The sequence below is a fragment of the Citrobacter sp. Ct235 genome (assembly GCF_030332305.1).
GTDB classification, from domain to species: Bacteria; Pseudomonadota; Gammaproteobacteria; order Enterobacterales; family Enterobacteriaceae; genus Citrobacter_A; species Citrobacter_A telavivensis.
In genome coordinates, this window is the sequence record NZ_JAOWIC010000045.1 from 57,672 (window position 1) to 173,014 (window position 115,343).

Sequence of the window (115,343 nt, forward strand, 5' to 3'; positions counted from 1 at the left end):
CCAAGACCCTACCGCTCGCCTTCGCGGCGATCATCGTCGGTACGGCCCTGGCATGGTGGCAGGGATACTTTGATCCGCTGGTCGCCCTGCTGGCACTCATTACGGCAGGGCTTCTGCAAATCCTGTCAAATCTCGCCAACGATTATGGCGATGCCGTTAAGGGCAGCGACAAGCCGGACCGCCTCGGACCGCTGCGTGGGATGCAAAAAGGGGTGATCACCCAACAGGAGATGAAGCGCGCACTGATCATCACCGTCGTACTCATTTGTTTGTCCGGTTTGTCGCTGGTTGCCGTGGCGTGCCGCACGCCGGCGGATTTTGTCGGTTTCCTGGTGCTTGGCGTGCTGTCGATTATTGCCGCCATCACCTATACCGTGGGCAATCGTCCCTATGGCTACATCGGCCTGGGTGATATTTCCGTGCTGGTCTTCTTTGGCTGGCTGAGCGTGATGGGCAGTTGGTATCTGCAGGCGCATACGCTGATCCCGGCGCTCATTCTTCCGGCAACCGCCTGTGGTCTGCTGGCCACTGCCGTGCTTAACATCAATAACCTACGCGATATCAACAGCGACCGGGAAAACGGCAAGAATACGCTGGTCGTTCGCCTCGGTGCCGTCAATGCCCGTCGTTACCATGCCTGTCTGCTGATGGGGACGCTGGTCTGCCTGGCGCTGTTTAACCTGCTTTCGCTGCAAAGTCCGTGGGGTTGGCTGTTCCTGTTGGCCGCACCGGTACTGGTAAAACAGGCGCGTTACGTTATGCGCCAGATGGAACCGGCGGCGATGCGTCCGATGCTCGAACGTACGGTAAAAGCCGCGTTGCTGACTAACCTGCTGTTTGTCGTCGGGATTTTCTTAAGTCAGTGGGCAAGATAACTGACAAATATCAATTAACAATTGATGATTTTGCCAACAGTACACATAGCGCGATATACTAAAAATTCTCGCTGCAACTGAACGTTAAGCCTATGAAATACGATACTTCCGAGCTTTGTGACATCTATCAAGAAGATGTCAACGTCGTGGAACCGCTGTTCTCTAACTTTGGAGGACGGTCGTCGTTTGGCGGACAAATCGTCACGGTGAAATGTTTCGAGGACAACGGGTTGCTGTATGATCTGCTCGAACAAAATGGTCGTGGACGCATTCTGCTGGTCGATGGCGGCGGTTCTGTCCGTCGTGCGCTGGTCGACGCCGAACTGGCGCGTCTGGCGGTACAGAATGAATGGGAAGGGCTGGTCATCTACGGCGCAGTGCGTCAGGTAGACGATCTGGAAGAGCTGGACATCGGCATTCAGGCGATTGCCGCGATTCCGGTAGGTGCAGCAGGTGAAGGGATTGGGGAAAGCGATGTCCGCGTCAATTTCGGCGGCGTGACGTTCTTCTCCGGCGACCATCTGTACGCTGACAATACGGGAATCATCCTCTCCGAAGACCCACTCGATATCGAGTAAAGAAAATACCGCCATTCGGTGTAATGCCAGTCGGTTAAACAACTGACTGGCAATTTACTTCGATTCTGGACATCTCCAGATCCTCTTTTTTGTCACTTCACCCTTTCGATTCCCCCATTCAGCGCATTGACGAAGAAAAAACTCTCTCTATACCTAATGATGAATCTCATCACTCTCGTCACGGAGTCATCATGCATATCGATCTGACAGGTAAAAAAGCGCTGGTCACCGGAGCCAGTCGTGGATTAGGGCGCGCTATTGCACTGTCGCTGGCGAAAGCCGGTGCTGATGTTGTTATAACCTATGAAAAATCTGCGGAGAAAGCTCAGGCCGTTGCCAATGAAATTACAGAACTCGGCCGCCATGGCGAGGCTATTCAGGCAAACAGTGCAAACGCTCAGGCTATTCAGAACGCCGTAAATCACACGATACAGTCACTAGGAGGATTAGATATTCTGGTCAACAACGCAGGGATCGCACGCGGTGGCCCGCTGGAGTCGCTGTCACTGGAAGACATCGACGCGTTGATTAACGTGAATATCCGTGGCGTGGTGGTAGCCATACAGGCCGCGTTGCCGCATCTCCCTGAAGGTGGGCGGATTATCAATATTGGCAGTTGCCTTGCCAACCGTGTCGCCCAGCCAGGGATTGCTGTCTACGCGATGACTAAATCAGCGCTCAACTCGCTAACCCGTGGCCTGGCTCGTGATCTCGGCCCGCGGGGTATTACCGTCAACCTTGTCCATCCCGGCCCAACGGACAGTGATATGAACCCAGCAGATGGCGAACAGGCGGACTCCCAACGACAGCTTATTGCGACAGGGCATTACGGTACACCGGAGGATGTTGCAGCGGCGGTGACGTTTCTGGCAAGCCCAGCGGCTGGGCAGATTTCCGGCACGGGTCTGGACGTGGATGGGGGGTTGAATGCCTGAAACTAACGTTGTATCGCGGTAACGCTATGATATTGCCGGATGACGGCTTGCGCCTTATCCGGCCTACATGACTTACCGCAATCCGCTAAAGATTTCGCGTTAGGGCAAGGCGGCAAGCGCATGAATCCCCAGGAGCATAGATAACCATGTGACTGGGGTGAATACGCGCAGCCAACGCCGCCATAACGTGAAATATGACGAGGATTAGACTTCTTCCATGCGGCCCAACAGCGCCTGCAGACGATCCTGCCAGCCATTCTGTTGTTCTCTCAGAGACTGGTTTTCGCGCTCGAGCTCTTCGCGGCCATGCTGTGCAGATTGCACTTCCTGTGACAGCGAGTTGTTCTTCTCTTTCAGCTCTTCAATTTCCATCTGCAACAAGGTGATGGTATCAATCGCCTGCTGTACTTTTGCTTCCAGTTTCTCAAACACTTCTAAAGACATGGTCATACTCTCCTGAATTGCAAGGCGACGCTTCACGTGAACGCGCACAATATATAGTGCCGATTGTATGAAGCCCCGTCCTCGCTGTCCAGCAGCATCCCGCGCTGATTGCGGTTTGCAACACTTTTCAGTCGACTCTTACAGACAATAACCCCCTAACCCTTAAGTGTTAATACTTTGGTTAATGAAATGATTCAGCTCACACTGTTTTTGTATAACAAAACGCGCTTTATGGCGCGAAAACGCTCATTTTATTGACGGAGCACACACATTTTAAGTTCGATATTTCTCGTTTTTGCTCGTTAACGATAAATTAACAGTGTGCCTACAGGGCATCGCGGACGTCAGTGACCTCCTCGCATACAATAAACATTAAACTCTTCAGGATCCGATTATGAGTCAAACATCAACCTTAAAAGGCCAGTGCATTGCTGAATTCCTCGGTACCGGGTTGTTGATTTTCTTCGGTGTGGGGTGTGTCGCTGCGCTTAAAGTCGCGGGTGCGTCTTTTGGACAGTGGGAAATCAGCGTTATCTGGGGACTGGGGGTAGCCATGGCTATCTACCTGACCGCAGGTGTGTCTGGCGCACATCTCAACCCGGCAGTCACGATTGCATTGTGGCTGTTTGCGTGTTTCGACAAGCGCAAAGTTGTTCCTTTTATCCTTTCTCAATTTGCCGGTGCCTTTTGCGCAGCGGCGTTAGTTTACGGGCTTTACTACAATCTTTTCGCCGACTTCGAACAGACGCACCACATTGTACGTGGCAGCATTGAGAGTGTTGATCTGGCCGGCACTTTCTCAACGTATCCCAACCCACATATCAATTTTGTGCAGGCCTTCGCGGTTGAAATGGTGATTACCGCTATCCTGATGGGGCTTATCCTGGCGCTGACTGATGACGGTAACGGTGTACCGCGTGGCCCGCTGGCTCCATTGTTGATTGGTTTACTGATTGCGGTTATCGGCGCATCCATGGGCCCACTGACCGGGTTTGCGATGAACCCGGCGCGTGACATTGGTCCGAAAGCGTTCGCCTGGCTCGCGGGCTGGGGTAATGTCGCCTTCACCGGTGGCAAAGATATTCCTTACTTCCTGGTGCCGCTGTTTGGCCCCATCGTTGGCGCTATTTTGGGCGCTTTCGCCTATCGCAAGCTGATCGGTCGCCATTTACCGTGCGATACCTGTGCCGTGGAAGAGAAGGAAACCACGACCACTTCACAACAAAAAGCTTCGCTGTAATGTGACTACGGGACAAATAATTATGACTGAGAAAAAGTATATCGTTGCGCTCGACCAGGGAACCACCAGCTCCCGCGCCGTCGTGATGGATCATGATGCCAATATAGTGAGCGTTTCACAGCGCGAGTTTGAGCAGATCTACCCGAAAGCAGGCTGGGTAGAACACGACCCGATGGAAATCTGGGCAACACAGAGCTCTACTCTGGTGGAAGTGCTGGCCAAAGCGGACATCAGTTCCGATCAGATTGCAGCTATCGGGATTACTAACCAGCGTGAAACGACCATCGTCTGGGAACGTGAAACCGGTAAACCTATCTATAACGCGATTGTCTGGCAGTGTCGTCGGACCGCGGAGATCTGCGAGCGCCTGAAGCGCGATGGCATGGAAGAATACGTCCGCAATAACACCGGGCTGGTCATTGACCCGTATTTTTCCGGCACCAAAGTGAAGTGGATCCTCGACCACGTTGAAGGCTCCCGTGAGCGCGCACGTCGCGGCGAACTGCTGTTCGGTACCGTTGATACCTGGCTTATCTGGAAAATGACGCAGGGACGCGTACACGTGACGGATTACACCAACGCCTCACGTACTATGCTGTTCAACATCCACACGCTGGACTGGGACGACAAGATGCTGGATGCGCTGGATATTCCACGTGCCATGCTGCCGGAAGTCCGTCGTTCTTCTGAAGTCTACGGTCAGACCAACATTGGCGGTAAAGGCGGCACGCGTATTCCTATCTCCGGCATCGCCGGTGACCAGCAGGCGGCGCTGTTCGGCCAGCTGTGTGTGAAGGAAGGGATGGCGAAAAACACTTACGGCACCGGCTGCTTTATGCTGATGAATACCGGCGAGAAAGCGGTGAAGTCCGAGAACGGCCTGCTGACCACCATCGCCTGTGGCCCGACCGGAGAAGTAAACTACGCGCTGGAAGGCGCCGTGTTTATGGCGGGCGCCTCCATTCAATGGCTGCGTGATGAAATGAAGCTCATCAGCGACGCCTTCGATTCCGAGTATTTCGCGACCAAAGTGAAGGACACCAACGGCGTGTACGTGGTGCCGGCCTTTACGGGTCTGGGTGCGCCTTACTGGGACCCGTATGCGCGTGGGGCGATCTTCGGTTTGACCCGTGGCGTGAATTCCAACCACATCATTCGCGCAACGCTGGAATCGATTGCCTACCAGACTCGCGACGTGCTGGAAGCGATGCAGGCAGACTCCGGCATTCGCCTGCACGCTCTTCGCGTGGACGGCGGCGCGGTTGCCAACAACTTCCTGATGCAGTTCCAGTCTGACATTCTCGGCACGCGCGTTGAGCGTCCGGAAGTGCGTGAAGTGACGGCGCTGGGTGCAGCCTACCTAGCCGGTCTGGCGGTTGGTTTCTGGCAGAACCTTGATGAGCTGCAGGAGAAAGCGGTTATCGAACGTGAATTCCGCCCTGGCATTGAAACCACCGAGCGTAACTACCGTTACAGCGGCTGGAAGAAAGCGGTCAAACGCGCGCTGGCGTGGGAAGATCACGAAGAGTAATCGTGAATTGCCGGATGACGACGCGAACGCGTCTTATCCGGCCTACGGATTGTATTACGTGTGCGGGGGGCAACCCCGCACACTCACCCTCTGATATCAATAATTCCCTCCCCTCCCCTGTGCTACACTTCGCGCCATTCCTTTTTGCTACGAGTTTGCTATGAGACGAGAACTTGCCATCGAATTTTCCCGCGTAACCGAAGCGGCGGCGCTGGCTGGCTATAAATGGTTGGGACGCGGTGACAAAAACACCGCCGACGGTGCGGCGGTTAACGCCATGCGCATTATGCTAAACCAGGTCAACATTGACGGAACCATCGTGATTGGTGAAGGCGAGATCGACGAAGCGCCAATGCTCTACATTGGTGAGAAAGTCGGTACCGGTCGCGGCGACGCGGTGGATATTGCCGTCGATCCCATCGAAGGTACGCGAATGACGGCAATGGGCCAGGCCAACGCGCTGGCCGTTCTGGCCGTCGGTGACAAGGGCTGCTTCCTGAACGCGCCGGATATGTACATGGAAAAGCTGATTGTCGGGCCGGGTGCAAAGGGCAGCATCGATCTCAATCTGCCGCTGGAAGAGAACCTGCGCAATGTCGCTAACGCGCTGGGCAAACCGCTGAGCGAACTGACGGTGACGATTCTGGCGAAACCGCGCCATGATGAGGTGATCGCAGAGATGGCGACGCTGGGCGTACGTGTATTCGCGATCCCTGATGGCGATGTTGCCGCTTCCATCCTGACCTGTATGCCGGACAGTGAAGTGGATGTGCTGTACGGAATTGGCGGCGCGCCGGAAGGCGTAGTGTCCGCTGCGGTGATCCGCGCGCTGGATGGCGACATGCAGGGCCGTCTGCTGGCGCGTCATGATGTTAAAGGCGATAGCGAAGAGAACCGCCGCATCGGCGAACAGGAGCTGGCGCGCTGTAAAGCAATGGGCATCGAGGCCGGTAAAGCGCTGCGTCTGGATGAGATGGCGCGCAGCGACAACGTCATCTTCTCTGCAACCGGCATTACTAAAGGCGATCTGCTGGAAGGGATTAGTCGTAAAGGTAATATCGCGACCACCGAAACGCTGCTGATCCGCGGAAAATCACGCACCATCCGCCGGATTCAGTCGATTCACTACCTCGATCGCAAAGACCCGGACGTGCAGACACATATCCTTTAACGAATTTGTTCATTAGAGCCTTCCAGCCCCCTTCGGGCTGGAAATCTTTCTGCCAACAAACGAAGATAAGGGAACGAGACCCGTACAGGAGAAAACCATGGCAGATTGGGTAACAGGCAAAGTCACAAAGGTACAGAACTGGACCGATGCCCTGTTTAGTCTGACCGTTCACGCCCCCGTTCATCCCTTCACCGCAGGTCAATTTACCAAGCTCGGTCTTGAGATTGACGGCGAGCGCGTCCAGCGCGCTTACTCGTATGTGAATGCCCCTGATAATCCCAATCTGGAGTTTTACCTGGTCACCGTACCTGACGGTAAGCTGAGCCCGCGTCTGGCAGCACTGAAGCCCGGCGATGAGGTGCAGGTAGTGAGCGAAGCCGCTGGTTTCTTTGTGCTGGATGAAGTGCCTGACTGCGACACGCTGTGGATGCTGGCAACCGGCACCGCCATCGGCCCCTATTTATCGATTCTGCAGTTGGGTAAAGATCTCGATCGCTTCAAAAACCTGGTGCTGGTCCATGCCGCACGTTACGCCGCTGATTTAAGCTACCTGCCGCTGATGCAGGCGCTGCAAACGCGCTACGAAGGCAAACTGCGGATCCAGACGGTGGTAAGCCGTGAGACGGTCGCAGGTTCACTGACCGGTCGCGTTCCGGCGCTGATTGAAAGTGGTGAACTGGAAAAAGCGGTAGGCTTAGTGATGGATAAAGAGACCAGCCATGTGATGCTGTGCGGGAATCCGCAGATGGTTCGCGACACGCAGCAGTTGCTGAAAGAGACACGGCAAATGACTAAACATTTGCGCCGCCGACCGGGCCACATGACCGCAGAGCACTACTGGTAAGCACGTTGCCGGACAGGCGCCTCGCCTTATCCGGCCTGCACTTTACCTGAACTTCACATCCTGGGTGTCTTTGCCGTATTTATTTTCGCCCAGGGTGCCGACAAACGCCCCCAGATCGATAATCGTCATAATGAGGATCAGCGTCGGCACAAAGCGTCCGACCCCCCATTGCCACATCCCCGGAAGAATGGCCCAGTTGCCGGCTAACAGCATCCAGGCAAGAATAATCAATAACGCCCACAGCCCTGAACGCCCACGATCGTGCAGACGTTTCACCGTAACTGCCGCCGTCGGCCAGAGCAGACACACAAGCGCAAAGGGGGCTATCTGATCGGGGAGTAATTTTTGACTCTCGAGCGAAAACAGAACCACCATGCTGACAATCCACAGCGCAATCCAGATCCAGAAATCACGGCGTCCGATACGCCCTTTAAATGAGAATAACCACTGCTGTAAGGTCATGCCTGTTCCTTTAAAATGACTATCTTCGACAGTTTACCCTTTTGACAAGCCAGACGGTTATCGTTTTAATCGTGAACAGTCATAACGAAAGGTAAGATTGATGAAGCCAGGATGTTCACTGTTTTTATTATTGTTTTCTGCGATATTCTCCAGCACCCCGGCGCTGGCGGCTGAGCCATTGACAGCCACCACCGCACCGTATTTGCTCGCCGGAGCCCCCACGTTTGATCTTTCCATCAGCCAGTTTCGCGAAAACTTTAATACGCAAAATCCGAAGCTTACCTTAAACGAATTCCGCGCGATCGACAGCAGTCGTGACAAAGCCAACCTCACCCGTGCGGCCAGCAAAATTAATGAAAATCTCTATGCTTCGACCGCCCTTGAGCGCGGGACGTTGAAGATCAAGAGTATGCAGATAACCTGGCTGCCGATTCAGGGGCCGGAACAGAAAGCGGCAAAAGCCAAAGCGCTGGAGTATATGGCGGCGGTGATCCGCACCGTTGCCCCCTTGCTAACCAAAGAGCAGAGCCAGAAAAAGCTGCAAAAGCTGCTTACCGCTGGGAAAAATAAGCGCTATTACGCAGAGACCGAAGGCGCAATTCGCTATGTTGTCGCAGATAACGGCGAAAAGGGGCTGACCTTCGCAGTTGAACCGATTAAGCTGGCGTTATCTGAAAACCTGGACGAGTCCAATTCCCCCTAAATTATTCACGTTTCAGGACAAACAGGCTATGCAGGTTTGAACAGCGCTTGCGCTGGCCCCGTAGGGGTGAGGCCTTCAGGCCGAATAACGCGGCGACGCAACGAATCCCCAGGAGCTTACATCAGTAAGTGACTGGGGTGAGCGAGTATAGCCAACGCACCTGTAACGCGGAGAATGACGGGGAGATGATAAAAAGCAAAGCCTTTCCGGGGAGTGATCTCTATACTGTTTCACAGACCATGCTGCCCTGAGGGGCGGCCATCTTCCTTAATTCGCTGACAAAGCGTGGAGAATAGAAATGCGACATCCTTTAGTGATGGGTAACTGGAAACTGAACGGCAGCCGCCACATGGTAAACGAACTGATTGCTAACCTGCGTACAGAGCTGGCTGGCGTCGCAGGCTGCGCGGTAGCGATCGCGCCGCCGGAAATGTACATCGACCTGGCAAAACACGCTGCGGCCGGTAGCCACATCCTCCTGGGCGCACAGAACGTTGACCTGAACCTGTCCGGCGCATTTACCGGTGAAACAAGCGCTGAAATGCTGAAAGACATCGGCGCGCAGTACATCATCATCGGCCACTCTGAGCGTCGTACTTACCACAAAGAGTCTGACGAACTGATCGCGAAAAAATTCGCCGTGCTGAAAGAGCAGGGTCTGACGCCGGTTCTGTGCATCGGTGAAACCGAAGCTGAAAACGAAGCGGGCAAAACAGAAGAAGTGTGCGCACGTCAGATCGACGCCGTTCTGAAAACCCAGGGTGCTGCGGCATTCGAAGGCGTCGTTATCGCTTACGAACCCGTTTGGGCGATCGGCACTGGCAAATCCGCAACGCCAGCGCAGGCACAGGCTGTTCACAAATTCATCCGTGACCACATTGCCAAAGCAGACGCGAAAATTGCTGAGCAGGTCATCATCCAGTACGGCGGTTCCGTAAACGCAGCCAATGCGGCAGAACTGTTCACTCAGCCGGACATCGACGGCGCGCTGGTTGGCGGTGCTTCCCTGAAAGCTGATGCTTTCGCGGTGATCGTGAAAGCGGCTGAAGCAGCAAAACAGGCTTAAGTTGTGTAGCCGGGGGGAGCCTCTCCCCCCGACTTATCTCCGTATTACCAGTATCCCAGCCAGTGCCACCAGAAAGCCCCGGTTACCGCCCAGATAGTCAGGTTCACCACACTCATCACCAGCCCCGTCTTCCACCATTCCGCCAGCGTGGCGTAGCCAGAGCCAAAAATAATCGGCGCGGTGCCCGTGCCATAGTGGGTGAGCGACATCATCAGCGAGGAGGAGAAACCGAGCATCAGCCCCAGCAGAGCCGGTGGTGCGCCCAGACCTAACCCCGCGATGAAGAAGGCGGAGAACATGGCCGTGATATGCGCCGTGGTGCTGGCGAAAAAGTAGTGAGAATAGACGTAAAGCAGGATCAACAGCAGCGTCGCGATACTCCAGTGAACGCCAAGATGATTGATTGCCGTCCCCACACTCGTCGCCAGCCAGCCGACCAGTCCCAGTTTACTGAGGAAATCCGCCATCATCACCAGCGCGGCAAACCAGACAATGGTATCCCAGGCACCGCGACACTTAAGGATGTCCTCCCAGTTTAAGACCCCCGTCACCAACAGAATCGATAAGCCGATCAGCGCCGCGCTAGTGGGGTTCACGGTCCAGCCGCTGCCCATGATCATCGCAGGAACGCCAGCCCACAGACAGAGCAGCAAAATGAATACCGCCAGCGTGATTTTCTCTGCCAGCGACAGCGGGCCGAGAAGATCCAGCTTTTGCCGGGCGAACTGCGGCGCGTTAGGCGTGCGGGTAATGGCGGGTGGATAGAGCCACCAGATGACGATGGGCATCACCAGCAGCGAGACCACCGCCGGAAGGAGCGCCGCAATGGCCCACATCCCCCAGGTCATAGTCAGTACCCCGTCCGTCCCCTGAGTCAAAAAGGTGACAATGAGAGGGTTAGGAGCGGTTGCGGTGATGAACATCGCCGAACTGATGGGGTTAATGTTGTAATTCACCAGCGCCAGATAGCGACCCGTTGAGCCATTTTCACTGTTGCCAGGCTGCGACCCGAGGCTGTCGGCGATGGCCCGCATTACCGGGTGGATAATACCGCCACCGCGCGCCGTGTTGCTTGGGGTGACGGGGGCAATCAGCGTTTCTGCGAGCGTTAATGCCCACGCGATACCTAAGGTTCGCTTACCAAACAACGCAATAAATCCGTAACCGATGCGCGCGCCGAGTCCTGTTTTCAGCAGGCTTTGCGACAGCATGATCGATAAACCAATCAGCCAGATCAGTTGGTTGGAAAAACCGCTCAGCGCATCGTTAAGCGCCGCAGCTGGCTTACCGGGATTCGTCACGCCGGTCATTGCCACCAGCATGATAGCCACAACGGCAATCGCCCCAATGGGCATGGCTTTACCGATAATGGCCGCAATAGTGCCGATAAACAGCGCCAGCAGATGCCACGCCTGTGGCGTCACGTCCGCAGGACATGGGATGATAAACCAGATAGTCAGTGTGATAACAATCGAGATAATGGCGGGCCAGCAGCGAATAGGGGTCAATCTGTCCATGGATCAATCCTTGAGTATCCTGCGCATAAGTATGCGTTTCGATATTAACCGTCATTCGTGCCGGTAAAACTCACCGCCCTCTCACAAAACCAAAATTATCAGGTAATTAACACTACAATTTGCCTAATAGATTAAACCACGCATAGTCCAGTGGCAGCAGGACCAGATACGTCGCCACCGCCAGCACCAGGCACAGCAACATCCCGGCTCTCGCCGGTACTCTTCCCAGCGCCATCGCCACCACAATAGGCGATGCCTGATACGGCAACAGCGGCGTTGAGTAGCCCAGCACCTGAATCATAATCACCGACAGCAGTGGGAATTGCGTTGCCTCAGAAAAGCTCTGCGCCAGGGTGGTATACAGCGCCGGAACGCCGTTAGCGGTCATGATAAAGTTAAGCGCGGTGGTGATGCCGGTCAGGGCGAGAAAACTGGTGAACGGTTTCTCCGGGTCCAGCGGCATCACATGCAGCAGCGCCTCACCGACCGCATCGCCAATGCCGGTTTGCGTCACCACGCTCGCCAGTCCAAGAATACCGGCAACATAAATGCAGGTGCGGATGTTAACCCCCGTGGAAAACTCCTCTCCGTTGATAAACCCGACGCGCGGTAACAGGGTGATGACCGCCGCCGCCAGTCCAGTCCATGCCGGGCCAATGCCATGCCAGCTTTCGCTGACCCACATCACCAGCACTACTGCCAGCATCCAGGCCAGTCGTTTTTCGTCGCGGCTCATCGGTTCCGGCGGCGTTAATTCACGCGGCGCATGGGGTTTCCCGGGGAACAGCCCGCAGATCAGCGCAATCAACAACCCGCCTTTCAGCCAGCCTAATACCGGCGTATGCAGCAGCAGGTAAGGCAAATAGTTCAGGTGAATACCGTACGACCCTTCCGCCGCCCCGCTCATCACAAGGTTCGGTACGTTGGCAGGCAGAATAGTGGCGGAGAGCTGGAAGGTGCCAAAGCCCACGGCAAGCGCCAGTCCATACCACGCGCGAGTGCCATCGAGGATCCCGGCACGTTTCGCCATCGCGGCAACGACGGGCATTAGCAGCGCGATTCGTCCCATATTGGAGGGCATCACAAACGCCAGCGCATAGCTCAGCAGTACCACGCTTGAGACCATCAGCGGCCAGGATTCCGTTAGCCGTGAGGACAGCGCTCTTGCCGCCCTGTCTGCCAGTCCGGTTTTGCGGATCGCCACGCCCAGCACGAAGCCGCTGAATACCAGCCAGAACGCCGACGAGGCAAAACCGCCAAAGATGACGTCCGGTGGGGCGATTTTCGCCACCATCGCCACGGTGAAAAACAGCAGCGCGGTGATAAATTCCGGCAATAGCGAGGTCGCCCAGAGCAGGATGGTGACCACCACCACCAGCGAGGGCAGAAACAGAGGGTGTGAAAACCAGAGCGACATGCCTGTCTCCTGTTGTTTTTTTCAACAAGAATACGGGGGCATCTCCCTTCTGTAAACGCGCGTCTTCCCCTAAAAAAGCAGAGGGTTAGTGATAATGGATTTCGCCAAAGTAGTCAGACAGCACATAGTAGCGGCAATACTCAAAGGGGTGCTCTTCCCCCGCCATAAATGTCTGGCGCGCCACGGAAAGGAGCGGTTTGTTCTCAGCAATCTGTAGCTTCTCGCAGAGATCGGGACTGGGCAGAATGGCATCGACCTTTTCGATGGCCGAGTCGCTTTTGACATTCAACAGGTGATAAAGCGAGGTATGGGCCAGTTCATCCGCCGTCAGCGTTAACCCCGGGAAGAAGGAGAGATCGAGATAAATTTTCTCGTGGTTAAACGGGCGATTATTCAGGTATCGCACCCGAGAAATATAGAGATAGTGATGGTGGGTCGGCAGGCTTAAACCATCTTCCTGCGCGTCGCGCGCCCGGCGTGTGGCGATCTCCAGAATGCGGTTCTCAACCGCCACGCTGGCATCACGCAGATCGCTGGTGATCCCGCGAAAGGTATGGCCATAGCTGACGCCTTCCGGCACCGCGCTCACCACAGAACCGCTTCCGCGCTGGGAGGTAATCACACCGGCGTTGATTAACTCACTCCACGCCTGCTTCACGACGATCAGCGACACGTTGTAGGTTTGCGCGATCGCTTTTTGCGTAGGCAACTGACTCCCCAGCGGCAGGGTGCCGTTCTGGATCTGCTGGCAGATGATATAAAACAACTGCTTATACAGCGGAGTGAAACTCGTTTTATCAACCTGCAAGCCATTTACCTCGAAAGTCTGCCAGTCGGGGACGGTTGTCGCCGCCCCCGCAGGGCAGCGCACTACCCTTTAATCTGTCTGGCGAGTTCAGCCAAATCGAAATGATTCATACGATTAACGGTAGTTAAATAGTCGGCAGGAAAAGCATCAGCACCGTGCCAGGCGCCGGAGAGTGCCCCAACCATGGTGGCGACGGTATCGGTGTCATTGCCGATATTAACGGCGGAAATAATAGCATCAACGGCAGAATTCGGACAACATGCGAACAAACCAAACGCCGCCGGAACGGCTTCGCTGACGTGCAGCCCGGAACCAATGATATCGGCGATGTCGACAATCGCCGTCTCCCAATGGGCGTGGCGTTTGCCGATCGCCACCGCCAGTTCGATACGACGCCCCACCGACGGCCCGGCGACCATCATCGCGCCCTGTTCTGCCGCCAGCGCATAGCCCCGGTCGGCACCGTAAATCCCGGCCGCAATGATGCTTTCCGCACTCGCCACAGGCTGTAGCGCTTCGCTGGTCGCCGCCGCCATCGCCGCAGCACCAGACATTGCCAGCACGTTGTTGTGGGTAAAACGGCAGATATCCAGCGCAGTCTGAATCGCTTTTTCAATATCGCCAGGATGCAATACGGCGGCAGGCCAAATCTTCATTGCCGCGCCGTTGGTGGCTTCCGCGTTGCCTTTGTTGATAATCTGTACCGACTGCTTCTCACCTTCCAGTTCCCCCTGCAGGGACGCACGGTTATCGTTAAAAATGGCTTTCATCGCGGCTCGGGTTGTTGGCCCGGTAAAATTGGCATAATACGGATAGGCCAGCCAGCGCTGAAAGGCTTCACGCATCGCCTCATCGCTCACCTGACGATGATGCTGTAACAGGGCGTCCATGATGTACTTCGCCTGAATAAAGTCATCGGTACACATTCCAGCCTCATTACAGCGGCCAAACGTATCGGCGGGCGGTTTCTCAAAACCGGTCACCCAGCCACCGAAGTATTCGCGAATCTGTTGCTGAGTGCGCACTTCGGTCGCCGCGCCCATCGCGTCCGCCGCAGCGGCACCAATCAGGCAGCCCAGTATTTTGTTAATTTCAACGTGCATGAATGACTCCTTAACGGTTTAGCATAATTTTTCCAGCGGATGACTGGCGCGAAAGGCAGCGAGCTGTTCCGGGTAGGGCAGCGCGGTCATTGCCCCTTTTGCCGTGACCACCATCGCGCCACAGGCGTTGGCCGTGCTAATCGCCTGAGCAAGCAGGCGGCTATCCCAGTTAGCGGCCTGTGAAAGGGTATAGAGCAGCCCACCAACAAAGGCATCGCCTGCCCCGGTGGTGTCCACCACGGAAATTTTCGCAGTCGGGAACGCGCATTCGCCCTCTGCCGTCACCAGATACGCGCCCGCATCGCCCAGTGAGATAACGGTGGTATCGCAGCCGAGTTCACGCATCAGATAACGTGCGTCCTGCCAGCGCTCGACCTTACCCAGCCAACACAACTCATCGGCAGAGACCTTGCAGATAGAGGCCAGCGCAATGGACTGTGCGAGTAAGGGCGCGATTTCATGACGATCCCGCCACATGCTGACGCGCAGGTTGACGTCGAACATAACGTGCCCGCTCGCCGCCTTCATGCGTCTGGCACCTTCCAGACACGCCTCGCGCGCCGGACTGTCGGTCAGGCCAATCGAGCTGAAGTAAAACCACTCGTTAGCGCTGAAGGCCGGTAAATCCTGCACGGAGACAAAGGTGTCCGCGCCGGGATGCACCAGATAGGTAAAACTGCGTTCACCTTCTGGCGTCAGATTAACGACCAGCACCGCGCTGGTTTGCTGCGGGTCGAGGCGTAGCGAACCCACGTCCACTCCGTTGTCTGCCAGCGTCTGACGAAGGAAATGCCCGGCATCATCCTCTCCAAGGCAGCCGATAAATCCGCAGTCGCCTCCCAGTCGTGCGACGCAAACGGCGACGTTAGCCGATGCCCCGCCCGGACATTTCAGGTAAGAGTCCGTTCTTTCCGGCACCAGATCCACGGACGCATCGCCAATCACCCAGACTTTATTGAGATGATTCATTTGCTCCTCCTCACGCCTGACGCTGTGCCAGTTCACGCTGGATATCGCGGTAATAATCGTTGTTGATCAGATACTTTTTCATCACGACGCCAACCACCAGATGGAAGATGGCGGGGATGAGCGTCATCATCAGCGCAATTCCTGCCAGCGAACTCGCGCTCTGTTGGACATCCGCCTGGTAGCCGAAGTGGCTCAGCAGGAAGCCGAGGACGCCGCCGGCAATCCCCATGCCGAATTTCTGAAAGAACAGAATGCCGCCAAAAGCCAGTCCGGAGACGCGCAGCCCGGTTTTCTTCTCCCCGTAATCGACCGCCTCCGCGATGGAAGACCAGAACACCGGCATTTGCATGTCGCAGAAGAAGTTGATGAGAAAGTAAAAGATAAAGGCGAGGATCAGGTTTTGCTGCCCGACGCAGAAGTACATGGCGATACTCAGCACGAAGGTCATCAGTTGGGTGTAGCGGAACATTTTTATTTTGTCCCAGAACTTGGTCACCCATGTGGTCGCAATCATCGCCAGAATAGATGCCACAACGCCGACGGTCAGGAACGGTGAAATCAGGCTGTCACCACCATTCAGATAATATTTGGCGTAATAGGCGGCAACCGAACCACGGATCACGTAGCCGCACATCAGCAACATAATCACCACGCCCAGAATCAGCCACTGGTCGTTGCGCAGCAGATTGGCGAACTGCTGTTTTACCGACAGTGACGGCAGTTCAGGCTCGCTGCGTTCGCGGGTGGTCATAAAGCAGAAGATAAACAGCACTGCGCCCATCGCGCCCATCAACCCCATAGAGAGCTGATAACCCAGCGCTTTATTGCCCTGACCCAGCCAGACTGCCAGCATGGGAACCACAATCGTCACCAGAAACGCGGCGATTTTAGTCATCACAAAACGATACCCGTTGGCGCTCAACCGCTCGCCCGGATCGTCCGTGATGACGCCAATCAGAGAGATATAAGGGATGGTGATCGCCGTATAGACCAGCGTCATCAGGATGTAAGTAAAATAGGCCCACGCCAGCTTCGCCGTATACGCCATATCCGGCGTGATAAACATCAGATAGACGGCGAAACCAAACGGAATGGCAAACCATAACAACCACGGACGATATCGCCCCCAGCGGGTCGAGACTTTATCGGTCAGCATTCCCATTGCCGGATCGATAATGGCGTCGATCATCCGCACAACCACCAGCAGCACACCCACATCTGCTGCACGTAAACCGTAAATATCGGTGTAGAAATATGCCAGCAGTAGCTGCATGGCAATAATCACTACGTTGATCGCCATATCCCCGGCGCCGAAACCTATTTTTTCCACGATAGACAATTTCATATCGGTATTCCTTTTGCGCCGTTGGGCGCAAGAATGTCGAAAAAAGGATGACGTAACTACGTGAAATAAAAGCTTTTATGATTAACGCATGATCCGGGCAGTCAGGGTCAGGCGTTATGAGGGAGTGTAATGGAATCACAAAAGATATAAAGGTATACCTTTATATCTTTTGATCGATTTCACATTAATTTAACCAACGATACATCATCGCTGGCCTGAAGTGAGAGGTTGTGCAAAAAAACGCCGAGAGTCTGGCGGGACCGCGTTCAGGGTTGGGTGAGCAGTGAGCAGTCGTGATCCTGGATTTCTTCCGCCGACGCCCGGTTAAACGTCAGCCAGTTGCGCTGTGTCGCCAACAGAACAAAAGCGTCATCGCTTTGGCGCGCCAACGCCAACGCGTAGCTCCCCATCCGCTCGCGCGCCTCCGGCACCTCTTCTGCCAGCATCATAAACGGACTGCGCTGCGCCAGTTCGCTTTCCGTCACGCGACGGGCAAGATATTCGTGTCCGCGCAGTCCGCCCGGCAGCGGCAACCAGCGGGTGCTGATTTTGGCCTGATTAGCGTCCAGTTGTGCCCTGACATCAGGACGCAGGCAGGAGATATGGATGTGGAAATGATTTTGCGTCCGTCCGCTGCGTGAATTGATTGCCAGCGAAACGACGCTGTCCGGAATATCCTGACCATACGTCTTGCTCATAAAGTCGCGAGATTGCCAGGCCAGCCAGAAAAAATTCGGCGTGAATTGTTCCACCAGTAGCGGACTCTCGGTGCCGTTAATGCGGTAAGTCGGCATCAGCAGATATTGCAGCGGGCCATTGCGGTCTTTGAAGACCACGTATCCGGCACCGGGCTTCACTTCGGCGCATGGCGCAGGGTTTTGATGCTGCAACTGATTGGGCAGACATTGCTCAAGGACAATCTTACGCAACGCATCCGGGTTTCCGGCCAGCTTCCAGTAGCCAAAACCGGCTGCCGCAACAATAACGACAGCGGCCAGTAGCCCATAGCCAGTTTTTTTCATAACGCGTTCCCTGTATCTCAACGACCTGCAAGAGTAACGCAAAATCATGACAAATAAAAAAAGCCCGGCGGCAAATGCCCCGGGCCTCTTCTGCGATCCGCGCTTAACGCTTGCTGATCTGATCGAACGTTCCGCCGTTCGAGAAATGTTCTTTCTGCGCTTTCGTCCAGCCGCCGAACACCTCATCAATGGTGAAGAGTTTCAGTTTCGGAAACGCATTTTCGTATTTCTTCGCCACTTCTGCATCGCGCGGACGGTAGTAGTTTTTCGCCGCGATCTCTTGACCTTCCGGTGAGTAGAGATACTTCAGGTAGGCTTCCGCCACGGCCTGGGTACCTTTCTTCTCGGTCACTTTATCCACGACGGAGACCGTCGGCTCAGCCAGAATGGATTCGCTCGGCGTCACGATTTCGAACTTATCTTTGCCCAGTTCATTGGTCGCCAGCAGCGCTTCGTTCTCCCAGGCGATCAGCACGTCGCCGATGCCGCGTTCCACGAAGGTATTGGTGGAACCGCGCGCGCCGGAGTCCAGCACTTCAACGTTTTTAAACAGCGCCTTCACGAAATCCTGGGCTTTCGCCTGATCGCCGTTGTTATGGTGCAGCGCATAGCCCCACGCCGCCAGGTAGTTCCAGCGAGCGCCGCCGGAACTTTTCGGGTTAGGGGTGATCACAGAGACGCCAGGTTTAACCAGATCGTTCCAGTCATGAATTTGCTTCGGGTTGCCTTTGCGAACCAGGAACACAATGGTGGAGGTATAAGGCGCAGAGTTGTCAGGCAGGCGTTTGATCCAGTTTTTATCAATACGACCGCGCTCGGCAATTGCATCAACATCATAGGCCAGCGCCAGCGTCACCACATCCGCTTCGATACCGTTAATCACCGAGGTGGCCTGTTTGCCCGACCCGCCGTGCGACTGACGAATCACCACGTTATCGCCCGTCTCTTGCTTCCAGTGTGCGCTAAACGCTTTGTTGTACTGCTCGTACAGCTCACGCGTTGGATCGTAAGACACGTTCAGTAATTGAATATCCTTTGCCAGAACGCCGCTGGATGCCAGCAGCAAAGTTAACCCCACGCCCCATTTGTTCATCGCCCAACTCTCTTATGTTGTGTTGTGATGAGCAAAGCGTGCCAGAAAGAAATCCAAACATTAAAGAATAAAAAAAGATTGGCTATAACTTGAGGGAATATATGAAGGGCTTATGCCGGATGGTGACTGACGCCTTATCCGGCCTACACGTCTTTGCGATCTGTAGGCCGGATAAGCGTAGCGCCATCAGGCGCAGAGAAGAATCAGTACAGTTTCTTCGCGCAATCCAGCCAGTCACCTTTGAACGGACGCTGCATGTTTTCGATAGCGTCGATGATGTCATGGTGAACCAGTTTTTCGTTCTGAATACCGACGCAACGACCACCGTGACCTTCCAGCAGCAGTTCAATGGCGTAAGAACCCATACGGGACGCCAGGATGCGGTCGTAAGGCACCGGAGAACCGCCGCGCTGGATGTGACCCAGGACGGTCGCACGGGTTTCACGGCCCGTCTCTTTCTCGATGTAATGCGCCAGTTCGTCTACGTCGCACATGTGCTCAGTGATCGCCACGATAGCGTGCTTCTTGCCCTTCGCGATGCCCGCTTTGATTTCGTTGACCAGATCGTCCCGGCTGAATTCCACTTCCGGTACCACAACGAACTCACAGCCACCGGCAATCGCCGCTGCCAGAGTCAGGTCGCCACAGTAGCGGCCCATCACTTCAACAATAGAAATACGCTGGTGAGAAGATGAGGTATCGCGCAGACGGTCAATCGCTTCAACCACGGTGCCCAGCGCCGTAAAGTAACCGATGGTGTAGTCGGTGCCTTTGATATCGTTATCGATGGTGCCAGGCAAGCCGATGCACGGGAAGCCCATTTCAGTCAGGCGTTTTGCACCCATGTAAGAACCGTCACCGCCGATCACCACCAGCGCGTCAATACCGCGTTTTTTCAGGTTTTCGATAGCCACGGCGCGGACGTTTTCGTCACGGAACTCCGGGAAGCGTGCGGAACCCAGGAAGGTACCACCGCGGTTAATCATGTCGGACACGCTGTAACGGTCAAGCTGCACCATACGGTCTTCGTACAGACCCAGGTAGCCATCATAAACACCCATGACTTCCAGTCCTTCCGTCAGTGCTGCGCGCACCACACCACGGATTGCTGCGTTCATGCCCGGCGCATCACCGCCGCTTGTCAACACACCGATTTTCTTAATCATGACTACCTCTGAACTTTGGAATGCAAAATGAAGTCTGTTGCCGGAAGTCGATCCTGCATAGCGAGACGATCCAACGAATATGCAAATAGTATAACAATCACTTCCTGCTGAATTGATTCAGGTCAGGCCAAATGGCGGTAATTTATACACAAAATGCGGGCCTGGCTCTCTTTTTTACGCTCACTTACGAAAGCTCAAACCTTTTACCTTCCCTGGGGACGACGGAACACGGGTCCTGATGGATAATGACATCGGATCCCGGAAAACGCCGTAAAATCGCCTGCTCTACCTGTTCAGCCACAACATGCGCCTGAACGAGCGGCAGATTATCTTCCATTTCCAAATGAATCTGAATAAAGCGGGTCGGCCCTGACTGCCGCGTACGGAGATCGTGAGCACCACTGACGCCGGGCCATGATTTCACGATTTCAAAAATTTCCTGACGTTCTTCATCGGGTAATGCACGATCCAGTAACGACTGCACTGCATCATAGCCCATGCGTAATGCACTATATAAAATATAGATGCCAATCCCCAATGCAAACAACGCGTCCGCACGATGCCAGCCGTACCAGGCCAGACCGAGCGCCACGAGAATAGCACCGTTCATCATAACATCAGACTGATAATGAAGCATATCTGCCCGCACCGCCTGACTTTGCGTCCGTTTCACCACCCAGCGCTGAAACGAGACCAGCACTACAGTACATATCAGGGCGATAATGGTAACCACAACCCCCACGCCAGGATCGTTCATCGGGGTAGGTGAAATCAGATGCTGAATACCGGTTAAAAACAAAAACAGCGCCGAACCGGAAATAAACATACTTTGCGCCAGCGCGGCCAGGGATTCCGCCTTGCCGTGACCAAAGGTATGTTCATCATCCGCTGGCTGCAGCGAATAGCGCACCACTAACAGGTTAGTGAGCGACGCGGCGATATCCACCAGCGAGTCGACCAGTGCCGCCAGAATACTCACCGACCCGGTGTACCACCACGCAAAAATTTTGATCAAAAGTAACAGCGACGCCATCACTGTCGCGGCAATGGCCGCCCGACTGACTAACCGCCCATAAGATTGATTCATAAACACTCCTGCCATCTCATGCCGGTAGTATAACGGATGGTGTAAGACAGTCAGCGATTATGACAGTGACAATTTTCAGGCAAAAAAAAACCCCACATCATGTGGGGGAAGACAGGGATGGTGATTTATTTTTCACCATAACTAAATGAAACAAAAGGATTTGTTTTATCCGATGTCCACACATCGTCCACATCGAATTAAAAAGCCCCGCATTCACGGGGCTTTTTTGTGTCTACATCCAAGGTATTGATTGCTGACCATTTGGCATCGGATGAGGTAATGCCGGTACCACTTCACCCGGCTTGACGATGTATCGCTCGACCGTTTCAGTCGTTACAAACGTGCAGCTACAATTAATATTAGTGCACTGGTGATAGCGCTCTTTGGTGGTATCAGTAAAGTAACGACTAGTGCGCGCGTGAGCGGCTGTATGGCATAAAGGACAATGAAACATTTTTTCACCTCACCGGTTGGAATCAATGATCTGTTCTTAACAACTTAATACTTATAAAACAATTATTTATAGTCATTTTCTGACACATCACTATCCGTTTCATACTCCACATCAGAGAGCATCACCTCGAGCTCTACAGCCGTCGTGAAGCCATTCCCGCCGAGGTTATGGGTCACCTTGCTGATTATCCATGACTGGTCATCGATGACGCTCTTAAAGCCCGAGACCCTGACCGGCATTTCTGGATAAATATCTTCCCGACCAGTTGCCAACATGATTGAGAACTCCGCAACACCACGCTGTAATTTATCCCACTTCGCCTGAGCCGCGCGCATCGCTTGCGCCTTTGTCGCATAAATGGTCGTCAGTGCGAAAACGTTGTCAGCCTCACCGGCCATATATTCACCCTCGCGGGCTTCCTGCTCTTTCTTCTTTTTCGCTGCGGTTTTACTGCTCACCTTCTTTGCATTGGGATGCTGCAACGCACGTAAGTGCTGCTCTTTGGGCTTGCGCTTCAGCTTCACCGCTTGCTTTTGCTTCGCCGGTTTTGGGTCTTTGGTGTGCAGCCATTTAGCCGTTACGCCGGTGTAAGCACCACGGTCAGCAATAGCAAACTGATGCCGGTCGCCATCACTACGCTGGATAGTAATCTGAGGGATAGCTTTTCCGCTGGCCTTCGTACCACTTCCCGCTTTAAGCATCAGCAATTTACCCACTTTGACCGATACCGCGCCGCCGTTGCGTTCCGCGAGGCGAGTCAGGAAAACAGCGTCGGATTCCTGCGACTGGTCGATATGCGGAATTTTTATCCCGGCAAGAGAATCCGCGACGCTGGCCGTTAATTTATTCCGGGCGGCTATCGCGCTGACGACAGCGCCGAGTGTGGTGTCGTGCCATGATTCCTCGCGGCGTGAATTGAGCGTTCCGCGAAAATCAGCGCTACGGGCGCGAATGGTCACCGTATCCGGTGCCCCCCGGTGCTCCACCTCATCGACGGTAAATCGCCCCTTACCAACGAGCGCGAAACCTTTCCAGCCGAGATACAGTGACAGCACCGCGCCGCGAATCGGCAGCGCGACAAGCCCGTCAGAATCATCGAGTTCAATGTCGAGCTGGTCAGCTTCAAAGCCCTGGTTATCCGTCATCGAGAGATTAATCAGCCGGTCGCTGATATTGCCGGTGATATCTTTTCTTTCCAGTGTCAGCATAAAATCGGGCGTCAGTGTGGCACCCGCGCCGGTGATAATATCCAGCATGATTAAGCCCCCACCTTAGACAGCAGATCGCCCGCTTTACCGACCAGACTTTCGGCCTGTTTCCCGATATCGCCATAGACCGCCGCGAGCGATTCATCGACACGGGTCAGTGACAGAGTAAAGCTGATTTTTCGTGGCGACCCGTCCTCAAAAAAATACAGTGCCGGTCTCCGAGACATTGCTGACAATAAACATCCCGTAAATCCAGCCTGAGCCAGAAATAAGCGACCATGCTCGCCCCTGCTCAGCCATCGCATAAAGCGTCAGCATCGAAAACTTGCCGCCGGTCAGCTCAGGATACAGGTCACCGCTCAGGGTGATTTTGTCCTCCCCTTCACCGAGATACTGAAAGGCGTCACGCTTCCCGACGCGGGAGTTTGACGCCCAGCTATAATCCGCGCTGCGCTGCATACTCTGATAGGGCAACGTCTGACGCATAAAAACAAACATACCTAGTGCCAGCATCATAATCGGTCTCCTTAGTCATGCATCATGCTTGCGCGGGCTTTGGCGCGTTTCTCACGCTCATATTTTTCTAAGGCATCCTGTAAATCATTACCTAACCGACCGCCCGGCATACCGTTGCCCGGCACGTTAATTTGATAGGTTGGCCGACTCTGGTCGATGTAGGTTTTACCGGCGGGTGCCGTGACCGGCTGATAGCTGTTGTAAGAGCTGATAGCCGGGCTGTAACCGTTCTGCGTCGCCGCACTGGCTTTCGCCGCGGTCTGGTCAAGCGAGCTGGATTCTTTGTTGATAACCCCGAGCTTTTCAAGCACCCAGTCAATGCCGCTTCGCAGCTTGTTAAAGGCGTTAAGCGGCATCAGCAGCGCATCAGCCAGCGCCTGACCGAACATGACACCAACATTACGGCAACTGTTTAACGTGTCCTGAGTCGCTTTTACCGGCGCTATCAGGTCTTTAAACCACTGCCAGACACCGCGAAGTTTCTCCCCGAGGCCGTCAAAAATGGGGGCCAGCGGCGCGAACATTTCCCCGACCGGCGCAAAGGCGCTCATCAGCCCCTCGATAACACCGCCGAAAAAGGCGCTGACAGGCTCCCAGTATTTGCGAATCAGCAGCGCGCCAGCGACAACCGCCGCCGCAACGGCCACGACTGGCCACGTAATAGCACCGATTGCAGCGACAACCCCGCCACTGATTGTCGTAAAGACCGCACCGAGCAGGCCAGCCGCCGCAATAATGGCGTTAATCCCGGCGATGACCGGCCATGCAATCAGACCAATACCACCAATCACGGCGATGAGGCCAAGCGCACCACCGGCGAGAAGGCCGATGGTCTGAGCAAGTCCTTTATTTTTTTGTATCCAGCCATCAAGCTGTAATACGTATTTTGTGGCCGTCTGGGTGAGCTTGCGAAGCGACTCCTCTTGCTGGTCATAAAGGTCAGTTCCGACCGCCTCATAGGCTGACTGAAACTCTTTAAAGTCGCCGCCGAGATTGTCCTGCATGACCTTGACCAGCTCTTCAGTTTTGCCGTCCGAGCTTTTAATCAGACGGGTCAGGTTATCCAGTTTTCCGCTGGCCGCTGCGGTCATCAGGACACTGGCCGATGAGCTGGCCTCTTCACCGAAAATCGCTTTCATGTACTCTGAGCGCTGGCCGGTACCGAGGTTATTTTTCTCAAAGCTGGCCTGCATTTCTTTAAGGATGGAGAAAATCGGGCGGGTATTGCCCTTGCTGTCCATCGTTTTAACGCCCAGCTCTTTAATCGCGTCATATGCCTTGCCGGTTGGTGCCTGTAATCGACTTAACACGGCACGGCTACCGGTACCGGCCATCGAGCCGGTGATATTGTTGTCATGAAGCGCGCCAATCATCGCGGCGGTTTCTTCCAGGCTCACCCCCGCATTTTTTGCGACCGGCGCGACATAAGTCAGTGAGTCACTTAACCCGGCAAAGGTGGCCTGTGATTTATTCATGGTCATCGAGATCACATCGGCAATATGCGTTGCCTTGTCATCAGCGAGACCGAAAGCGGATTTCGTACCGATGAGTAACTTTGCGTTATCCTCCATCGTTTCTTTATTCGCGAGCGACATATTCAGAATGGCGGGCGTCTGCGCGAGAATACCGTCTTTATCTGCACCTGATTTTGCCACGATAATTTGTGCCGCTGCGGCGTCATCAGCAGATGCAGCCGTATTATCGCCCAGCGTTCTGGCTTGCCCCTTTAACGCCTTCATTTCGGGCGATTCTTTATCGAGACCGAGTACAGCCTGAAGCTCTGAGTTCTTCAGCGAAAAATCAAAGCCGGGTTTCAGCACTGCGCCACCGGCAACCACACCGGCAGTCGCCATCCCAGCACCGGCCACACCGACATTACGCGCACCGGCAGCGAGCTTTTGCCCGGATTCATAGCGGGATTTAACCGCACTCAGTTTCGCCTGTTGCGCGCTGACACGCGCCAGTGCTTCACGCTGTCGGTTAAGCTGTGCGGTCGTTTCGCTGATATTATTTTTCAGGCGGTTTTCATCATTCGTCAGGTTGCGGGTATTTATCCCCGCTTTACCGAGCTCGGCCTGTTGCCGCTTAACTGACTGCGTGAGGCTGTTATATTTCGTCTGTAACCCATCAGCCGCACGTTTCGCTGACTCCAGCACTCTGGCCTGTGCCGCTGTTGGCCGTTCCGTGTTTTTAAACTGCACCGCCAGCGCTTCAGCTTCCTGTTTTGCTTTTTCCAGCGACTGACCGGTTACCGCCAGTTGCGCACTGGTTTTACGAAAACCATCGATTTTCGATGCCTGACCATTCAATTCACGCAGGGATTGCTGAGTCGTGCGGATATCACCAGACAGCGATTTACTCGCCGTCTGGATCGCTTTAAAGGGTCGGGTCGCCTGGTCGACAGCTTTCAGCAGCACTTCGAGTTTGAGGTTATTACTCATTCGTGTTTCCGCTTCGCTGTAGCGCGAGTTCGCGCCAGTTGACGAGCTCGGTCAGGCTCATGGGATAAAGGTCTGATGGCGACCAGTGGAAAATTACCGCTATGTCAGCCATCAGGTCATCGACCGAGAGTTTTTTCGGGAAGGTTACGCCGCCGAACTCGGTGACAAAAAACCGACCACCTTACCGGCAAACGACAGCAGGTCGGGCAGCTCCAGCGCGGCGGCTTCCTGTTCAGTCAGCGACGGCATGGTCATGCGCGGCAGCACTTTAATCAGCGCATCGACGTCAGAGTTTGCGACAGATGCCAGGCTGACGCCGCGAAGGGTTCCGGCACACGGTTTTAACAGGGTGACATCGGAAATAACCTGCTCACCGCGCTTGATGGGTTTAATCAGAGTGACGATATTTTCGTTAGTTTTTTCCATGATATTTCTCATTAAATTCAGGTTTCAGGATGACCGGCCAGCCATGCTGACCGGGACAATAATTACAGGCCGATATTCTGGCGGTGTGCCTCGAGCATGTCGGTACCGTTCACCATTTCGACGAGGTTCACGGTGTCAATTTCGACCATATCTTTACCGTTGAGGGTCAGCTTGTAGTACGAGCACTCGAGCGAGATTTTCGACTCAGTGTCCTCGCCCTGCTTGGCTTCGCCGAGGTCGATTTCTTTCTGACGTCCACGGAGAACAACCTCAACCGGCACGGTCTCGCCGGTGTCATCACGCTGGTAAGACCCGGCAAAACGTAGCGGCACGGAGGCCGTACCGGTGGCGGCATATAACGACCAGACAGCATCATCAGGAAAACCGCCGAGCGAGATTTCAGCCGACAGCGCATCGTCATCGAGGCCAAGGTCAACCGAGGCTGAGCCATTCATCCCGCCGCCGCGATACTTCTCGAACTTGCGGGTTAATTTTGGCAACGTGACGGACTGCACGACGCCGAGATAACTCACCCCGTCGATAAACAGGTTCATGAGTTTGAGCTTGCGCGGTAATGCCATTTGTCAGGCTCCTTATTTGCTGTTGACGGACGAGATAAGATTCGCCAGATATTTATCGGTGATGCGCTGGCGTAAGGTCAGGTGTTCGAGTGGCGGCACCGGCGTATAGTCATAATCGATAAACAGTTTCCCGGCCTTCAGGGTTTCTTTGCTGTTGGCCTCTTCGTCGAACCAGCACATCGCATCGATGATGTAACCGCCGCTTTTCAGCTCGCGGAATTTCGCGTTGATGCCGTCGATAATGTCGCGAATCAGCGTCGCGGTGATGGGCTTATCGTTCGCCCACATATGCCCCTCGGCCATTGTGTCGGCAATGACCTGTGCAGTGCGGGTGTAGTTCTCAAACTGAAACAGCGGGTCATCGGAGCAATTACGGTTACCCCAGAAGCGGAAACCATCGGCACGAATCAGCGTGGTAACACCGGCCTCATTCAGCAGGTCAGCATCGGTGCCTTTTTCCTGCAAATCCCAGAAGACGGATGCGCTGATACCGGTGACCTCATTGACGCCGACGTTTGACAGGGTTTTGTGCCAGCCGGTGTCATTGTCAATTTTGGCGCGCAGACCCAGCGCGATGGCGGTCGCGTAGCTGGTCGTTGTGGCGCTGGTCGTGGTATCCCATCCGAGGAATTCAGGCCAGATAATCATGAGTTCGCGCGCGCTGAAATTCTCACGATAGGCAATGACGTCAGAAATGGTTTTACAGCCCCACGCGCTGACATAGGCGAAAGCACGTAGCTTCTGAGCCACGGAGACAAGCGCGGTCGCCACCTCCTGAGTATCGAGACCCGGCACACCGAGAATACGTGGCTTAACACCGGTGACCGCTTTCGCCGTTAACAGTGCTTTCAGCCCGGTATATTTGCCGTTCTCATCTGTGGTTCCGATGATGTTAGAAATGGTTTGCGCCTGGGCCTCTTCGTCATCACCGGTAGCTCAACAATCATCTGACCGTTAAACTGCCGTTCGACCGTCAGCGAGCTGATGCTGATGCGCGGCTCCCACTTCAGCAGCGCCATATAACAGGCGCACATAATTTGCAGCCTCAGCGCGTCGGTCTGCGGCATATCAATCAGAGAGAACAGCAGCGAGCCATAATCGCGGCGCATCACGCGAGATCCGACCGGCGTTCGCAGAATATCGCCACAGCTCTGACGGATGTGATCGGCGTCAGCGATGGCGCGCCCGTTCTCTCGGTTCATGCCGATGTAACGTATTGTCATAGTGGTGTCCCTGTTTCACCGCCGCTATCACCGGGGTGTTTATGCAAATGCAGCACTTTTCCGTTTGAAGACAGCGAGCCGCCGGTATGGGTGATATCGCCTTTCATCGTGCCGCTTATGGTGACCTCAAGCTTGGCGGTCGTCAGTTTGTTGGTGCAGACCACTTCCGGGGTATCGAGAGTGATGCGGGTCTCAGATTTCACCGTCACCTCCGGCACCGCCACGACGATGGAATCCAACGCCGTAATGTCTGCGGTTTTAATGCCGCTCACGGTCAGTGCGCCGGTCTCCGGTTCGTACTCGATAACCGCACCATCAGGAAAGGCGATGTGAAATGCATCAGCCGATACCGACGGCGCGGGGTGGTCATCAGAAAAAATACCGGGCAGCACAAAGGCGGTATCGAGCTCACCGCCCACGGCCAGCAATAAAACCTGCTCACCCACAGAGGGAGCCCACCACGTGCGAGAACGACCGGCACGAGCCGTCAGCCACTGAAGCCAGTCGGTAATGATGCCGCCGGTCTGGACACGACAACGCCCGTCATCGAGGTCAACCTCGACGATAACGCCGGTGCGGATAAGGTTGCGCAACAGACGCAGAATGTCCTGAAGAGTTGATTGAGTTTTCATGTGGGAAAGGATGCCGCTAGGGGCATTCGACGGCAATTGGACGAAGTTTTGGGAGGGATGCCACAACAACTAAGAACTGATATATTGAGCGAATTCGCTTGGAGTGATTACTTTTGATTGCTTAATAGACAATTATTGTCATTTGGTTAGAATATCCGAAGATCGCATCACCACTAAAACCAAGAGAAGCACAAGAGAAATGTATCAATGAATAAATCAATCAAAATCTTTTCCATAATAATTGTTGCTATGGGGCTATTTGTTTTTGCATATTTTATTCTGAAGTCCGGTATTGATGGATATTCCGCATGGCCCACATCTAAAACCAACTATGAGGTCACAGGTCAATTTGGTGATTTTGTCGGAGGTGTAGTAGGAACTCTGTTCGCATTAGCTGGAACATTTTTTATATATCTAACATTCCAAGAACAATCAAAGGAGAATAAAAGAACTGCATTCGAAGCCATTTTCTTTGAAATGATTAGATTACACAGAGATAATGTAAGCGAAATGAAATATAACAAACCCGTAGCTAACAACTCTGAGAAATTCGAAACATATGAAAACAGACAAGTAATGAGGGTTATATTTAAAGAGTTTAGTGAGTGCTACAGGGAAGTTTGTAAATTTTCTAACTCAAAAAAATCCAGCGACTACATTTCACAAAAGCATCTTTCTTTTCTAAATAAGATAATCACAGATAATGGTCTTGAAGTCAGCCCTATAGATATGGCACGCATTGATATAGCTTACTGCATGGTATTTTACGGTGTTGGAGAGGAGGGAGAAGCCATCTTAAGAAACTTATTCAGAAAAAAATACAATGCAGATTATTATCACAAGTTACTTTACTTTATAAAATTAAAACCAAAACAATCGAATACCGATAGATTCTTAAAATGGAAAACAATTAGAAAAATGGAACTTGATAAGTTGCATTTGTTGATTGATGAACTTTACAAGAACAGAGCACATCCTGAGCAAACATCTAACCTTTCACTCTTTGCAATAGAGCTTGACATGCAACGTAGTTATAATAAATATTATGGTGGACATCAGTTCAGGTTAGGGCATTATTTTAGACATTTATATCAAAGCTACAGATATTTGGAAGAAAATAAAGCCCTAAGCAAGGAACGTCAGTATTCTTACGGAAAAATGTTACGTGCACAGCTTTCCACTTATGAGCAAGCACTTTTATTGGTAAACAGCATTTCTAGCATTGGGATGAAATGGGAGTTTTCATCTGAACCATTAGTCAATGACTCGCCCCCCCCAAAACTCATTACTAAATATAATTTAGTAAAAAATCTTCCAGGCAAACAATTGTTTGGAATACATTACAAAAAATACTACCCAAGCGTAGCTTACGAAACTGACGAGCATATTCTTCAGGGATAAATTATATGCTTTGAATTATTAATGCTTGCGAAAAATTGCCGCTGATTATTAATTAGCGGCAATTCGAACGGATTTATAACTTACCAATCAAATACTTTACTTGTTCAAAACCTGCCCCATTGAATCTCCATGTCTAGCAGAAGGTAGTGGCTGTGTTGCAGCAAAATCAGTTGGGTTACTTAAGTCCGGAACGCCATTATTTATGAGGTACATCACTGCTGACGCTGGGCAGTCATTTTTTGTCGGCTTTGGTCTTTGGGGTGATCCATCTGTTGACGCAAGACCAGCCCCGGCAAGTGCTGGTAACAACCTTGCGATGGAACCTAACTTTTCAGCGGCTTTTGAATCTCCACTTTGCCCAAACTCTGTGATAAATCCTTTGTCAAATTTGGTTGAAAGGTTTGAGATCCCCATTACCCCTGTAACAGGTGTTATGACTCGCTTCTTGCCCGGTATCATTATTACTGCAACAGTGCTCTTACATTTTTTCTAGTTCAGAATAGCTCGTGGATACAAATAAGGAACGGGTTCGTAATACACCACCCCCTTGCAATTATCACTAAAGTCAAAATGTACACAGCCAGATAAGAAAAAAATCGAACACAGAGATAAATAAACAGATCGCTTCATAAAAATTCATATTTAAAAGTCAGTAGCCACAATTGGCATTTCAAGTATTAATCTATGTATAGAAATCTCATTCTCAACATTATTTATTTTTCATTAACATAGTCAAGATCACATTTTCAACCTGCTTATTACTTTCTTCATTAAAACCAAACAATGGGCGCATCTCATACTTCATGTAGTGGCTATTGCGGTTTGGACGGTCATTTAAGCCGTACTGATGCACATTTGCAATCCGTTGCACCTTGCCGGTAAACTCCACGACCGCCGCATTATTTCCCGCCGTGGCTTTCATAAAGCGACTGGTGCGGAGTTTGGCGAACATTTCCCGTTTAACCCGGCCTTTTTTGGCTTTTACAGGCTGGCGCTTTCGGGCGGCGTAAGGTGTGCCGTCCGGTGCTTTCTGCGTTTTAATCCGGCGCTGTTGACGGGCTCGCAGAGTCTTCGCGATATCTGCGGCCATTCTGCGACGGGCGGCAGGTGACAGCGCCGCTATCAGCCCCGCGAGCTTATCGTCAAAGGGTTTAAAGTCATTCATGCAAGCGACTCACGGGCTCACCGTTAACATACAGCTCAACTGGCCGGGTAACGGGTTCCGGCGGTTGCGGCTCCTCTGCCTGTTCGACGTGGAGCCTATCCCCCTGCTCTTTAACGATAGTGCGCTCGGTCAGCATCAGGCTGATACTGATATCAGCGCTGTCGTTGTCATTGATATCAGCAAAATAGGTGAAGCCCTTTTTACGCCCTTCATCGGTTGTCATAATGTCAGCCTGATGAATGCGTAACCATGCCTGAATCGGGACGAGTAACAGCTCGATATCATCCGTGAAGTCGGTCACCACCACATTCAGCGTGTACCGGTTCTCAAACGACAGCGACGTCGCCAGCGTCGAGGCAAGATTCCCGTTATCGATAAAGACACGCATCATATCGGGGTTACGTGCCAGCACCGGCACGGCGTCAGTTAAGGCTTTTCGCAGACTCTTCGGCTTGTACATCGATTTTATCCTGACAGTTTTTTATTGTTCTGACCTGAAGCGCACAGCGCTCGAGGGCGCTTTCGAGCTGGCGTATATCCGCGCTCAGGTCACCGTTGGTGGACGGGTCACTTTCCGGCATCGGGCAAAGACTGACCCTCGGGCATGCGTTGTAGACAATCACCGGCGTCGGCGCAGGCGGCGCGCTGGTGCAACCGGCGCACAGCATCAGGTAAATCAGCGCTATACCAGCGGCGAAGCTGTTCATTTTCATTGAGTAACCTCGTAATGGTCTGTTCCCGACGTTGTGCCCGCGCTCCGGCATCGATGAGCTCACCGCGCAGTAAGACCTGAGCGGTCTCATTTTCCCCACGGATACGGGAGGCCGTTTTAAGCTGGCTTTTCAGCATGGTAATCACCGTTTTTTGGTCACCGGCGACTTTATTTGCCCGCTCAAGGGAGCGGGTCAGACTGGTGTTTTCGTGACGCATCCAGAGTAGCCCGGCCACGGCCAGCACTAACAACACGACTATCGTTTTCATTTCGCCCCCTTCAGGCAGTAAGTGCGCTCACGAAAACGGCGGTTTTCGAGCCCGGTATTACGCTCACCATTCACAAAAACCCAGCGAGTGAGCTGGTCACAGGCTTGCCACCATTGCCGGTGTTTCAGGTGATACACCAGCGTCGAGCGACAGGCCGCGCCGGTGCCGACGTTAAAAGCGAAGCTGACCAGCGCGTCATAGACGGCGGATGGCATGTCCACCGGCACACAGACCGCGAGTCGTTTCTCAACGTTCAGCACGTCGGCGACCAGATTCGCGGCGGCCTCCTTCTCGGTGATATCCCGTTTCGGTACCACCCCGGCAGTGTGGCCGATGCCTGACGTCCACACGCCCGCGCTGCACTGGTAAGGGCGCAACCGACAACCCTCGAGGTCGGCAATCAGCGCAAGCCCCTCCGGCGAGGTGTGAAGCAAACGAAAATCAGGCACCAGTGCCGCCAGCGCCAGCACGACAGCCGCACTGCAACGTTTAACGAATGAGCCCACGAATAACCCCCTTATCAATCCCCATCGAGACGAGATAGCGGTATTTCTTTCGCTGGTACCAGAAGTTAACCAGCGCGGTAAAAATGGCGCAGCTTCCCCCGAAATAAAGCGCGAGCCGTTCCGGCGTCTGCGTACCGAAATACGCCAGCACCACTGACAGCCAGTAGGTCAGAAAGGTTGTGATTTTATCCACAGTCAGTCCCATAAATTCACGGTCTCCGATACCGGTGCGGCGTCGACTTCAGGCAGACTGACCGCCGTGCCATGTGGCAGGACGACACCCAGCCCGGCGAGCCCCGGATTAGCCAGCAATACCGCCTCGACCACACCTTCAGTGCGCCCGTAATGGCGCTGACATAATGTGTCGAGCGTATCGCCCTGATGCGCGATGACGTTCATCAGATTTGCCCCACGATGCAGCGCGCTTTGTCCTGGATACGGGCAACCGACCAGCGCATGTCACGCCACATTTCATCGATGGTGTCATCGATGCTGTCGGCCTTTTTGTCACCTTTGGCGCTGGCATCAACGCCCCGGTAACGCTCGTACAGCGTCGCGGTCGTCATCGAGCAAACAGCGTTGAAGTAGTGAAAAACCCGCACACTTTCGCCGTCGAGCTCATCCGTTGGCACATCCTCAAGTCGCGGGTAACCGGCGGCGAGCTGAAGGTCGCGCCAGTCGGTTAACTCGGCGTTGGTCTCGGCCATCGCGGTTTTAATCGCCCGGCGCAGACGCACCGGCGTCACGGTCTGCTCGAGGCGCATTTCTTCGCGCATGCGCTTCGGGTCAACATCCGGGAAAAAGGCCGTGTTTTTAATCACCGGCTCGTCGACCGGCACCGGCGGGATGACCATCGGGTCGCGCTGTTGCGCCGGGTTATTCATCACAATCATGGTCATGAGTACCTCAGTAAATAGGTGGGCGGTGGACGCCGGTCGCAGTTACGGTGGATCACCGACATTGACCAGCGTGCCGCCCGGCGCGGGGCGCGTTCTGTTAACCGGCGATTTTCTTCGGGCGTCCCCGCCCTCGTTTCACCGGTGAATTTTGTTTTTTCGCGGGTACCTTTTTCGCGGCTTTCGGCGCCGTTTTTTTGACGACGACCGGTTTCGGGTTCAGCTCACGAGTGAGGGTCTCAATGTCCTTTCTTACCCCGGCGTTGGTGTCGAGCTGTAAGGCGCGTTGCAGGTGCGCCAGCGCATCAGGAAGCTGACCGGCATCACGCAGGGTCAGACCGGTGACCTTATGCAGTCGGGCGCGCACTTCGTCAGGCATATCGGTGGCATCAGTCAGCCCGATGACCTCGAGCAGTTGCGCAGCGTCGACCGGCTCACCGGCGATACGGGCTCGGAGAGCCGCGAGCGCGACCTCTTCGGCCAGCATGTAAGGCGCGGGGCGGGAATGGTTTTCCGGCATCGACAGGCCAAAACGCAGGGCATAGCGCGCAATCTCGACAGCGCCAGTGATATCCCCCGCATCCAGACGCCAGAGCATTACCGTCATCAGAATGTCATCCTGTGCGCCGGTGCCGCTTTCCAGTACGCCAGCGACCCACGGCAGGTACAGCGGGAGTAATTCGCGTTTTTTATCCGCTTTGCGTTCTTTAGAACGAATTGCTGATAGCGTCCGGCGGTCTGCGGCCAGCTTGACGAGCATCTGCTCGTAAGGTGAGGCATGACGCAGCGGGGAGTTATCCCGCTGCGATGCCCTGATAGCCGAGACCCGCATCGCATGACGCTGTGCGGGGGTTGCCATCGGTTATGCCTCCGTGCCGTCAGTGGTGTTGGTTTCAGCCGGTGCGTCGCCTGTCAGAGACTGCATCGCTTTAACCATTGCCGCCGCGAAGACTTCCGCGCTCACAGGTTCTGTGGTGGCGGGTTCTTCCGGCTCGAGGATCTCGATATTTTCAATCAGGCAACCAGCCTCGTAGTCCTCGATAACGAAATCGACTTTGACCTGTTCGTAGTTTTCCACCTGGTCGAGTTTCGGATTTTCGACGATGTGGCGGCGGTGGCCGTCCTCGTACAGATAAATCGAAATGTTATCCAGCGTGGTAATGAAAACGCTGTTTGCCGGGAAGAACGGCGCGCGCACCGCCTGAAGCTGACCGATGGTTTTCTGGCTGATAATCAGCTCACCGGCGAGCTGTTCGCTGTTCGCCTGGAATTTGTTAATCATCGGGAAGTATTTGTCGGTCAGGATACGGCGACCACAGATGACCACCATTTCCGGGTTTTCGCGGTGAATTTCCGCGACCAGTGACTCAAACGCATCCATAACCAGTGCGTCGAGGTTGGCGTAATGCCCACCTTTACCCACTTTGATGGTGTTCGAAATCACGGTGCCGTCAGCGTCTGTGACGCTGGACATCACACGCTCAGGCGCGTCGTTGCGGTATTTCTGCAACCAGCCGACAGCCACATCCTGAAGTAACGGGTTTTTGCTACGGTCAGACGTCGCCGCCCGGCTCACACCGTTAAAGCCGATGGTGATGTAATCCAGTGCCTGACGCTTGATGATGGCGTTACGGATCCGGATCTGGAAATCCTGAAAACGCGCCCACAGGTCGAGTTTGTTGTACTTCAGGTGGTAGTCGAAGTTCACCGGATGGCAGAAATAGCGGTACGCATCCATTTTTGAGAAATCAGCGGTTTTACGCTCGACCCCGCCGTCGGTGTCAGCGGTGCTGGCAATGGAGCCGGTCACATCGATGCCGACCTTCTCTTCGGTCAGTTCGCCAACCGTCACCATGTTGATGAGCTTCAGGAAGCTGGACGACTGCTGGATTTTGTCAAACAGGGTCTGCGTCACCGACGGCTCGACAGTGAATTTTTTGTCGAGGTCGCTGGTCGCAATGCCGTTCAGTTCGGCGATACGGCTCAGGTACTGATTGAATTTAAAACGGGTCTCTTTACGCATGAGTTTTGTATTCCTTCGGGGTTACCGGGGGTTAGCAGTCGGTCAGCGTGGAGCCCGCCGAATCACCGTCACCACCGGTGCTTAACTTGCGGCGCGCCTGTGATTTGCTTTCGGTGTTTTCCAGCGTGGTGGTCAGGGTGCTGAATTGCTGCGAGGTGGAGTCTGCCTGTTCGGCGAGCGCTTTTTTGACATCAGCAAGCTCGGTTTCAATGGCACTGAAACGCACCTCGGCGCTTTCGCCGCCGGTCTGCACCCGCTCGGCGATGGCGGTCACGGCTTCATGTACATCACCGAAACGCGCATCATCGTCAGTCTGTTTACGGCTGAAGATGCCTTTCACGGTGTCGCTGAGTTTGGTCAGCAGGGTGTCGGGCAGGTCTTCGAATTCCAGCCCGGCAAGAGTTGCCACGGAGAACAGGTCGCCCGGCTGGTCTTTCTTCCCGGCCAGTGGGTTTTGTTGTGCGAGGGAGCAGAATTGCAGGTATTCGGTGCCGAGACTCGCCGGGTCGTCGGTTACCGCCAGCCCGATGAGGTGACATTTGCCGGTGTTGGCAAAGTTCGGGCGAATTTCCATCGAGGTGTAAACCTTCTGGCCTTTCGCCAGCATCGCGAGCAGGTTGTCGAGCGGGGCAATTTTACCGAACAGCGCCAGCTTGCCGTTGAGTGCCGAATCGTCGTCGATCACTTCCGCTTTCACTTCCGTGACGTCGCCATAGCGGCAAAACGGGCTGTCGGGAATAACGCTGCGGATATGCTCGAGGTTAATGCGACAGCCGTAGACGCGCGGGTCAAAGCCGTCGGCCATTTCCTGAATATCGGTCGCACTGATGACGCGACCGTCGCAGGTGTCACCCTCGACGCCGATGCGAAACCATTTCGAAATTTTGTTTTTAGCCATGAATCAGGTGTCCTGAATTGGGTTATCGGGTCGGATGTAGTTTCCCGACTCCCTCCCTCGCCAGCCACCGGTTACAGAAGTGCAACCCCTGACACAACAGGGGGTTAGCGATTCATCCCTCCTGAATCTTTAGCCTTGCCGTGTACTCATCACAGTGAGGTTTTATGACCACTACAACCGACACATCATTACTCAGCGACCCGCGACGACAGGCCGCGCTTTTGTTCTGGCAGGGCTATTCCGTGCCACAAATCGCGGAGCAGTTACAGGTCAAGCGCCCCACGGTGCAGAGCTGGAAACAGCGCGATAAATGGGAAGAGACCGCCCCGTTAAACCGGGTGGAATTCACGCTCGAGGCGCGACTGATTCAGCTCTATGCAAAGCCTGACCTGACGGCTCACGACTTTAAGGTCGCGGATTTTCTGGCGCGCCAGATGGAGCACCTCGCGCGGGTAAACCGCTACGGGCAGACCGGCAACGAAGCGGATTTAAACCCGAACGTCGCCAACCGCAACAAAGGGGAAAAGAAGAAGCCGAAAAAGAACTTTTTCAGCGAAGAGGCTATCGGGAAACTCGAAGAGATTTTCCTCGGGCAGTCTTTCGACTATCAGCTCGAATGGTGGCGCGCGGGGCTGGCGCACCGCATCAGGCACATTCTGAAATCGCGACAGATTGGCGCGACGTTCTATTTTGCACGTGAGGCACTGTTACAGGCGCTGAAGACCGGACACAACCAGATCTTTTTGTCGGCCAGTAAGACGCAAGCCTATGTATTCCGTAAATACATTATCGCCTTTGCCCGACAGGCTGGCGTCGAGCTTACCGGCGACCCGATTGTGCTCGGCAACAATGGCGCGGAGCTGATGTTTCTCGGTACCAATGCCAACACCGCACAGAGTCACAACGGTGACCTGTATGTCGACGAAATTTTCTGGATCCCCAACTTCCAGAAACTGAAGCGCGTCGCCGGGGGCATGTCGTCACAGGAGCATTTACGCACGACCTATTTTTCGACCCCCTCATCGCTGGCGCACGGCGCTTACCCGTTCTGGTCGGGTGAGCAGTTCAACAAGGGGCGCTCAGACAAGAGCGAGCGCGTCGATATCGATATCAGTCACGCCGCACTCGCGAAGGGCGTCGCCTGTCCTGACGGCCAGTGGCGACAGATTGTCACCATCGAGGACGCACTCGCCAAAGGGTGCACCCTGTTCAACATCGATACGCTGAAGCGCGAGAACAGTGTCGATGAGTTCCGCAACCTGTTTATGTGCGAGTTCGTCGACGATAAAGCGTCGGTATTCCCGTTCGAAGAGCTGCAACGCTGCATGGTCGACAGCCTCGAGAAATGGGAGGACTACCAGCCATTTGCCGACCGGCCATTCGGTCACCGCCCGGTGTGGATTGGCTACGACCCGTCATTACGTGGCGACAGCGCCGGGTGCGTCGTTATTGCGCCGCCGGTCGTTGCCGGTGGCAAATTCCGCATACTCGAGCGCCACCAGTGGAAAGGGATGGACTTCGCCCAACAGGCCGAATCCATTCGCGAGCTCACACAAAAATACACCGTGGAATATATCGGCATCGATGCGACCGGGCTCGGTCAGGGCGTCTTCCAGCTCGTGCGGTCTTTCTATCCGGCAGCACGTGAAATCCGCTACACGCCGGAAATGAAAACCGCAATGGTGCTCAAAGCAAAAGACACCATTCGCCGCGGTTGCCTCGAGTACGACGTCAGCGCGACCGATATCACGCAGTCGTTTATATCTATCCGCAAAACCATGACCAGCAGTGGTCGCAGCTCGACCTATGAGGCCAGCCGCACAGAGGAAGCCAGTCACGCCGATCTCGCCTGGGCAACCATGCACGTATTAATCAATGAGCCGCTGACCGCCGCGACCGGTGAGCGGTCATCCAGCATCATGGAGTGGAACTAATGAGCAAAAAACGCAACAAGCGCCAGCAGCCGCCGCACACCCAAAACCACACCGCCGCACCGGCTCAGAGCATGGAAGCATTCACTTTTGGTGAGCCGACGCCGGTACTCGACCGCCGCGATATTCTCGATTATGTCGAGTGTATCGACAACGGCCAGTGGTACGAGCCGCCGGTGAGCTTTTCCGGGCTGGCGAAAAGTATGCGCGCCGCCGTGCACCACAGCTCACCGATTTACGTAAAGCGTAATATTCTGGTGTCGACCTACATCCCGCACCCGTTGTTATCCCGTCAGGACTTCACCCGGTTTGCGCTCGATTATCTGGTGTTTGGTAATGCGTTTATCGAAGAGCGTCGCAGCCTGACCGGCAAGCCGTTAAAACTGGAAACCTCACCGGCGAAATACACCCGCCGTGGCATCGAGGATGACGTTTACTGGTACATTCAGAGCTACACACAGCCGCACCAGTTCGCGCCCGGCTCCGTCTTCCACCTGCTCGAGCCCGATATTAATCAGGAGCTTTACGGGATGCCGGAATACCTGAGCGCACTCAATTCAGCCTGGCTGAATGAATCGGCGACCTTGTTCCGTCGCAAGTATTACCAGAACGGCGCGCATGCGGGTTACATCATGTATGTGACCGACGCCGCGCAAAGCAGCACCGACGTCGAGGCACTGCGAAAGGCGATGCGCGACTCAAAAGGGCTCGGCAATTTTAAGAACCTGTTTTTTTACGCGCCGAATGGTAAAGCAGACGGGATTAAAATTGTTCCACTGAGCGAAGTCGCCACGAAGGATGATTTTTTTAATATCAAGAAAGTCAGCGCCGGCGACCTGCTCGACGCGCACCGCATACCGTTCCAGCTTATGGGCGGTAAGCCCGAAAACGTCGGTTCAGTGGGTGACGTTGAGAAGGTGGCAAAGGTCTTTGTGCGTAACGAACTGACCCCGCTACAGGCGCGGTTTATGGAGCTGAACGAATGGGCGGGTGAAGAAATTATCCGCTTCGAAAAATATACCCTCGGCGACGGCGAGTAACCCCACCCACAGCCGCCCGTCGTGGCGGCTTTACCCCCCACAGCACACAACGCCCTCAGCGCCACGACACGCCGTCACCGCTCCGCCTCGTTACTCACCCACGACCACAACAACGCCACAGGGACGCGCTCAGGCGCTGGAAAAATAAAATAATTACCCGCCTCAGCGCGCAATGCTATCCCCGCCACGCCTGCCCGCTTGATGGGTCGGTTTTAATGCAGCTGCAACAGGATGCCAGAGCCACATAAATACAAGGCTGCATCCAAGAAATGAGATTTGGTAATCGCATGCAAAAACATACAGCCTTGATGCATGGACACAATAAGCCATTTATGAGGCGACAGTATGCAGTCGCGGCATAAAAAGCTATACTCTTGCCCGTTTATCAGGGGGAGAAAATGCCAAAAGCTGTATCATTGTTCTCAGGCTGTGGTGGTTCCGATGCAGGACTGGTGAGAGCTGGTTTTGATGTCGTAATGGCAAACGATATTTTGCCTTATGCAAGAGAGGTTTATCTTGCCAACCAGCCAGAAACAGACTATCTCATTCAAGACATTCGGGAAGTGCAAACGTTTCCGAGTGCTGAGATTCTTGTTGGCTGCTATCCGTGTCAAGGATTTAGTCAAGGAGGCGCTCGTCTCGCTGACAGGAGCATTAATTTTTTATATAAAGAATTTGCTCGAGCATTAACACATATTCAACCTAAAGCATTCATCGTTGAGAATGTTTCAGGCATGAGAAACAGTACATTCCAGCACTTGCTTGATGATCAAATTGAACGTTTTTCCAATGCAGGAAGTAAAGGCTATAAAGTAGTTTGGAATGTGCTCAAAGCTCATCACTATGGGGTTCCACAAGAACGTAAAAGATTAATAATCGTAGGAATTAGAAACGATTTTAACTATGAATATAAATTCCCCGAACCCACTCATGGTGAAGATAAACTAACACCTTATGTGACAATCGGTGAAGCACTCAAAGATTTACCTGAATGGCCAGTCGGTGAGTTTTGTGACGACCCATTTCATTGGTACTATTTATCGAGAAATAGACGCCGCAACTGGGATGAAGTCAGTAAAACGATTGTGAGTAACCTTCGTCATATTCCATTACACCCAATCAGCCCTGAGTTAAGGAAAGTTGACATCGATAAATGGGAGTTTGTAACAGACTCACCAGCGAGACGTTTTTCTTATAAAGAAGCGGCTATTCTTCAAGGATTTAGTAAAGATTATACGCACCATGGTGGCAACCTAATTTTTCCTGAAATGAAAGATTTTGGAGCAGCTCGATTACTGAAAGAGCGTTACAAGGTCGTAGGTAATGCTGTTCCACCGCCACTGTTTGAAGCGGTGGTAAAAAATATCCCTGATATCTGGTAAATGGCCCATCACTGGGCCTTTTTCAAGTTTTTACAAAAATCAATTAACGTATTCAAATCATCGCGCATATCGTCAAAATCTTCTTTAAAGCGATCATGGGCAATAGTTAAACGAACTCGATCGAATATAATGCCAGCTTCAGAGCTGGCTTCTCTAATCATTTCATCAACTAAGATATAAGGCGTTGAAAAAACTTTTACGCATTTGATATAAGTAAGAGGGTGAAACCATGGTGTCAATCGTTCGATTTTTATGTCATTAAATTTAGTAGGCCAATCATTACCACAAGCACATTGCCCTAATGCAAATAAACGTCCATCTCGACCATCAAGGAAATCAACCCAAGTAACAAAATCAACACCACAATCCTTTATCCTTAATGCGTCTTCATCCTTCAAACCATTTTCAACACGCCAAGACCATTCTTTCGTATTTGGAGAAATCAATCCATTTAACTTAGTAGCCAACTCTTTATAATTAACAGGATTTCCTGTTGAACGAGGCCAACCAGTATGCATATGTTTTGCATGAGCACTTAAAAACTTTGTAAAAAGACGGCCGGCCATAATTTCGAAATATCGAGGCAACTTAACATTTTCACCTTTAGTTAAATTATTTATCATTGAAACACACAAGCAAAATAAATAAACAGGTGATGGGGAATCCTTTAAAGTTAGATGATTTGCTTTATATTCAAAAGGATACATATCCTCAAGAATATCTGAACGCCATTGAATATGTTCAGCAATCTGACCAACTAGAATATCTTTCCCTTGATCTTCTTTCATCCAATCTTCTTCAAAATGCCCATCTAATTCATCTAGCTCATCATAGATAGTTCCAGCAATTTTATCGTCTTCAATACCTGAATCAATCGTTGCATTAACATCAAGTAATGCGTTAAATTCAGCTTGATCCGCATCCGTAGCGAATCCCTGCATTTTAGAGCGCAATCCATAATTCACAATTAAAAGCCCTCTGAATCATTCCCGCTAATAGCTTGATTAATTGACACTCTAAAAGATCTAAATTGCTTGCTTATTTGCTCAAGATAATTATTTAACTCTATGGCATCTTGCCTTGGTAAGTCTTCGCGACCCACTCTAGTAATACATTCATCTAACCTTCCTCTAATATCTAGCATTAGGCTTGTCAGCCGTTCCCCAATAGGCTGTGTTAAATCATTGATCTCTTCAACATCTTTTCCTTGCTTAAGCAACACAATCTTTTCTGGTGATGCCACAACTTCGGCCAACACACCAAGATTGCGAGAATCTTTAACCTGTGAATTTTGCCCTTTATTTTTATTGCCAAACATAGCGGTCATAAGAAGCTTGGCATTATCTAGTTTTTTATCATCTATTGGATTTGAATCTGTAGGGTCTTCCGACAATCCAACAAAATCCTGTATACTCTTATAACCGAGTAATGTATAAACCCAAGAAAAAGGATAGCTTGTATTACTTCCCCGTCCTTTTTTTACACTATCATCCTTATTATATTTCCCTGTGGATTCCATTTGCTTTATAAAGTTGTAACCCGACAAAAGCCTTTTTATTGTACTATTACGATCTCCAATCATAGTCGAGATATCGCTAACACTCATATCTCCTTCTTTTATTGTTCTCGCAATCCACGCGGCTTTAGCATATGAGTCCCAATCTTTAGTGGAAACAATATGTCTAACACCAAGATAAGAAATAAGAGACTTTTTATCAACCCCATCATCACCTTCAAAAACGATTGCTGGAATAGGATCTATCTTTGGTTGCCCATGTGAAATATACTTATCTATATATTGTTGATGTAAATTTACCTGATCCCTAGCTCTATCATCGTTTTTAAGTATTAAACAAGCCGCTAGCCTTCTATTACCTTCCATTACGGTATATTTTTGATTATTATTTTTTCTGACCACCATGGGTTCAGCAGAAAAATACCCATTAACAGCAATAGAACTTATTACATCAGTGACACCATAATTTTTCACGATATTATTCAAAACATCGATCTGTGTATCCGTTACTGAGGAATCCTCACCAAAACGAGGGTTCTCAACATCAAGTTCTAGATCTTCAATAGAAATATATTCAACTTCTTTATGTCTTAATTTTTCTTCTACACCTGTCATTTTTTGCTTCATATCCCCTCCAACGCCTCGAATTCCTTGAGATTTATTACGCATAAACCTATCCTAATTTCACCGCTTCTAACATAAAAACGATCATGTTGCCAATAATAACTTTAGCAACAAGCCCAAAACAAGCCGAGAATCTAGTAACTTGAAGCAGAGCGATTTTTCTCACTTTGCCATCCAGACCATTCATCTAGGGGCTGGTAACTGAATTCTTTATCACCAAAACGAACAACAGCGCCGCGAGCTAGTACTTCAAGCTCCCATCTTTCCGGGGTGATACCTTCCTGAACCAAATTGAAACGAATTCTCGGTATTAGATCCCTTTCCGCTTTGGTTAGCCTGGCTGATGGTGCTTGTTCAGCAGGCTTGAGCGGTGCTGCATTTCTTTGTTGGCGACCTTTCTGATGCGCACCAGCTTTTAACGCACGGTTAAGCACCTTCATAACGTCCGGCTCATCCCAACCGATAACCCCTTTATCAATCAGATTTAACACCGCTGCGGCTTGCTCAGACGGTGCGGGTGTCATAACTGGAGTATCACCGCCGGTGAGCTTTCCACAGTTATTGACAGGACTCCGAGGCGCGGCGATGCCGCTTTTTAAAGTCAAAGGCTCAACGGCAACGGCCTTTGGAACGATTCGCCATTCTGATGTACGGGTGATCCGAATGTGACCAGCCCCAAGATGTGGGGCGTAAATACCGACCACTCTCTCGATATCCTCTTCATATTCGTTAACCTCATCAGTCGTGGTGCGCGCAACCCTGACGGTCTGGTCGCCTCGTTTAACATTCGCGCCACCCTGTGCGGCGATATAGAAATCAAACTCCCCCTCATCAGCAGCAGCGCGAGCCGCTTCGACACGATCGTCAAAATCGCTGGCAATACTGACGCCGCGAGGCAGCTTGCGGAGCTCGCGATATGCGCCCATCGTCGGGATGCCAATCGGTTTAAACTGAGGGATGCGCCATGTTGACGCCCATGCGGTGACCGCTGAGGCGGTATCTTTCAGGGGTTTACCGGTGTCTTTATCGAGCTGGCCGTCGAGCGCATAGCCGTCGATATTTTTAGCGATATATTTCGCGATATAGCCAGCCGCGCCGCCTTTGTTGAGATATTTAGCCTCGAAGCGATTACGCGCCGCTCCGCGCTCGTTACCGTCTTCCTTCATCGCATAGCGTCGCATAATGTCGATAATCTGCTTATGCTGGCTGCGTTTGCAAAACAACATCATATGCCAGTGGGGAGTTGCATCGTGATGAGGCTCAACAACGCGCATCCCGTAAACCTGCAAATCATTATCTTTGAATGCCGTGCGCATTTTGCTCCAGATGCCGCATAAATAGCGCTGACCATCTTTAGGTGTGTATGCCTCATCATTCCAGCCGTGATTAAGCTGTACGGTCTTATCTTTGCCTTTCCCTATCTGGCGAGTCGGGTGATATTTTGACGGCGTGGTGATCGTAATAAACATACCGACGTCACCCACTGATGCGGCGTAACGCTCAATACCGGCGATGGTATTCATCAGCTCCATACGCCGAATTTCAGGGTTTGAAATACTCGCCATAACCTTGCTAATCAGGTCGATACGCTCGCCTGTCACTTTATTCTCGAGCTCGCAAGATTTGAGGTATTCCAGATTAGCCAGGCGGCGCGCGTGAACGTCCCGAATTGCTGACTTGCTGGCATACGGAGAACGGTCTTTATTGACCTCACCGGCAGCAATCAGCAGGGACTCACGCCAGCGCATGCGCTGGGCTTTAAGCTGGCTGACCCACCACTCGTTATTCATCATGCGCGCGATGGCTGAGTAGGCCATACGGATGGTCATCTGACCTTTCCGGTATTTCTTCCAGTACATCGGGGTGATGTTAAGCGCGCGCACCGCGCCAGCGAGCTGGCCGTAAAGATACGATTGAGCATCATCGGTAAACAGCGCCTCTTTGCTCCCGTATGCCTCGGTGTATTCATCGCTAAATTCTTCATACGCCATGAAAATCTGTGCAGATAATCGGGCGGCGAATTTCTTCAGCACTTTGTCATTCATGTCCGGCAGCGTTTCAAATTTATCGCGTTCGGATAAAAGCCGTATCGATTTACTGGTGTCCATCCCGTACACCTGATTAACACGCTCGAGGCGCGGCCAGAGCCGTTCCTCAAATGTCTTTTTCAGGTAAAACAGGCCATGCACCGGGCTTTTAGTGCGGCGTATGTAGTTATAACGCGAGGTGAAATGCGAGCGCAGAAAAAACGGCAGACGGTCAATCTTGAATAAAACCGCTTGCACCTGACGGAATTCGGCACGTGTAAGAGGTCTGTCGCGACCAATGGCCGCTTTTGGTTTATTCCATGGGAAAGCGCCGGTGAAGGGCTCACCGGCATTTTTGCGAAATGGTGGTGGAAGCGAAGGGGCGACACGCCCCCGGTTCTCAACGGCCATCGTTGCAGAAAGCCGCCTGACATTGTTCGGCCACGCGCTCAATCTGCACTGCCATTGACTCAATCGCCGATGCTGGCTTGCCCACCAATTCTGCGAACTTATCAGGGTGTACCGCTTCCAGTGGGTACTGGATTACGTAATCATTAGTTTCCATCGCTTACCCCTACTCTTTTCTGATGAATGACCCGCCAAAACCTCTGCGGGCGTCTTCGTTCGTGCTAGTCTGAGCAGATCCAGCTCTTTACAGACCGTTCAGGAACGCTCCTGAAGGGCTGGACTCTCGCCCGTTATGGTACACATATAGGTTCCACTGACGGGGAATTTAGGACACATATAGGTTCCATGTCAAATGAAATTGAGCGAAAAGGTAAAAGCATTGAGGGAAGCGGAGGGATTGAGTCAGGCGAAGTTCTGCCAAATCATTGACTTGTCACTAAGCACTTTAAAGAAATATGAAACTGGTAACTTTGAACCTAGCGGCACAGCTCTGCTGAAGATAACGACCAACCCCCAATTTCAGAAATACACGCTATGGCTAATGACAGATAAAACAGCCCCGCAAGCTGGTCAAATAGCACCGGCCATCGCACACATTGGGCCAGACGCAACAAAATCACACCAATCCGAGAAACAGACTGGTTAACACTTTATAATCATTACATTTTCACTATTTGTTACCAAGATAGTGAGCTCTGCACCGGAGGGCTTTCTTATGTCAATACCGGAGGGCTTTCTTATGTCAATTAAGAAGCTCGATGATGGTCGCTATGAAGTGGACATAAGACCGCGCGGGCGCGAAGGACGTCGCATTCGCCGGAAGTTTGAAAGGAAAGCTGAAGCTGTAGCATTTGAACGCTATACGCTGGCAAACGCGAACAAGAAAGAATGGGCCGGACAGCGCGCCAACCGACGCACATTAAAAGAATTGCTGGATATATGGTGGAAGTATCACGGCCAGAACCACGAACACGGTCAAAAGGAATTTAATCACCTGCTCAAGACAATTAACGGGCTTGGCGAGATGCCGGTCAGCCGACTCAGTAAGCGGCTGTTAATGGATTACCGCTCGGTGCGGCTACGTGATGGGATAAGCTCTTCGACTATAAACCGGGATATGTACCGTTTTTCAGGTATGTTTACGAAGCTAATACAGTTAGAAGAATTTGTCGGCATCCACCCAGTGCACGGGCTACCGCCGCTGGCCGAAGCTAACCCGGAAATGACATTTCTAGAGAAGCAGGAAATCGCCAGCTTACTCGATGCCGTAACTGGTGATGATTTACTTATCGCTTTGCTCGGTGTCAGTACCGGTGGCCGCTGGTCTGAACTGGCGACATTGAAACCTTCGCAGGTAGTTAACTGTAGGGTCACATTCCTGAAAACCAAAAACGGGAAAAAACGCACCGTCCCGATTTCGGCAGAACTGGAAAAGATGATCAAAGAGAAGGCGAGCGGGAAGCTGTTCAAAGTCGACTATGAGAAATTTTGTAAGATACTGCGAAAGGTGAAGCCAGATATACCGCCGAATCAAGCAACGCACATCTTGCGCCATACCTTCGCCAGTCATTTTATGATGAACGGAGGAAACATAATCGCCTTACAGCAAATATTGGGTCATGCGAGCATCCAGCAAACAATGGTGTATGCACACCTTTCGCCGGGTTATCTGCAAAATGCCGTCGCATTAAACCCTTTAGCTGGCGGCACGACCTTATAAATTAGGAATGACCCAGAGTGTCCACATTGCGTCCACACTCTGGGAAATCTGAAACCGTTCAGAGTCGTTCCAACTTTTTATAAGTTGCTGTTTTAATAAGTCGTTTTATGTAAGTTATTGATAAAAAAAACCCCCACATCATGTGGGGGAAGACAGGGATGGTGTCTATGGCAAGGAAAACAGGGTTTACTACTGGGAACGTGAGTTGCTACTACTCAATAACTTCAACGAAGAACTTTTTTGCCATTGCGTCACGTCGCGCAACTGCTCCATTCTTTGTTGATGCTTCTCGTTCAAAACCGCTTGCTGCTCGGGAGTAAGCAGGCGATACATCTGGTTGCGAACTCTGGCCATTTCGACCTGTCTGGCAACCTGTGCCTGCGCCATCTTTTCTGCCTGAGCGCGTACAGCGGTTTCATCAAATTTTTCTGCAATAATAAGACGATGCATCGTCTCCATTTCGCTAACATTAACAGGCGGCTGTTCATGTCGGGCCTGTTGCATCAGATCTCGCATCTGTTGACGCTGATGTTCGGTTAAACTTATGCCGTCAAACATATGGCTTTGTACAGTGCGCGGCGCAGGGGATTCTCCCGAGTGCCAGTTATCGCCTGTAACGACTTCAGCTGCTTGGCTAACGGTACTGAGTGCCAGCGTTGAGGCCATGACGGCAGCGGTAACTTTGCGCATCATTTGCTCCCAAAATCTTTTCTGTCGCGATTCAACGAGAGACAGTTTACGATTCGGGCTGCAAACATGCGTCAGGGGGTGTAAAACAACGTAAAGTCATGGATTAGCGACGCCTGATGACGTAATTTCTGCCTCGGAGGTACTTAAACAATGAATAAAATCCTGTTAGTTGATGATGACCGAGAGCTGACTTCCCTGTTAAAGGAGCTGCTCGAAATGGAAGGCTTCAATGTGCTGGTTGCCCATGACGGGGAGCAGGCGCTTGAACTTCTGGACGACAGCATTGATTTACTTTTGCTTGATGTCATGATGCCGAAGAAAAACGGTATCGATACGCTGAAAGCGCTTCGCCAGACACACCAGACCCCCGTGATTATGCTGACCGCCCGCGGCAGCGAACTGGATCGCGTACTTGGCCTTGAGCTGGGCGCGGATGACTATTTACCGAAACCGTTTAACGATCGTGAACTGGTCGCGCGTATCCGCGCTATTTTGCGCCGCTCGCACTGGAGCGAACAGCAGCAAAGCAGCGATAACGGCTCGCCGACGCTGGAAGTGGATGCCCTCAGCCTCAATCCGGGTCGCCAGGAAGCCAGCTTTGACGGTCGGGCGCTGGAGTTAACTGGCACCGAATTCACCCTGCTCTATCTACTGGCACAGCATCTCGGCCAGGTGGTATCGCGTGAACATTTGAGCCAGGAAGTGCTGGGTAAACGCCTGACGCCTTTCGACCGCGCCATCGACATGCATATCTCAAACCTGCGGCGCAAACTGCCGGAGCGGAAAGACGGGCATCCGTGGTTTAAAACCCTGCGTGGTCGTGGCTATCTGATGGTTTCGGCTTCATGATAGGGAGCTTAACCGCGCGCATCTTTGCCATCTTCTGGTTGACGCTGGCACTGGTGTTGATGTTGGTACTGATGTTACCCAAGCTCGACTCACGCCAAATGACCGAGCTGCTGGATAGCGAACAGCGCCAGGGGTTAATGATTGAGCAACACGTTGAAGCTGAACTCGCGAACGATCCACCCAACGATTTGATGTGGTGGCGTCGCTTGTTCCGTGCGATTGACAAGTGGGCGCCGCCTGGGCAGCGATTATTGCTAGTGACCACAGAAGGACGCGTGATCGGCGCTGAACGCAGCGAGATGCAGATCATTCGTAACTTTATTGGTCAGGCGGACAACGCCGATCACCCGCAGAAGAAAAAGTACGGTCGCGTCGAAATGGTTGGGCCATTCTCCGTCAGAGATGGAGAAGATAACTACCAGCTTTACCTGATTCGCCCAGCCAGCAATTCCCAATCCGATTTTATCAACCTGCTGTTTGACCGTCCGCTATTGTTGCTGATTGTCACAATGTTAGTCAGTTCCCCGCTGTTGTTATGGCTGGCGTGGAGTCTGGCGAAACCGGCGCGTAAGTTGAAAAACGCGGCGGATGAGGTCGCTCAGGGTAACCTGCGTCAGCATCCGGAACTGGAAGCTGGCCCGCAGGAGTTCCTTGCCGCAGGCGCCAGTTTCAACCAGATGGTGACCGCCCTGGAACGCATGATGACGACGCAGCAACGTCTGTTGTCAGACATCTCGCACGAACTGAGAACCCCGCTCACGCGTCTGCAACTCGGAACCGCGTTGTTGCGTCGCCGTAGCGGCGAGAGCAAGGAGCTGGAGCGTATTGAAACCGAAGCGCAACGTCTGGACAGCATGATCAACGATCTGCTGGTGATGTCGCGCAATCAGCAGAAAAACGCGCTGGTCAGCGAAACGATGAAGGCCAATCATCTGTGGGGCGAGGTGCTGGATAACGCGGCCTTTGAAGCCGAGCAGATGGGTAAATCACTCACGGTGAATTTCCCACCGGGGCCGTGGCCGCTGTACGGTAACCCGAACGCGCTGGAAAGTGCGCTGGAAAACATCGTCCGTAACGCCCTGCGCTATTCACATACGAAGATTGAAGTTGGCTTCGCGGTGGATAAAGACGGTATTACGATCACGGTGGATGACGATGGCCCTGGCGTCAGCCCGGAAGACCGCGAGCAGATTTTCCGCCCGTTCTATCGTACTGACGAAGCGCGCGATCGCGAATCCGGCGGCACCGGTCTGGGTCTGGCGATTGTGGAAACCGCCATTCAGCAGCATCGCGGCTGGGTGAAAGCCGAAGACAGTCCGCTGGGCGGCTTACGTCTGGTTATCTGGCTACCGTTGTACAAACGTTCGTAACGGATTGTGCCGGATGGCGGCGTAAACGCCTTATCCGGCCTACAAATCTCCACGAGCGGTAGGTCGGATAAGCGAGCGCCATCAGGCATTTTCCGTTGACGGATAGCGCGTAGGCCTGATAAGCGCAGCGCCATCAGGCATCGCATTATCCCCACAATCTCCGTGAATTATCCTCGATTGTGCCGCTCAGTCGGCGCTTTTGCATCGTTCGCGTCCAGCTCTTCGACAGCCCCGCCGCTGACAGCAAACGGTGATACTGTTCATCGTCAAAAGGCATATGCCAGGCAATGGCGACAGCCTCCTGCACGCTGACGTCGCTAACCCGGGAGACCAGCTCCAGTGGCGCATCGGCTGACACCATACCTGGAGCAACCACGCTGCACAGCCAGCCCGTTTTGCCGCAGTTCTGCATCAGGCTCGCCATATCGCCGATCCCAAAGTGGAAATTGAGCTTGAAGCACGGTGAACGCGGCTGCGTGACCTGAATCAGCGCCTCGCCCCAACGGAAAATATCGCCAATATAGACATTTTGTTCCGTCAGGCCATCGGTAGAGAGGTTCTCACCAAAAGCCGGCGCCACAAATTGATCCGCCTGCTCCGGGAACTCGCGCGCCCAGTACAGATAATGCTCGCGTGGATAATGGCACAGCGCACGATCGGGCCCGCCGTGGATTTTCGTTTCTGCCTGTTCATCGCCTTCCAGGCCCAGTTCCGTCAGCATCAGTTCGCCATCGACCTGAATTTTGCCAATCGCACTGGGGCGGCTTCCCGCGTAGTCCTGAATCTTGCCGCTGAACACGTCTACTGGATATCGCATCTGGTCCCTCTCCCCGATAAATTTGCCTTATTTAACCACAATTATTTTACCTCAACCGCGCAAAATGAGAGCAAGGTTCACACGACGCGCAACTATCCATGCTATCTATTGAAGGGATTTTGAAACGCCATTTCATAATAAGGAGTCAACAACGTGACAGGTCAAACGCAGTTTGCTGGCGTCTGGTGCCCCTCCATTACGCCAATGGATCAGGATGGTAATATCGATCTCAACGGTCTGAGCCAACACCTTCAACGCCTGACTGAGGCAAAAATCGACGTGATTTTGCTGATGGGCAGTATCGGGGAGTTCGCGTCCTTCACTCTTGACGAACGCTTGCTGTTGATTCGCGAGGCGCGCGCCATGAGCTCATTGAAGATGGTGGCTAACGTCTCTTCCACCTGCATCCACGATGTATTACGGATGGCGCAGGAAGCGTATCGCACAGGCTACGATGCAGTGATGGTTCTGCCGCCGTATTACTACGGCCAAACGCCGAAGCAGTTGCTGAGCTACTTCCGCCAGTTGGGGCAAAAGCTCAGCGGCAAATGGTTCGCCTACAACTTCCCGCCACGCACCGGCAGCGATTTAACGCCGGATCTGGTCGCCCAACTTGCCAGCGAGTTCCCTAACTTTGCCGGGATCAAAGATACTGTCGACTGCCAGTCGCATACCCGTAGAATGATCGAGGCAACCCAGGCCGTACGTGACGATTTTGCCGTACTCTCAGGTTATGACGAGTATTTCATTCCTAACCTGCTGGCTGGCGGGGCGGGGATTATCTCCGGACTCAACAACGTTATGCCGGAACTGTTTGTCAGCGCGCGTGAAGCGTTCAAGGCCGGTGACCTGACGGCCCTGCGCGACATTCAGCAGAAAATTGGCGTCTATATGTCGATTTATGCCATCGGCGAAGATTTCGTCACCACCATCAAGACGGTGGTATCGCGGAAGTTCGGCTATTGCAGCGGAGTTTCACGTAATGCGGGCGGTGAGTTGAACGAACACGACTGCCGGACGATTGATGAGGTGTTTGGTCGTTAAAAGACAAGGCCTGGTGAGATTCACCAGGCTTTTTATGATGCAAAAAAAGGCCGGATAAGCGCAGAGCCATCCGGCATCATCGTGTTATTTCACGGCATGTTGGATTTCGATTGCCGCCGCTTTCGCTTTGACCTTCTTCGACCAGACAGAGGTGATAATTGGCACAAGGATTGATGTCACAATCACCGAGGTTGCCACCAGCGAGGTTGCCGCCGGCGCCATCGGTTTAAATGCGGGCACCATTTCTGCGATCAGTACCGGTGTCGCCACCGCCGCACCTGCTGAGCTGGAAGCGGCAATCCCTGCCGTACCGTCGCCGCCGCCGATCAGTTTATCGGCAACGATCAGCGGAATACCGGTCACGATAATCACCGCCACACCCAACAGAATGCCCAACAGACCGGTCTGCGCAATCACGCTCAGATCGATGGTGTTGCCCAGCGCAAAGGCGAAGAAGGGGATCAGCGTCTGTACCGCTTTACTGAAGAACTCGCGCAGCTCAGGGTCCAGATTTCCCAGCGTGAAGCCCACCAGGAATGGCAGCACCGCGCCGACAAAAACATGCGGTTCAAACGACGCAATCCCGGCCGTACCGAGGATGATCATCGTCATCAGCGGACCAGATTCCAGCGACATCAGGACAAATGCCCCGGCCTCTTCTTTGGTGCCGTACTGCTGCATGATCGACGCGTACAGCCCACCGTTGGTCATGTCCATTGCCGCAACCAGCGCCAGTGTCGACAGCCCGGCAAAGAATCCTACCTCCACGCCATGTTCAGGGATAATCCGCGAGGCAATCGCCGCCACCACCCACGCCACAGCAATTTTGGTCACCACCAGCGTTCCGGACTTACGCAGGACAGTACCCGTTGCGCTCAGCTTGATGGAGGCCCCCATGCAGAAAAACCACACGGCCAGAATCGGCACCGTACCGGTGATCATCCCGTTGGTGAATGAGCCAAAATATTTCCCCGCGTCGGGAGAGAACGTGTGACACAACGCGCCCAGGAACAGAGGGACGAGCATCATGCCGCCAGGGATTTTTTCTATCGTGCGTTTAATCTGCATTTCCATCACCTTCCGATGTAAAGATGTGTCAACGATAGACATTCAGCACAATAATAAAAGTGATCCCAACCACATAACAAAACAATGTTTCATTTTTTGTGGATCGCTGTTTTTGATTTGATTTTGATCACAAAAAAACCCCACCGGCCGCGCCGACGGGGTCATACAAACGCTACGTCTTGTTAAATAAGACTTATTTTTTCGCCGCGAAACGCGCAGCCGCTTCGTCCCAGTTCACCACGTTCCAGAACTCTTTGATGTAGTCCGGGCGACGGTTCTGGAATTTCAGGTAGTAAGCGTGTTCCCACACGTCCAGACCCACAATCGGGAAGCCGGAAGCGCCAGAAATCGCTTCACCCATCAGCGGGGAATCCTGGTTTGCGGTAGAAACGACCGCCAGTTTATCGCCTTTCAGCACCAGCCAGGCCCAGCCAGAACCGAAACGGGTTGCAGCAGCTTTTTCAAACTCTGCTTTGAAGTTATCAACGGAGCCGAAATCACGTTCGATAGCCGCTTTCAGATCGCCCTGCAGGGTCGTGCCCTTTTTCAGGCCTTTCCAGAACAGGCTGTGGTTAGCGTGACCGCCCGCGTTGTTACGCAGAACGGTTTTTTTGTCGGCCGGTACCTGATCCAGTTTAGCGATCAGCTCTTCCGCAGACAGGTTAGCGAATTCAGGCAGACTTTCCAGCGCCGCGTTGGCGTTGTTTACATAGGTCTGGTGGTGTTTGGTATGGTGGATTTCCATCGTCTGCTTATCGAAGTGCGGTTCCAGCGCATCATAAGCGTACGGCAGGGATGGCAGTGTATAACTCATATTCATCTCCATTATTGTCGAGCGGCCGGGTGTTAACGCCGCGTAAGCAGTTGGTTCATTATAGTTAATTAAATGATATTGAAAATGATTATCAATGCCGTACTTTTTATAAGGTTATTACCTTTTCGCCTATTGTTGATTATGTGAGCCATATCACCCACTTAACCGGCCCTTTGCCAGAAAGGAAAAATCGCGGCAATCGGCAAAAGGTTATACCTCTGCGCAATTTTTAAACTCATGACGTCGGAAGGGTAGAAACGACGATAAAAACAATGAGGATGATGTAATGAGTAACGCGATTACGATGGGTATTTTTTGGCATTTGATAGGCGCGGCCAGTGCAGCCTGTTTCTATGCCCCGTTCAAACAAGTGAAACAGTGGTCATGGGAAACCATGTGGTCGGTCGGCGGGATTGTCTCCTGGCTGATTCTTCCCTGGACCATCAGCGCCATGCTGCTGCCCAACTTCTGGGCCTACTACAGTTCTTTCAACCTCTCCACTCTGCTTCCGGTGTTCCTGTTCGGCGCAATGTGGGGCATTGGTAATATCAACTACGGCCTGACCATGCGCTACCTCGGCATGTCGATGGGGATTGGCATTGCCATTGGCATCACGCTGATTGTCGGTACGCTGATGACCCCTATCATCAACGGCAACTTTGATGTGCTGATTAACACCGAAGGCGGGCGGATGACCCTGCTCGGGGTACTGGTTGCGCTGATTGGCGTCGGGATTGTCACCCGTGCGGGCCAGCTCAAAGAGCGCAAAATGGGCATCAAAGCCGAAGATTTCAACCTGAAAAAAGGGCTACTGCTGGCGGTGATGTGCGGCATTTTCTCCGCAGGCATGTCGTTTGCGATGAACGCCGCGAAGCCGATGCATGAAGCAGCCGCGGCGCTGGGTGTAGACCCGCTGTATGTCGCGCTGCCAAGCTACGTGGTGATCATGGGCGGCGGCGCGCTGGTCAACCTGGGCTTCTGTTTTGTTCGTCTGGCAAAAGTGAAGAACCTGTCGGTAAAAGCCGACTTCTCGCTGGCAAAATCGCTTATCATCACCAACGTGCTGCTGTCCGCGCTGGGTGGCCTGATGTGGTATCTGCAATTCTTCTTCTACGCCTGGGGCCACGCGCGCATTCCGGCGCAATATGACTACATCAGTTGGATGCTGCACATGAGTTTCTACGTGCTGTGCGGTGGTATCGTCGGTCTGGTGCTGAAAGAGTGGAACAACGCCGGGCGTCGTCCCGTCAGCGTACTGAGTCTGGGATGCGTAGTGATCATCATCGCCGCCAACATTGTCGGTCTGGGGATGGCAAGCTAATCACTTGAGTTACTGAGATGACGCCACTGACTGGGCGTCATCCCGGTTTCCCGCGTGAACACCACAGAAAAGTAGTTACTGTCCTCAAATCCACACTTCATCGAAATTTCACCGATCATCAGACGGCTGTGCTGAAGAAGATATTGCGCATGGCAGACGCGAACCTGACGCTGATACTGGTTAATCGTCATCCCGGTCTGGCTACGAAACTGCTGACGCAGCACGCGTTCGCTGCACGCCTCCCGGCAGCAAAAGGTATCCAGCGCAAACGGACGTTCCAGACTGGCGGCCAGCGCGGTAATCAGTTTATCCAGCAGCGTTTCGCTGGAGGTCGCTGGCAGCGTGTCGGTGGCATAGCGATGGCGCTTCAGCGTCATTACCAGTTGGCCAAAGAGCAGCTCTGCCATCTCGTTAGCGAGCGGATCGTGCTGGTTACTTTCATGCTCAATCTGGCTTATCACCTGGCGCGCCTGCGTCATTCCAGCACTGCCCAGCCGCCAGTGCGGCTGCCGCGGCGTGCCGTTAAATCCGGGAATCGCCCCCTCCCAGCCCAGATTCAGCTTTAGCCGCTCCGGGCAATAGATGATGTTTTGCAACACGAGGTCATTAACGGAGGTATAGGAGTGCTTGTCTTCGGCACGAATATAAAACAGATCGCCACGGGTGATGCGATAAGGACGGTCGTTCAGCACATGCAGACCATTGCCTCGCCAGACAATCACCAGCTCACAGAAATCATGCGTATGTTCGGCAAACACATCCTGCGGATAGCGATCGGCAACGGCGACGGCCTGCCCGGCATTCGCAAAGAAGTCGTCTTTTAGAAGAATCAGTTGATTCGCCACCAGAATATTCCTTGCCGGATGGCGGCTTCGCCTTATCCGGCCTACAAATTACGTAAACACGTAGGCCGGATAAGACGCCACCGCGTCGCCATCCGGCATCACAGACCGATGATTATCAGCAATTTGGCGGCGAAAAACGTTGATAGTATTCGCGTTACTGAAGTAACGCATCCCGTCCCTGGCGGATGTCGCGCGGCGACCAGTCAAATTCACGGCGAAACAGGGTCGAAAAGTGGTTACTGTCGCCGAAACCGCAGCGATAGGCGATCTCAGTGACGCTTTCATCGCTATGACGTAACAGATGGCGGGCCTTGATTAAACGCAGACGGTTGAGATAGCGCTGCGGCGTCAATCCGGTCTGTTGCTTCAACTGGCGATGCAATGTGCGCAGGGACAGCGAGAACCTACCGGCCAGCGCCTCCCAGCACACTTCTTCCGCAAAATGATCTTCCAGCCAGGCCATCAGATGATTCAACCGTGCATCGTTATTTTCCGCCCCTTCCATCAGGCTACTTTTGCGTAGCAGCACCAGCAACTGCATGAACAGAATTTCACGATTGGCCACGCCGGGGAGATCGCTCTCATCGCCATCCTGTTCCATTTTTGCCACCAGTTGACGCACCTGTTGCAGCGCACCCTGATTTACCCGCCAGTGGGAGGGATACACGCCATCCTGTTCCTGCGGCAGCAGTTGATCCAGTCCGGCCAGGAAGCGGAACGCATCGGGCGAGCGGTAGAGCACATTGGTCAGGCAAAGATTGTCCGTATGTTCATACAAGTGCCGGTCATGGTCGCGGACAAAGCAAACCGTACCGCCGCTGATGGTATAGGGCTGCCCATTGAACACATGAATACCGGTGCCATGTTCCACAATCACAATTTCATGAAAATCATGATGATGCTCTGGAAAAGCAGGCTGCGGTAGCCGGGGCTCGATGGCCACGGGCGCTTTACCTGATGGAAAAAAATCCACGCTGTGCAGTACGGTCATGATGGCATCCGGGTCAAATGAACATGTCAGAAATAGTAATTAAGGGTTAGCCACCTCACCTTAAATTTTTGACACGAAACCGTGCAAACAGGGTCAATTTTTCAAGAAAAGACGGGAAAGATCCGGAAATGCGGACGGCGTCACATCAGGGGATATCGCGCTTATTACCGGAAACTGTGAACGTTATCACGTTCACCTTTGCTTTCTTGCCAGCGGCCAATTTTGCCTGTCAGTAACAAGAAGGTGAGCCATGACGAGGTTTTCTAGACTGGGCTTAATGAAACTCAGAAGGACCTCACTATGACTTTTCGCCATTGTGTCGCTGTCGATCTTGGCGCCTCCAGCGGACGCGTAATGCTGGCGCGCTATGACAGTGAACATCGCACCCTGACGCTGCGTGAAATTCACCGCTTCGTTAACTGCCTGCAAAAGCAGGACGGTTTCGACACCTGGGATCTCGACAGCCTCGAAGACGCCATCCGCCTGGGTCTGGAAAAAGTCTGCGATGAAGGTATCCGCATTGACAGTATCGGTATTGATACCTGGGGCGTGGACTATGTCCTGCTCGATAAACAAGGTCAGCGTGTCGGACTACCGGTTTCCTACCGTGACAGCCGCACCACAGGAGTGATGCAGCGCGCGCAGGAACAGCTCGGTAAATGCGCGATTTATCAACGCAGCGGGATCCAGTTCCTGCCGTTCAACACGCTTTACCAACTGCGCGCACAGGTCGAACAACAGCCGGAACAGGTTGCGCAGGTCGCGCACGCCCTGCTGATTCCCGACTACTTCAGCTTTCGTCTGACCGGGGAATTGAACTGGGAATACACCAACGCCACCACCACTCAACTGGTGAATATCAACAGCGACGACTGGGATGAAACGCTGCTGGCGTGGACGGGGGCGGACAACGCCTGGTTTGGTCGCCCCACGCATCCGGGCAACGTGATTGGTTACTGGATTTGCCCACAGAAAAATCAAATCCCGGTGGTGGCCGTCGCCAGTCATGACACCGCCAGCGCGGTAATCGCCTCGCCGCTGGCCGATAAACACAGCGCGTATCTCTCATCCGGCACCTGGTCGTTAATGGGCTTTGAAAGCAGAACGCCTTACACCAACGACGCCGCGCTGGCAGCGAACATCACTAATGAAGGCGGCGCGGAAGGGCGTTATCGGGTACTGAAAAATATCATGGGACTGTGGCTGTTACAGCGTGTGCTGAAAGAGTGTCAGGTGGACGATCTGCCCGCGTTAATTGCCGCCACGCAGTCATTGCCCGTTTGTCGTTTCCTGATCAACCCGAATGACGATCGCTTTATCAACCCCGCCAACATGAGTGCCGAAATTCAGGCCGCCTGCCGCGAGTCCGGGCAGCCGGTGCCCGACAGCGATGCGGAACTGGCCCGCTGTATTTTCGACAGTCTGGCGCTGCTGTACGCCGATGTGTTGCAGGAACTGGCGACGCTGCGCGGCGAGTCTTTCAGCCAGTTGCATATTGTTGGCGGTGGCTGCCAGAACGTCTTGCTGAACCAGCTTTGCGCCGATGCTTGCGGTATCCGCGTCATCGCCGGCCCTGTTGAAGCCTCCACGCTCGGCAACATCGGTATCCAGTTGATGACGCTGGATGAACTGAGCAACGTCGATGACTTCCGCCAGGTGGTCACCGCCAACGACAACCTGACCACTTTTACCCCCAATCCTGACAGTGAGATTGCCCGCTATATCGCGCAATTTCATTCAAAACGACAGACAAAGGAGCTTTGCGCATGACCACTCAACTGGAACAAGCCTGGGAACTGGCGAAACAACGCTTCGCCGCAGTAGGTATTGATGTCGAGGAGGCTTTGCGCCAGCTCGATCGTCTGCCGGTCTCGATGCACTGCTGGCAGGGCGATGACGTCGCCGGTTTCGAAAACCCGGAAGGGTCGCTCACCGGCGGTATTCAGGCCACCGGCAACTATCCGGGTAAAGCGCGCAATGCCCGTGAGCTACGCGCCGATCTGGAACAGGCGCTCAGCCTGATCCCTGGTCCCAAACGACTGAATCTGCATGCTATCTATCTGGAATCTGATACCCCGGTCGCCCGCGACAAAATCAAACCGGAGCACTTTAAAAACTGGGTGGAGTGGGCAAAAGCGCATCAACTCGGTCTGGATTTCAATCCGTCCTGCTTTTCGCATCCGCTGAGCGCAGACGGCTTCACGCTGGCGCACGCCGATGACAACATCCGCCAGTTCTGGATCGACCACTGCAAGGCCAGCCGCCGCGTATCCGCTTACTTTGGTGAACAACTGGGTACGCCGTCGGTGATGAATATCTGGATCCCGGACGGTATGAAAGATGTCACTGTGGACCGTCTGGCCCCGCGTCAGCGCCTGATGGAGGCGCTGGATGAGGTCATCAGTGAAAAACTGAATCCGGCGCACCATATCGACGCCGTCGAAAGCAAACTCTTTGGTATCGGCGCGGAAAGCTACACCGTCGGCTCCAACGAGTTCTACATGGGATACGCCACCAGTCGCCAGACCGCGCTGTGTCTCGATGCTGGCCACTTCCATCCCACTGAAGTGATCTCCGACAAGATCTCCGCCGCCATGCTGTACGTGCCGCGTCTGCTGCTGCACGTGAGCCGCCCGGTGCGTTGGGACAGCGACCACGTGGTGCTGCTGGATGATGAAACCCAGGCGATTGCCAGCGAGATCGTACGCCACAACCTGTTCGACCGCGTCCACATCGGTCTCGACTTCTTCGACGCTTCCATCAACCGCATCGCGGCATGGGTCATCGGCACCCGCAACATGAAAAAAGCGCTGCTGCGCGCCCTGCTGGAACCGACCGAACATCTGCGCCAACTGGAAGCCAGCGGTGATTACACCGCGCGTCTGGCACTGCTGGAAGAGCAGAAATGTCTGCCGTGGCAGGCGGTATGGGAGATGTATTGCCAGCGCCATGACACGCCAGCCGGTAGCCAGTGGCTGGAGAGCGTTCGCACCTATGAGAAAGAGATTTTGAGCAAACGCGGTTAACGCATCATTGCCGGATGGCGCTGCGCTTATCCGGCCTACTGACACACTCAACATCGTAGTTTGTAGGCCGGATAAGACGCATCGCGTCGCCATCCGGCAATAAATGAAACACGAATGCCGGATGGCGCTGCGCTTATCCGGCCTACTGACACACTCAACATCGTAGTCTGTAGGCCCGATAAGACGTATCGCGTCACTATCCGGCAATAAATGAAACACGAATGCCGGATGGCGCTGCGCTTATCCGGCCTACTGACACACTCAACATCGTAGGCCCGATAAGCGCAGCGCCATCGGGCATTTACTAAGACAGGTACATCTTTTATGCAAAATATTCTCGACGCCTGGTTTGTTCAGGGAATGATTAAAGCCACTTCCGATGCCTGGCTGAAAGGTTGGGATGAGCGCAACGGCGGCAACCTGACGCTGCGTCTCGATGACGCGGACCTCTCCCCCTTCAGCGCCGACTTCCATCGTGCGCCGCGCTACATTGCCCTGAGCCAGCCAATGCCACTGCTGGCGAACACGCCGTTTATCGTAACCGGCTCAGGTAAATTCTTCCGCAACGTACAGCTCGATCCCGCCGCCAATTTAGGCATCGTGAAAGTGGACAGCGACGGGGCGGGCTACCACATTCTATGGGGGCTGACGAACGAGGCGGTTCCCACCTCTGAGCTACCGGCACACTTCTTGTCACACTGCGAGCGCATCCAGACCACTCAAGGTAAAGATCGCGTGATCATGCACTGCCACGCCACCAACCTGATCGCCCTGACCTATGTGCTGGAAAACAGCACCGCGCTTTTCACCCGCAAACTGTGGGAAGGCAGTACCGAGTGTCTGGTGGTCTTCCCGGATGGCGTGGGCATTCTGCCGTGGATGGTGCCGGGCACCGACGAGATAGGCCAGGCTACCGCGCAAGAAATGCAGAAACATTCGCTGGTGCTGTGGCCATTCCACGGCGTATTCGGCAGCGGCCCGACGCTGGATGAAGCGTTTGGGCTGATCGATACCGCCGAGAAGTCCGCTGAAGTGTTAGTCAAAGTGCTGTCGATGGGCGGTATGAAGCAAACCATCAGCCGCGAGGAGCTGATTGCGCTGGGTAAACGCTTTGGCGTCACCCCGCTCGCCAGTGCATTAGAACTGTATTGATAACAACATCGCGCCCCGCTCACTGAGACGGGGCGAACTCTGTCACCTGCAAATCCAAACCATTCCCTATGGGAATCAACATTATGTGGAGTAAAAGCAATGAAAATAAAGACAAGCTTGATCCTCACCGTTGCCATTCTGGCGTTGTCCGGTTCCGCTTTAGCTGAAGTGAAAATCGCCCTGGTGGCGAAATCGTTAGGTAATGGATTCTTCGAAGCCGCAAACGTCGGCGCCCAGGAAGCCGCCAAAGAGATCGGTGATGTCAACGTGATCTACACCGGTCCCACCACGACCACCGCAGAAGCCCAGATCGAAGTTCTGAACGGCTTGATCGCCCAGGGTGTTGATGCGATCGCCATCTCCGCCAACGATCCCGATGCCGTCGTGCCCGTATTGAAAAAAGCGATGCAGCGCGGGATCAAAGTGGTCTCATGGGATTCCGGCGTGGCACCTGCGGGTCGGCAGATCCACCTTAATCCGTCGAATAATGCGCTGATCGGCGAAACCAACGTCAAGCTCGCCGCCGATGCGCTGAAGGCGCTGAACGTGGAGAAAGGGGATGTGGCGATCCTGAGCGCCACGCCAACGTCGACCAACCAGAATATCTGGATTGCGGAGATGAAAAAGGTGCTTGCGCAGTATCCGTCCATCAACCTGGTGACCGTGGCCTATGGCGACGATCTCTCTGACAAGAGCTACCGTGAAGCGGTGGGGCTGCTCAAATCTTACCCTGACCTGAAAGTGATCGTCTCCCCTTCTTCCGTCGGCATTGTCGCCGCGGCACAGGCGGTGAAGGATCAGGGCAAAATTGGCAAAGTGTACGTGACCGGCCTTGGCTTGCCGTCTGAAATGGCGGGGGCGGTGAAGTCGGGCGCGTCGAAAAGTTTTGCGATCTGGAACCCTATCGATCTGGGCTATGCGGCAACATATCTGGCGGTCGATCTGGTCAAAGGTACCGCCAGCAAAACCGAAGCCAATATGGGGAGACTGGGCAAAGTGCAGTTGGATGCCGACGGCAATGGCGCGATGGCTAAGCCATTCGTCTACGATGCCAGCAACATAGATAAGTTCTCAAAAATCTTCTGATCCCAGGGTCACGCCGCCGGATGACGTTGTGCTTATCCGGCCGGCGAGTACCGATACGTTTTGTAGGCCGGATAAGCGTTAGCGCCATCCGGCAACGCTACATGAAGAGGAGAACTGACATGTCCACCCCTTTACTACAACTTCATGGGATCACCAAGATATTCCCCGGCGTGCGCGCCCTTGAGAACGTGCAGCTCGATCTCTGGCCTGGCAAAGTGACCGCGCTGGTGGGCGAAAATGGCGCGGGTAAATCCACGCTGGTCAAAGTGATGACCGGTATCTATCAGCCAGAAGAGGGGGAAATCCTCTACAAAGCTATTCCTGTTCGGCTCCCGAATCCGGAAGCGGCGCATAAAGTCGGCATCACCGCGATTCATCAGGAAACGGTGCTGTTCGATGAGCTGTCAGTGACCGAGAATATTTTTGTCGGCCAGTACCTGTATAAAGGTCTTCTCAAAAAGCTCGACTGGCCAGAAATGCACCGTCGGGCACTGGCAATTCTCACCCGGCTTGAGGTGCAGATCGATCCGCACGCCACGCTGAAAACCCTGAGTATCGCGCAGCGCCATATGGTGGCCATTGCCCGTGCGCTCTCCTTTGAGGCCCAGGTGGTGATTCTCGATGAGCCAACCGCAGCGCTGTCACAGCACGAAATTCTGGAGTTTTATCAAATCGTTGAGCGCCTGAAGCAGGAAGGCAAAGCGATTCTGTTTATCTCTCACAAGTTTGATGAAATCTTTGAGCTGGCGGACTACTACACCATTCTGCGCGACGGCGCGTTTGTCAGTTCCGGCGACATCCATGAGATTAGCGAAGAGCGGATGGTCGCCATGATGGTGGGACGCGCCATTACCCAAACCTTCCCGAAAGTGGCCAGTGAGAAAGGCGAGACGGTGCTGGAGGTGAAAGATCTCTGTCATCCCACCGAATTTGCTCACATTGATTTCACCCTGAGAAAAGGGGAGATCCTCGGCTTCTACGGACTGGTGGGCGCGGGGCGTACCGAACTGATGCAGGCGCTGTCCGGCGTTTCCCGGCCTTCTCACGGTGAGATCCGCCTCAACGGGCGGGCCATTCATTTTCATCAGCCCGCCGATGCGATTCGCGCCGGTATTGTGTGCGTGCCGGAAGAGCGGCAAAAACAGGGGGCAATCATTGAAATGAGTATCGCCGAGAACATCAGCCTGCCGCAGTTGAGTAAGCTGAATCCGCGCGGCGTGCTCAATGCGGCGCGGGAGTGGCAACTGGCTGACAGCTACGCCAGACGCCTGCAGGTCAAAGCATTTAGCTGGCGTCAGGCGGTCGAAACGCTCTCTGGCGGCAATCAGCAAAAGGTGGTCATTGGCAAATGGCTCGCCACCCATCCTGAAGTGATTATTCTCGACGAACCGACCAAAGGCATTGATATCGGTTCGAAGGCGGCAGTGCACCAGTTTATGTCCGAACTGGTGGCGCAAGGTCTGGCGGTGATCATGGTTTCCTCAGAACTCCCGGAAGTGATGGGCATGGCAGACAGAATTATTGTCATGCACGAAGGGTTGATGGTCGCGCAATACCGCGCCGGTGAAGCCACGGCGGAGGCCATTGTCAGCGCCGCCAGCGGCATCGCTAAGGAGGCAGCATAATGATTCAGCGTCTGCTTAAACATCGCGAAGCCCTGCTGGCGGCGGTCATCCTCCTGATGATCGCCGCCATCGGCAGTCGCGTCCCGTCGTTTGTCTCCCCCGGCAACCTGGCCGAAATCTTCAATGACACCGCCATTCTTATCATCCTGGCGCTCGGGCAAATGATGGTGCTGCTAACCAAAGGTATCGATCTGTCGATGGCCGCCAATCTGGCGCTCACCGGGATGATCGTCGCCCTGCTCAACTTCCAGCATCCTGAGATCCCCGTCTGGGCGTTGATGTTACTGGCAACCGCCTGTGGTCTGGTGATGGGGATGATCAACGGTCTGCTGGTCTGGAAATTAGGTATTCCGGCGATTGTGGTCACGCTCGGCACCATGAGCATTTATCGCGGCATTATCTTTTTGCTGTCGAACGGTGGCTGGATTAACTCGCATCAGATGAGCGACAGCTTCCTCGCCCTTCCCCGTTTCGTCCTGCTTGGCCTGCCGGTGCTGAGCTGGTGTGCTATCGCCGCCGTTATCGTGGTGAGCTACTTCCTGCGCTACAGCCGCACTGGGCGGGCACTTTACACCGCAGGCGGTAATGCCACCGCAGCGTACTACACCGGGATCAACGCCGGGAAAATGCAGTTCGTCAGCTTCTGCCTGTCGGGTGCCCTCGCCGGTTTCTGCGGCTACCTGTGGATTTCCCGATTCGCTGTTGCCTATGTCGATGTAGCTAACGGTTTTGAGTTACAGGTTGTGGCAGCCTGTGTGATTGGGGGGATCAGTACGATGGGAGGGATCGGTCGCGTTCTCGGCTGCCTGTGCGGCGCGTTGTTCCTTGGCGTTATCAATAACGCTTTGCCCGTCATTGGCATCTCACCTTTCTGGCAGATGGCCATTTCCGGCGCGGTGATCGTGATTGCCGTTCTGCTTAATGAACGCAGCAATAAACAGAAAGGCCGTTTAATTCTGCGCAACGCGGCACTGGCACGGCAAAAACAGGCGGTGAACTCATGAGTAAAGTGATGACGTCTGAAGCGATCGAACGCGCCCCCGATACGCGTGCGGTCTGGCAACGCCTGTTGTGCTGGGAAGGTTTTCTGCTTACCGTCACCCTGGCGGTATTTATCGTCAATGCGCTGGCCTCGCCGTACTTCCTTAATATCTGGAATCTCTCCGACGCGACGTTCAACTTCACCGAAAAAGCGATCATCGTGCTGCCGATGGCGATGCTGATTATCGCCAGGGAGATCGATCTCTCGGTGGCCTCGACCCTGGCGCTCAGTTCGACAGCCATGGGATTCTGCGCGGCGGCGGGGATGGATACGCCCCTGCTGGTCTGTGTCGGACTGGGAACCGGACTCTTGTGCGGGCTGCTGAACGGCATCCTGGTCACGCGGTTCAACCTCTCGTCCATTGTGATAACCATCGGCACCATGAGCTTGTATCGCGGCATAACCTACATTTTGCTCGGCGATCAGGCGCTGAACGCCTGGCCGGAGAGTTTTGCGTGGTTTGGTCAGGGCTATGTCTGGGGGGCGCTGTCGTTCGAGTTCGCGCTGTTTATCGTGCTGGCGATAGCGTTCACCTTCCTGCTGCACAAAACAAACTTTGGTCGCCGCACCTACGCCATCGGCAATAACCCGGTGGGCGCGTGGTATTCCGGCATTAACGTCAAACGCCACAACCTGATTTTATTCGCCCTGGTCGGACTCATGGCGGGACTGGCCGCCGTGTTGCTCACCTCCCGACTTGGCAGTACGCGTCCCACCATCGCGATGGGCTGGGAGTTGGCGGTGGTAACGATGGCGGTGCTGGGCGGCGTCAATATTCTCGGCGGCTCCGGCAGTATGACCGGCGTCATCATCGCGGCCTTCCTGATGGGGCTGGTGACCTTCGGTCTGAGTCTGCTCAACGTGCCGGGCATCGTCATGTCGATCATTATCGGCGCGATGCTGATTGTGGTTATCTCGCTGCCCATCCTGACGCGCCGGGTTATGCAACGACGACGAATCTGAATCCCTCCGGCGACATGGAGTTTTGCCGCCGGAAATATCATCAATTTAAGGAGAAAAAACATGAGCTTTATGCTGGCACTTCCAAAAATCAGTCTGCATGGCGCGGGCGCGATTGGCGATATGGTGAACCTCGTTGCAAATAAGCAATGGGGCAAAGCGCTGATCGTCACCGACGGTCAACTGGTTAAGCTGGGCCTGCTCGACAGCCTGTTTACGGCGCTGGATGAGCACAAAATGTCGTACCACCTGTTCGATGAAGTGTTCCCGAACCCGACCGAAGCGCTGGTACAAAAAGGTTACGCGGCCTATCAGGGGGCGAACTGTGATTACATCATCGCCTTTGGCGGCGGCAGCCCGATCGATACCGCCAAAGCCGTGAAAATCCTCACCGCAAACCCTGGCCCCTCCACCGCCTACTCCGGCGTAGGTAAAGTGAAAAACCCCGGCGTGCCGCTGGTTGCTATCAATACCACCGCAGGGACAGCCGCCGAAATGACCAGTAACGCGGTCATTATCGACTCCGGACGCCAGGTGAAAGAGGTCATCATCGATCCGAACATCATCCCGGACATCGCCGTGGACGATGCCAGCGTGATGCTGGAAATCCCGGCCTCCGTGACGGCGGCAACCGGTATGGATGCGCTGACCCACGCGGTGGAAGCGTATGTTTCTGTCGGCGCGCACCCGCTAACCGATGCCAATGCGCTGGAGGCGATTCGCCTGATCAACCTGTGGTTGCCAAAAGCGGTTGATGATGGTCACAACCTGGAAGCGCGCGAGCAGATGGCATTTGGTCAGTATCTGGCGGGTATGGCGTTTAACAGCGCCGGTCTGGGACTGGTTCACGCCCTGGCGCACCAGCCGGGCGCCACGCATAACCTGCCGCACGGCGTTTGTAACGCTATCCTGCTGCCGATTATCGAAAACTTTAACCGTCCGAACGCAGTGGCGCGTTTTGCCCGGATCGCGCAGGCGATGGGGGTTGATACCCGTGGTATGAGCGATGAAGCCGCGAGTCAGGAGGCAATCAACGCCATCCGCGCGCTGAGCAAACGCGTTGGCATTCCGGCAGGTTTCAGCCAGCTCGGCGTCACTAAAGAGGATATTGAAGGCTGGCTGGACAAAGCGCTGGCAGACCCTTGCGCACCGTGCAACCCGCGTACCGCCAGCCGTGACGATGTGCGCGAGCTGTACCTGGAGGCGTTATGATCCGCAAAGCGTTCGTGATGCAGGTGAATGCCGACGCGCACGAAGAGTATCAGCGTCGTCATAATCCCATCTGGCCGGAGCTGGAAGCGGTGCTGAAGGCTCACGGTGCGCATCATTACGCGATTTATCTCGATAAAGACCGCAATCTGCTGTTCGCAACCGTCGAGATTGAGTCCGAAGAACGCTGGAACGCCGTTGCCAGCACCGACGTTTGTCAGCGCTGGTGGAAGCATATGCGTGACGTCATGCCCGCGAACCCGGATAACAGCCCGGTGAGCGCGGAGCTAAAAGACGTGTTTTATCTGGAGTAACCGATGAGCCCGGTAGGCGTCAGCGCTACCGGGCCCTTTCGTTTAGAAATAATATTTAAAGCGGACGCGCCCACCGTAGCGACTGTCAGAATCGTCACCGTTCACGTTATCCCCGTCGCTATCCAGAATCGAATAATATGCACCAAGGAAAATATTGAAGTTTTGCATATCCATCACGTTAGCGAACTGATACGACGCGTGAATAGTATGAATGTCATAGGTGCCTTCATTGTTAATCCAGCAGTCGTCATCACACACCACGCCTTCAAAGTCATCAATCTTGTTATGCGCGTAGATATAACCCAGCTCAAAACGCTTCCACAGCGCGTTCACCCCGGTAGTAAAGTCGTTTTCGTTGTTGGCATCCAGATAAGCGGTATTCAGGTTTACCACGATGCCATTCTCCGGATCGGTCTTTAAACCATTCCACGTCATTGTCATACCGTAACCGGTACGATCGGACTGATCGACAAATTTACCGTTTGAATTAGTGTAACCATAAGCGTTATTGACGACGTTCGATTCCATCGCGGCAGCAACAGAGAACGCATCCTGTGACCACGAAATAACCGGACGCAAATAGGCAACGCTCCTCTGTTGTTCCATTTCCCGACCGTGGAATTCGTCATCGTTATAAAGTGAGGTCCCCTCTTCCAGCAGGGTGTTTAACTCAAAGTACCAGTTATCCACCTGCTTGCTGACGAGGAAGTTGCCACCGGCATCAGAACGACCACGGCCTTCTTTCATCATGTAAATATAGCCGCTGCCGTCGTCATACAAATCGTTGGCGGTATTCCCCGAGTGCTCAACAAACGTATCCTGATTAAGAGGGAACATATCGTAGGCTTCGAAGCGCCCGACCTTCACCTTCCAGTCATTCTCTTTACCAAAGAAGAAGACGGCATCATCAATATTCACCATGCCCTTCATATCACCCAACGGTTGGGCGGAGAATCCGGCGTAATAGCCATTATCTAACTTACGCGTGCCGTCAAAGCCCAGCAAAATTCGGCCATTAATATTCCACTGTTCGTTGGTCGGGTCACTATTAACATTGGCATTGGTCATTGCCAGCAGGCCATGATTACTTTCTGCATCCATGTTGAATTCTACGTCACCGTAGATTTTCAGATCGCCATAACCGGACAGCAGCAGATTCGGCGTCGCGGCATTCTTTTTCGTCTCCTCCACAGAGGTCTGACCGTTTACGGGCGTATTGCCCTGTGCCGCTTTAATCTCACGTATTTCAGTTGCCTGCTGGGTCTGTAATTGCTGAACCTGATTTTCCGCCTTCGCCGCCCGGTTTTCTGCCGCTTCCAGTCGCGCTTCCAGCTGTTCGAGTCGTTGTTCCAGTGTCATTTTTTGCGTTTTAGCAAAACTATTATTAGCAATTAATAATAGACCTATTGCTAAAGCCAGCGTCGATTCCTTCATTTATTCGCGTTCCTTTAAATAAATAATGAACAGCGTATTTCTTTTAGAAATACGCAGAATGAATAACAAGGTAATATGTATTATTTTTATATTTAACAACGGCAGCAATTGATAAAAATAATAATCAACTGTTACAACGCCACAGGCCAACAATTACTAACACGCAGCTTTCTTTGTGTAAACGCAGAAAGCTTTCAGTTCGTGAGGAATATAACAAAAGGGCTAAAATAAACGAAATATCATAAAAACAATTAAATATGAGTTAAGAAAGAAAATAATTAAAAGTAATCATTCGATGGTGCCTTTTGCATACCATAGCGGTGAAATTCCAGGTTCGCTAAACTCTGCTCAGCCACCAGAATCGCCTGAGTATCGGCTTCCAGCGCTTTAAAGATATGCTCCTGATCGGCGGGATAACAAATATAGTCGCCCTCACCTAACACTTCCGGCGCTTCCGTCAGGCCGACCAGCGCTTTTCCCTTCGTCACAATAATGTGTTCGATCGATCCCGGCGGATGCGGCTGAGAAATGCGGTCGGCTCCGGGCTGGGTCAACAGCAAATAGATATCGCGCCGTGCGCCTGGCGGGCAGGCGGCCAGTAAAATCGCCTGATAGTGCGCCTGTTCGGCCACCACTTTGGTGCCCTCACCGCAACGAATCACCTGCGTTTTTTGCGCCTGCGGCTCCAGCAGCCGCGCAAAGGGAATATCCAGCGCCACGCAGAGCGACCAGAGCGTTTCCAGGCTAGGATTACCATTTCCCGCTTCCAGTTGGGAAAGCGTTGACTTGGCGATCCCCGCCCGTCGGGCGATTTCTGCCAGAGACAGCCCCGTTCGCTGACGTTCGCGAACCAGACTCTTAGCAATCACGCTGATGGGTTGTGTCATACACGACTCCATGTTTTTTATATCGAACGAATCGTTCATCTTGTCAAACAGCTGTGTTGCGTTCATTATAATGGAAATTCGTTCGATATGGCTAAATCATGACGCGCTTCTTCTCCTGTCTGAAGGCAGACACAATAAAAGCAATCTTTCTGGTCTGCCTGGCCGTGGGCGTGGTGGGGATGTCCTACGGTTCGCTGGCGATGGCTTACGGCTTCCCGGTCTGGGTGCCGTTTGTACTCTCTATTTGTGTGCTGGCGGGGGCGTCCGAATTTATGTTTATTGGCATTGTCGCCAGCGGCGGCAATCCGTTAGCCGCCGCCGCTGCTGGCTTACTGGTTAACGCCCGTCATGTCCCGTTTGGCGTGACGGTACGCGACCTGGTCGGCACCCGCGCGGCGAGCTTTTTCGGCTGCCATATTATGAACGATGAAAGCGTGGTGTTCGGCCTGTCGCAGAAAACCCCGGAGCAGCGCAAAGCCGCCTACTGGCTGTGCGGCCTTGGCGTCGCCATTCTGTGGCCGCTGGGAACGTTGCTGGGTACGGTGGTGGGACAACTGTTGCCCGCCCCGGAAACCATTGGACTGGACGCCGTGTTCCCGGCCATCCTGCTGGCACTCGTCGTCCCGGCGTTTAAAAACCGCACCACGTTAATTCGTGGCCTGAGCGGTGCCGTCGTGTCGCTCGCCGCCGTTCCCTTTGCACCGGTCGGACTGCCGGTTCTGCTCTCCCTGCTGGGTTTACTGACGAGGAAGAAATAATGGGTAACATGACGCTGTTCATCGTCGGCATCGCCATTTTATCGGTGGGAACCTACTTAATGCGCCTCGGCGGCGCCAAACTCGGCAGCCGACTGGCACTCTCTGAACGCTCTCAGGCGTTGTTATCCGATGCCGCCACGGTACTGCTGTTTTCCGTCGCGCTGGCCACCACCTTTTATGAAGGCGAGCACTTTGCCGGCATGGCACGCGTCCTCGGCGTCGCCTTCGCGGTCTTCCTCGCCTGGCGCAAAATGCCATTGATTGTGGTGATTATTGCCGCTGCCGTGGTCACGGCACTGCTGCGGATGGCGGGGATACACTAAAAAAGCGCCCGTGGGCGCCCTTAACGTGTTAACGACAATTTATCGTTCAGGTTTTCGCTATCTGTTCGTCTATCCAGGTGATAACGGCGTTAATATCCAACGCTTGCGCCTGGTCTACCGTTAATACCGGCCCGAGCCGCATCGGCTCAGCGCGTGCTGCCAGTTGCGCCAGTTCAGGCAGATACTCCTCACCAGGATGGCCCGACTTACGGGCCTGTAGCCGCGTGGCGTAGCGCGTCACCGCGAGCTCGGGCGTAATGTGGTTCCACACCTCAACCACCTTCTCAACGCCCGCCTGCTGCAATAGTCGCAGTAACGTTTCACGAGGCTGAAAGCCGAACCAGGCGTCAACCAGCCAGACGACGCTCGCCGGAGAGTGGCCGATAATCGACCAGATCACCTCATAGGCCGCACAGCCTAACTGCCGATTGAAAGGCCGGTCGATATCCGTAAAGCGCGCCATAAACGGCTCTTTGATCCCATCAATCGTCAGCAGCGGCAGGCTAAATGCTTCCGATAACTGCCGGGTGATCGTGCTTTTACCCGAAGCGGGGATCCCGTTGATTAAAATGACTGTTTTACAGTCTGGCGAGAGGTGTCGTTTCATAGCAGCGCGACCACCTCTTCGCGGGAACTTGCCGCTCGCAGCTTCGCCATGCGTTCATCATTATCGAGTAAGGCGACGATGGCGCGAATGCCCTCTTCGATATGCGCATTACTGTCCTGCGCGCCAAACATAATGACAATGTCGGCGGCTTCACTGTCAGCAAACTGAATGGGCTTATCCAGCAGCACCATGCTAAAACAGTTACGCCTCACCCCACACTCTGGACGGGCATGGGGGATCGCGACGCCTTCATCAAACACATAATACGCCCCGTGGCTGAGGGTGTTGTCGATAACCGCCTGACCGTATTCCGCTGAAATATACCCTTTTGCAACCAATGGACTGGCCGCCAGTTGAATCACCTTCTGCCAGTCAGTTTCTGCTACGCCAACCTGAATCGCATCGGCCTCGATAAGTAATTCTTTTATCGTCATGACGACTCCCTAAGAGCTTAATGAATCTGGCTCTAAATATTCCGGCGAATAACATTACGTAACGCATCTATACGTACAAAAAGCGAATCAATTTCCTGTCGGTGCGTTTGGCTTTTGGCATAAACCGACAGCGCCCGGTTATAGGTAAGCATTAATGCTTTCTGTATTTCGCCATTACCTGGGTTGCCCTGCAGTTCACCTTCCAGCCTAGCGATTTCTTCCGCCAGAACACGGGATTGTTCATCATATTCTTCCGGCGGGCGTGTTTCTTTTTTCCATAACGATTTCAAAGATTCAAACATAGCGATCCCCCGCCCTGATGGACAACAGGGCAACAAAATATCATTCATTAATAACGGCGTTATTTAAATAAAGCGATCTTTTCCATTAATACCTGGGTTACCGCATTATTTGCCGGAATTAAAAACTTACGTACGCTGTCATTCACCTTGCCTTTCTCAAAGGTGTTTTTACACTGATCGACCCATTGCACGTTCATTTCCGTACCGACATTCACTTTATTAATGCCTTCGGTGACCGCCAGACGCATATCGTCATCACTCACCCCTGTTCCACCGTGTAATACCAGCGGAACAGCGGTCGCGGCGCTGATCTCGTTCAGCCGCTGATGTTGAATCTGCGCCTTGCCGGTATACAAACCGTGCACCGTGCCCACCGACACCGCCAGCATGTCGACCTGCGTTTCATCAACAAAGCGTTTGGCATCTTCTACCGTCGTAAAGCAGATATCTTCCGCCGCCACCGCTTTACCATCCTCTGAGCCGCCGATAGCCCCGAGCTCGCCTTCCACCGTAATATTTCGTGGTCGTGCCATCTCCACCACGATGCGGGTATTACCGATATTCTCTTCCAGTCCCAGGTGCGAGCCGTCATACATGACCGAGGAAAACCCAGCATTCATCGCCGTCTCAATGGCGCTGATATCAGAGCAGTGATCCAGATGCAGGCAGGTCGGGACATTCTCGCTCTCCGCCAGCGAACGTACCGCATCCACTAACAGGCGATAGCCCAGATATTCTGCCGTCCCGGTTGAAATCTGAATCATCAACGGGCTATTCGTTTTTTGCGCCGCTTTAAAAAACGCGGGCAGCATTTCAATACAGTGCAGGTTAAAAGATCCAATCGCTTTGAAATTTCTTTCCTGGCCGATTTTAAGGATCTCGTTGAAGTTATACAGACTCATGAACATTTTCCCCTTTTGGCTTAGCGGATTTACCGTTTACGAACCATGCCAGTGCGGCAACAAAAACAATGAACAACGCAACAAAGAGCCAGTTATTCTGGAAGGCGTGACCTAAGACGAGGCCAGAGCTGATGACGTCTGAATCGCTGAACGTGACGCCGGTGAAACCGTAGGTTTCCAGCATCGGCACCAGAATCGCAGGCAAGAAGGTGATGAACAGACCGTGAACCACGCCGCCGATCATCGCCCCGCGACGACCGCCCAGCGCATTGCCAAAGACCCCCGCCGTCCCCCCGGCAAAAAAGTTGGTTAACAGACCCGGCAGAATCATCGCCAGACCAAACATCGGGAACACCAGCATGCCAATGATGGAACCAACGGTTGTCGCCAGGAATCCAACAATCACCGCGTTGGGCGCATAAGGGAACAGCACCGGGCAATCCAGCGCGGGCTTAGCATCCGGGACGATACGCATGGCGATACCGCGAAATGCCGGAACCAGTTCGTTGAGCAATAAACGCACGCCGCTGTAGAGCACGAAGACGCCAGCCACAAACTGAATGGACTGCATGAAGGCATACATCAGGTAGTTAACACCGCCGGAGAACTGGGCGATATATTCCGGACCCGCCGCCAGCGCCGGAATGAGGTACATCGGTACCATCACGACCGCCATTGCGAGGTAGGTATCCTGTAAGAACTTGAAGTTATCAGGTAATTCGAGGTCTTCCGTGGAGCGGGACCCTTTGCCCACCACCTTAGCCACCGCCGCCTGTACCAGGTAGCCAATGGTGCAAAAGTGTCCCAGTGCCACATCATCCGAGCCGGTGATACGTCTGACCACCGGTTGCGCCAGCGCAGGCATCAGAACCGCCATGATGCCGCCAAAAATACCGCCGGTCAGAATCAGCGGCAGTCCGGTAAGACCCGATTTATAGCCAATGACCGCGCCAATGGTCGCCATCCACAATAACGCCTGTCCGGTCAGGAAGATGTATTTCAGCGGCGTCAGACGCGCGATGATGATGTTGACAGCAAAAATCACCATCAGGGTTAACGCCACTTCTGAGCCCAACTCGCGATTGGCTAATCCGGCAATGGCGGCCACATCGGTAATGTAACCCTTCATGCCAAATCCCTGAGTAAAAATATCGTTCAGGAAGGTCAGTGTGGCGACAATAATATTAATCCCGGCCATCATGATTAAAAAACCGAGCAACGTTTTAAACGTGCCTTCTGCGGTTTTTCCCGGCGATTTCTTTTGCAGGATAAGCCCGAGCATCGCGATAAAAGCAATTAATATCGACGCCTGACCGAGCAAATCTTTAACGATGAATTCAACGAAGCTATTCATAATGGGCTACCTTCAGATTCCGCTCTTTTAAAAACGCGACGATCTTGGCTTCAATTTCGTCTTTGTCTGTGAGCTTATTCAGAACCACGACCCGTTTAATTTCTTCTTCGCTGGCATCAGCCGTTAAGATGTCAGCAAAGGTTTTTTGCGTCAGGATCATGTCAGATTTAAACGCTCCCGCTTCGGATACCGTGGTATGTTCGATATGCGCAGGAATTTCCAGTTTCTTTAAAACCGCTTTCGCCGTCATTTCAATAGCAAAACTTGAACCGAGGCCGCAGCCACATACGCAAAGAATTTTCAGCATGTAAGGTCTCCTCAAATAATATTGAGTTGTTTGGCAAGTTTGTAATGATGTCCTTCTGTATCAACCAGACGTTTTTTCATACTTACGAGATCAATCGGAATAGGTTTATTGCTTTGATTTATAATAATCGCTTTATTTTTCATCCCTGACTGGATGCACCGAACCACTTCGCTCGCCATAATGGTGCCCTGATAAATTTCTTCACAGGTCGGATCGCCATTCCGTAAACCGTAACCGACTATCGTTTTACGAATTCGCTCGCCAATTCGCGGTTCGAGTTGTTTAATCATTGTGTCAATCGCTCCCTGAAAGCCGGGAGAATATTCTCGGGTGTAGCCTTCGGAGCACAGAATAATCACGCTGTTCTGGACGGACAGTTTCTGCTTCACCCGCTGCGCTAAGGTTTCAAGCGGCATCTGGGATTCCGGGATCAGGGCAATATCTGCATTACATTTAATGGCCGATTGCAGGGTTAATTCACCACAATATCCGCCCAACAATTCCACCATAAACACGCGGCCGGGCAGCGCTCTGCCGGTATTTCTTAAACGTGAAACCTCCTTAATAATCTGTTCGCAGGCGGTCGAAAAACCAATCGTATAATGGCTGCCATAAACATCATTATCGATAGTCATTCCTACGCCAAAACAATTAATATCAAACTCGCTCAGGGTATTGAGAAACTGTAAACTGCCGTCGCCACCCGCCATAATCAGCACATCAATGTGCAACGACTTAAGTTTTCTGGCGATCGCTTCATACTCGCTACGCTGCAATTTCCGGGTGGTTCTTCCTGAGGTAATGACAGGTATCGCCGCGATAGAAAAATCGACCAAATCCCGCCATGTCACGTCATGGTGATTTTTCTCCAGTAAACCGGGAATACCACCATTGAATAACGTAATTTTTGCATCCGCGAGTCTGGCGACCTGGAATATGAAATTATTTATTCCAGAAACGTCTCCACCACTAATGACAATACCCATTTTCATTGCGTTTCCTCCGAAGCGTCCGTGGAAACATTTTTCCCTGACTCCATGCTTGATATTTGCAATGAAGATCACATAATGCTGATAAATTCGTAATCACCTAATATTGACAAGCTCATTATAAAGCTGTTTTTTGTGATGTATATCTCATTTGTAAATTGAATTTTATCTATAAATTGCTTTTTAATTTCCTTACTTATCATTGAGTTAATTAAATATGAAAAAACCGACATTAAGACTCCCTCGGCAACGGGTTATGTCGCTTTTATAAAAAGAGAAAAATGTGATAACCATCGCTTTTTTTTACGATTAAGAGGTCCACAACGCCTCTATTTTTCCCGGTGTAAGGCGTCAAAATGTGGGCTTGTGCACAAAGGCTGCACATGCTTAGCGCGAATTATGTCATTACCCGCCGACATATTGCCGCTCATCTCGTCGTCCGTTCACCGTTAAAATCATAAAAAAGATTTTAACGGAGTCACTCTATGTCAGCAGTCGGCGCAAACTGTATTGATCTGAATATTCAGGGGAATACCCCTTATTCCATCCTCAAACAACTCGCGGAAATAGCGTTTAAGAATGGCTATATCACGGATCGTTCATTATTTCTGCAAACGCTACTGATGCGGGAAAAACTGCATTCCACGGGATTCGGCTCAGGTATCGCCGTTCCTCACGGAAAAAGCGTCTGCGTGAAGCAACCCTTTGTTCTGTTTGCCCGTAAAACCCAGAGTCTTGACTGGAAGGCGAGCGACGGCGAAGGCGTCAACTGCTGGATTTGCCTCGGCGTGCCGCAAACCGGTGAAGAGGAGCAGATCAAAATCATCGGCACGCTATGCCGCAAAATTATCCATCAGGATTTCATCAATCAACTGAAGCAGGGTGACGCCAGCCAGGTGCTTGCCCTGTTAAATCAGACCTTAACCTCATAAGGAAGCGGCTATGCAGTCATCCTTACGTTTAGTGGCAATCACCAACTGTCCTGCGGGCATTGCTCACACCTACATGGTCGCGGAAGCGCTGGAACAAAAAGCGCGTTCGCTCGGCCATACCATTAAAGTCGAAACCCAGGGGGCAAGCGGCGTCGAAAACCGCCTGACGCAGGATGAAATTGCCGCGGCTGAATACGTCATTTTAGCCACCGGGCGAGGCTTAAGCGGTGAAGACAGGGCGCGTTTCGCCGGGAAAAAAGTCTATGAGATCGCCATTTCACAGGCACTGAAAAACATCGACCAAATTTTCACGCAATTACCTTCTCATTCGCAGATTTTTGCCACAGATAGCGGCGTGAAGCTGGGTAAACAGGATGTCCAACAGGGCAGCATCATGAGCCATCTGATGGCCGGGGTTTCCGCTGCCCTGCCGTTTGTTATTGGTGGGGGTATCCTGGTCGCTATCGCCAATATGCTGGTCCAGTTCGGCTTGCCCTATACCGATATGTCGAAAGGCGCGCCGTCATTTACCTGGATTGTCGAATCCATCGGCTATCTGGGTTTCACCTTTATGATCCCGATTATGGGGGCATATATCGCGTGGTCGATTGCGGATAAACCCGCTTTTGCTCCGGCATTTTTAGTGTGTTATCTCGCTAACGATAAAGGGCTGCTCGGCACTCAGTCTGGCGCGGGATTTCTCGGCGCGGTCGTGCTGGGGTTGGCGATCGGTTATTTCGTGCTGTGGTTTCGTAAAGTCCGTCTCGGCAAAGCGCTCCAGCCGCTACTCGGTTCAATGCTGATCCCGTTTGTCACTCTGCTGGTGTTTGGCGTATTAACGTATTACGTCATCGGCCCGGTGATGTCAGATATCATGGGCGGTCTGCTGCACTTCCTGAATACCATTCCGCCCTCCATGAAAATGGGTGCCGCCTTCCTCGTTGGGGCAATGCTGGCGTTTGATATGGGGGGGCCAATCAACAAAACCGCATGGTTCTTCTGCTTCTCGCTGCTGGAAAAACATATCTATGACTGGTACGCCATTGTCGGCGTTGTGGCACTGATGCCGCCCGTCGCAGCAGGTATCGCGACATACCTGACGCCAAAACTGTTTACTCAACAAGAAAAGGCGGCCGCCAGCAGCGCGATTGTGGTCGGCGCCACCGTCGCCACCGAACCGGCGATTCCCTACGCGCTGGCCGCACCGCTGCCGATGATTACCGCGAATACGCTCTCCGGCGGCATAACCGGCATGCTGGTGATCGCCTTCGGAATCAAACGTCTCGCGCCAGGATTAGGTATCTTTGACCCTCTGATCGGCCTGATGTCGCCGGTCGGTTCCTTTTATCTGGTGCTGGCAATCGGTCTGGCGCTGAACATTTCGTTGATTATTATCCTGAAGGGATTGTGGCTCAGACGTAAAGCCGCACAGAAGGAGCCTGCACATGAACATTGAGTTACTTCAGCAATTATGCGAAGCCAGCGCCGTCAGCGGTGATGAGCAAGAAGTGCGTAATATCCTCATCAACGCGCTGGAGCACAACGTAGATGACATTACCTTTGACGGTCTCGGCAGTTTTGTCGCCCGCAAAGGCAACCGCGGGCCAAAGGTCGCGATCGTCGGTCACATGGATGAAGTTGGCTTTATGGTCACGCATGTCGACGATAATGGTTTTCTGCGCTTTACCACCATTGGCAGTTGGTGGAGTCAATCAATGCTGAACCATCGGGTCGCCATTCGCACCCGCAAAGGCATAAAAATCCCCGGAATCATCGGTTCCGTTGCGCCGCACGCCTTAACGGATAAGCAGAAACAGCAGCCGCTGACCTTTGACGATATGTTCATTGATATTGGCGCGAACAGCCGCGAAGAGGTGGAAAAACGCGGCATTGCGATCGGCGATTTTATTAGCCCTGAAGCGAACTTTGCCCGCTGGGGTGAGGATAAAATCGTTGGCAAAGCGCTGGATAACCGAGTCGGTTGCGCGCTGATGACGGGGCTGTTACAGACGGTGGATAACCCCGACATTACGCTTTACGGCGTCGGCAGCGTGGAAGAAGAGGTCGGACTGCGCGGGGCGCAAACCTCAGCAGAACATATCAAACCTGACGTGGTTATCGTGCTGGATACGGCGGTCGCAGGCGATGTGCCCGGCATCGACAGCATCAAATATCCCTTGAAACTGGGCGCAGGTCCAGGCCTGATGCTGTTTGATAAACGTTACTTCCCCAATCAGCAACTGGTCGCGGCGTTAAAAGCGTGTGCGGAAGGTAGCGCTGTTCCGTTGCAGTTTTGCACCATGAAAACCGGGGCGACGGACGGCGGGCGCTATAACGTGATGGGCGGTGGTCGCCCGGTAGCGGCGCTCTGTTTGCCCACCCGTTACCTTCACGCCAACAGCGGTATGATTTCCGCGAAGGACTATGATGCCCTGTTTACGCTGGTGCGCGAACTGCTGATGTCGCTGACGACAGATAAGGTCAACGCGTTCACCGACTTTCGTCAGGTGAACTGATGCTCAGCGAACGCCAGTTAACGCTCGTCGACCTTCTTGAACAGCAGCCCTGCTCGCTAAACGCGTTGGCGCGGCAAACTGGCGTTTCGGGCAGAACCATCCTGCGCGATATTGATTACATCAACTTTACGCTCAGCGGTAAGGCCCGTATTCAGCCTGGCGGTAGCGCAGGCTATCAACTGGATATCATCGACAGACGCAGCTTTTTCCAGCTTCTGCAACGTCATGATAATGATGACCGGTTGCTGGCGCTCCTGCTGTTGAATCCCTTTACTCCCCGCGTACAGTTGGCCGCTTCGCTTAACTTGCCGGAGACCTGGGTTGCCGATCGTCTGTCGCGTCTGAAGCAACGCTATGAACGTGCATTTTGCCTTTCCAGTCGCCCGGGCGTTGGCCATTTTATTGATGAACCTGAAGAAAAACGCATTGTTCTGTTGGCGAATCTGCTTAAAAAAGATCCGCTGTTAATTCCGCTCCCTGGCGTGACACGAGACAATATTGAACGACTCAACACCGCCTGCGAAAGTCTTGATGCGTTTGCGCTGATGTCGGGAGAATATCTTGCGAGCCTGGTACTGGCGGTCTATGCGCTGCGTAATCAACTCACCCGCGCATGGCCAGAATGTCGGCATACGTTGCTAAAAAATATCGTGGAGCAGAGCGGGATCTATCTCGGCGAAAACGCGTTCAACACGCTGTCTGGACTGCTGGACACGCAGCAACAACAGGCAATGACAATATCTGCCGACGCTGTGGCTTCTTTGCTACAACGTGTACCCGGCGTCGCCGCGTTGAACATCATTGATACGCAACTGGTTGATAATATTACCGATCACCTGCGCAGATGCGTTTCGGCCCCAATCTGGGTTCCGGAACATCGCCAGAGCAGCATGAATAACCTGAAAGCCGCCTGGCCCGCCGCGTTCGATATGAGCCTGCGTTTCATTGCCCTATTGCGTGAACAATTCGCTATCCCGTTGTTCGACAGCGATTTGATCGGGCTCTACTTTGCCTGTGCGCTGGAGCGGCATCAAAATGAGCGTCAGCCTATCATTTTGTTATCCGATCAAAATGCAATTGCCACCATTAACCAGCAGGCCATTGAGCGTGACGTATTAAATTGCCGGGTAATCATTGCACGAACTCCCGGTGAGGTGATCTCAATAAGTCAGGAGGTGGAACCGCTACTGATCGTCAATAACAGCCATTATTTGCTGAATGAATCATTAAAAAATGTCCTGACCATCAAGAACATCATTTCCTCTGCCGGCACTGAACAAATTAAAAGCTTTCTTGCCACTGCTTTTATTCGCCAGCAGCCGGAACGTTTCTTTTCTGAATCAGGCAGTTTCCACTATTCAAATACCCCCAATGAAGGCTGGCCCGACATCATTCGCCAGATTTGTACCCGACTTGTGACACAACACCAGATTACCGACGATGAGTCACAACGCATCTGCGCCCGTGAAGGCGAAGGTGAGAACCTGATAGTCAATCATCTGGCAATCCCCCATTGCTGGAGCGAACAAAAGCGGCGTTTTCGCGGATTCTTCATTACCCTCGCGCATACCGTTCAGGTCAATAATGAACCCGTGAGCCATGTGCTGATCGCCTGCGCTGCCGCCGATGCGCGTCATGAGCTAAAAATCTTTAGCTATCTGGCCAGCGTGCTGTGTAGTCATCCCGCTGAAACCATTTGCGGATTAAAGGGATATGAGGCTTTTATCGGGCTATTAAAGCAGTAAGCGCAGAAACGAAAAAAGCGCCTCAGGGGCGCTCTTTCGACGATGAAGATGAACTTATTTCAGCAGTTCCGCCGTCATGTGCACGCGGTTACCGGTGTAAGCCTGCGTGATTTTGTAGGAACTTGCACCCGCTTGTTCAGCCTGCGCAGCGATTTTTGCTTCAGTGCTTTCCAGAGTAGAACCGGTAGCGGTCACGGACTGAGCAGCGAAAGAACCGAAAGAGGTAGCGAGAGCGATAACTGCGACAAAAGTTTTGATGCTTTTCATGATGTAAACCCTTTAAGTTAGTTGTTTGAGTAAGGCACCGTGCCTTGATGTGATAAATAATAGGCCGTTACTCAGACAACTAAAAGCGGAAGGATTTGCCCATCTTATTCAAATTAACTGAATATTAATCAGCCAGCGATTAAACGCTGCGGATGTGTATAAATGGTTGCTCTGCCCGGCTTGCAGAACCCCACCAGCGTCAGATTGCAGCGCTCGGCGACGTCAACCGCCAGCGTGGTGGCGGCAGAAACGGCAAACAGGATCTCTACGCCGCACATTGCGGACTTCTGCACCATCTCATAGCTCGCGCGGCTGGAGACCAGCGCCGCTCCCGGCAGCCAGCTTTCCCCTTCTGTGGCACGTCGCCCCAGCAGTTTATCCAGCGCAACGTGTCGACCGACATCTTCATGTCCGCCCGCCAGTTCGCCTGATGGCTTCACCCACGCCGCAGCATGCGTACATCCGGTGAGTTGCCCCACGGGTTGAAAATCCTTCAGATGCCTTAACGCGTGGTCAAGCCTGGCGAGGTTAAAGGTCTGGGTGAACGGCAGCGGCTGTACGGGTTTACCGATATCATTGAGCTGCTCAACGCCGCATACGCCACAGCCGGTGCGTCCGGCCAGCGCGCGACGACGCTCTTTCAACCCCATAAAACGGCGACTGGAAAGCTCGATCTGGACTTCAAGACCGTTACAGGAGGGGACAACATCCATGCCATAGATCTCGCGCGGGTTGTCAATAATGCCCTCGGAGAGGGAAAAACCGACCGCAAAGTGTTCCAGATCCTTCGGCGAAGCCATCATCACGACATGAGAAATGCCGTTATAGACCAGCGCAACGGGCACCTCTTCGGCTACCTCATCCGGCTGAGGATGTTGCAAATCCTCACGTTTCCAAAGGTTGATCCGCCGGGAACTCGTGACATTTATCACATTTTTAACTTCTTTTGGATGTATCTTATTCACTTTCTTTTAACCGTATAAGAACACACATACCAACATTGTGGTATTCTGTCACAAGCCCCTCCTGGATGGGGGGAATTGACCCAATTCTGGACCTTTGCGGTCCCGTCCGCAAAGAAAAATAACAACCACACCCTGAGCGCTCACCAACATGAATGTGTAAGGGATGTGACAATGTCGAAAAAGGAGCAAACCATGCAGGTCAGCAGAAGGCAGTTCTTTAAGATCTGCGCTGGCGGTATGGCAGGCACCACGGCGGCAGCACTGGGCTTTGCGCCCGGCGTAGCGCTCGCGGAAACACGGCAATATAAACTGCTGCGCACCCGCGAAACCCGTAATACCTGCACTTACTGTTCCGTTGGTTGTGGGCTGTTGATGTACAGCCTCGGCGACGGTGCAAAAAACGCCAAAGCATCTATCTTCCATATCGAAGGTGACCCGGACCATCCGGTCAACCGTGGCGCGCTCTGCCCGAAAGGGGCCGGTCTGGTGGACTTCATCCACTCAGAAAGCCGCCTGAAATTCCCGGAATACCGCGCGCCAGGCTCGGATAAATGGCAGCAGATCAGCTGGGATGAGGCATTTGACCGCATCGCTAAGCTGATGAAAGAAGACCGCGATGCCAACTACATTGCGCAAAACGCCGATGGCGTCACCGTTAACCGCTGGCTTTCTACCGGGATGCTGTGTGCTTCCGCGTCCAGTAACGAAACCGGCTTTTTAACACAGAAATTTACCCGCGCGCTCGGTATGCTCGCGGTCGACAACCAGGCGCGTGTCTGACACGGACCAACGGTAGCAAGTCTTGCTCCAACATTTGGTCGCGGTGCGATGACCAACCACTGGGTCGACATCAAGAACGCCAACCTTATTGTGGTGATGGGCGGTAACGCCGCTGAAGCGCACCCGGTAGGATTCCGTTGGGCGATGGAAGCGAAAATTCATAACGGCGCGAAGCTGATTGTGATCGATCCTCGCTTTACGCGTACGGCGTCGGTAGCCGATTTCTACACACCTATTCGTTCTGGTACTGACATTGCCTTCCTGTCAGGCGTCATCCTGTACCTGCTAACTAACGAAAAATATAACCGCGAATATACCGAAGCCTACACCAACGCCAGCCTGATCGTGCGTGAAGATTTTGGCTTCGATGATGGTCTGTTTACTGGCTATGACGCGGATGCACGCAAGTACGACAAAACCAGCTGGAACTATGAGCTGGACGAAAACGGCTTTGCGAAACGCGATACCACCCTGCAACACCCGCGCTGCGTCTGGAACCTGCTGAAACAGCACGTCTCCCGCTACACGCCAGACGTGGTGGAAAACATCTGCGGTACGCCAAAAGCCGACTTCCTGAAAGTCTGCGAGTACATTGCAGAGACCAGCGCGAAAGACAAAACCGCGTCGTTCCTGTATGCGCTGGGCTGGACGCAGCACTCCATTGGTTCGCAGAACATCCGTACCATGGCGATGATCCAGTTGCTACTCGGCAACATGGGGATGGCTGGCGGCGGCGTTAACGCCCTGCGCGGTCACTCGAATATTCAGGGTCTGACCGACCTTGGCTTGCTCTCGCAAAGCCTGCCGGGCTATCTGACGTTGCCAAATGAAAAGCAGACCGACCTGCAAACATATCTGACCGCCAACACGCCGAAACCGCTGTTGAAAGACCAGGTCAACTACTGGGGCAACTACCCGAAATTCTTCGTCTCGTTGATGAAAGCCTTCTATGGCGATAAAGCAACGGCGGAAAATAACTGGGGCTTTGACTGGCTGCCGAAGTGGGACAAAGGGTACGACGTACTGCAATACTTCGAGATGATGAAAGAAGGTAAGGTCAATGGCTACATCTGCCAGGGCTTCAACCCGGTCGCGTCATTCCCGAACAAAAACAAGACGATTGCATCACTGTCTAAACTGAAGTTCCTGGTGACTATCGATCCGCTTAACACAGAGACCTCCACCTTCTGGCAAAACCACGGTGAGTCGAACGATGTGGATCCATCGAAAATCCAGACCGAAGTGTTCCGTCTGCCATCCACCTGCTTCGCCGAAGAGAACGGTTCAATCGTCAACTCCGGTCGTTGGCTACAGTGGCACTGGAAAGGCGCAGACGCCCCGGGGATCGCGGTGACTGACGGTGAAATCCTGGCCGGTATCTTCCTGCGCCTGCGTAAGATGTATGCCGAACAGAGCGGTGCCAACCCGGAGCAGGTGCTGAGTATGACCTGGAACTACTCCACCCCACATGAACCGGCATCGGAAGAAGTGGCGATGGAGAGCAACGGCAAAGCGTTGGCCGATCTCATCGACCCGGCAACGGGCGCAGTGATCGTGAAAAAAGGCCAACAGCTCAGCTCATTTGCCCAACTGCGTGACGACGGCACCACCTCCAGCGGCTGCTGGATTTTCGCCGGTAGCTGGACGCCGGAAGGCAACCAGATGGCGCGTCGTGATAACGCCGATCCATCCGGTCTCGGCAATACGCTGGGCTGGGCATGGGCGTGGCCGCTGAACCGCCGCATCCTGTACAACCGTGCTTCCGCTGACCCGCAGGGCAACCCGTGGGATCCAAAACGCCAAATCCTGAAATGGGACGGCGCAAAATGGGGCGGGATGGATATTCCGGACTACAGCGCCGCCGCACCAGGCAGCGATGTCGGACCGTTCATCATGCAGCCGGAAGGGATGGGCCGCCTGTTTGCTCTCGACAAGATGGCAGAAGGGCCGTTCCCGGAACACTACGAACCGTTTGAAACGCCGCTGGGAACCAACCCGCTGCATCCGAACGTTATCTCTAACCCTGCCGCTCGTATCTTTAAGGGCGACGCCGAAGCGCTGGGTAAAGCCGATAAGTTCCCGTACGTCGGGACCACTTACCGTCTGACCGAGCACTTCCACTACTGGACCAAGCATGCGCTGCTCAACGCCATCGCACAGCCGGAACAGTTTGTGGAGATAGGCGAAACGCTGGCGAACAAGCTCGGCATCGCGCATGGCGATACCGTTAAAGTCTCCTCTAACCGCGGCTATATCAAAGCCAAAGCAGTGGTGACCAAGCGTATTCGCACGCTGAAGGCAGACGGTAAGGATATCGATACTATCGGTATACCCATTCACTGGGGCTATGAAGGCGTGGCGAAGAAAGGGTTTATTGCGAACACCCTGACGCCGTCGGTGGGCGATGCAAACTCACAAACGCCGGAATTTAAGTCCTTCCTGGTGAACGTGGAAAAGGTGTAACGGAGACGACTTATGGCTTATCAATCGCAAGACATTATCCGTCGTTCCGCGACTAACGGTTTCACCCCCGCGCCGCGTGCGCGGGACCATCAGGAAGAGGTGGCGAAGCTCATCGACGTCACCACCTGCATCGGCTGTAAAGCCTGTCAGGTGGCCTGTTCAGAGTGGAACGACATCCGTGATGAAATCGGTAGCAACGTCGGGGTGTATGACAACCCGGCGGACTTAACCGCCAAATCGTGGACGGTGATGCGCTTCTCGGAAGTAGAGCAGAACGACAAACTGGAATGGCTGATCCGCAAGGATGGCTGTATGCACTGCGCCGATCCGGGCTGCCTGAAGGCATGTCCGGCGGAAGGGGCTATCATTCAGTATGCTAACGGGATTGTCGACTTCCAGTCCGAGCAGTGCATCGGCTGTGGTTACTGCATCGCCGGTTGCCCGTTCGACGTGCCGCGACTAAACCCGGAAGACAACCGCGTCTACAAATGTACGCTGTGCGTTGACCGCGTGAACGTCGGCCAGGAGCCGGCCTGCGTGAAAACCTGCCCAACGGGTGCTATCCACTTTGGTTCTAAAGAGGATATGAAAACGCTGGCAGGCGAGCGCGTGGCGGAGCTGAAAACCCGTGGTTACGACAATGCAGGCCTGTACGATCCGGCGGGCGTTGGGGGAACGCACGTGATGTATGTGCTGCACCATGCCGACAAACCGAATCTGTATCACGGTCTGCCGGAGAACCCGGAAATCAGCGCTACCGTGAAATTCTGGAAAGGGATCTGGAAGCCTCTTGCAGCGGTCGGCTTTGCTGCGACCTTTGCGGCCAGCATCTTCCACTATGTCGGTGTCGGTCCGAACCGTGCGGATGAGGAAGAAAACAACCTGCATGAAGAGAAAGACGATGAGGTGCGCAAATGAAAAAACGTGACACCATCGTGCGCTACACGGCGCCGGAACGCATCAACCACTGGGTCACCGCCTTCTGCTTCGTGCTGGCGGCGGTGAGCGGGCTGGGATTCTTCTTCCCGTCCTTCAACTGGCTGATGCAAATCATGGGGACACCGCAACTGGCGCGTATTCTGCACCCGTTCGTAGGCGTCATCATGTTTGCCTCGTTCATCATCATGTTCTTCCGTTACTGGCACCACAACCTGATCAACCGGGACGACATCTTCTGGGCGAAGAACATCCGCAAGATTGTCGTCAATGAAGAGGTGGGCGACACCGGGCGGTATAACTTCGGTCAGAAATGCGTGTTCTGGGCGGCGATTATCTTCCTGGTGCTGCTACTGGTGAGCGGTGTGATCATCTGGCGTCCGTACTTTGCGCCAGCGTTCTCCATTCCGGTGATCCGCTTCGCGTTAATGCTGCATTCATTTGCCGCCGTCGCGCTGATTGTGGTTATCATGGTGCATATTTACGCCGCGCTGTGGGTAAAAGGCACCATTACGGCAATGGTGGAAGGTTGGGTAACCGGCGCCTGGGCGAAGAAGCATCACCCGCGCTGGTATCGTGAAGTTCGCGAAAAGCAGGATAAGACCCAGCCGTAAGCAGAGGCGGTTCGCGAGTCAACAACGTAGCGCCGGATGCCTTTGCATCCGGCGTTATTTTTTAGGGGTATCGTGCGGTTTTGACAACTTTTTGACAACTTTATACAGATAACAGACCAACCGGCGTTGCGGTCGCATAAGAATGGAGTCGATTCTTAAGACAAGGAGACGTACCGTGAATCTCAAACACCTCTTCGCAGTCCTGACATTAGGTCTGCTTGCGACAACAACGTCGGCACAGCCGCCTGCGCCAAAAGTGGCCATTAAATCTGAACTGGCTTCTCCGCTGGTGCTGGAAAATAGCCAGGACAAAAACTACCTGAAAATCTCGCTGACAGGCTTCCCCCTCAACGCCACCAAACGCAGCCCGATCAACCTCGCGCTGGTGATTGACCGTTCCGGTTCTATGGGCGGCGACCGCATCGAACAGGCCACAGAAGCCGCCGTCATGGCGGTGAACACCCTAAGCGCTCAGGACACACTCTCGGTAGTGATTTATGACGACGTTGTGGATGTCATTGTGCCTGCGGCCAAAGTCGGCAACAAAGCGAAGCTTATCAGCCAAATTCGTGAACGGCTGACCGCTCGCGGCGGCACCGCGCTGTTTGCCGGGGTCAGTCGCGGCATCAAAGAAACCAGTAAATTCCTCGATAAAGCCCATGTTAACCGCATCATCCTGCTGTCTGATGGTCAGGCGAACGTCGGTCCCTCCTCCACCAGCGAACTGGCGGAGCTGGGTAAAATTGCCGCCCGCAAAGGGATTGCTATCACGACGATGGGCATCGGTGAAGGCTACAATGAAGATCTGATGGCGGCGATTGCCCAGTACAGCGATGGCAACCACGTGTTCGTGCAAAACACCGATGCGCTGGAGAAGGCATTTGCCCATGAGTTTGGCGATGTGATGTCCGTCGTCGCTCAGGATGTGGTGGTGCAAATTAACGTCGCCGACAACGTTAAGCCGTTGCGCCTGCTGGGGCGTGAGGGTGAAATCCGCGACAACACGGTTACCGTAAAACTGAACCAGCTTTACGCCAACCAGGAGAAATATGTCATGCTGGAGGTGCTGCCGGCCAAAGGCAACGCCGCACAGAGCAAGCCGCTTGCCGAGGTTAACGTCAGCTACAACAACCTCGCCACCGGACAGAAAGAGCGCTGGGATGACAAGATGGCCGTCAGCTATACCGCCTCTGCCAGCGATGTTCAGAAAGCGCAGGTGGAAGATGTGGTCGTCGATTCCGCCATTCAAAAATCCGCCATTCAGAATGAGCAGGCGTTACAGCTCATAGATGAAGGCAAAATGGACGAGGCAAAAGCGATCCTGCGTGAAAACTCCAGTACGCTCAGCGCGTTACCGCTTAGCGCTCCGGCCGCCAGAATGAAGGCGCAGGAGAGCGCAGAGGAAAATCTTAAGCTGCTGGACAGAATGGAAAGCGAAAGCAAAGAAGCTTCTCGTAAATCGCTGAAAGAACAGAGCTATAAAACCAAAAACCAGAGTTCGAAATCGAACTGATCCACAAGGAGTGCTGGATGCTCAGACGCAAGCCGATTTATCTCGTCATCACGTTGATGTTTTTTATCCTGCTTGCTTACCTGGGCGTTCGCACCCTGGAACATGAAGTGTTGTTGCGCCAGTACCAGACCCAGACCCTGGCGAAATCACAGACGGCCAGCGTTGCCACGGGTATCGAAAATATCCTGCAGCAAAAAGCCTCACGTCTGCATGCGATCGGCGATTTTATCGACCCTGCTGACGTCGTGACCCTCAGCGCGCTCAAAGAGAACGACAGCGACATTGCCGACGTCTTTATCCTGCGGAAAAATCATCTCCTCTACCCCGATGAACGTCAGCCGTTGAGCAACGAGGATAAAGAGTGGGTACGCTTGCTCAACCCCCTGGTCAACGATCCCAGCCAACTTGCCAGCCACATGGCGCACAGCGAGCAGGACACGCCGCAGGCCGGCTGGTTTATTAGCTTTGAGACGCAGGAACCTCTGCTGATTTACTGGCGGCAGAAAGACGGGGCGATCGTCGGCTTTCGCCTCTCCTGGGTACAGTTGATGATGGATATGGCGAACGGCATTCAGGTGAATCTGGAAGACCCGCAGCAGATTGTCCGGGTGACGGAAAACGGCCGTCAGCTTTATCAGAACGCGCCGGCGGATTTACGCCGGCTCACCTTACTGGACTCCCGCACGCTGGAGTATCCGCTTACAACGTGGCAAGTCAGCGCTTACGGTGTCAACGCGCCGCTCTGGCACATTTGGCTGTGGGGCGGTGCGCTAGTCGTCCTGCTGCTGGTTGCCGTCGCACTGCTGGGCTTCTCGCTGTGGCGGGAATATACCCGCACGGCGCGGCAGGCGCGCCAGCAGGTTGATTTTGTCAGCCAGGTATCGCATGAACTGAAAACGCCGCTGACCAACATCACGCTCTATGCCGAACTGCTGCGCGAAGGGCTGGATGATGAACAAACGCACGAGCGACGCTATGTGGATGTGATCACTCAGGAAGGTCAGCGGTTATCGCGGCTTATCCAGAATATCCTGACCTTTACGCGCGCGCCGAAACTGCATCTTCAGGCGGTCGATATCCCTCGCCTGATGACAGAAATCACGCAGATCTTTACGCCCGCATTGCAGGCAAAAGGGATGACGATTCAACTGTCCTGCCCTGAGAATCTGACATTGCACAGCGATCGCGACGTGATCACGCAAATTGTCAGCAACTTTTTGAGTAATGCCGAAAAATACGCTTCGCAAGGTCAGCGCGTCGATCTGACCGTTGAAAGCGTCGCGGGAAACGTGGAGATCGCCGTTCGCGACTATGGTCCCGGCATTGCAGAGAACGAAATGCCCCTGATATTTCGCCCGTTTTATCGGGTCAAATCCTCCATTACCGAAGGCGTTTCGGGTACCGGTATTGGGCTAACCATCGCTTGCCAACTGGCGCAGCGCCTGCGCGGCAAGATTCAGGTAACAGCACAAGAGCCTGGCGTCCGTTTTACCCTTACGCTACCTCAGGGATGCAAACATGAAGATACTGATTGCAGAAGATGATGCCAACATCCGCCAGGGCCTGGTGGATGCGCTGTCGCGCGAAGGTTATTCGCTCATTGCCGCACCGGACGGACGCGCAGCGCTGGAGAGTTATCACCGGGACAAACCGGACTTCGTGCTGTTAGACATCATGATGCCCGAAATGGATGGCTACACGGTCTGTCGGGAAATTCGCCGCCAAAATGAACACATTCCCATCGTGTTTCTCTCCGCCAAAGATGAAGAGATCGACCGGGTTGTAGGGCTGGAACTGGGGGCGGATGACTACATCAGCAAACCGTTTGGCATTCATGAACTGCGGGCGCGGATAAAAACGATCGCCCGTCGCTGTTTGAACCATAACGCCACCCAGCCTAACCTCAGCTTTGCGTTTGGCGACCTTACGGTGTTCCCGAATGAACTGTGCGCCTGGCGCGGCGAGCAAAAGCTGGAACTGACACTACGGGAAGTACGCATTTTAAGCTGCCTGGAGCGTCATCAAAATCAGGTGGTTACGCGCGATATGCTGTTCGATGCGGCGTGGGGATACGACTATTTGCCCAATAGCCGCACGCTGGATCAGCACATTTCCCGGCTACGTAAAGTCATCGAACGGGATGCCAATCACCCGCAGCTAATCCGAACGGTGCATGGTCTGGGGTATCGATATCAGGTATCGTAACGCACACATTGCGATGTCACAGGTATAACCTGCAGGCCGATTGCGGTTATCATTAATGACATTCACCAGAGCGGGCGCGAAATGCCCGCCAATTCACAGAGCGGATTACACATAGCTAAATCTGCCTAACCAGGAAGTGACTGAATGAGCATTCGTATCATCCCGCAAGATGAGCTGGAAAAGAGCGAGAAGCGCGCGACGGATATGATTCCACCGTTATTATTCCCCCGGCTCAAAAACCTGTATAACCGTCGTGCCGAACGTCTGCGCGAACTGGCTGAGAACAACCCGCTGGGAGATTACCTGCGCTTTGCTGCGCTGATCGCCCATGCCCAGGAAGTGGTGCTGTATGACCATCCATTGCAGATGGATCTGACCGCACGCATCAAAGAAGCCAACGATCAGGGTAAACCGCCGCTGGATATCCACGTTCTGCCGCGCGATAAGCACTGGCAAAAACTGCTGCACTCGCTGATCGCCGAACTGAAACCAGAGATGAGCGGCCCTGCGCTGGCGGTGATCGAGAATCTGGAAAAAGCCTCCGAACAGGAGCTGGAGCAGATGGCCAGCGCCCTGTTTGCCTCTGATTTCGCCTCTGTTAGCAGTGATAAGGCCCCGTTCATCTGGGCCGCGCTGTCGCTGTACTGGGCGCAAATGGCCAGTCTGATCCCAGGTAAAGCTCGCGCTGAATACGGCGAACAACGTCAGTACTGCCCGGTGTGCGGCTCGATGCCGGTCTCCAGCATGGTGCAAATTGGCACCACCCAGGGGCTGCGCTATCTGCACTGCAACCTCTGCGAAACCGAGTGGCATGTGGTTCGTGTTAAATGCAGCAACTGCGAGCAAAGCCGCGACTTGCACTACTGGTCACTGGACAATGAGCAGGCGGCTGTCAAAGCCGAAAGCTGTGGTGACTGCGGGACCTACCTGAAGATCCTCTATCAGGAAAAAGACCCGAAAGTGGAAGCCGTCGCCGACGACCTCGCGTCGCTGGTCCTGGACGCGCGCATGGAGCAAGAAGGCTTCGCCCGCAGTTCCATCAACCCGTTCCTGTTCCCGGGAGAAGGGGAGTAAACGCCTTTAACACGTGATGCCGGACGGTGCTTACCGTCCGGCCTGCAACTGATAAGGCGTGATGACGCCAGGGATCCCTGCAAAATCTCGGGTGTTGCGCGTCACAAGTGCAAACCGATGAATCTGCGCGGTGGCAAGAATGATTGCATCCGGAAGTTTCATCCCATATTCCTGCCTGAGATTCACGCTTCGCTCAGCAATTTCCTGTGAAACGCCGATGATGTTGAACGCACTCAACGCCACGCGCGTGCGATATTCCTGATGGTATTTTTTTGCTCCCACCATCACTTCCATCCAGGTGATCAGGCTGATGGCATTCTGCGGCGGATACGCGTCCAGTGCTCGCTGCGCTTCCTGGTGACCGCTAAATAAATCAATCAGGATATTGGTATCGAACAGCACGGGTTTCTTGTGCATTACCATTCTTCGCGCAACTTCTTCTGATACTCAACGCCATCTTCTTCACAGCCTTGCCAGATTCCTAGCGCATTGGAAATCATGGTTTCAGCCTGGCCTTGCCTTTCAAGGTACTGTTCCACTGCTTCGCGCAGCAGCTCCGCACGCGGCAGATTCCGCAGCTGCTTGAGATCATCAAGGCGTTTGATCGCCTCATCGGATAAGTCGAGTAATATTCTGCCCATGTCCATTCCAGCCATTGTGCTCACATATACCTCCAGTATATCAGTGGCGAATATTTTTCAAACAACATACACCGTCGACAAGCAGGAAAAAAGTGATCCCCGCAGTGACTTTTCCTTTTGCGAGGCGCTTTCCAGAATTTCACCCTGACCAAAATCCACCATTCTCTTTCACGAAAAACCAGGTTATAACACTGTATATTCATACAGATTTAAGGGATTAAGAAAATGGCGCTTGAAAACGGTATCGCACAACAGGTCGAGGAATTCATCGCGGCGGGGCGCCCTTCAGCGCGTCGGCAAAGTATTGATGACCGGAGAGCGGGCTATATCGCCAGTACCGTGCTGGCCGGAGAGACTGAAACGCGTGTAGAGGTCAGCGATGTTGAGCTGGAGGGGATGACGTTGCGCGTCGTATCACCGCGCCACGCGTCAGGCTCCCTGCCCTGTGTTATCTACTACCACGGCGGCTGTTTCGTCAGCGGCGGATTCGCCACCCACGATAATCAGTTGCGGCAACTGGCGTATACCAGCGGTTGCCGGGTTATTGCCGTGCAGTACCGCCTCGCGCCTGAACACACGTTTCCGGCAGCGCATGACGATGCCGAAAAAGGCGCCAACCTGATCTGGCAATACGCAGAACAACTTGGCGTTGAACGCGAGCGCATCACGCTTGCCGGGGACAGTGCGGGCGGACACCTGGCGCTGGTAACGGCATTGCGCCTGAAGGCTGCGACGCAATGGCAGCCAGCACAACTGGTACTGATCTACCCGATGCTTGACGCGACCGCAAAATGTGAAAGCTATATCCGCAATGGTCTGGACTACATCATTACCCGCGATACGCTGCTTACCGGATATGAGATGTATTTGCCCCATACTGAACGCCAACACCCCGAAGCCAGCCCACTCTGGCGAGACGATCTCCGCGGCTTACCGCCCACGCACATCATCACCGCTGAATTTGATCCGCTGCGCGACGAAGGTGAACTTTTGTATCACCGACTTACGACACAAGGCGTCGATTGCACCTGCCAGCGCTATCTCGGCGTGATTCACGGGTTTTTCCAGCTAGCAGGCATCAGCCATGCGGCGCGCAGCGCAATGCAGGATATTGCCTGGCGGATTGGTATTCAGCGCACAAAAAACGTTATCAAATAAAGAGGGGGGTTTCCCCCTACTCTTCTTCGTTTCCGCCTTCTTCATAGGCGCCAAACGGTCTGGCGGGCAGGACAATGTAGGTACCTTCAAAAATGGCGCCGGTGGTCTCGTCTCCTGATAGCTCCACCAGCAACTGGACACGCGCCTTTTTCCCCCGCGCCAGACGGTCAAGATCGCCGCTCAAAGAGCCGAGATCGGCAACCGCTGCGGGCCTGCCGCTGATAGGTTTGCTATAGCGGATATGGGCGTCGGCCAGAATAATCGTGCCCCCGAGATGGCGCTCGCGCAGCATCAGCCAGATAAGCCCCCAACCGGTCAGCGTGGCCAGTGAAAACAGGCTCCCGGCAAACAGCGTGTGGTGCGGATTTTGATTGCCCGTCTCTGGCATCGTGGTAATAAATTTCTGCCCGGTGTACTGCTGAATGCGCACACCCATCTTCTCGCTCAGCGGGATGTGTTCATACCACGCTTGCTGCAGTTGTCCGCACCAGTCGCCGCGATGCAAGATGTCATCGAGCGAGGCAACCGGTTTGATCATCAAAAAGTGGCGAACCGGCGTGGTTTGTGGCGTGGTGATTTCACCCTGATTGACAAACCCAAGTTTGGCGAAGAATTCAACCGCATCTTCCCGTGCGCTACAGGTCACCCGTTTGACGCCTTCCTGACGCGCGACGGACTCCAGCGTCATCGCCATCAGCGTACCCAACCCCTTCTCCTGCACGGTCGGATCGACGGCCATGAAGCGGATAGAAGCCTCATTATCGGCATTGATGTACAAACGCCCGACGGCCACCAGATTACCCTCTTCATCCACCACCATCTGGTGATGCGCCATCGCGTCCCAGGCATCACGCTCGGACCCCTTCGGCTGATGCAGCGGCTTGCGCAGCATCTCCCAGCGAAACTGATAGTAACGCTCTAATTCTTCTTCTGTTTGCGGTACTCGAAGGTGATACATAGCTGTACTCTCTCTTGTTACCCGCGGCCACGCCGGAAGCTGATTCATATCTGTAACCAGAACGTCACGGGGCCATCATTCACCAGCGCAACCTGCATATCCGCAGCGAAGCGTCCGGTCTGCGTGTTCATTTCCTGTTGGCGGCAGCGTTCGACGAAATAGTCGTACAGGGCTTCCGCCCGCTCCGGCGTCGCCCCTTTAGAAAACCCCGGACGCATGCCGCGTTCGGTATCCGCCGCCAGCGTAAATTGTGACACCACCAGCACGCTCCCGCCCGCCTGTTGCACGTTCAGGTTCATCTTGCCTTCGGCATCGCTAAAAATACGGTAGCCGAGCACGCGTTCGCACAGGCGATTCGCTTTCTGCTCGTCGTCATCCTTTTCGACACCCAACAACACTAAAAGTCCTGAGCCAATTTCACCCGTCACTTCGTCCTCCACGGTGACGCTGGCACGGGTTACGCGCTGAATTAATGCAATCATGGTTGGTCTGCTTCTTCTTGTTCTGCGGCTTGTTTAAGTTTGCGGTATTCCCCGAGAGTGACAGTTATTTCCGCGCCAAGCAAGACGATACACCACGTCCAGTACACCCAGACAAACAAAATGGGCACCACCGCTAACACGCCGTAAATAAGCTGATATGACGGGAACATGGTGATATAAAGCGCGAAACCTTTCTTTCCTGCTTCGAACAGTACCGCAGCAACAAAGGCGCCGACAATCGCATCACGATTCGGTACGCGCGTGGTCGGCACCACGCTGTAGAGGAGCCAGAATGAGAGCCAGGAGAGGATCAGCGGAAAGAGGCGCAATACATCATCGATGACCGTATTGAGATCGCTGGCCCAACGTAATGAGAGGAGATACGAACTGATCGCCAGGCTGGCCCCTGCCAGCAATGGTCCTAGCGTCAAAATCATCCAGTACACGGCAAAGGAGTACACTTTTGGCCGCACGCGCGTACTGCGCCAGATAGTATTCAGCGCGCTATCAATGGCATACATCAACAACAGCGCGGTAACGATTAACCCGCAGGCCCCTACCGCCGTCATTTTGTTGGAGTTGGCAACAAACTGCTCGATGTAGCGTTGAATCACATCACCGGTTGCCGGGATGAAGTTGGCAAAGATAAAGTGGCGCAGCTGGACACTGACATCAGAAAACATTGGAAAAGCGGCGAAAAGTGCAAATACGACGGCGATCAGCGGCACTAATGAGAGCAGCGAAACATAGGCAAGATTCCCTGCCAGCGTCGTCATGTTGTCCTCATCAATGCGCTTGTAGAGGAGTTTCAGCCAGGCCCATATCGGTCGGGTATGATGCCTGGCTTTTTGATGTACCGTTTTTAGCATAACAGCTTCGCGAAATAATCCGGGATGACGGTTTTATCGGTCACCAGAATGCTGGTTATCCCCAACTGGTTGGCCCCTTCTATATTATCGACGTTGTCGTCAAAAAAGACCGTATCGCTCGCTGAAAAACCCTCTTGCTGTAGAACATGCTGATAAATCCGCGTCTCCGGCTTTCGCATACCCAGATCCTGCGACAGATAAATATGGTCCGCCGCCCGGCGAATCTCCGGATATTCGTCTGGCCAAAATGTTGTATGCAGCCGGTTGGTATTCGACAGGACGACCACGCGATGTCCCTGTTCACGCAGTTTCTGCATGATGTCGATAACCTCAGGTCGCAGCGCGACAAAAACGGCCTGCCAGCCGTGAGAAAACTGCTCGTAGCTCAGCGACAGATCCATCTCATGGCAAAGGGCCTCGGCAAACGCTTCGTCGGTGATTTCGCCTCGTTCGTGCTGATGGAAGGCCTCACCCATCGTAAAACTTTGCTTTAACGACGCCAGCGGCACACGGCTCAGATCGCTCCAGGTACCTAATACGCGGTTGAAGTCGATATCGACAATCACATTACCTAAATCAAAGATATAGAGCATGTCCCTCTCCTTACTTGCCGTGGATGAATAACTGTAGCGGGAAAGGGGCGTTTTGACTATGTGCCCGTCAGGGAAAGATGACGGAAAAAAAGGCGATGCCCTTACAGCATCGCCTTGTTCTGGTGTGATATTTATCGGTTTCTTAGAAGCTGTATTTCACCCCGAGCATCGCGGAGGTATCGCTATAGCTGTTGTCACCTACCTGCTGCGCAACATTACCCCACACTTGCAGACGAGGATTGATTTGCCCCTCGATGCCCACCTTCAGCTCACCAATGTTACGCGTCCCGCTGATTTCATCCTTAATAGAGCCCATCTGTACGGTCTGGTTATTGGTGTTGTGGATCCAGTTCGCTTCAATAAACGGTTGGAAATCACGACCTTTATCGGCATCTTTCTCCGCGTGACCTTTCAGGTAAGCACGGACACCAAGGCGCGTCATCAGGTTACCGTCAGTCTTGTCTTTCACCTGAGTCCCGTTGTGTTCACGGTGTGAATCAGCCTGCACGTCCATCCAGATAACCTGCGCTTTCGGTTGGATCCAGTAGGTTTTATTTTCACTTTCCCCGACCAGGAAGCTATAACCCCCTTCAACAGACGCCGTGATACCGTCGGATTTGTAGTTTTCACTGGCCAGATGATCGCCGCGCACGGTGTTATCAAACCAGTTGTACAGCACCCAACTGTCCAGATAGGTCCCGGTCTTATCCGCTTCGTTTGCATACCAGGTGGCATACAGACCCACGCTGTAACCGTCTACCTGTCCACGGGACGCATAGCCCGTGTAGCTGTTATGGGTTTTACTTTTCTGGTTGGCATAACCCGCCATAGCGCCCAGATGCCAGCGATCGAGGCCGTCGCTGCTCCACTGCGCCAGATCGCCACCTAACTGCAGAACATAACGGTTAGCGGTGGTTTTCAGCTGTCCGCTGCCGTCAGTGAAGCGATTATGGCCACCGACATTACGCATCCACATGGTGGTGACTTTTTCTTCGCCGGTCAGCATGTCGGTATACTGCGTCTCACCCAGACGGTCGTGCAGACGGGTGATAAACAGGGTATTGGCCGCATAGTTGTTCGCCAGGTAGCTCCCAAACTCAGGGCGATACTGGTGTTCGACGGGGCCCGGGTATACTGGCGGTCCAGGAGGATCCTCTGGGTCTGGCTGCGCGGGATCGGGATCGGGCTCAGGTTCTGGATCGACAGGTGGTGGATCAACAGGCGGCGGGTCCACCGGTGACAGTTCACTGGTCAGATACCAGTCACTGGCTTTTTTCACCACGTCATAGTCATACGCGCCGGCGACGATACGCCCTGATTTCGTAAAGGTACCGTCAGAGTTTCCGGCGACTTCAACGATTTTAATCCCGTCGACGGTCAGTTCACCGGCACCACCAATGTTGTTGATGCCCACTTTGGTGTTGCCAGAGGTATCGCCCTGGACGACGAGTTTATCCGTCAGGGAAGTATCGCCTTCCAGCACCGTGTTCAGCACTAACAGTGCGTTGGTACCGATATAGTTGCCCACAACAGTCAGCGTTTTGAAGGTGGTTGCATCGTCGCGAGAAACGCCGTCAGGGCTGTAGCGCAACGTGGCTTGATCCAGCGTCAGGTTAGAAACGACGGAGTTTCCGGTCATTTTCCATTCGCTGCTGGCCCCTTTCATATCCAGATTAATGGTTGCACGATAAGAAGCCGTGTTTTCCAGTTGTGAAGAGTTGGCGCTACCGACGAATTGGCTACCGTCATCCATGGTCAGGTCAATAACGCCGCTTGAACGCGCGTACAGATTACCTTTAATGTCATAGACGCCTGAAGCTGCAGTATCTGTTGCCTTATCCCAGGAGCGAATGAGTGCTTTACTTTGATAGGCATACATCGCGTAAGCGTTGTTGCCTGTAGCATCAATAGCCGTGTTTCCCCCCAGATTCACCGTGGCGAAATCACTACTGGCGGAAGCATAGATGCCATGCGCCCCACTATTAGTGGTAGTAACATCCAGGTTATTGAGGTTAACTTCACCTTTTCGCCCGGCGTAAACCCCATAAGCATTTGTACCGGAAGTCGTAATGGTTGTGGTTCCACCGATTGTGACATCGGCGATCCCCGCAGCACTACCGAATAGGTCACCGAGGTCTTTACCCGCATAAATCCCGTATCCGGAGTTCATGCCACCGCTACCGCGAGTAACGATATCAGCATCGCCGTGAACAATAATTGAAGAATACGCGCTAGTGTTTGCTCTGGAGATATTGGCACGCAGCCCCATGCCGTCTGAAGCGTCGACAGAAACATTGCCGCTAACTTCGACAACAGAATAAGCACTTGAAAGCTCACGACCGAGGTTTATCCCATCAGAACTCGTTCCGGTCGTCGTAATGGTAATATTTTCTGCTTCTAATCGACCGCCGGCGTTTTTAGAGTGGATCCCATCCGCTTCCGAGCCAGTCGTGTTAATGACCAGATTTTTAAATTTATAACCCGTACTATCAAGGTATACACCCCAACCTTGCAAAGGCGTGGTTATGCCATTCTGGCTTGTATTAATTAAGACTTCGTCAAATGACGTGTAGTCGCGGCTATTTGACAACAGCGGGTTACCATTATAGTAAATCGTCTGATCGTCACAGAAAAATTGGGCCGTAGTCGTGTAACTACATCCCGCAGCAATCGCTTGTCCGCTTAGGCTCCCCAGAGCCAGCGCACTCGCGATACAGAGTGCCAATTTCCCTGGTGAGGGTGTTTTGCATTTCATTTTTTGTGTTTTCATAGGAATACCTTTTCCGTACCACTCTTTTTCGGATAAGAGCATAAAAGACGCGGCAAAAAATAATTTAATTAAAAGGCAAAGCGGGTCTGTTCATCTTTAAAAATTAAAGATTCACTTACCTTAAAATTATTAAATTTTTCCTTTGCGCGATTAATACAATTATTCAAATATCATGTCAACGGGGCTTCAGTTGACGAAAAAGGCAAATTAATAAAAGACCATCAATTTATTCGCACTATTCCTGGATGTTTTTTTAAACAGATAAAAAAATGAATGCAGAAGGTTAAAAAGGCTTATAAATCAAGAAGAATTAAAGGCACACAATGATAAATTACGCAGGCTTTAGGAATTTTACACATCATACCAGGATGTTTAGCTATTTCTATTTTTTGTGATAAGAACCGCCTGAAACGGCGGTTTATTCAAAAGGGGACTGTTACGCAGAAACACTATCATCCTGGTCTGGGCTCACCTGTACAATCTCCACCTGATTAGACTGGAGAAGCGTATGGAGCGCCGGACCGGGAAGTTCATCCGTAAACAATGCGGTCACGGAAGAGATATTGCCAATTTCAACCGCTGCTGAGGCGTGGTATTTCGTATGGTCGGCAGCAAGCAGAATATGCCTGGAGTGGGCCATCATGGTCTTCACCACGCTGGCTTCATTGACGTCAAATTCTAACATCGCCCCATCACTTTCTATCGCCCCCACGCTGGTAACGAGGTAGTCCGCCCGGAAATCGCCGACAAACGCGGTCGCAGAAGGACCAATAATACCGCTGTTATGTGGCCGCAGCGTTCCACCGGGAACCATCACTTCGAAGCGGGGATTGTTATAGAGAATATGCGCAACCCGTAGGCTGTTGGTGATGATGCGCAGATGATTGTGGTTCAACAATGCCCGCGCCACCTGCTCCACGGTGGTACCAATGGTGATGAACACCGTTGAACCATCTGGAATATAGTCAGCCACCGCTTCCGCGATGGCTTTTTTCTCTTGCGTCCATGAGACTTCACGTTGCTCAAAGGCAGTATTAACGACGCTGGACGCGCGACCGGCCCCCCCGTGATGACGGGTGATCAACCCCTGCTCGCTTAATTTACGAATATCACGGCGTACCGTCTGTGTGGAGACATCCAGTAAAGCCGCCAGTTCATCAATGTTCATATACCCGCGCTCACCTATGAGCGACAGCAACTGATCGTGCCGTGGGTTACCGGTCAGTTCGGTAAAACTCATGAAAATTCCTCAAAAAACCATTGCCCTGCATTTTATACAAAAAGTGACAGAAAAGATCGGGTTTGATCACAGTCAGGGATTCCTGCGCGCCCACCGGGTCGGGTGCATTTTAGCGCTGCAACGCCGCTGGCGAATCTGACAGCGTCTTTTAGTTCGCTGCCTGACGCAAGGCTAAATGCCAGTGCACCGTGAAAAACATCGCCTGCCCCGGTCGTATCTACCACATCCACCGCAAAACCGGCCTGGTGCTGCAGCATGCCATCTTCTATCCAGTAACACCCTTCGCGCCCCTGCGTGACGTAGACATGTCCATTTGTGAGCGTTTGTGATTGTTTTAATGCGCTGGCGACCTCACTGATACCGGTCAGACGCGCCAAACCTGGGGCCGAAAATGCGGCATGATCGCTTAATGCCACCAGCTCGCTAATGTCCTGCGGCGTCACATCGCCATCCAGCAGCGTTTTCACGCCCGCCTGACGCGCCAGCGTAAATGCCTGTTTTGCCCCTTCATGCCAGCGGACGTCCGCCAGTACCACATCCCACTGGGAAAAGTCGATGTCGTTAAGCCAGTCTGCCTCCGCCAGCAGATCGGGGCTCGGGAAATTGACGATAATTCGCTCCCCGTGAGCGTCGACCGTAATGGCCGACTGTGACGACTTCGCGCCGGCATAGCGCCGGGTGTAGCGGGTATTGACCCCCAGGGATTCCAGCTCCGACAGCAGACGGTTTCCGGTGTCGTCATCACCCACGCGGCCAATAAAGTCTACCTGCGCACCTAACTTCGCCGCCGCCACCGCGGCTGTCGCGGCCGGCCCACCGCCGACCTCGGTATAGCGATGCGCCACATATTTACCGCCTTCTGTCGGTAACGTTTCTACGTAATAGATGCGATCCAGCACGGTAATACCTACACAAGCAATACGAATCATGGTCGTTCCTTAAGCATGTTGGGATGAGGCTATTTTAATTTCACTAAATGTTTAAAAAGTGACGGCTGTCAATTTTTTGACCATAAATTACAAATACGATCAAAAACAGACAAAAACAACCGATCTGAAATGACAAAAAATGACATCACCGTCTCAGGAGAACGATATGGCAGTAATAGCATTTATCGGATTAGGGCAGATGGGCTCCCCGATGGCGAGCAACCTGCTCAGGCAGGGTCACCAACTCAGCGTTTTTGACGTTAACGCCGATGCCGTACAACGTCTGGTCGAAAAAGGGGCGCAACCCGCTTGCTCTCCAGCACAGGCCGCGCAAGGCGCTGAGTTTGTCATCACGATGCTGCCCAATGGCGATCTGGTTCGCCGCGTGTTGTTGGGTGAAGACGGTGTTTGCGAAAGCCTCTCCCCGCAGGCGCTGGTGATCGATATGTCAACCATCCATCCCTTGCAGACCGACAAATTGATTGCCGACCTGCGCGCCAAAGGTTTCGCCATGATGGATGTACCGGTCGGGCGGACCTCCGATCACGCCGTTGCTGGCACATTGCTATTGCTGGCAGGCGGCACGCCGGACCAGGTCGAGCGCGCCACGCCGGTGCTGATGGCGATGGGGAATGAGTTGATTAACGCCGGCGGTCCGGGAATGGGGATCCGCGTGAAGTTGATTAACAACTACATGAGCATCGCGCTAAATGCCCTGTCAGCCGAAGCCGCCGTACTGTGTGAAGCACTGGGCCTCTCCTTCGATGTAGCGCTACAGGTCATGAGCGGGACGCCTGCCGGAAAAGGCCACTTCACCACCTCGTGGCCGAACAAAGTGCTGAAGGGCGATCTTTCACCGGCCTTCATGATCGACCTGGCCCATAAAGATCTTGGTATCGCGCTGGATGTCGCCAATCAACTGCACGTTCCTATGCCGCTCGGCGCGGCGTCCAGGGAAGTTTATAACCAGGCGCGAGCCGCTGGCCGTGGGCGGGAAGACTGGACCGCCATTCTCGAACAGGTTCGCACTACTGCCGGACTGAAAAACCACCATTGACAGGTAAAAGGACTGAAGAATGACCACGTACACCCTGAAAGATATCACCCGACCTTCCGGCGGTTTCGCCATGCTGGCCGTTGACCAGCGTGAAGCGATGCGCCTGATGTTTGCCGCAGCAGGCGCGCCAACGCCGGTCACCGATCAACATCTCACGGATTTCAAAGTCAATGCTGCAAAAATTCTCTCGCCGTATGCCTCCGCGATCCTGCTGGACCAACAATTCTGTTACCGCCAGGCAGTGGAGCAAAAAGCCGTCGCCAAAAGCTGCGGCATGATTGTCGCCGCCGACGCCTTCATCCCGGGCAACGGCATTCCCGTCGATAGCGTGGTGATTGATAAAAGCATCAATCCGCAGGCCGTCAAGCAGGATGGTGCGAAAGCCTTAAAGCTGCTGGTGCTTTGGCGCAGTGATGAAGACGCGCAGCAACGTCTGGCGATGGTGAAAGAGTTCAATACGTTGTGCCATGCCAATGGCCTGTTGAGCATCATCGAACCGGTGGTCCGCCCGCCCCGTCGCGGAGATAACTTCGATCGCGAACAGGCAATTATCGATGCCGCCAAAGAATTGGGCGACAGCGGCGCCGATCTCTACAAGGTTGAAATGCCACTGCACGGTAAAGGCACACAGCAAGCCCTGCTCAGTGCCTCTCAGCACCTGAACGAACACATCAACATGCCGTGGGTCATTCTCTCTTCCGGCGTTGACGAAAAGCTGTTTCCACGTGCGGTCAGCGTCGCGATGAGCGCAGGCGCTTCCGGCTTCCTGGCCGGTCGTGCGGTCTGGTCTTCAGTGGTTGGCCTGCCGGACAGCGAGCTGATGCTGCGAGATGTTTCTGCACCTAAATTGCAACGCTTAGGTGAAATTGTCGATGAAATGATGGCCCGCCGCCGTTAATACGATACGAGGAGCAAAGAATGAAATGGTTTAACACAATGAGCCACAACCGCTGGCTGGAACAAGAAACTGACCGCATCTTCAATTTTGGTAAGAATGCGGCGGTACCCACCGGATTCGGCTGGCTGGGTAACAAGGGACAAATCAAAGAAGAGATGGGCACGCATCTGTGGATCACCGCACGCATGCTGCACGTCTATTCCGTAGCCTCCGCAATGGGCAGACCGGGCGCCTACGCCCTGGTCGATCACGGCATCAACGCCATGAACGGCGCGCTGCGGGACAAAAAATACGGTGGCTGGTACGCCTGTGTGAATGACGAAGGCGTTGTGGATGCGTCCAAGCAGGGATACCAACACTTTTTTGCGCTACTGGGCGCTGCCAGCGCGGTCACTACCGGACATCCTGAGGCCAGGAAACTGCTCGATTACACCATTGAAGTTATTGAGAAATACTTCTGGAGTGAAGAAGAGCAAATGTGTCTGGAATCCTGGGATGAGGCGTTCAGCAAAACCGAAGACTATCGCGGCGGCAATGCCAATATGCACGCCGTCGAAGCCTTCCTGATTGTTTACGACGTCACCCATGACAAAAAATGGCTGGATCGTGCTATCCGCATTGCCTCGGTCATCATTCACGATGTCGCCCGCAAAGGGGAATACCGCGTCAATGAGCATTTCGACGTGAACTGGAACCCGGTCCGCGATTACAACAAAGACAACCCTGCCCACCGTTTCCGTGCCTATGGCGGCACCCCAGGCCACTGGATTGAATGGGGCCGCCTGATGCTGCACATCCACGCCGCGTTAGAAGCTCGATGCGAACAGCCTCCTGCCTGGTTGCTGGAAGACGCGAAAGGTCTCTTCCACGCCACCATTCGTGATGCCTGGGCACCCGATGGGGCTGACGGCATCGTGTACACCGTTGGCTGGGATGGCAAACCCATTGTTCGTGAACGTGTGCGCTGGCCCATTGTGGAAGCGATGGGCACTGCCTATGCGCTGTATACGGTAACGGGCGATCGCCAGTACGAAACCTGGTATCAGACATGGTGGGACTACTGCATTAAATACCTGATGGATTACGAAAATGGCTCCTGGTGGCAGGAACTGGATGCGGACAACAAGGTCACCACTCGGGTGTGGGATGGTAAGCAGGATATTTATCACCTGTTGCACTGTCTGGTCATTCCGCGCATCCCGTTAGCGCCAGGTCTGGCACCTGCCGTTGCCGCGGGCCTGTTGGATATTAATGCGAAATAAATCCGCCTGAGAAATACGGCATAGCAACATGCGAACGTTGCCTGTGCCGTTGTTCACGAAGGGGCTCTCATAGACAGGTGATATATATGCAAAGTAGTGGGAATACGATTTTACTCGCTGCGGGTGATTACCGGGCGCAGATTGTTTCTGTCGGTGCAGGTCTTGCCGAACTGACCTGGCAGGGCAAACATCTGGTCATACCGCATAACCCAGAAGAGATGCCGCTGGCTCATCTGGGCAAGGTGTTGATCCCCTGGCCTAATCGTATTGCCAACGGTTGCTATCAGTATGAGGGGCAGGACTACCAGTTACCGATCAATGAGCACAGTTCTCAGGCCGCCATTCACGGCCTGCTCGCCTGGCGCGACTGGCAGATTGAGGCGTTGACGGCGACAAGGGCCACTCTGACGCTGTTTTTACCGCCCAGCTATGGTTACCCCTTCACGTTGATGTCTCAGGTTATCTACTCACTGGATGCTGAGACGGGGCTTTCGGTCACCATCGTCAGTAAAAACAGGGGTAAACGACCTGCACCCTACGGCGTCGGGATCCATCCCTATTTAACCTGCAACTTAGCGCCTGTTGATGACTGTATGCTGCACCTTCCGGCGAAGCAGGTTTTTGCCGTCGATGCCCAGGCGAACCCCACGACGTTATATCCCGTTGAAGAAATGGATTTGGACTACTCCATCCTGCGCGCCGTCGGTGATAAACAAATCGATCATACCTTCAGAACTCACGGTAGTCCGTGGGAAATGCAGATGATTCATCAACAACAGGCACTGTCTGTCAGTCTATTTTCCGATCAGCCGTGGTTACAGGTTTACAGTGGTGAAAAATTAAACCGTCAGGGATTAGCGGTCGAACCTATGAGTTGCCCGCCAAATGCGTTTAACTCTGGAACAGATTTAATATTACTCAAACCAGAAGAACAACATCAGTTATTTTTTAATATTCGAGGAAAAACAGCAGTGTAATAACGCATTTAATGTAAAAAGCTCACCGCTCCGGAATTAAAAAAACGGGGTCACATTTTGAAGCTTTATTTGATAATGAAGGAATGACGATGGATTTCTTTACTTTATTTACTCCCGATGGCGTGATGCTGGATAACCAGGTTGTCTATACCGTCATTGCATTAATGTTTCTTTATACCTTTGTGGGGATATGTGCAGGTTTTGGTGGCGGATTAACTACCATGCCGCTCATCACTCTGATGCTGCCGGTTAAAATGGCGACTCCGCTTTCCGTTATTGTCGGTACGGCGACGGCCATTTATGCCACCTGGCTGTCACGTAAAGAGACCGACTGGCGTTCGGCGGCGGTACTGATCGGTTTCTCATTTCTTGGGATCCCGGTTGGCCTGTACGCGCTGTCTTACCTGCCCGATCACATCATGAAAATTGGACTGGGTGGGTTTCTGATCCTCTATTCATTCTACAGCATGTTTATTCCTCGCCTGCCCGTTTATGACCGGCGCTGGATTGCTGCGCCGTTGGGCGCTGTCGCGGGTGCGCTGGGGGCCGCCTTCTCCACAAATGGACCGCCGGTTGTGATGTACGGCATGTTACGTAATTTAGGCCCGGCGGCTTTTCGCGGTACGTTGAATGCGTTCTTTACGGCGAATAATATTGCCGTGGTTGGCGGTCTGGCAACCAGTGGAATATTGACAATCTCAACGTTTAAACTGGTCGTTTTCTGTATTCCTACCATGATCCTCGGTTCACTGGTGGGACAGTATGTGCATAAACGTATTTCAGTAAAAGTATTCCGTACTCTGGTATTTTTATTGTTGATCGCTTCAGGTGCCATGCTAATTAAAGGGGCAATGGGTATTTCCGCGCTCACTGCGCTCCTGCCACCTTTTGTCCTGCTGGCGGTATTACATTTATTGCTGGGTAAAAAAATAGCGGAGATCCGTAAAGCGGATGCCGAAAAATAATACGAGTTATCTTTTTACGCGCTACCTGACGGTCGCGCGTAACGATGTAAAGCGAATGAAAAATAGCAAACCATAATCCATTACTGTGCTCGCGTTCCCAAATTCATGGAGTGTTTTATATGAGTACGCAAACCCGACATTTATCCTTTGTCCAGGTCGAAAAAATTATTGATGGTTTTGCATTACGTTATCGGCAGCGTGTGATCTTACGCCATACGGCAGAAAACCCCTGTTTGTGGGTCGGTGCAGGCGTCGCTGATATCGACATGTTTCGCGGTAACTTCAGTATTAAAGATAAGCTTAACGAGAAAATTGCGCTGACCGATGCCACGATCAACGAATCAGCCGACGGCTGGCGGATACGCTTTAGCCGTGGTGATACCGTCAATGCGACGCTGCTTATTTCTGTCGATGAGGCAGGTCGCCTGCAGTTGGATCTGCACAATGACGATCTCAACCATAACCGCATCTGGCTACGGCTGGCGGCTAACCCGGACGATCATATCTACGGCTGCGGCGAACAGTTTTCTTATTTCGATCTGCGCGGCAAACCTTTCCCGCTGTGGACCAGTGAGCAGGGGGTGGGCCGTAACAAAACCAGCTACGTCACCTGGCAGGCCGACTGCAAAGAGAACGCTGGCGGCGACTATTACTGGACTTTCTTCCCGCAGCCCACGTTTGTCAGTACGCAAAAGTACTACTGTCATGTTGAGAACAGTTGCTACATGAATTTTGACTTCAGCGCGCCGGATTATCACGAACTGGCGCTGTGGGAGGATAAAACTACTCTGCGTTTTGAATGCGCCGACAGCTATATCGCACTGCTGGAAAAACTGACCGCGCTGCTGGGGCGCCAGCCGGAACTGCCGGACTGGATTTATGATGGCGTCACGCTGGGCATTCAGGGCGGCACCGAGGTTTGCCAGAAGAAGCTGGATACGATGCGTCGTGCAGGTGTGAAGGTAAACGGCATCTGGGCGCAGGACTGGTCCGGGATCCGCATGACCTCATTCGGTAAGCGCGTGATGTGGAACTGGAAGTGGAACAGTGACAACTACCCGCAACTGGACAGCCGTATCAAACAGTGGAATGCCGAAGGCGTGCAATTCCTCACTTATATCAACCCGTATGTCGCCAGCGATAAAGACCTGTGCGCCGAAGCGGCAAAGCACGGCTATCTGGCAAAAAATGCGGCGGGTGACGATTACCTCGTTGAATTTGGTGAGTTTTACGGCGGCGTGGTTGATTTGACCAACCCGGCGGCCTATGGCTGGTTCAAAGGCGTCATCAAGAAAAATATGATCGAACTCGGCTGCGGCGGTTGGATGGCGGACTTTGGCGAGTACCTGCCGACCGACACGGTTCTGCATAACGGCGTCAGTGCTGAAATCATGCATAACGCCTGGCCTGCACTGTGGGCAAAATGTAACTACGAGGCGCTCGAGGAAACCGGCAAGCTTGGCGAAATCCTGTTCTTCATGCGTGCGGGTTATACCGGCAGTCAGAAGTACTCCACCATGATGTGGGCTGGCGATCAGAACGTGGACTGGAGTCTGGATGATGGTCTTGCTTCCGTCGTCCCCGCTGCGCTCTCGTTAGCCATGACCGGTCACGGCCTGCACCACAGCGACATCGGCGGCTACACCACCCTGTTTGAGATGAAGCGTAGCAAAGAGCTGCTGCTGCGCTGGTGTGATTTCAGCGCCTTCACGCCGATGATGCGTACCCATGAAGGTAACCGTCCCGGTGATAACTGGCAGTTTGACGGCGATGGCGAAACCATTGCCCATTTCGCCAGAATGACGACCATCTTCACCACCCTGAAGCCGTATCTCAAACAAGCCGTCGCGCAAAACGCCGCAACCGGCCTGCCAGTTATGCGTCCGCTGTTCCTGCATTACGAAAACGATGCGCACACCTACACCCTGAAATACCAGTACCTGCTGGGACAGGATCTGCTGGTCGCACCCGTGCATGAGCAGGGGCGCCACAACTGGATGCTCTACCTGCCAGAGGATGGCTGGGTGAACCTCTGGACCGGTGAAACCCACCGTGGTGGCGAGGTAACCGTGGACGCGCCGTTGGGCAAACCGCCGGTCTTTTATCGCGCGAAAAGTGAGTGGGCGTCGCTGTTTGCATCTTTACGCCACATCTAATAAGGCTCGCCCGTGGGGAAAACTCACGGGTAAACGAGAGATTATCATGAGTCAAAACATAACCAATCCGGCAACCCTACGCTTGCCTTTTAAGGAAAAACTCGCCTACGGGATAGGTGATTTAGGCTCCAATATCCTTCTGGATATCGGTACCCTCTATTTACTTAAGTTTTATACCGATGTCCTCGGTTTGCCGGGCACGTATGGTGGCATCATTTTCCTTATCGCCAAGTTTTTTACCGCGTTTACCGATATGGGAACCGGTATTATGCTCGATTCACGACGTAAAATCGGTCCAAAAGGGAAATTCCGACCTTTCGTGATGTATGCCGCGTTTCCGGTGACCCTGCTGGCTATTGCTAATTTTGTCGGTACGCCGTTTGAAATCACCGGTAAAACGGTAATGGCGACCGTACTGTTCATGCTCTACGGGCTGTTCTTCAGCATGATGAACTGCTCCTACGGGGCAATGGTGCCTGCCATTACCAAAAACCCGGATGAACGCGCTTCGCTCGCTGCCTGGCGGCAGGGCGGCGCGACGCTCGGCCTGCTGTTGTGCACCGTCGGCTTTGTGCCAGTGATGAATCTGATCGAAGGCAATTCGCAGTTGGGCTATATCTTCGCCGCGACGCTGTTTTCCCTGTGCGGACTGTTCTTTATGTGGTGCTGCTATGCCGGGGTAAAAGAGCGCTATGTCGAAGTGAAACCCGTCGACGCGGCACAGAAACCCGGCTTACTGCAGTCATTTCGCGCCATCGCCGGCAACCGTCCGCTGTTCATTTTGTGTATTGCCAACCTCTGCACGCTCGGCGCGTTCAACGTCAAGCTGGCTATCCAGGTCTATTACACCCAGTACGTGCTGAACGATCCGATTTTGCTGTCGTGGATGGGCTTTTTCAGCATGGGATGTATTTTCATCGGCGTCTTTTTAATGCCGGGGATGGTCCGCCGCTTCGGCAAGAAAAAGGTTTATATCGGCGGCCTGCTAATCTGGGTCGCAGGGGATCTGCTCAACTACTTCTTCGGCGGAGGGTCGGTCAGCTTTGTCGCGTTCTCCTGCCTGGCGTTCTTCGGTTCCGCGTTTGTGAACAGCCTGAACTGGGCGCTGGTCTCCGACACGGTGGAATACGGTGAATGGCGTACCGGCGTGCGCTCTGAAGGAACGGTTTATACCGGTTTTACCTTCTTCCGTAAGGTTTCGCAGGCGCTGGCAGGTTTCTTCCCGGGGTGGATGCTGACCCAAATCGGCTATGTGCCCAACGTGGTACAGTCGGCGGGAACGGTCGAGGGGTTACGGCAGCTCATCTTTATTTATCCGTGTGCACTGGCAGTCGTCACCATTATTGCGATGGGCTGTTTCTACGATCTCAACGAAAAGATGTACATCCGTATCGTTGGCGAAATCGAAGCCCGCAAACGCGCCATTGCAGAGTGAAAATGAATGGCAACTTGCGGGACTTCACGAGGATTGATTATGTCTGACCATGATCCACTAACCCTGAAACTGAGTTTGCGAGAAAAGCTGGCCTACGGCGTGGGTGATATTGGCTCCAATCTCATGCTGAGCGTCGGCACATTATATCTGCTGAAATTTTATACTGATGAATTGGGAATGCCCGCCTGGTACGGTGGAATTATCTTTCTGGTGGCAAAATTCTTTACCGCATTCACCGACATGCTCACCGGATTCCTGCTTGATTCACGCAGAAATATTGGACCAATGGGAAAATTCCGCCCCTTTATCCTGTATGCGGCAATCCCATCAGCGATCATTGCGACGGTACAATTTATTACCACGACATTTAGTCTGCCAATCAAAACAGCACTCGCGACGGGTTTGTTTATGTTATTTGGCCTGTTCTATAGTCTGATGAATTGCTCCTATGGCGCGATGATCCCGGCGATGACTAAAAACTCAAACGAGCGAGCGCAACTCGCTGCTTTTCGGCAGGGAGGCGCGACCATAGGTTTATTAGTTTGCACGGTGGCATTTATTCCTCTGCAAGCGCTCTTTTCCTCTTCAGCCTTCGGTTATGCTTGTGCCGCCTTCATTTTTTCTGCCTGCGGATTCGGGTTCATGATGCTATGCTTTAAAGGCGTTAAGGAACATTACCGGGCAACGGTTTCAACAGAACATAAGATGGGTATTTTTAAATCATTCTTCGCTATTTTTCATAATCCGCCACTGCTCGTGCTCTGTATCGCGAACTTATGCACGCTGGCCGCATTTAATATCAAATTAGCCATTCAGGTTTATTACACACAATATGTCCTGAACGATCCGCATCTATTATCATGGATGGGATTCTTCAGCATGGGATGTGTGTTGATTGGCGTCATTCTTGTCCCCTGGACGGTTAAATGCTTCGGTAAAAAGCAGGTGTACTTAGCCGGCATGATGTTATGGGCGCTTGGCGATATCTTGAATTATTTCTGGGGTAACAGTTCCTTCACCTTTATCATTTTCTCCTGTATTGCCTTCTTCGGCACCGCCTTCGTCAATAGCCTGAACTGGGCGCTGGTACCGGATACCGTAGATTACGGCGAATGGAAAACGGGGATTCGCGCGGAAGGTACCGTCTACACGGGATATACCTTTTCGCGGAAGATTTCTGCCGCGCTGGCGGGGTTTCTGCCCGGTATTATGTTGACCCAGATTGGCTATGTGCCAAACATCGCGCAAAGCGATACCACTCTACAGGGATTACGTCAGTTAATATTTCTCTGGCCCTGTGGTCTGGCGATTATTGCCGCATTGACCATGGGTTTCTTTTATAAACTCAACGAAGCGCGTTTCGCCTTTATTATCGAGGAAATTAATCAACGAAAAAAGAATAACAATATTCCGGATGTAACCAATAACAATAAAAACATCGCTACTGTAAATCTATAAATAAACCTTGCCGCTATTTCCATCCTGATGGATGGCGGCATCCCTACGCTTAAAAAATGGATTTATGATGAAAACATTAAACTCAATCATTCTGTTATCTTCAGTGATATCAACCTCTGTTTTTGCCGGTGCTTATGTCGAAAACCGGGAAGCTTATAATCTGGCCTCTGACCAGCAAGAGATCATGTTACGCGTTGGCTATAACTTCGATATGGGAGCAGGCATTATGCTCACCAACACCTACACGCTCCAGCGCGAAGACGAGTTAAAGCACGGCTATAACGAGATCGAGGGTTGGTACCCGTTATTCAAACCCACGGATAAATTAACGATCCAACCCGGCGGATTGATTACCGACAAGAGCATAGGTTCCAGCGGCGCGGTCTATCTGGACGTCAATTACAAGTTTGCACCGTGGTTTAACCTGACTGTGCGTAACCGCTACAACCATAATAATTACAGCTCGGTTGATTTAAACGGGGAGCGGGATAATAACGATACCTATGAGATCGGCAACTATTGGAACTTTATTATTACCGATAAGTTCTCGTATACCTTTGAACCCCACTATTTTATGCGGGTGAATGATTTTAATAGCAGCAATGGCAAGGATCATCACTGGGAAATTACCAATACCTTCCGTTATCGGATCAACCAGAACTGGTTACCCTACTTCGAACTGCGCTGGCTGGACCGTAACGTGGAACCCTATCACCGCGAACAAAACCAGATTCGCGTTGGGGTGAAATATTTCTTTTAATTACATTGAGGTAAAAAAAAAGCCGCTGATATCAGCGGCTTTTTCATCACAAGATTATGAATTAATCTTCTTTCGGACCACGGTTTGCGCGGCGGCGATCGTTTTCCGTCAGGTGACGTTTACGAATACGGATAGACTGCGGAGTCACTTCTACCAGTTCGTCGTCATCGATGAACTCCAGAGCTTGCTCCAGGGTCATCTTAACCGGCGGAACCAGAACCGTTGCTTCGTCAGTACCGGAAGCACGCATGTTGGTCAGTTTCTTACCGGTCAGGCAGTTTACGGTCAGGTCGTTAGAACGACTGTGAATACCGATGATCTGGCCTTCGTACACTTCTGCACCGTGACCCAGGAACAGCTTACCGCGATCCTGCAGGCTGAACAGCGCAAACGCGACGGCTTTACCCTGACCGTTAGAGATCAGTACACCGTTCTGACGCTGACCCACTTCACCCGGACGTACGTCGTCATAGTGGCTGAAAGTGGAGTACAGCAGACCCGTACCGGAGGTCATGGTCATGAATTCTGAACGGAAGCCAATCAGACCACGGCTTGGGATCACGTAGTCGAGACGTACGCGGCCTTTACCATCTGGATTCATGTTTTTCAGGTCGCCTTTACGCTCACCCAGTGCCTGCATGACAGAACCCTGGTGCTGCTCTTCGACATCCAGCGTAACGTTTTCGAACGGCTCTTGTTTACGGCCGTCGATTTCGCGGAAGATAACTTTCGGACGGGAAACCGCCATTTCGAAACCTTCACGACGCATGTTTTCGATAAGAACGGACAGGTGCAGCTCACCACGACCCGATACACGGAACGCGTCTGCATCTTCGGTTTCTTCAACACGCAGCGCAACGTTGTGCACCAGCTCTTTGTTCAGGCGGTCAAGGATCTGACGAGAGGTAACGTATTTACCTTCTTTACCACAGAACGGCGAGGTGTTGACGTTGAAGAACATGGTGACGGTCGGTTCATCAACAGACAGCGCCGGCAGCGCTTCCACATTCTGCGGATCGCAGATGGTGTCAGAGATGTTCAGCTCGCCCAGACCGGTGATCGCGATGATGTCACCTGCTTCAGCTTCGGTGGATTCAATACGCTCCAGACCCAGGTGAGTCAGGACTTTACCGACTTTACCGTTACGGGTTTTGCCTTCGCTATCCACGATAGTGATCTGCTGGTTCGGCTTCACTTTACCGCGTTTGATGCGGCCGATGCCGATAACGCCAACGTAGTTGTTGTAGTCCAGCTGAGAGATCTGCATCTGGAACGGACCATCAAGGTCAACGTCCGGCGCAGGTACGTGGTCGACAATCGCCTGATACAGCGGGGTCATGTCTTCCGCCATATCTTCGTGATCCAGACCAGCAATACCGTTCAGCGCGGAAGCGTAGATGATCGGGAAGTCCAGCTGTTCGTCAGTCGCGTCGAGGTTCACGAACAGGTCAAATACCTGATCGACAACCCAGTCCGGACGCGCGCCAGGACGGTCAACTTTGTTGATAACCACGATTGGCTTCAGGCCATGCGCAAAGGCTTTTTTGGTCACGAAGCGCGTCTGCGGCATCGGGCCGTCAAATGCGTCAACCACCAGCAGCACAGAGTCAACCATGGACATGACACGCTCAACTTCACCACCGAAGTCTGCGTGCCCAGGGGTATCAACGATGTTGATACGGTAATCATTCCATTTGATAGCGGTGTTTTTCGCGAGGATGGTAATCCCACGCTCTTTCTCCAAATCGTTGGAGTCCATCACACGCTCTTGAGTTTCGGCACGAGAGTCGAACGTACCGGATTGCTGCAGCAGCTTATCAACCAGGGTAGTTTTACCATGGTCAACGTGCGCGATGATGGCGATGTTACGCAAATTTTCGATCACAACTTTGCCTCAGGCATTAGAAATAGCGCGTTATTGTACACGGATTAATCGCACTACAAAACAGGATCACAAACATCCTCCGCAAACAAGTATTGCAGAGATTCTTTGTGATCGCTTTCACGGAGCGTTAAAAGGGTTATACACGGTCCATTGCACCAATATGGTGCTCAATGTTCACATTAAAGCACTATACTGGTGCAACATACACAACATGGTGCAACCCTTTTGCACGATGGTGCGCATGATAACGCCTTTTAGGGGCAATTTAAAAGTTGGCACAGATTTCGCTTTATCTTTTTTACGGCGACACGGCCAATGAATAAAGAATTGAACACCTCGTTACCACGACGACTATGACCAATCTGGAGAGTTAAGTATGTCCGCTGAACACGTTTTGACGATGCTGAATGAGCACGAAGTGAAGTTTGTTGATTTGCGCTTCACTGATACCAAAGGTAAAGAACAGCACGTCACGATTCCTGCTCATCAGGTAAATGCCGAATTCTTCGAAGAAGGCAAAATGTTTGACGGCTCTTCGATTGGTGGCTGGAAAGGCATCAACGAATCCGACATGGTGCTGATGCCGGATGCATCTACCGCGGTTATCGACCCATTCTTCGCGGATTCAACGCTGATCATCCGTTGTGATATCCTGGAACCCGGCACCCTGCAGGGCTATGACCGCGACCCGCGTTCTATCGCCAAGCGTGCTGAAGAGTACCTGCGCTCCACGGGTATCGCGGATACCGTTCTGTTTGGGCCAGAACCTGAATTCTTCCTGTTTGATGACGTCCGTTTCGGCGCGTCAATCTCCGGTTCTCACGTGGCCATCGATGACATCGAAGGCGCATGGAACTCCTCCACCCAGTACGAAGGTGGTAACAAAGGTCACCGTCCGGCGGTGAAAGGCGGCTACTTCCCGGTTCCACCCGTTGACTCCGCTCA

At 53.2% G+C, this 115,343-nt stretch carries 114 protein-coding genes and 3 pseudogenes (2 of these 117 cut by a window edge); 52 read left to right on the forward strand and 65 right to left on the reverse strand.

Annotated elements, in window-relative coordinates:
- From menA to OGY35_RS12095, 3 genes are all read left to right on the forward strand, one after another.
- On the forward strand, positions 1–875 hold the 3' portion of the coding sequence (gene menA / locus OGY35_RS12085; protein WP_152401231.1) for a 1,4-dihydroxy-2-naphthoate polyprenyltransferase. 55 nt of this gene lie to the left of the window's left edge; the window shows 875 of its 930 coding nt (coding positions 56–930); the start codon falls outside the window, past its left edge; it ends in the stop codon at positions 873–875.
- A gap of 92 nt (positions 876–967) precedes the next feature.
- Complete coding sequence (gene rraA, locus OGY35_RS12090; protein WP_042998924.1) at positions 968–1,453, forward strand: ribonuclease E activity regulator RraA; 486 nt, start codon at positions 968–970, stop codon at positions 1,451–1,453.
- Positions 1,454–1,644: 191 nt separating this feature from the next.
- Entirely contained in the window at positions 1,645–2,388 is a 744-nt protein-coding gene (locus tag OGY35_RS12095) for an SDR family NAD(P)-dependent oxidoreductase (RefSeq protein ID WP_286632381.1), read from the forward strand.
- 204 nt (positions 2,389–2,592) lie between these two features.
- Here the strand turns inward: OGY35_RS12095 and zapB are convergent, their stop codons facing one another.
- Positions 2,593–2,838 carry a septal ring assembly protein ZapB gene (gene zapB, locus OGY35_RS12100; RefSeq protein WP_152401228.1) on the reverse strand — a complete coding sequence of 82 codons (246 nt, stop codon included), beginning with the start codon at positions 2,836–2,838 and terminating at the stop codon, positions 2,593–2,595.
- A 388-nt stretch (positions 2,839–3,226) separates the two neighbouring features.
- Between zapB and glpF the strand changes: the two genes are divergently transcribed.
- The 4 genes from glpF (at position 3,227) to fpr (ending at position 7,618) form a co-directional block, all read left to right on the forward strand.
- Positions 3,227–4,072 (forward strand): glycerol uptake facilitator protein GlpF, encoded by an 846-nt coding sequence (gene glpF, locus OGY35_RS12105; protein ID WP_042325574.1) that lies wholly within the window; start codon positions 3,227–3,229, stop codon positions 4,070–4,072.
- A 22-nt stretch (positions 4,073–4,094) separates the two neighbouring features.
- A complete protein-coding gene (gene glpK, locus OGY35_RS12110; RefSeq protein ID WP_152401226.1) occupies positions 4,095–5,603 on the forward strand; it encodes a glycerol kinase GlpK in 1,509 nt (502 codons plus the stop codon).
- Between the two features lie 160 nt (positions 5,604–5,763).
- Positions 5,764–6,774: a class II fructose-bisphosphatase gene (gene glpX / locus OGY35_RS12115; RefSeq protein ID WP_152401223.1), complete on the forward strand. Its 1,011-nt coding sequence runs from the start codon at positions 5,764–5,766 to the stop codon at positions 6,772–6,774.
- Between the two features lie 97 nt (positions 6,775–6,871).
- A complete protein-coding gene (gene fpr / locus OGY35_RS12120) occupies positions 6,872–7,618 on the forward strand; it encodes a ferredoxin--NADP(+) reductase (RefSeq protein ID WP_152401222.1) in 747 nt (248 codons plus the stop codon).
- Between the two features lie 42 nt (positions 7,619–7,660).
- On the opposite strand, the gene OGY35_RS12125 is transcribed toward fpr, so the two are convergent.
- A complete protein-coding gene (locus OGY35_RS12125) occupies positions 7,661–8,080 on the reverse strand; it encodes a DUF805 domain-containing protein (RefSeq protein WP_286632382.1) in 420 nt (139 codons plus the stop codon).
- Between the two features lie 100 nt (positions 8,081–8,180).
- On the opposite strand from OGY35_RS12125, the gene OGY35_RS12130 reads away from it, so the two are divergent.
- Together OGY35_RS12130 and tpiA are read left to right on the forward strand one after the other, a co-directional pair.
- Positions 8,181–8,783 carry a YiiQ family protein gene (locus OGY35_RS12130; RefSeq protein ID WP_286632383.1) on the forward strand — a complete coding sequence of 201 codons (603 nt, stop codon included), beginning with the start codon at positions 8,181–8,183 and terminating at the stop codon, positions 8,781–8,783.
- A 298-nt stretch (positions 8,784–9,081) separates the two neighbouring features.
- Positions 9,082–9,849, forward strand: coding sequence for a triose-phosphate isomerase (tpiA, locus tag OGY35_RS12135; protein WP_046493417.1), 768 nt, complete (start codon positions 9,082–9,084; stop codon positions 9,847–9,849).
- A gap of 44 nt (positions 9,850–9,893) precedes the next feature.
- On the opposite strand, the gene OGY35_RS12140 is transcribed toward tpiA, so the two are convergent.
- From OGY35_RS12140 to OGY35_RS12235, 20 genes and pseudogenes are all read right to left on the reverse strand, one after another.
- On the reverse strand, positions 9,894–11,366 hold the full coding sequence (locus tag OGY35_RS12140) for a DASS family sodium-coupled anion symporter (protein ID WP_152401216.1): 1,473 nt from the start codon (positions 11,364–11,366) through the stop codon (positions 9,894–9,896).
- Between the two features lie 112 nt (positions 11,367–11,478).
- Positions 11,479–12,783, reverse strand: a complete 1,305-nt coding sequence (locus tag OGY35_RS12145; RefSeq protein WP_152401214.1) for an SLC13 family permease — start codon at positions 12,781–12,783, stop codon at positions 11,479–11,481.
- Positions 12,784–12,868: 85 nt separating this feature from the next.
- The gene (locus OGY35_RS12150) at positions 12,869–13,591 is read right to left on the reverse strand and encodes a GntR family transcriptional regulator (RefSeq protein WP_152401212.1); all 723 of its coding nucleotides are present in this window, start codon (positions 13,589–13,591) and stop codon (positions 12,869–12,871) included.
- Between the two features lie 62 nt (positions 13,592–13,653).
- Positions 13,654–14,694 carry an ADP-ribosylglycohydrolase family protein gene (locus OGY35_RS12155; protein WP_152401209.1) on the reverse strand — a complete coding sequence of 347 codons (1,041 nt, stop codon included), beginning with the start codon at positions 14,692–14,694 and terminating at the stop codon, positions 13,654–13,656.
- A gap of 18 nt (positions 14,695–14,712) precedes the next feature.
- The gene (locus OGY35_RS12160) at positions 14,713–15,663 is read right to left on the reverse strand and encodes a PfkB family carbohydrate kinase (RefSeq protein ID WP_286632384.1); all 951 of its coding nucleotides are present in this window, start codon (positions 15,661–15,663) and stop codon (positions 14,713–14,715) included.
- 10 nt (positions 15,664–15,673) lie between these two features.
- On the reverse strand, positions 15,674–17,008 hold the full coding sequence (locus OGY35_RS12165; protein WP_286632385.1) for an MFS transporter: 1,335 nt from the start codon (positions 17,006–17,008) through the stop codon (positions 15,674–15,676).
- 266 nt (positions 17,009–17,274) lie between these two features.
- On the reverse strand, positions 17,275–18,030 hold the full coding sequence (locus tag OGY35_RS12170) for a CDP-diacylglycerol diphosphatase (protein WP_152401203.1): 756 nt from the start codon (positions 18,028–18,030) through the stop codon (positions 17,275–17,277).
- A 103-nt stretch (positions 18,031–18,133) separates the two neighbouring features.
- Positions 18,134–19,123: a sulfate/thiosulfate ABC transporter substrate-binding protein Sbp gene (gene sbp, locus OGY35_RS12175; RefSeq protein ID WP_152401201.1), complete on the reverse strand. Its 990-nt coding sequence runs from the start codon at positions 19,121–19,123 to the stop codon at positions 18,134–18,136.
- 203 nt (positions 19,124–19,326) lie between these two features.
- Positions 19,327–20,289, reverse strand: a complete 963-nt coding sequence (gene pfkA / locus OGY35_RS12180) for a 6-phosphofructokinase (protein WP_152401199.1) — start codon at positions 20,287–20,289, stop codon at positions 19,327–19,329.
- A 184-nt stretch (positions 20,290–20,473) separates the two neighbouring features.
- Positions 20,474–21,376: a CDF family cation-efflux transporter FieF gene (gene fieF, locus OGY35_RS12185; protein ID WP_152401196.1), complete on the reverse strand. Its 903-nt coding sequence runs from the start codon at positions 21,374–21,376 to the stop codon at positions 20,474–20,476.
- Positions 21,377–21,608: 232 nt separating this feature from the next.
- Positions 21,609–21,830, reverse strand: a complete 222-nt coding sequence (locus OGY35_RS12190; protein ID WP_174331283.1) for a DNA-binding transcriptional regulator — start codon at positions 21,828–21,830, stop codon at positions 21,609–21,611.
- 62 nt (positions 21,831–21,892) lie between these two features.
- Positions 21,893–23,086: a phage late control D family protein gene (locus OGY35_RS12195; RefSeq protein ID WP_286632386.1), complete on the reverse strand. Its 1,194-nt coding sequence runs from the start codon at positions 23,084–23,086 to the stop codon at positions 21,893–21,895.
- 2 nt (positions 23,087–23,088) lie between these two features.
- Positions 23,089–23,554 (reverse strand): annotated as a pseudogene (locus tag OGY35_RS12200) (phage tail protein).
- Between the two features lie 11 nt (positions 23,555–23,565).
- Positions 23,566–25,995, reverse strand: coding sequence for a phage tail tape measure protein (locus OGY35_RS12205; protein WP_286632387.1), 2,430 nt, complete (start codon positions 25,993–25,995; stop codon positions 23,566–23,568).
- Entirely contained in the window at positions 25,988–26,107 is a 120-nt protein-coding gene (locus tag OGY35_RS12210; protein WP_187251630.1) for a GpE family phage tail protein, read from the reverse strand. Before OGY35_RS12210 ends, OGY35_RS12205 begins: the two co-directional genes overlap by 8 nt.
- Before the next feature lie 32 nt (positions 26,108–26,139).
- Positions 26,140–26,421: a phage tail assembly protein gene (locus OGY35_RS12215; protein WP_023223220.1), complete on the reverse strand. Its 282-nt coding sequence runs from the start codon at positions 26,419–26,421 to the stop codon at positions 26,140–26,142.
- A 62-nt stretch (positions 26,422–26,483) separates the two neighbouring features.
- Positions 26,484–27,002 carry a phage major tail tube protein gene (locus tag OGY35_RS12220; protein ID WP_286632388.1) on the reverse strand — a complete coding sequence of 173 codons (519 nt, stop codon included), beginning with the start codon at positions 27,000–27,002 and terminating at the stop codon, positions 26,484–26,486.
- Positions 27,003–27,014: 12 nt separating this feature from the next.
- A pseudogene (locus tag OGY35_RS12225) lies at positions 27,015–27,917 on the reverse strand (phage tail sheath protein); the annotation flags it as partial.
- Positions 27,851–28,225, reverse strand: a complete 375-nt coding sequence (locus OGY35_RS12230) for a GPW/gp25 family protein (protein WP_286632389.1) — start codon at positions 28,223–28,225, stop codon at positions 27,851–27,853. The gene OGY35_RS12230 and the pseudogene OGY35_RS12225, both read right to left, overlap by 67 nt.
- Positions 28,222–28,857, reverse strand: coding sequence for a phage baseplate assembly protein V (locus OGY35_RS12235; RefSeq protein WP_286632390.1), 636 nt, complete (start codon positions 28,855–28,857; stop codon positions 28,222–28,224). The genes OGY35_RS12230 and OGY35_RS12235 overlap by 4 nt, the downstream gene beginning before the upstream one ends.
- Before the next feature lie 207 nt (positions 28,858–29,064).
- On the opposite strand from OGY35_RS12235, the gene OGY35_RS12240 reads away from it, so the two are divergent.
- Entirely contained in the window at positions 29,065–30,258 is a 1,194-nt protein-coding gene (locus OGY35_RS12240; RefSeq protein ID WP_286632391.1) for a putative phage abortive infection protein, read from the forward strand.
- Positions 30,259–30,354: 96 nt separating this feature from the next.
- Here the strand turns inward: OGY35_RS12240 and OGY35_RS12245 are convergent, their stop codons facing one another.
- The 12 genes from OGY35_RS12245 to OGY35_RS12300 form a co-directional block, all read right to left on the reverse strand.
- Positions 30,355–30,672, reverse strand: coding sequence for a hypothetical protein (locus OGY35_RS12245; protein ID WP_286632392.1), 318 nt, complete (start codon positions 30,670–30,672; stop codon positions 30,355–30,357).
- Between the two features lie 295 nt (positions 30,673–30,967).
- The gene (locus tag OGY35_RS12250; protein WP_286632393.1) at positions 30,968–31,423 is read right to left on the reverse strand and encodes a phage virion morphogenesis protein; all 456 of its coding nucleotides are present in this window, start codon (positions 31,421–31,423) and stop codon (positions 30,968–30,970) included.
- Complete coding sequence (locus OGY35_RS12255) at positions 31,416–31,883, reverse strand: phage tail protein (protein ID WP_286632394.1); 468 nt, start codon at positions 31,881–31,883, stop codon at positions 31,416–31,418. Before OGY35_RS12255 ends, OGY35_RS12250 begins: the two co-directional genes overlap by 8 nt.
- Positions 31,846–32,091, reverse strand: coding sequence for an Rz1-like lysis system protein LysC (gene lysC, locus OGY35_RS12260; protein ID WP_286632395.1), 246 nt, complete (start codon positions 32,089–32,091; stop codon positions 31,846–31,848). The genes OGY35_RS12255 and lysC overlap by 38 nt, the downstream gene beginning before the upstream one ends.
- Positions 31,991–32,404, reverse strand: coding sequence for an Rz-like lysis system protein LysB (gene lysB / locus OGY35_RS12265; protein WP_286632396.1), 414 nt, complete (start codon positions 32,402–32,404; stop codon positions 31,991–31,993). The genes lysC and lysB overlap by 101 nt, the downstream gene beginning before the upstream one ends.
- Positions 32,401–32,910: a lysozyme gene (locus tag OGY35_RS12270; RefSeq protein ID WP_286632397.1), complete on the reverse strand. Its 510-nt coding sequence runs from the start codon at positions 32,908–32,910 to the stop codon at positions 32,401–32,403. Before OGY35_RS12270 ends, lysB begins: the two co-directional genes overlap by 4 nt.
- Complete coding sequence (locus tag OGY35_RS12275) at positions 32,894–33,115, reverse strand: phage holin family protein (protein ID WP_286632398.1); 222 nt, start codon at positions 33,113–33,115, stop codon at positions 32,894–32,896. Before OGY35_RS12275 ends, OGY35_RS12270 begins: the two co-directional genes overlap by 17 nt.
- Positions 33,106–33,309 (reverse strand): tail protein X, encoded by a 204-nt coding sequence (locus OGY35_RS12280; RefSeq protein WP_187251910.1) that lies wholly within the window; start codon positions 33,307–33,309, stop codon positions 33,106–33,108. Before OGY35_RS12280 ends, OGY35_RS12275 begins: the two co-directional genes overlap by 10 nt.
- Complete coding sequence (locus OGY35_RS12285) at positions 33,309–33,809, reverse strand: head completion/stabilization protein (protein ID WP_213749367.1); 501 nt, start codon at positions 33,807–33,809, stop codon at positions 33,309–33,311. The genes OGY35_RS12280 and OGY35_RS12285 overlap by 1 nt, the downstream gene beginning before the upstream one ends.
- Positions 33,810–33,906: 97 nt before the next feature.
- A complete protein-coding gene (locus tag OGY35_RS12290) occupies positions 33,907–34,665 on the reverse strand; it encodes a phage terminase small subunit (protein WP_286632399.1) in 759 nt (252 codons plus the stop codon).
- Between the two features lie 3 nt (positions 34,666–34,668).
- Positions 34,669–35,829: a phage major capsid protein, P2 family gene (locus tag OGY35_RS12295; protein WP_286632400.1), complete on the reverse strand. Its 1,161-nt coding sequence runs from the start codon at positions 35,827–35,829 to the stop codon at positions 34,669–34,671.
- 31 nt (positions 35,830–35,860) lie between these two features.
- Positions 35,861–36,727: a GPO family capsid scaffolding protein gene (locus OGY35_RS12300; RefSeq protein WP_286632401.1), complete on the reverse strand. Its 867-nt coding sequence runs from the start codon at positions 36,725–36,727 to the stop codon at positions 35,861–35,863.
- Between the two features lie 164 nt (positions 36,728–36,891).
- Here OGY35_RS12300 and OGY35_RS12305 point away from each other — a divergent pair, with 164 nt between their 5' ends.
- The 3 genes from OGY35_RS12305 to OGY35_RS12315 all read left to right on the forward strand — a co-directional run bounded on the left by OGY35_RS12305 (position 36,892) and on the right by OGY35_RS12315 (position 41,080).
- Positions 36,892–38,661: a terminase ATPase subunit family protein gene (locus OGY35_RS12305; RefSeq protein ID WP_286632402.1), complete on the forward strand. Its 1,770-nt coding sequence runs from the start codon at positions 36,892–36,894 to the stop codon at positions 38,659–38,661.
- Positions 38,661–39,698 (forward strand): phage portal protein, encoded by a 1,038-nt coding sequence (locus OGY35_RS12310; protein ID WP_286632403.1) that lies wholly within the window; start codon positions 38,661–38,663, stop codon positions 39,696–39,698. The genes OGY35_RS12305 and OGY35_RS12310 overlap by 1 nt, the downstream gene beginning before the upstream one ends.
- A gap of 398 nt (positions 39,699–40,096) precedes the next feature.
- A complete protein-coding gene (locus OGY35_RS12315) occupies positions 40,097–41,080 on the forward strand; it encodes a DNA cytosine methyltransferase (RefSeq protein WP_286632404.1) in 984 nt (327 codons plus the stop codon).
- A gap of 8 nt (positions 41,081–41,088) precedes the next feature.
- Here the strand turns inward: OGY35_RS12315 and OGY35_RS12320 are convergent, their stop codons facing one another.
- The 4 genes from OGY35_RS12320 to OGY35_RS12335 all read right to left on the reverse strand — a co-directional run bounded on the left by OGY35_RS12320 (position 41,089) and on the right by OGY35_RS12335 (position 45,812).
- Positions 41,089–42,021 (reverse strand): hypothetical protein, encoded by a 933-nt coding sequence (locus tag OGY35_RS12320; protein ID WP_286632405.1) that lies wholly within the window; start codon positions 42,019–42,021, stop codon positions 41,089–41,091.
- 26 nt (positions 42,022–42,047) lie between these two features.
- Positions 42,048–43,265: a ParB/RepB/Spo0J family partition protein gene (locus OGY35_RS12325; protein WP_286632406.1), complete on the reverse strand. Its 1,218-nt coding sequence runs from the start codon at positions 43,263–43,265 to the stop codon at positions 42,048–42,050.
- A gap of 89 nt (positions 43,266–43,354) precedes the next feature.
- On the reverse strand, positions 43,355–45,658 hold the full coding sequence (locus OGY35_RS12330) for a replication endonuclease (RefSeq protein ID WP_286632407.1): 2,304 nt from the start codon (positions 45,656–45,658) through the stop codon (positions 43,355–43,357).
- Complete coding sequence (locus OGY35_RS12335) at positions 45,648–45,812, reverse strand: Cox family DNA-binding protein (RefSeq protein WP_286632482.1); 165 nt, start codon at positions 45,810–45,812, stop codon at positions 45,648–45,650. Before OGY35_RS12335 ends, OGY35_RS12330 begins: the two co-directional genes overlap by 11 nt.
- A 195-nt stretch (positions 45,813–46,007) precedes the next feature.
- Here OGY35_RS12335 and OGY35_RS12340 point away from each other — a divergent pair, with 195 nt between their 5' ends.
- Together OGY35_RS12340 and OGY35_RS12345 are read left to right on the forward strand one after the other, a co-directional pair.
- Positions 46,008–46,301 carry a helix-turn-helix domain-containing protein gene (locus tag OGY35_RS12340; RefSeq protein WP_286546656.1) on the forward strand — a complete coding sequence of 98 codons (294 nt, stop codon included), beginning with the start codon at positions 46,008–46,010 and terminating at the stop codon, positions 46,299–46,301.
- A gap of 93 nt (positions 46,302–46,394) precedes the next feature.
- Positions 46,395–47,375, forward strand: a complete 981-nt coding sequence (locus OGY35_RS12345) for a phage integrase (protein ID WP_286632408.1) — start codon at positions 46,395–46,397, stop codon at positions 47,373–47,375.
- A 189-nt stretch (positions 47,376–47,564) separates the two neighbouring features.
- On the opposite strand, the gene cpxP is transcribed toward OGY35_RS12345, so the two are convergent.
- Complete coding sequence (gene cpxP, locus OGY35_RS12350; RefSeq protein ID WP_152406230.1) at positions 47,565–48,065, reverse strand: cell-envelope stress modulator CpxP; 501 nt, start codon at positions 48,063–48,065, stop codon at positions 47,565–47,567.
- A 150-nt stretch (positions 48,066–48,215) separates the two neighbouring features.
- On the opposite strand from cpxP, the gene cpxR reads away from it, so the two are divergent.
- A complete protein-coding gene (cpxR, locus tag OGY35_RS12355) occupies positions 48,216–48,914 on the forward strand; it encodes an envelope stress response regulator transcription factor CpxR (protein WP_152401156.1) in 699 nt (232 codons plus the stop codon).
- A complete protein-coding gene (gene cpxA / locus OGY35_RS12360) occupies positions 48,911–50,284 on the forward strand; it encodes an envelope stress sensor histidine kinase CpxA (protein ID WP_046493226.1) in 1,374 nt (457 codons plus the stop codon). Before cpxR ends, cpxA begins: the two co-directional genes overlap by 4 nt.
- A gap of 145 nt (positions 50,285–50,429) precedes the next feature.
- On the opposite strand, the gene yiiM is transcribed toward cpxA, so the two are convergent.
- Positions 50,430–51,101, reverse strand: a complete 672-nt coding sequence (gene yiiM / locus OGY35_RS12365) for a 6-hydroxyaminopurine reductase (RefSeq protein WP_178828383.1) — start codon at positions 51,099–51,101, stop codon at positions 50,430–50,432.
- A 153-nt stretch (positions 51,102–51,254) separates the two neighbouring features.
- Between yiiM and OGY35_RS12370 the strand changes: the two genes are divergently transcribed.
- A complete protein-coding gene (locus tag OGY35_RS12370; protein WP_286632409.1) occupies positions 51,255–52,145 on the forward strand; it encodes a dihydrodipicolinate synthase family protein in 891 nt (296 codons plus the stop codon).
- An 84-nt stretch (positions 52,146–52,229) separates the two neighbouring features.
- Here OGY35_RS12370 and kdgT read toward each other — a convergent pair whose 3' ends face one another.
- Entirely contained in the window at positions 52,230–53,213 is a 984-nt protein-coding gene (gene kdgT, locus OGY35_RS12375; protein WP_152401149.1) for a 2-keto-3-deoxygluconate transporter, read from the reverse strand.
- Between the two features lie 193 nt (positions 53,214–53,406).
- A complete protein-coding gene (sodA, locus tag OGY35_RS12380) occupies positions 53,407–54,027 on the reverse strand; it encodes a superoxide dismutase [Mn] (RefSeq protein WP_044257452.1) in 621 nt (206 codons plus the stop codon).
- A 286-nt stretch (positions 54,028–54,313) separates the two neighbouring features.
- Here sodA and rhaT point away from each other — a divergent pair, with 286 nt between their 5' ends.
- A complete protein-coding gene (gene rhaT / locus OGY35_RS12385; RefSeq protein WP_152401146.1) occupies positions 54,314–55,348 on the forward strand; it encodes an L-rhamnose/proton symporter RhaT in 1,035 nt (344 codons plus the stop codon).
- Here the strand turns inward: rhaT and rhaR are convergent.
- Positions 55,345–56,193 carry an HTH-type transcriptional activator RhaR gene (rhaR, locus tag OGY35_RS12390; RefSeq protein WP_152401144.1) on the reverse strand — a complete coding sequence of 283 codons (849 nt, stop codon included), beginning with the start codon at positions 56,191–56,193 and terminating at the stop codon, positions 55,345–55,347. The genes rhaT and rhaR overlap by 4 nt on opposite strands.
- 154 nt (positions 56,194–56,347) lie before the next feature.
- Entirely contained in the window at positions 56,348–57,184 is an 837-nt protein-coding gene (gene rhaS / locus OGY35_RS12395) for an HTH-type transcriptional activator RhaS (protein ID WP_152401142.1), read from the reverse strand.
- A 300-nt stretch (positions 57,185–57,484) separates the two neighbouring features.
- Between rhaS (OGY35_RS12395) and rhaB the strand changes: the two genes are divergently transcribed.
- From rhaB to rhaM, 9 genes are all read left to right on the forward strand, one after another.
- Positions 57,485–58,954: a rhamnulokinase gene (gene rhaB, locus OGY35_RS12400; protein WP_286632410.1), complete on the forward strand. Its 1,470-nt coding sequence runs from the start codon at positions 57,485–57,487 to the stop codon at positions 58,952–58,954.
- Positions 58,951–60,210, forward strand: a complete 1,260-nt coding sequence (rhaA, locus tag OGY35_RS12405) for an L-rhamnose isomerase (RefSeq protein WP_286632411.1) — start codon at positions 58,951–58,953, stop codon at positions 60,208–60,210. The genes rhaB and rhaA overlap by 4 nt, the downstream gene beginning before the upstream one ends.
- 324 nt (positions 60,211–60,534) lie before the next feature.
- Positions 60,535–61,362: a rhamnulose-1-phosphate aldolase gene (gene rhaD, locus OGY35_RS12410; RefSeq protein WP_286632412.1), complete on the forward strand. Its 828-nt coding sequence runs from the start codon at positions 60,535–60,537 to the stop codon at positions 61,360–61,362.
- Positions 61,363–61,461: 99 nt separating this feature from the next.
- Complete coding sequence (rhaS, locus tag OGY35_RS12415; RefSeq protein ID WP_152401132.1) at positions 61,462–62,448, forward strand: rhamnose ABC transporter substrate-binding protein; 987 nt, start codon at positions 61,462–61,464, stop codon at positions 62,446–62,448.
- Between the two features lie 119 nt (positions 62,449–62,567).
- Complete coding sequence (locus OGY35_RS12420; RefSeq protein WP_286632413.1) at positions 62,568–64,073, forward strand: sugar ABC transporter ATP-binding protein; 1,506 nt, start codon at positions 62,568–62,570, stop codon at positions 64,071–64,073.
- The gene (locus OGY35_RS12425; protein ID WP_152401127.1) at positions 64,073–65,077 is read left to right on the forward strand and encodes an ABC transporter permease; all 1,005 of its coding nucleotides are present in this window, start codon (positions 64,073–64,075) and stop codon (positions 65,075–65,077) included. Before OGY35_RS12420 ends, OGY35_RS12425 begins: the two co-directional genes overlap by 1 nt.
- A complete protein-coding gene (locus tag OGY35_RS12430) occupies positions 65,074–66,078 on the forward strand; it encodes an ABC transporter permease (RefSeq protein WP_152401125.1) in 1,005 nt (334 codons plus the stop codon). Before OGY35_RS12425 ends, OGY35_RS12430 begins: the two co-directional genes overlap by 4 nt.
- Positions 66,079–66,138: 60 nt before the next feature.
- A complete protein-coding gene (gene fucO, locus OGY35_RS12435; protein WP_286632414.1) occupies positions 66,139–67,287 on the forward strand; it encodes a lactaldehyde reductase in 1,149 nt (382 codons plus the stop codon).
- Complete coding sequence (gene rhaM, locus OGY35_RS12440) at positions 67,284–67,598, forward strand: L-rhamnose mutarotase (RefSeq protein ID WP_152401122.1); 315 nt, start codon at positions 67,284–67,286, stop codon at positions 67,596–67,598. Before fucO ends, rhaM begins: the two co-directional genes overlap by 4 nt.
- Positions 67,599–67,640: 42 nt before the next feature.
- Here rhaM and OGY35_RS12445 read toward each other — a convergent pair whose 3' ends face one another.
- A complete protein-coding gene (locus OGY35_RS12445) occupies positions 67,641–69,032 on the reverse strand; it encodes a carbohydrate porin (protein WP_286632415.1) in 1,392 nt (463 codons plus the stop codon).
- A gap of 341 nt (positions 69,033–69,373) precedes the next feature.
- Positions 69,374–69,919: pseudogene (locus tag OGY35_RS12450) on the reverse strand (helix-turn-helix domain-containing protein); the annotation flags it as partial.
- A gap of 98 nt (positions 69,920–70,017) precedes the next feature.
- Between OGY35_RS12450 and OGY35_RS12455 the strand changes: the two are divergent.
- Together OGY35_RS12455 and OGY35_RS12460 are read left to right on the forward strand one after the other, a co-directional pair.
- Complete coding sequence (locus OGY35_RS12455) at positions 70,018–70,677, forward strand: AzlC family ABC transporter permease (protein WP_286632416.1); 660 nt, start codon at positions 70,018–70,020, stop codon at positions 70,675–70,677.
- A complete protein-coding gene (locus tag OGY35_RS12460) occupies positions 70,677–71,000 on the forward strand; it encodes an AzlD domain-containing protein (protein ID WP_286632417.1) in 324 nt (107 codons plus the stop codon). The genes OGY35_RS12455 and OGY35_RS12460 overlap by 1 nt, the downstream gene beginning before the upstream one ends.
- Before the next feature lie 46 nt (positions 71,001–71,046).
- On the opposite strand, the gene OGY35_RS12465 is transcribed toward OGY35_RS12460, so the two are convergent.
- Genes OGY35_RS12465 through OGY35_RS12495 form a run of 7 tightly spaced genes read right to left on the reverse strand, consistent with a single transcriptional unit; the run spans position 71,047 to position 75,898 of the window.
- A complete protein-coding gene (locus tag OGY35_RS12465) occupies positions 71,047–71,607 on the reverse strand; it encodes a P-loop nucleotide/nucleoside kinase family protein (RefSeq protein ID WP_152401115.1) in 561 nt (186 codons plus the stop codon).
- Positions 71,604–72,041: a PTS sugar transporter subunit IIA gene (locus tag OGY35_RS12470; RefSeq protein WP_286632418.1), complete on the reverse strand. Its 438-nt coding sequence runs from the start codon at positions 72,039–72,041 to the stop codon at positions 71,604–71,606. Before OGY35_RS12470 ends, OGY35_RS12465 begins: the two co-directional genes overlap by 4 nt.
- A 32-nt stretch (positions 72,042–72,073) precedes the next feature.
- Positions 72,074–72,343: a hypothetical protein gene (locus OGY35_RS12475; RefSeq protein ID WP_286632419.1), complete on the reverse strand. Its 270-nt coding sequence runs from the start codon at positions 72,341–72,343 to the stop codon at positions 72,074–72,076.
- A 59-nt stretch (positions 72,344–72,402) separates the two neighbouring features.
- Positions 72,403–73,245, reverse strand: coding sequence for a class II fructose-bisphosphate aldolase (locus OGY35_RS12480; protein WP_286632420.1), 843 nt, complete (start codon positions 73,243–73,245; stop codon positions 72,403–72,405).
- Positions 73,232–74,599 carry a PTS sugar transporter subunit IIC gene (locus tag OGY35_RS12485; RefSeq protein WP_125370347.1) on the reverse strand — a complete coding sequence of 456 codons (1,368 nt, stop codon included), beginning with the start codon at positions 74,597–74,599 and terminating at the stop codon, positions 73,232–73,234. Before OGY35_RS12485 ends, OGY35_RS12480 begins: the two co-directional genes overlap by 14 nt.
- A complete protein-coding gene (locus OGY35_RS12490; protein WP_042325486.1) occupies positions 74,592–74,906 on the reverse strand; it encodes a PTS sugar transporter subunit IIB in 315 nt (104 codons plus the stop codon). The genes OGY35_RS12485 and OGY35_RS12490 overlap by 8 nt, the downstream gene beginning before the upstream one ends.
- Before the next feature lie 11 nt (positions 74,907–74,917).
- Complete coding sequence (locus OGY35_RS12495; protein ID WP_286632421.1) at positions 74,918–75,898, reverse strand: 6-phosphofructokinase; 981 nt, start codon at positions 75,896–75,898, stop codon at positions 74,918–74,920.
- Between the two features lie 482 nt (positions 75,899–76,380).
- On the opposite strand from OGY35_RS12495, the gene OGY35_RS12500 reads away from it, so the two are divergent.
- The 4 genes from OGY35_RS12500 to OGY35_RS12515 are packed head-to-tail and all read left to right on the forward strand — an operon-like array spanning position 76,381 to position 81,088.
- Positions 76,381–76,827 (forward strand): PTS fructose transporter subunit IIA, encoded by a 447-nt coding sequence (locus tag OGY35_RS12500; protein ID WP_286632422.1) that lies wholly within the window; start codon positions 76,381–76,383, stop codon positions 76,825–76,827.
- Between the two features lie 10 nt (positions 76,828–76,837).
- Entirely contained in the window at positions 76,838–78,283 is a 1,446-nt protein-coding gene (locus tag OGY35_RS12505) for a PTS fructose-like transporter subunit IIBC (protein WP_286632423.1), read from the forward strand.
- Positions 78,273–79,343, forward strand: a complete 1,071-nt coding sequence (locus OGY35_RS12510) for an aminopeptidase (protein ID WP_286632424.1) — start codon at positions 78,273–78,275, stop codon at positions 79,341–79,343. The genes OGY35_RS12505 and OGY35_RS12510 overlap by 11 nt, the downstream gene beginning before the upstream one ends.
- Complete coding sequence (locus tag OGY35_RS12515) at positions 79,343–81,088, forward strand: putative frv operon regulatory protein (RefSeq protein ID WP_286632425.1); 1,746 nt, start codon at positions 79,343–79,345, stop codon at positions 81,086–81,088. The genes OGY35_RS12510 and OGY35_RS12515 overlap by 1 nt, the downstream gene beginning before the upstream one ends.
- A 54-nt stretch (positions 81,089–81,142) precedes the next feature.
- On the opposite strand, the gene OGY35_RS12520 is transcribed toward OGY35_RS12515, so the two are convergent.
- Complete coding sequence (locus OGY35_RS12520) at positions 81,143–81,355, reverse strand: YdgH/BhsA/McbA family protein (protein ID WP_042325482.1); 213 nt, start codon at positions 81,353–81,355, stop codon at positions 81,143–81,145.
- Between the two features lie 128 nt (positions 81,356–81,483).
- Positions 81,484–82,320 carry a formate dehydrogenase accessory sulfurtransferase FdhD gene (gene fdhD, locus OGY35_RS12525; protein WP_286632426.1) on the reverse strand — a complete coding sequence of 279 codons (837 nt, stop codon included), beginning with the start codon at positions 82,318–82,320 and terminating at the stop codon, positions 81,484–81,486.
- A 192-nt stretch (positions 82,321–82,512) separates the two neighbouring features.
- On the opposite strand from fdhD, the gene fdnG reads away from it, so the two are divergent.
- The 7 genes from fdnG (at position 82,513) to fdhE (ending at position 91,905) form a co-directional block, all read left to right on the forward strand.
- Positions 82,513–85,563 (forward strand): formate dehydrogenase-N subunit alpha, encoded by a 3,051-nt coding sequence (gene fdnG, locus OGY35_RS12530; protein WP_080950004.1) that lies wholly within the window; start codon positions 82,513–82,515, stop codon positions 85,561–85,563.
- Between the two features lie 12 nt (positions 85,564–85,575).
- The gene (gene fdoH / locus OGY35_RS12535) at positions 85,576–86,481 is read left to right on the forward strand and encodes a formate dehydrogenase O subunit beta (RefSeq protein WP_152401089.1); all 906 of its coding nucleotides are present in this window, start codon (positions 85,576–85,578) and stop codon (positions 86,479–86,481) included.
- The gene (fdoI, locus tag OGY35_RS12540; protein ID WP_152401087.1) at positions 86,478–87,113 is read left to right on the forward strand and encodes a formate dehydrogenase cytochrome b556 subunit; all 636 of its coding nucleotides are present in this window, start codon (positions 86,478–86,480) and stop codon (positions 87,111–87,113) included. The genes fdoH and fdoI overlap by 4 nt, the downstream gene beginning before the upstream one ends.
- A gap of 175 nt (positions 87,114–87,288) precedes the next feature.
- Complete coding sequence (locus OGY35_RS12545; protein ID WP_152401085.1) at positions 87,289–88,626, forward strand: vWA domain-containing protein; 1,338 nt, start codon at positions 87,289–87,291, stop codon at positions 88,624–88,626.
- A 17-nt stretch (positions 88,627–88,643) separates the two neighbouring features.
- A complete protein-coding gene (locus OGY35_RS12550) occupies positions 88,644–90,170 on the forward strand; it encodes a sensor histidine kinase (protein WP_286632427.1) in 1,527 nt (508 codons plus the stop codon).
- Complete coding sequence (locus OGY35_RS12555; RefSeq protein ID WP_152401081.1) at positions 90,145–90,831, forward strand: response regulator transcription factor; 687 nt, start codon at positions 90,145–90,147, stop codon at positions 90,829–90,831. The genes OGY35_RS12550 and OGY35_RS12555 overlap by 26 nt, the downstream gene beginning before the upstream one ends.
- A gap of 144 nt (positions 90,832–90,975) precedes the next feature.
- Complete coding sequence (gene fdhE / locus OGY35_RS12560) at positions 90,976–91,905, forward strand: formate dehydrogenase accessory protein FdhE (protein WP_046493134.1); 930 nt, start codon at positions 90,976–90,978, stop codon at positions 91,903–91,905.
- Between the two features lie 30 nt (positions 91,906–91,935).
- Here the strand turns inward: fdhE and OGY35_RS12565 are convergent, their stop codons facing one another.
- Together OGY35_RS12565 and OGY35_RS12570 are read right to left on the reverse strand one after the other, a co-directional pair.
- Positions 91,936–92,322 (reverse strand): type II toxin-antitoxin system VapC family toxin, encoded by a 387-nt coding sequence (locus OGY35_RS12565; protein WP_152401079.1) that lies wholly within the window; start codon positions 92,320–92,322, stop codon positions 91,936–91,938.
- On the reverse strand, positions 92,322–92,561 hold the full coding sequence (locus OGY35_RS12570) for a ribbon-helix-helix domain-containing protein (protein ID WP_152754542.1): 240 nt from the start codon (positions 92,559–92,561) through the stop codon (positions 92,322–92,324). The genes OGY35_RS12565 and OGY35_RS12570 overlap by 1 nt, the downstream gene beginning before the upstream one ends.
- Positions 92,562–92,771: 210 nt before the next feature.
- Here OGY35_RS12570 and OGY35_RS12575 point away from each other — a divergent pair, with 210 nt between their 5' ends.
- Positions 92,772–93,704 (forward strand): alpha/beta hydrolase, encoded by a 933-nt coding sequence (locus OGY35_RS12575; protein ID WP_286632428.1) that lies wholly within the window; start codon positions 92,772–92,774, stop codon positions 93,702–93,704.
- Positions 93,705–93,720: 16 nt separating this feature from the next.
- Here the strand turns inward: OGY35_RS12575 and fabY are convergent, their stop codons facing one another.
- The 7 genes from fabY to OGY35_RS12610 form a co-directional block, all read right to left on the reverse strand.
- Positions 93,721–94,662: a fatty acid biosynthesis protein FabY gene (gene fabY / locus OGY35_RS12580; protein ID WP_152401071.1), complete on the reverse strand. Its 942-nt coding sequence runs from the start codon at positions 94,660–94,662 to the stop codon at positions 93,721–93,723.
- A 44-nt stretch (positions 94,663–94,706) separates the two neighbouring features.
- Positions 94,707–95,144 carry a D-aminoacyl-tRNA deacylase gene (dtd, locus tag OGY35_RS12585; RefSeq protein ID WP_152401068.1) on the reverse strand — a complete coding sequence of 146 codons (438 nt, stop codon included), beginning with the start codon at positions 95,142–95,144 and terminating at the stop codon, positions 94,707–94,709.
- A complete protein-coding gene (locus tag OGY35_RS12590) occupies positions 95,141–96,013 on the reverse strand; it encodes a virulence factor BrkB family protein (protein WP_152401066.1) in 873 nt (290 codons plus the stop codon). The genes dtd and OGY35_RS12590 overlap by 4 nt, the downstream gene beginning before the upstream one ends.
- On the reverse strand, positions 96,007–96,606 hold the full coding sequence (gene yihX, locus OGY35_RS12595) for a glucose-1-phosphatase (protein ID WP_152401064.1): 600 nt from the start codon (positions 96,604–96,606) through the stop codon (positions 96,007–96,009). Before yihX ends, OGY35_RS12590 begins: the two co-directional genes overlap by 7 nt.
- Before the next feature lie 142 nt (positions 96,607–96,748).
- On the reverse strand, positions 96,749–99,376 hold the full coding sequence (locus OGY35_RS12600) for an autotransporter outer membrane beta-barrel domain-containing protein (protein ID WP_286632429.1): 2,628 nt from the start codon (positions 99,374–99,376) through the stop codon (positions 96,749–96,751).
- Positions 99,377–99,812: 436 nt separating this feature from the next.
- Positions 99,813–100,616 (reverse strand): DeoR/GlpR family DNA-binding transcription regulator, encoded by an 804-nt coding sequence (locus OGY35_RS12605; RefSeq protein WP_152401061.1) that lies wholly within the window; start codon positions 100,614–100,616, stop codon positions 99,813–99,815.
- Between the two features lie 32 nt (positions 100,617–100,648).
- Positions 100,649–101,545, reverse strand: coding sequence for a sugar kinase (locus OGY35_RS12610; RefSeq protein WP_286632430.1), 897 nt, complete (start codon positions 101,543–101,545; stop codon positions 100,649–100,651).
- 166 nt (positions 101,546–101,711) lie between these two features.
- Here OGY35_RS12610 and yihU point away from each other — a divergent pair, with 166 nt between their 5' ends.
- From yihU to ompL, 9 genes are all read left to right on the forward strand, one after another.
- A complete protein-coding gene (gene yihU / locus OGY35_RS12615) occupies positions 101,712–102,602 on the forward strand; it encodes a sulfolactaldehyde 3-reductase (protein ID WP_286632431.1) in 891 nt (296 codons plus the stop codon).
- 19 nt (positions 102,603–102,621) lie between these two features.
- Entirely contained in the window at positions 102,622–103,500 is an 879-nt protein-coding gene (gene yihT / locus OGY35_RS12620; RefSeq protein ID WP_152401055.1) for a sulfofructosephosphate aldolase, read from the forward strand.
- A gap of 20 nt (positions 103,501–103,520) precedes the next feature.
- Positions 103,521–104,762: a sulfoquinovose isomerase gene (yihS, locus tag OGY35_RS12625; protein WP_286632432.1), complete on the forward strand. Its 1,242-nt coding sequence runs from the start codon at positions 103,521–103,523 to the stop codon at positions 104,760–104,762.
- A gap of 86 nt (positions 104,763–104,848) precedes the next feature.
- Positions 104,849–105,739: an aldose-1-epimerase gene (locus OGY35_RS12630; RefSeq protein WP_286632433.1), complete on the forward strand. Its 891-nt coding sequence runs from the start codon at positions 104,849–104,851 to the stop codon at positions 105,737–105,739.
- An 89-nt stretch (positions 105,740–105,828) separates the two neighbouring features.
- The gene (locus OGY35_RS12635) at positions 105,829–106,704 is read left to right on the forward strand and encodes a sulfite exporter TauE/SafE family protein (protein WP_286632434.1); all 876 of its coding nucleotides are present in this window, start codon (positions 105,829–105,831) and stop codon (positions 106,702–106,704) included.
- A gap of 119 nt (positions 106,705–106,823) precedes the next feature.
- Positions 106,824–108,860, forward strand: a complete 2,037-nt coding sequence (locus OGY35_RS12640; protein ID WP_286632435.1) for an alpha-glucosidase — start codon at positions 106,824–106,826, stop codon at positions 108,858–108,860.
- A gap of 46 nt (positions 108,861–108,906) precedes the next feature.
- Entirely contained in the window at positions 108,907–110,295 is a 1,389-nt protein-coding gene (locus tag OGY35_RS12645) for an MFS transporter (RefSeq protein WP_286632436.1), read from the forward strand.
- A gap of 39 nt (positions 110,296–110,334) precedes the next feature.
- The gene (locus OGY35_RS12650; RefSeq protein ID WP_152401042.1) at positions 110,335–111,753 is read left to right on the forward strand and encodes an MFS transporter; all 1,419 of its coding nucleotides are present in this window, start codon (positions 110,335–110,337) and stop codon (positions 111,751–111,753) included.
- Positions 111,754–111,820: 67 nt separating this feature from the next.
- Positions 111,821–112,513, forward strand: a complete 693-nt coding sequence (ompL, locus tag OGY35_RS12655) for a porin OmpL (protein WP_152406229.1) — start codon at positions 111,821–111,823, stop codon at positions 112,511–112,513.
- 61 nt (positions 112,514–112,574) lie between these two features.
- On the opposite strand, the gene typA is transcribed toward ompL, so the two are convergent.
- A complete protein-coding gene (typA, locus tag OGY35_RS12660; RefSeq protein ID WP_152401040.1) occupies positions 112,575–114,398 on the reverse strand; it encodes a ribosome-dependent GTPase TypA in 1,824 nt (607 codons plus the stop codon).
- 376 nt (positions 114,399–114,774) lie between these two features.
- On the opposite strand from typA, the gene glnA reads away from it, so the two are divergent.
- Positions 114,775–115,343, forward strand: the 5' end (the start) of a protein-coding gene (gene glnA, locus OGY35_RS12665; protein WP_152401038.1) for a glutamate--ammonia ligase. Its footprint extends 841 nt past the window's final position; only the first 569 of its 1,410 coding nucleotides appear in the window; it begins with the start codon at positions 114,775–114,777; the stop codon falls past the right edge of the window.

Coding starts and splice junctions, on each gene's coding strand:
- cpxP (WP_152406230.1), bottom strand. CDS start 48,065: ATGCGCAAAGTTACCGCTGCCGTCATGGCCTCAACGCTGGCACTCAGT.
- OGY35_RS12095 (WP_286632381.1), top strand. CDS start 1,645: ATGCATATCGATCTGACAGGTAAAAAAGCGCTGGTCACCGGAGCCAGT.
- OGY35_RS12630 (WP_286632433.1), top strand. CDS start 104,849: ATGCAAAGTAGTGGGAATACGATTTTACTCGCTGCGGGTGATTACCGG.
- OGY35_RS12320 (WP_286632405.1), bottom strand. CDS start 42,021: ATGCAGGGATTCGCTACGGATGCGGATCAAGCTGAATTTAACGCATTA.
- rhaS (WP_152401132.1), top strand. CDS start 61,462: ATGAAAATAAAGACAAGCTTGATCCTCACCGTTGCCATTCTGGCGTTG.
- OGY35_RS12340 (WP_286546656.1), top strand. CDS start 46,008: ATGAAATTGAGCGAAAAGGTAAAAGCATTGAGGGAAGCGGAGGGATTG.
- fdoI (WP_152401087.1), top strand. CDS start 86,478: ATGAAAAAACGTGACACCATCGTGCGCTACACGGCGCCGGAACGCATC.
- OGY35_RS12575 (WP_286632428.1), top strand. CDS start 92,772: ATGGCGCTTGAAAACGGTATCGCACAACAGGTCGAGGAATTCATCGCG.
- dtd (WP_152401068.1), bottom strand. CDS start 95,144: ATGATTGCATTAATTCAGCGCGTAACCCGTGCCAGCGTCACCGTGGAG.
- glpX (WP_152401223.1), top strand. CDS start 5,764: ATGAGACGAGAACTTGCCATCGAATTTTCCCGCGTAACCGAAGCGGCG.
- cpxR (WP_152401156.1), top strand. CDS start 48,216: ATGAATAAAATCCTGTTAGTTGATGATGACCGAGAGCTGACTTCCCTG.
- yihS (WP_286632432.1), top strand. CDS start 103,521: ATGAAATGGTTTAACACAATGAGCCACAACCGCTGGCTGGAACAAGAA.
- OGY35_RS12610 (WP_286632430.1), bottom strand. CDS start 101,545: ATGATTCGTATTGCTTGTGTAGGTATTACCGTGCTGGATCGCATCTAT.
- OGY35_RS12465 (WP_152401115.1), bottom strand. CDS start 71,607: ATGAAACGACACCTCTCGCCAGACTGTAAAACAGTCATTTTAATCAAC.
- OGY35_RS12515 (WP_286632425.1), top strand. CDS start 79,343: ATGCTCAGCGAACGCCAGTTAACGCTCGTCGACCTTCTTGAACAGCAG.
- rhaT (WP_152401146.1), top strand. CDS start 54,314: ATGAGTAACGCGATTACGATGGGTATTTTTTGGCATTTGATAGGCGCG.
- OGY35_RS12485 (WP_125370347.1), bottom strand. CDS start 74,599: ATGAATAGCTTCGTTGAATTCATCGTTAAAGATTTGCTCGGTCAGGCG.
- OGY35_RS12285 (WP_213749367.1), bottom strand. CDS start 33,809: ATGACCATGATTGTGATGAATAACCCGGCGCAACAGCGCGACCCGATG.
- tpiA (WP_046493417.1), top strand. CDS start 9,082: ATGCGACATCCTTTAGTGATGGGTAACTGGAAACTGAACGGCAGCCGC.
- OGY35_RS12295 (WP_286632400.1), bottom strand. CDS start 35,829: ATGCGTAAAGAGACCCGTTTTAAATTCAATCAGTACCTGAGCCGTATC.
- yihT (WP_152401055.1), top strand. CDS start 102,622: ATGACCACGTACACCCTGAAAGATATCACCCGACCTTCCGGCGGTTTC.
- OGY35_RS12160 (WP_286632384.1), bottom strand. CDS start 15,663: ATGAATCATCTCAATAAAGTCTGGGTGATTGGCGATGCGTCCGTGGAT.
- fieF (WP_152401196.1), bottom strand. CDS start 21,376: ATGAATCAATCTTATGGGCGGTTAGTCAGTCGGGCGGCCATTGCCGCG.
- OGY35_RS12635 (WP_286632434.1), top strand. CDS start 105,829: ATGGATTTCTTTACTTTATTTACTCCCGATGGCGTGATGCTGGATAAC.
- rhaB (WP_286632410.1), top strand. CDS start 57,485: ATGACTTTTCGCCATTGTGTCGCTGTCGATCTTGGCGCCTCCAGCGGA.
- OGY35_RS12145 (WP_152401214.1), bottom strand. CDS start 12,783: ATGTCGCTCTGGTTTTCACACCCTCTGTTTCTGCCCTCGCTGGTGGTG.
- pfkA (WP_152401199.1), bottom strand. CDS start 20,289: ATGATTAAGAAAATCGGTGTGTTGACAAGCGGCGGTGATGCGCCGGGC.
- OGY35_RS12495 (WP_286632421.1), bottom strand. CDS start 75,898: ATGAAAATGGGTATTGTCATTAGTGGTGGAGACGTTTCTGGAATAAAT.
- OGY35_RS12155 (WP_152401209.1), bottom strand. CDS start 14,694: ATGCACGTTGAAATTAACAAAATACTGGGCTGCCTGATTGGTGCCGCT.
- yihX (WP_152401064.1), bottom strand. CDS start 96,606: ATGCTCTATATCTTTGATTTAGGTAATGTGATTGTCGATATCGACTTC.
- OGY35_RS12280 (WP_187251910.1), bottom strand. CDS start 33,309: ATGAACGTCATCGCGCATCAGGGCGATACGCTCGACACATTATGTCAG.
- OGY35_RS12205 (WP_286632387.1), bottom strand. CDS start 25,995: ATGAGTAATAACCTCAAACTCGAAGTGCTGCTGAAAGCTGTCGACCAG.
- OGY35_RS12130 (WP_286632383.1), top strand. CDS start 8,181: ATGAAGCCAGGATGTTCACTGTTTTTATTATTGTTTTCTGCGATATTC.
- OGY35_RS12650 (WP_152401042.1), top strand. CDS start 110,335: ATGTCTGACCATGATCCACTAACCCTGAAACTGAGTTTGCGAGAAAAG.
- fucO (WP_286632414.1), top strand. CDS start 66,139: ATGAGCTTTATGCTGGCACTTCCAAAAATCAGTCTGCATGGCGCGGGC.
- OGY35_RS12600 (WP_286632429.1), bottom strand. CDS start 99,376: ATGAAAACACAAAAAATGAAATGCAAAACACCCTCACCAGGGAAATTG.
- fdhE (WP_046493134.1), top strand. CDS start 90,976: ATGAGCATTCGTATCATCCCGCAAGATGAGCTGGAAAAGAGCGAGAAG.
- OGY35_RS12555 (WP_152401081.1), top strand. CDS start 90,145: ATGAAGATACTGATTGCAGAAGATGATGCCAACATCCGCCAGGGCCTG.
- OGY35_RS12520 (WP_042325482.1), bottom strand. CDS start 81,355: ATGAAAAGCATCAAAACTTTTGTCGCAGTTATCGCTCTCGCTACCTCT.
- yiiM (WP_178828383.1), bottom strand. CDS start 51,101: ATGCGATATCCAGTAGACGTGTTCAGCGGCAAGATTCAGGACTACGCG.
- OGY35_RS12215 (WP_023223220.1), bottom strand. CDS start 26,421: ATGGAAAAAACTAACGAAAATATCGTCACTCTGATTAAACCCATCAAG.
- OGY35_RS12220 (WP_286632388.1), bottom strand. CDS start 27,002: ATGGCATTACCGCGCAAGCTCAAACTCATGAACCTGTTTATCGACGGG.
- OGY35_RS12290 (WP_286632399.1), bottom strand. CDS start 34,665: ATGGCAACCCCCGCACAGCGTCATGCGATGCGGGTCTCGGCTATCAGG.
- OGY35_RS12235 (WP_286632390.1), bottom strand. CDS start 28,857: ATGAAAACTCAATCAACTCTTCAGGACATTCTGCGTCTGTTGCGCAAC.
- OGY35_RS12445 (WP_286632415.1), bottom strand. CDS start 69,032: ATGAAGGAATCGACGCTGGCTTTAGCAATAGGTCTATTATTAATTGCT.
- lysC (WP_286632395.1), bottom strand. CDS start 32,091: ATGCTGTGCGCCGGTTGCACCAGCGCGCCGCCTGCGCCGACGCCGGTG.
- OGY35_RS12475 (WP_286632419.1), bottom strand. CDS start 72,343: ATGTTTGAATCTTTGAAATCGTTATGGAAAAAAGAAACACGCCCGCCG.
- glpK (WP_152401226.1), top strand. CDS start 4,095: ATGACTGAGAAAAAGTATATCGTTGCGCTCGACCAGGGAACCACCAGC.
- OGY35_RS12420 (WP_286632413.1), top strand. CDS start 62,568: ATGTCCACCCCTTTACTACAACTTCATGGGATCACCAAGATATTCCCC.
- OGY35_RS12550 (WP_286632427.1), top strand. CDS start 88,644: ATGCTCAGACGCAAGCCGATTTATCTCGTCATCACGTTGATGTTTTTT.
- OGY35_RS12345 (WP_286632408.1), top strand. CDS start 46,395: ATGTCAATTAAGAAGCTCGATGATGGTCGCTATGAAGTGGACATAAGA.
- OGY35_RS12470 (WP_286632418.1), bottom strand. CDS start 72,041: ATGACGATAAAAGAATTACTTATCGAGGCCGATGCGATTCAGGTTGGC.
- OGY35_RS12275 (WP_286632398.1), bottom strand. CDS start 33,115: ATGGGACTGACTGTGGATAAAATCACAACCTTTCTGACCTACTGGCTG.
- OGY35_RS12140 (WP_152401216.1), bottom strand. CDS start 11,366: ATGGACAGATTGACCCCTATTCGCTGCTGGCCCGCCATTATCTCGATT.
- rhaA (WP_286632411.1), top strand. CDS start 58,951: ATGACCACTCAACTGGAACAAGCCTGGGAACTGGCGAAACAACGCTTC.
- OGY35_RS12505 (WP_286632423.1), top strand. CDS start 76,838: ATGCAGTCATCCTTACGTTTAGTGGCAATCACCAACTGTCCTGCGGGC.
- rhaM (WP_152401122.1), top strand. CDS start 67,284: ATGATCCGCAAAGCGTTCGTGATGCAGGTGAATGCCGACGCGCACGAA.
- sbp (WP_152401201.1), bottom strand. CDS start 19,123: ATGAACAAATGGGGCGTGGGGTTAACTTTGCTGCTGGCATCCAGCGGC.
- OGY35_RS12325 (WP_286632406.1), bottom strand. CDS start 43,265: ATGCGTAATAAATCTCAAGGAATTCGAGGCGTTGGAGGGGATATGAAG.
- cpxA (WP_046493226.1), top strand. CDS start 48,911: ATGATAGGGAGCTTAACCGCGCGCATCTTTGCCATCTTCTGGTTGACG.
- OGY35_RS12170 (WP_152401203.1), bottom strand. CDS start 18,030: ATGAAAAAAACTGGCTATGGGCTACTGGCCGCTGTCGTTATTGTTGCG.
- OGY35_RS12335 (WP_286632482.1), bottom strand. CDS start 45,812: ATGGAAACTAATGATTACGTAATCCAGTACCCACTGGAAGCGGTACAC.
- rraA (WP_042998924.1), top strand. CDS start 968: ATGAAATACGATACTTCCGAGCTTTGTGACATCTATCAAGAAGATGTC.
- rhaS (WP_152401142.1), bottom strand. CDS start 57,184: ATGACCGTACTGCACAGCGTGGATTTTTTTCCATCAGGTAAAGCGCCC.
- OGY35_RS12565 (WP_152401079.1), bottom strand. CDS start 92,322: ATGCACAAGAAACCCGTGCTGTTCGATACCAATATCCTGATTGATTTA.
- OGY35_RS12255 (WP_286632394.1), bottom strand. CDS start 31,883: ATGTACAAGCCGAAGAGTCTGCGAAAAGCCTTAACTGACGCCGTGCCG.
- OGY35_RS12165 (WP_286632385.1), bottom strand. CDS start 17,008: ATGAAATTGTCTATCGTGGAAAAAATAGGTTTCGGCGCCGGGGATATG.
- OGY35_RS12500 (WP_286632422.1), top strand. CDS start 76,381: ATGTCAGCAGTCGGCGCAAACTGTATTGATCTGAATATTCAGGGGAAT.
- OGY35_RS12590 (WP_152401066.1), bottom strand. CDS start 96,013: ATGCTAAAAACGGTACATCAAAAAGCCAGGCATCATACCCGACCGATA.
- OGY35_RS12460 (WP_286632417.1), top strand. CDS start 70,677: ATGGGTAACATGACGCTGTTCATCGTCGGCATCGCCATTTTATCGGTG.
- OGY35_RS12510 (WP_286632424.1), top strand. CDS start 78,273: ATGAACATTGAGTTACTTCAGCAATTATGCGAAGCCAGCGCCGTCAGC.
- OGY35_RS12455 (WP_286632416.1), top strand. CDS start 70,018: ATGACGCGCTTCTTCTCCTGTCTGAAGGCAGACACAATAAAAGCAATC.
- glpF (WP_042325574.1), top strand. CDS start 3,227: ATGAGTCAAACATCAACCTTAAAAGGCCAGTGCATTGCTGAATTCCTC.
- OGY35_RS12195 (WP_286632386.1), bottom strand. CDS start 23,086: ATGCTGGATATTATCACCGGCGCGGGTGCCACACTGACGCCCGATTTT.
- OGY35_RS12305 (WP_286632402.1), top strand. CDS start 36,892: ATGACCACTACAACCGACACATCATTACTCAGCGACCCGCGACGACAG.
- rhaD (WP_286632412.1), top strand. CDS start 60,535: ATGCAAAATATTCTCGACGCCTGGTTTGTTCAGGGAATGATTAAAGCC.
- OGY35_RS12330 (WP_286632407.1), bottom strand. CDS start 45,658: ATGGCCGTTGAGAACCGGGGGCGTGTCGCCCCTTCGCTTCCACCACCA.
- OGY35_RS12425 (WP_152401127.1), top strand. CDS start 64,073: ATGATTCAGCGTCTGCTTAAACATCGCGAAGCCCTGCTGGCGGCGGTC.
- fabY (WP_152401071.1), bottom strand. CDS start 94,662: ATGTATCACCTTCGAGTACCGCAAACAGAAGAAGAATTAGAGCGTTAC.
- OGY35_RS12125 (WP_286632382.1), bottom strand. CDS start 8,080: ATGACCTTACAGCAGTGGTTATTCTCATTTAAAGGGCGTATCGGACGC.
- zapB (WP_152401228.1), bottom strand. CDS start 2,838: ATGACCATGTCTTTAGAAGTGTTTGAGAAACTGGAAGCAAAAGTACAG.
- OGY35_RS12480 (WP_286632420.1), bottom strand. CDS start 73,245: ATGAGTCTGTATAACTTCAACGAGATCCTTAAAATCGGCCAGGAAAGA.
- OGY35_RS12645 (WP_286632436.1), top strand. CDS start 108,907: ATGAGTCAAAACATAACCAATCCGGCAACCCTACGCTTGCCTTTTAAG.
- OGY35_RS12315 (WP_286632404.1), top strand. CDS start 40,097: ATGCCAAAAGCTGTATCATTGTTCTCAGGCTGTGGTGGTTCCGATGCA.
- OGY35_RS12300 (WP_286632401.1), bottom strand. CDS start 36,727: ATGGCTAAAAACAAAATTTCGAAATGGTTTCGCATCGGCGTCGAGGGT.
- OGY35_RS12605 (WP_152401061.1), bottom strand. CDS start 100,616: ATGAGTTTTACCGAACTGACCGGTAACCCACGGCACGATCAGTTGCTG.
- sodA (WP_044257452.1), bottom strand. CDS start 54,027: ATGAGTTATACACTGCCATCCCTGCCGTACGCTTATGATGCGCTGGAA.
- OGY35_RS12210 (WP_187251630.1), bottom strand. CDS start 26,107: ATGGCTGACATAGCGGTAATTTTCCACTGGTCGCCATCAGACCTTTAT.
- yihU (WP_286632431.1), top strand. CDS start 101,712: ATGGCAGTAATAGCATTTATCGGATTAGGGCAGATGGGCTCCCCGATG.
- OGY35_RS12570 (WP_152754542.1), bottom strand. CDS start 92,561: ATGGCTGGAATGGACATGGGCAGAATATTACTCGACTTATCCGATGAG.
- OGY35_RS12250 (WP_286632393.1), bottom strand. CDS start 31,423: ATGAATGACTTTAAACCCTTTGACGATAAGCTCGCGGGGCTGATAGCG.
- OGY35_RS12240 (WP_286632391.1), top strand. CDS start 29,065: ATGAATAAATCAATCAAAATCTTTTCCATAATAATTGTTGCTATGGGG.
- fpr (WP_152401222.1), top strand. CDS start 6,872: ATGGCAGATTGGGTAACAGGCAAAGTCACAAAGGTACAGAACTGGACC.
- lysB (WP_286632396.1), bottom strand. CDS start 32,404: ATGAAAACGATAGTCGTGTTGTTAGTGCTGGCCGTGGCCGGGCTACTC.
- ompL (WP_152406229.1), top strand. CDS start 111,821: ATGAAAACATTAAACTCAATCATTCTGTTATCTTCAGTGATATCAACC.
- fdoH (WP_152401089.1), top strand. CDS start 85,576: ATGGCTTATCAATCGCAAGACATTATCCGTCGTTCCGCGACTAACGGT.
- OGY35_RS12310 (WP_286632403.1), top strand. CDS start 38,661: ATGAGCAAAAAACGCAACAAGCGCCAGCAGCCGCCGCACACCCAAAAC.
- OGY35_RS12190 (WP_174331283.1), bottom strand. CDS start 21,830: ATGTTTCATTGTCCTTTATGCCATACAGCCGCTCACGCGCGCACTAGT.
- OGY35_RS12245 (WP_286632392.1), bottom strand. CDS start 30,672: ATGGGGATCTCAAACCTTTCAACCAAATTTGACAAAGGATTTATCACA.
- kdgT (WP_152401149.1), bottom strand. CDS start 53,213: ATGCAGATTAAACGCACGATAGAAAAAATCCCTGGCGGCATGATGCTC.
- OGY35_RS12640 (WP_286632435.1), top strand. CDS start 106,824: ATGAGTACGCAAACCCGACATTTATCCTTTGTCCAGGTCGAAAAAATT.
- OGY35_RS12490 (WP_042325486.1), bottom strand. CDS start 74,906: ATGCTGAAAATTCTTTGCGTATGTGGCTGCGGCCTCGGTTCAAGTTTT.
- OGY35_RS12230 (WP_286632389.1), bottom strand. CDS start 28,225: ATGACAATACGTTACATCGGCATGAACCGAGAGAACGGGCGCGCCATC.
- OGY35_RS12430 (WP_152401125.1), top strand. CDS start 65,074: ATGAGTAAAGTGATGACGTCTGAAGCGATCGAACGCGCCCCCGATACG.